This is a genomic window from Serratia sp. 2880STDY5682894 (genome assembly GCF_001537385.1).
Lineage (GTDB): Bacteria > Pseudomonadota > Gammaproteobacteria > Enterobacterales > Enterobacteriaceae > Serratia > Serratia nevei.
Genome location: NZ_FCJA01000011.1, coordinates 1 through 113,054 on the forward strand (window position 1 = coordinate 1; position 113,054 = coordinate 113,054).

The 113,054-nt window shown below is 60.6% G+C and carries 108 protein-coding genes, 1 pseudogene and 1 riboswitch (1 of these 110 running past the window's edge); of the genes and pseudogenes, 69 read left to right on the forward strand and 40 right to left on the reverse strand.

Annotated features, from left to right (window positions below; translation table 11 throughout):
* Positions 1-319, forward strand: a 319-nt coding sequence (locus AWX27_RS20855; protein ID WP_072270094.1) for a transketolase-like TK C-terminal-containing protein, incomplete at its 5' end; no start/stop codon positions are given.
* 50 nt (positions 320-369) lie between these two features.
* Here the strand turns inward: AWX27_RS20855 and nudK are convergent.
* Positions 370-945 carry a GDP-mannose pyrophosphatase NudK gene (gene nudK / locus AWX27_RS20860; protein ID WP_025303814.1) on the reverse strand — a complete coding sequence of 192 codons (576 nt, stop codon included), beginning with the start codon at positions 943-945 and terminating at the stop codon, positions 370-372.
* Positions 946-1,179: 234 nt separating this feature from the next.
* Here nudK and AWX27_RS20865 point away from each other — a divergent pair, with 234 nt between their 5' ends.
* The 3 genes from AWX27_RS20865 (at position 1,180) to AWX27_RS20875 (ending at position 5,556) form a co-directional block, all read left to right on the forward strand.
* Positions 1,180-2,832, forward strand: coding sequence for a M60 family metallopeptidase (locus AWX27_RS20865; protein WP_154618202.1), 1,653 nt, complete (start codon positions 1,180-1,182; stop codon positions 2,830-2,832).
* A gap of 253 nt (positions 2,833-3,085) precedes the next feature.
* Positions 3,086-4,762: a nitrate/nitrite two-component system sensor histidine kinase NarQ gene (narQ, locus tag AWX27_RS20870; RefSeq protein WP_060424800.1), complete on the forward strand. Its 1,677-nt coding sequence runs from the start codon at positions 3,086-3,088 to the stop codon at positions 4,760-4,762.
* Positions 4,763-4,923: 161 nt separating this feature from the next.
* Positions 4,924-5,556 (forward strand): response regulator, encoded by a 633-nt coding sequence (locus AWX27_RS20875; protein WP_049197963.1) that lies wholly within the window; start codon positions 4,924-4,926, stop codon positions 5,554-5,556.
* Positions 5,557-5,588: 32 nt separating this feature from the next.
* On the opposite strand, the gene AWX27_RS20880 is transcribed toward AWX27_RS20875, so the two are convergent.
* Complete coding sequence (locus AWX27_RS20880; protein WP_004941750.1) at positions 5,589-5,867, reverse strand: winged helix-turn-helix domain-containing protein; 279 nt, start codon at positions 5,865-5,867, stop codon at positions 5,589-5,591.
* A 293-nt stretch (positions 5,868-6,160) separates the two neighbouring features.
* On the opposite strand from AWX27_RS20880, the gene acrD reads away from it, so the two are divergent.
* A complete protein-coding gene (acrD, locus tag AWX27_RS20885; RefSeq protein WP_060424802.1) occupies positions 6,161-9,298 on the forward strand; it encodes a multidrug efflux RND transporter permease AcrD in 3,138 nt (1,045 codons plus the stop codon).
* Positions 9,299-9,425: 127 nt separating this feature from the next.
* Here the strand turns inward: acrD and ypfM are convergent, their stop codons facing one another.
* Entirely contained in the window at positions 9,426-9,485 is a 60-nt protein-coding gene (ypfM, locus tag AWX27_RS25435; RefSeq protein WP_100396732.1) for a protein YpfM, read from the reverse strand.
* A gap of 216 nt (positions 9,486-9,701) precedes the next feature.
* Between ypfM and AWX27_RS20890 the strand changes: the two genes are divergently transcribed.
* Together AWX27_RS20890 and AWX27_RS20895 are read left to right on the forward strand one after the other, a co-directional pair.
* On the forward strand, positions 9,702-10,181 hold the full coding sequence (locus tag AWX27_RS20890) for a tetratricopeptide repeat protein (RefSeq protein WP_060424804.1): 480 nt from the start codon (positions 9,702-9,704) through the stop codon (positions 10,179-10,181).
* Positions 10,182-10,190: 9 nt separating this feature from the next.
* The gene (locus tag AWX27_RS20895) at positions 10,191-10,622 is read left to right on the forward strand and encodes a GNAT family N-acetyltransferase (RefSeq protein ID WP_060424807.1); all 432 of its coding nucleotides are present in this window, start codon (positions 10,191-10,193) and stop codon (positions 10,620-10,622) included.
* 7 nt (positions 10,623-10,629) lie between these two features.
* Here AWX27_RS20895 and AWX27_RS20900 read toward each other — a convergent pair whose 3' ends face one another.
* A complete protein-coding gene (locus AWX27_RS20900; RefSeq protein WP_060424809.1) occupies positions 10,630-11,055 on the reverse strand; it encodes a GNAT family N-acetyltransferase in 426 nt (141 codons plus the stop codon).
* 529 nt (positions 11,056-11,584) lie between these two features.
* On the opposite strand from AWX27_RS20900, the gene AWX27_RS20905 reads away from it, so the two are divergent.
* The 5 genes from AWX27_RS20905 to AWX27_RS20925 all read left to right on the forward strand — a co-directional run bounded on the left by AWX27_RS20905 (position 11,585) and on the right by AWX27_RS20925 (position 14,761).
* Positions 11,585-12,136 carry a helix-turn-helix transcriptional regulator gene (locus tag AWX27_RS20905; RefSeq protein WP_060424811.1) on the forward strand — a complete coding sequence of 184 codons (552 nt, stop codon included), beginning with the start codon at positions 11,585-11,587 and terminating at the stop codon, positions 12,134-12,136.
* A 255-nt stretch (positions 12,137-12,391) separates the two neighbouring features.
* The gene (locus tag AWX27_RS20910; RefSeq protein ID WP_060424813.1) at positions 12,392-12,778 is read left to right on the forward strand and encodes an ArsC family reductase; all 387 of its coding nucleotides are present in this window, start codon (positions 12,392-12,394) and stop codon (positions 12,776-12,778) included.
* Positions 12,775-13,902 (forward strand): succinyl-diaminopimelate desuccinylase, encoded by a 1,128-nt coding sequence (gene dapE, locus AWX27_RS20915; protein WP_060424815.1) that lies wholly within the window; start codon positions 12,775-12,777, stop codon positions 13,900-13,902. The genes AWX27_RS20910 and dapE overlap by 4 nt, the downstream gene beginning before the upstream one ends.
* Positions 13,899-14,573, forward strand: coding sequence for a M15 family metallopeptidase (locus AWX27_RS20920; protein ID WP_060424817.1), 675 nt, complete (start codon positions 13,899-13,901; stop codon positions 14,571-14,573). Before dapE ends, AWX27_RS20920 begins: the two co-directional genes overlap by 4 nt.
* Before the next feature lie 2 nt (positions 14,574-14,575).
* Entirely contained in the window at positions 14,576-14,761 is a 186-nt protein-coding gene (locus tag AWX27_RS20925) for a YpfN family protein (RefSeq protein ID WP_004941720.1), read from the forward strand.
* 30 nt (positions 14,762-14,791) lie between these two features.
* Here AWX27_RS20925 and ypfH read toward each other — a convergent pair whose 3' ends face one another.
* The 6 genes from ypfH to dapA form a co-directional block, all read right to left on the reverse strand.
* Complete coding sequence (ypfH, locus tag AWX27_RS20930; protein WP_060424819.1) at positions 14,792-15,481, reverse strand: esterase; 690 nt, start codon at positions 15,479-15,481, stop codon at positions 14,792-14,794.
* A gap of 120 nt (positions 15,482-15,601) precedes the next feature.
* Positions 15,602-17,614, reverse strand: a complete 2,013-nt coding sequence (locus tag AWX27_RS20935; protein WP_060424821.1) for a tRNA(Met) cytidine acetyltransferase TmcA — start codon at positions 17,612-17,614, stop codon at positions 15,602-15,604.
* Between the two features lie 56 nt (positions 17,615-17,670).
* Positions 17,671-18,540, reverse strand: coding sequence for a KPN_02809 family neutral zinc metallopeptidase (locus tag AWX27_RS20940; protein WP_047730119.1), 870 nt, complete (start codon positions 18,538-18,540; stop codon positions 17,671-17,673).
* A 209-nt stretch (positions 18,541-18,749) separates the two neighbouring features.
* Positions 18,750-19,463 carry a phosphoribosylaminoimidazolesuccinocarboxamide synthase gene (gene purC, locus AWX27_RS20945; RefSeq protein WP_004941708.1) on the reverse strand — a complete coding sequence of 238 codons (714 nt, stop codon included), beginning with the start codon at positions 19,461-19,463 and terminating at the stop codon, positions 18,750-18,752.
* Between the two features lie 170 nt (positions 19,464-19,633).
* Entirely contained in the window at positions 19,634-20,686 is a 1,053-nt protein-coding gene (gene bamC, locus AWX27_RS20950) for an outer membrane protein assembly factor BamC (RefSeq protein WP_019453890.1), read from the reverse strand.
* Between the two features lie 16 nt (positions 20,687-20,702).
* Positions 20,703-21,584 carry a 4-hydroxy-tetrahydrodipicolinate synthase gene (gene dapA, locus AWX27_RS20955; RefSeq protein WP_004941701.1) on the reverse strand — a complete coding sequence of 294 codons (882 nt, stop codon included), beginning with the start codon at positions 21,582-21,584 and terminating at the stop codon, positions 20,703-20,705.
* Positions 21,585-21,694: 110 nt separating this feature from the next.
* Here dapA and AWX27_RS20960 point away from each other — a divergent pair, with 110 nt between their 5' ends.
* Together AWX27_RS20960 and bcp are read left to right on the forward strand one after the other, a co-directional pair.
* Positions 21,695-22,300, forward strand: a complete 606-nt coding sequence (locus tag AWX27_RS20960; RefSeq protein ID WP_369783268.1) for a glycine cleavage system transcriptional repressor — start codon at positions 21,695-21,697, stop codon at positions 22,298-22,300.
* 2 nt (positions 22,301-22,302) lie between these two features.
* Positions 22,303-22,767 (forward strand): thioredoxin-dependent thiol peroxidase, encoded by a 465-nt coding sequence (gene bcp / locus AWX27_RS20965; protein WP_038873672.1) that lies wholly within the window; start codon positions 22,303-22,305, stop codon positions 22,765-22,767.
* A gap of 44 nt (positions 22,768-22,811) precedes the next feature.
* Here the strand turns inward: bcp and AWX27_RS20970 are convergent, their stop codons facing one another.
* Entirely contained in the window at positions 22,812-23,888 is a 1,077-nt protein-coding gene (locus AWX27_RS20970) for an AI-2E family transporter (RefSeq protein ID WP_004941690.1), read from the reverse strand.
* Between the two features lie 854 nt (positions 23,889-24,742).
* Between AWX27_RS20970 and AWX27_RS20975 the strand changes: the two genes are divergently transcribed.
* Positions 24,743-24,958: a hypothetical protein gene (locus AWX27_RS20975; RefSeq protein ID WP_049200497.1), complete on the forward strand. Its 216-nt coding sequence runs from the start codon at positions 24,743-24,745 to the stop codon at positions 24,956-24,958.
* A 6-nt stretch (positions 24,959-24,964) separates the two neighbouring features.
* On the opposite strand, the gene AWX27_RS20980 is transcribed toward AWX27_RS20975, so the two are convergent.
* On the reverse strand, positions 24,965-25,657 hold the full coding sequence (locus AWX27_RS20980; protein WP_046687610.1) for a B3/B4 domain-containing protein: 693 nt from the start codon (positions 25,655-25,657) through the stop codon (positions 24,965-24,967).
* Between the two features lie 43 nt (positions 25,658-25,700).
* On the opposite strand from AWX27_RS20980, the gene AWX27_RS20985 reads away from it, so the two are divergent.
* The 3 genes from AWX27_RS20985 to AWX27_RS20995 all read left to right on the forward strand — a co-directional run bounded on the left by AWX27_RS20985 (position 25,701) and on the right by AWX27_RS20995 (position 27,342).
* Positions 25,701-26,303, forward strand: a complete 603-nt coding sequence (locus AWX27_RS20985) for an XRE family transcriptional regulator (RefSeq protein WP_060424823.1) — start codon at positions 25,701-25,703, stop codon at positions 26,301-26,303.
* 43 nt (positions 26,304-26,346) lie between these two features.
* Positions 26,347-26,799, forward strand: a complete 453-nt coding sequence (locus AWX27_RS20990; RefSeq protein ID WP_060424825.1) for a GNAT family N-acetyltransferase — start codon at positions 26,347-26,349, stop codon at positions 26,797-26,799.
* Between the two features lie 114 nt (positions 26,800-26,913).
* Complete coding sequence (locus AWX27_RS20995) at positions 26,914-27,342, forward strand: TOBE domain-containing protein (protein WP_038873689.1); 429 nt, start codon at positions 26,914-26,916, stop codon at positions 27,340-27,342.
* Positions 27,343-27,378: 36 nt separating this feature from the next.
* On the opposite strand, the gene AWX27_RS21000 is transcribed toward AWX27_RS20995, so the two are convergent.
* The gene (locus tag AWX27_RS21000) at positions 27,379-27,996 is read right to left on the reverse strand and encodes a LysE family translocator (protein WP_004941674.1); all 618 of its coding nucleotides are present in this window, start codon (positions 27,994-27,996) and stop codon (positions 27,379-27,381) included.
* 194 nt (positions 27,997-28,190) lie between these two features.
* Here AWX27_RS21000 and AWX27_RS21005 point away from each other — a divergent pair, with 194 nt between their 5' ends.
* Complete coding sequence (locus AWX27_RS21005) at positions 28,191-28,652, forward strand: Lrp/AsnC family transcriptional regulator (protein WP_033635506.1); 462 nt, start codon at positions 28,191-28,193, stop codon at positions 28,650-28,652.
* A 34-nt stretch (positions 28,653-28,686) separates the two neighbouring features.
* Here AWX27_RS21005 and AWX27_RS21010 read toward each other — a convergent pair whose 3' ends face one another.
* Together AWX27_RS21010 and AWX27_RS21015 are read right to left on the reverse strand one after the other, a co-directional pair.
* Entirely contained in the window at positions 28,687-29,895 is a 1,209-nt protein-coding gene (locus tag AWX27_RS21010) for an NAD(P)/FAD-dependent oxidoreductase (protein WP_060424828.1), read from the reverse strand.
* Between the two features lie 160 nt (positions 29,896-30,055).
* A complete protein-coding gene (locus AWX27_RS21015) occupies positions 30,056-30,595 on the reverse strand; it encodes an RrF2 family transcriptional regulator (RefSeq protein ID WP_060424941.1) in 540 nt (179 codons plus the stop codon).
* 340 nt (positions 30,596-30,935) lie between these two features.
* On the opposite strand from AWX27_RS21015, the gene AWX27_RS21020 reads away from it, so the two are divergent.
* Positions 30,936-32,405, forward strand: a complete 1,470-nt coding sequence (locus AWX27_RS21020) for a beta-barrel assembly-enhancing protease (protein ID WP_038873698.1) — start codon at positions 30,936-30,938, stop codon at positions 32,403-32,405.
* Between the two features lie 20 nt (positions 32,406-32,425).
* Entirely contained in the window at positions 32,426-32,779 is a 354-nt protein-coding gene (gene arsC, locus AWX27_RS21025; RefSeq protein ID WP_033648817.1) for an arsenate reductase (glutaredoxin), read from the forward strand.
* 48 nt (positions 32,780-32,827) lie between these two features.
* Here the strand turns inward: arsC and hda are convergent, their stop codons facing one another.
* Positions 32,828-33,529 (reverse strand): DnaA inactivator Hda, encoded by a 702-nt coding sequence (gene hda / locus AWX27_RS21030; protein WP_048325292.1) that lies wholly within the window; start codon positions 33,527-33,529, stop codon positions 32,828-32,830.
* 272 nt (positions 33,530-33,801) lie between these two features.
* Between hda and AWX27_RS21035 the strand changes: the two genes are divergently transcribed.
* Both AWX27_RS21035 and AWX27_RS21040 read left to right on the forward strand, forming a co-directional pair.
* Entirely contained in the window at positions 33,802-34,317 is a 516-nt protein-coding gene (locus tag AWX27_RS21035) for a hypothetical protein (protein ID WP_019452428.1), read from the forward strand.
* A gap of 32 nt (positions 34,318-34,349) precedes the next feature.
* Positions 34,350-34,598, forward strand: coding sequence for a GlsB/YeaQ/YmgE family stress response membrane protein (locus tag AWX27_RS21040; protein WP_016926728.1), 249 nt, complete (start codon positions 34,350-34,352; stop codon positions 34,596-34,598).
* Between the two features lie 31 nt (positions 34,599-34,629).
* On the opposite strand, the gene AWX27_RS21045 is transcribed toward AWX27_RS21040, so the two are convergent.
* The 3 genes from AWX27_RS21045 to upp form a co-directional block, all read right to left on the reverse strand.
* On the reverse strand, positions 34,630-35,283 hold the full coding sequence (locus AWX27_RS21045; RefSeq protein ID WP_060424830.1) for a DUF421 domain-containing protein: 654 nt from the start codon (positions 35,281-35,283) through the stop codon (positions 34,630-34,632).
* 106 nt (positions 35,284-35,389) lie between these two features.
* Entirely contained in the window at positions 35,390-36,679 is a 1,290-nt protein-coding gene (gene uraA, locus AWX27_RS21050; protein WP_021504398.1) for a uracil permease, read from the reverse strand.
* A gap of 76 nt (positions 36,680-36,755) precedes the next feature.
* Positions 36,756-37,382 carry a uracil phosphoribosyltransferase gene (gene upp, locus AWX27_RS21055; protein ID WP_004941642.1) on the reverse strand — a complete coding sequence of 209 codons (627 nt, stop codon included), beginning with the start codon at positions 37,380-37,382 and terminating at the stop codon, positions 36,756-36,758.
* Positions 37,383-37,637: 255 nt separating this feature from the next.
* Between upp and purM the strand changes: the two genes are divergently transcribed.
* The 6 genes from purM to AWX27_RS21085 all read left to right on the forward strand — a co-directional run bounded on the left by purM (position 37,638) and on the right by AWX27_RS21085 (position 42,739).
* Positions 37,638-38,675, forward strand: coding sequence for a phosphoribosylformylglycinamidine cyclo-ligase (gene purM, locus AWX27_RS21060; RefSeq protein WP_025303843.1), 1,038 nt, complete (start codon positions 37,638-37,640; stop codon positions 38,673-38,675).
* Positions 38,675-39,313, forward strand: coding sequence for a phosphoribosylglycinamide formyltransferase (gene purN, locus AWX27_RS21065; RefSeq protein ID WP_060424834.1), 639 nt, complete (start codon positions 38,675-38,677; stop codon positions 39,311-39,313). The genes purM and purN overlap by 1 nt, the downstream gene beginning before the upstream one ends.
* Before the next feature lie 113 nt (positions 39,314-39,426).
* Complete coding sequence (speG, locus tag AWX27_RS21070; RefSeq protein WP_004941631.1) at positions 39,427-39,978, forward strand: spermidine N1-acetyltransferase; 552 nt, start codon at positions 39,427-39,429, stop codon at positions 39,976-39,978.
* 202 nt (positions 39,979-40,180) lie between these two features.
* Positions 40,181-40,396 (forward strand): hypothetical protein, encoded by a 216-nt coding sequence (locus AWX27_RS21075; protein ID WP_060424836.1) that lies wholly within the window; start codon positions 40,181-40,183, stop codon positions 40,394-40,396.
* Between the two features lie 400 nt (positions 40,397-40,796).
* The gene (locus AWX27_RS21080) at positions 40,797-42,251 is read left to right on the forward strand and encodes an SIR2 family protein (RefSeq protein ID WP_060424837.1); all 1,455 of its coding nucleotides are present in this window, start codon (positions 40,797-40,799) and stop codon (positions 42,249-42,251) included.
* Complete coding sequence (locus AWX27_RS21085; RefSeq protein ID WP_060424839.1) at positions 42,248-42,739, forward strand: TIR domain-containing protein; 492 nt, start codon at positions 42,248-42,250, stop codon at positions 42,737-42,739. Before AWX27_RS21080 ends, AWX27_RS21085 begins: the two co-directional genes overlap by 4 nt.
* A gap of 53 nt (positions 42,740-42,792) precedes the next feature.
* Here the strand turns inward: AWX27_RS21085 and AWX27_RS21090 are convergent, their stop codons facing one another.
* The 4 genes from AWX27_RS21090 to AWX27_RS21105 form a co-directional block, all read right to left on the reverse strand.
* Positions 42,793-43,617 (reverse strand): hypothetical protein, encoded by an 825-nt coding sequence (locus AWX27_RS21090; protein WP_060424843.1) that lies wholly within the window; start codon positions 43,615-43,617, stop codon positions 42,793-42,795.
* 242 nt (positions 43,618-43,859) lie between these two features.
* A complete protein-coding gene (pstB, locus tag AWX27_RS21095; protein ID WP_004941613.1) occupies positions 43,860-44,672 on the reverse strand; it encodes a phosphate ABC transporter ATP-binding protein PstB in 813 nt (270 codons plus the stop codon).
* 28 nt (positions 44,673-44,700) lie between these two features.
* Positions 44,701-46,350 carry a phosphate ABC transporter permease PstA gene (gene pstA / locus AWX27_RS21100; RefSeq protein ID WP_060424845.1) on the reverse strand — a complete coding sequence of 550 codons (1,650 nt, stop codon included), beginning with the start codon at positions 46,348-46,350 and terminating at the stop codon, positions 44,701-44,703.
* Positions 46,347-48,518: an ABC transporter permease subunit gene (locus AWX27_RS21105; RefSeq protein ID WP_060424848.1), complete on the reverse strand. Its 2,172-nt coding sequence runs from the start codon at positions 48,516-48,518 to the stop codon at positions 46,347-46,349. The genes pstA and AWX27_RS21105 overlap by 4 nt, the downstream gene beginning before the upstream one ends.
* A 396-nt stretch (positions 48,519-48,914) precedes the next feature.
* On the opposite strand from AWX27_RS21105, the gene ppk1 reads away from it, so the two are divergent.
* The 6 genes from ppk1 to AWX27_RS21135 all read left to right on the forward strand — a co-directional run bounded on the left by ppk1 (position 48,915) and on the right by AWX27_RS21135 (position 58,499).
* On the forward strand, positions 48,915-50,978 hold the full coding sequence (gene ppk1, locus AWX27_RS21110; RefSeq protein WP_048234529.1) for a polyphosphate kinase 1: 2,064 nt from the start codon (positions 48,915-48,917) through the stop codon (positions 50,976-50,978).
* A gap of 10 nt (positions 50,979-50,988) precedes the next feature.
* Positions 50,989-52,539 carry an exopolyphosphatase gene (ppx, locus tag AWX27_RS21115; protein ID WP_060424850.1) on the forward strand — a complete coding sequence of 517 codons (1,551 nt, stop codon included), beginning with the start codon at positions 50,989-50,991 and terminating at the stop codon, positions 52,537-52,539.
* A 182-nt stretch (positions 52,540-52,721) separates the two neighbouring features.
* On the forward strand, positions 52,722-52,904 hold the full coding sequence (locus AWX27_RS21120) for a YfgG family protein (protein ID WP_004941600.1): 183 nt from the start codon (positions 52,722-52,724) through the stop codon (positions 52,902-52,904).
* A gap of 103 nt (positions 52,905-53,007) precedes the next feature.
* Complete coding sequence (gene mgtE / locus AWX27_RS21125) at positions 53,008-54,441, forward strand: magnesium transporter (protein WP_015378729.1); 1,434 nt, start codon at positions 53,008-53,010, stop codon at positions 54,439-54,441.
* A 185-nt stretch (positions 54,442-54,626) separates the two neighbouring features.
* Entirely contained in the window at positions 54,627-57,953 is a 3,327-nt protein-coding gene (locus AWX27_RS21130; RefSeq protein WP_060424852.1) for a diguanylate cyclase, read from the forward strand.
* 192 nt (positions 57,954-58,145) lie between these two features.
* Positions 58,146-58,499 carry a DNA-binding protein gene (locus tag AWX27_RS21135; RefSeq protein WP_049200678.1) on the forward strand — a complete coding sequence of 118 codons (354 nt, stop codon included), beginning with the start codon at positions 58,146-58,148 and terminating at the stop codon, positions 58,497-58,499.
* A 12-nt stretch (positions 58,500-58,511) separates the two neighbouring features.
* On the opposite strand, the gene alkA is transcribed toward AWX27_RS21135, so the two are convergent.
* On the reverse strand, positions 58,512-60,002 hold the full coding sequence (alkA, locus tag AWX27_RS21140; protein ID WP_060424854.1) for a DNA-3-methyladenine glycosylase 2: 1,491 nt from the start codon (positions 60,000-60,002) through the stop codon (positions 58,512-58,514).
* A gap of 164 nt (positions 60,003-60,166) precedes the next feature.
* Here alkA and yegD point away from each other — a divergent pair, with 164 nt between their 5' ends.
* Together yegD and AWX27_RS21150 are read left to right on the forward strand one after the other, a co-directional pair.
* Entirely contained in the window at positions 60,167-61,519 is a 1,353-nt protein-coding gene (yegD, locus tag AWX27_RS21145; protein ID WP_048234531.1) for a molecular chaperone, read from the forward strand.
* Positions 61,520-61,570: 51 nt separating this feature from the next.
* Positions 61,571-62,137, forward strand: coding sequence for a GNAT family N-acetyltransferase (locus AWX27_RS21150; RefSeq protein ID WP_060424856.1), 567 nt, complete (start codon positions 61,571-61,573; stop codon positions 62,135-62,137).
* Here AWX27_RS21150 and AWX27_RS21155 read toward each other — a convergent pair.
* Both AWX27_RS21155 and AWX27_RS21160 read right to left on the reverse strand, forming a co-directional pair.
* Complete coding sequence (locus AWX27_RS21155; protein ID WP_060424858.1) at positions 62,134-62,751, reverse strand: pyridoxamine 5'-phosphate oxidase family protein; 618 nt, start codon at positions 62,749-62,751, stop codon at positions 62,134-62,136. The two genes, AWX27_RS21150 and AWX27_RS21155, sit on opposite strands and share 4 nt — an antisense overlap.
* 68 nt (positions 62,752-62,819) lie before the next feature.
* Positions 62,820-63,773 (reverse strand): aldo/keto reductase, encoded by a 954-nt coding sequence (locus AWX27_RS21160; protein WP_060424861.1) that lies wholly within the window; start codon positions 63,771-63,773, stop codon positions 62,820-62,822.
* A 273-nt stretch (positions 63,774-64,046) separates the two neighbouring features.
* On the opposite strand from AWX27_RS21160, the gene AWX27_RS21165 reads away from it, so the two are divergent.
* Genes AWX27_RS21165 through baeR form a run of 6 tightly spaced genes read left to right on the forward strand, consistent with a single transcriptional unit; the run spans position 64,047 to position 75,020 of the window.
* On the forward strand, positions 64,047-65,288 hold the full coding sequence (locus tag AWX27_RS21165) for an MdtA/MuxA family multidrug efflux RND transporter periplasmic adaptor subunit (protein ID WP_060424862.1): 1,242 nt from the start codon (positions 64,047-64,049) through the stop codon (positions 65,286-65,288).
* Complete coding sequence (locus AWX27_RS21170; RefSeq protein ID WP_060424865.1) at positions 65,288-68,407, forward strand: MdtB/MuxB family multidrug efflux RND transporter permease subunit; 3,120 nt, start codon at positions 65,288-65,290, stop codon at positions 68,405-68,407. Before AWX27_RS21165 ends, AWX27_RS21170 begins: the two co-directional genes overlap by 1 nt.
* Positions 68,404-71,484, forward strand: a complete 3,081-nt coding sequence (gene mdtC, locus AWX27_RS21175; RefSeq protein WP_060424867.1) for a multidrug efflux RND transporter permease subunit MdtC — start codon at positions 68,404-68,406, stop codon at positions 71,482-71,484. Before AWX27_RS21170 ends, mdtC begins: the two co-directional genes overlap by 4 nt.
* Before the next feature lie 10 nt (positions 71,485-71,494).
* Positions 71,495-72,925: an MFS transporter gene (locus AWX27_RS21180; protein WP_060424869.1), complete on the forward strand. Its 1,431-nt coding sequence runs from the start codon at positions 71,495-71,497 to the stop codon at positions 72,923-72,925.
* Positions 72,922-74,304, forward strand: coding sequence for an envelope stress sensor histidine kinase BaeS (baeS, locus tag AWX27_RS21185; RefSeq protein ID WP_060424871.1), 1,383 nt, complete (start codon positions 72,922-72,924; stop codon positions 74,302-74,304). Before AWX27_RS21180 ends, baeS begins: the two co-directional genes overlap by 4 nt.
* Positions 74,304-75,020, forward strand: coding sequence for an envelope stress response regulator BaeR (gene baeR, locus AWX27_RS21190; RefSeq protein WP_060424874.1), 717 nt, complete (start codon positions 74,304-74,306; stop codon positions 75,018-75,020). The genes baeS and baeR overlap by 1 nt, the downstream gene beginning before the upstream one ends.
* Before the next feature lie 4 nt (positions 75,021-75,024).
* Here baeR and AWX27_RS21195 read toward each other — a convergent pair whose 3' ends face one another.
* The gene (locus tag AWX27_RS21195; protein ID WP_060424876.1) at positions 75,025-75,414 is read right to left on the reverse strand and encodes a type II toxin-antitoxin system VapC family toxin; all 390 of its coding nucleotides are present in this window, start codon (positions 75,412-75,414) and stop codon (positions 75,025-75,027) included.
* Positions 75,415-75,417: 3 nt separating this feature from the next.
* Entirely contained in the window at positions 75,418-75,681 is a 264-nt protein-coding gene (locus tag AWX27_RS21200) for an antitoxin (protein ID WP_049204860.1), read from the reverse strand.
* 338 nt (positions 75,682-76,019) lie between these two features.
* Between AWX27_RS21200 and AWX27_RS21205 the strand changes: the two genes are divergently transcribed.
* The 17 genes from AWX27_RS21205 to gutQ all read left to right on the forward strand — a co-directional run bounded on the left by AWX27_RS21205 (position 76,020) and on the right by gutQ (position 93,260).
* Positions 76,020-76,358, forward strand: a complete 339-nt coding sequence (locus AWX27_RS21205; protein WP_038873760.1) for a YegP family protein — start codon at positions 76,020-76,022, stop codon at positions 76,356-76,358.
* A gap of 301 nt (positions 76,359-76,659) precedes the next feature.
* Complete coding sequence (gene yegQ / locus AWX27_RS21210; RefSeq protein ID WP_060424878.1) at positions 76,660-78,012, forward strand: prephenate-dependent tRNA uridine(34) hydroxylase TrhP; 1,353 nt, start codon at positions 76,660-76,662, stop codon at positions 78,010-78,012.
* Positions 78,013-78,478: 466 nt separating this feature from the next.
* On the forward strand, positions 78,479-79,384 hold the full coding sequence (yegS, locus tag AWX27_RS21215; RefSeq protein ID WP_060424880.1) for a lipid kinase YegS: 906 nt from the start codon (positions 78,479-78,481) through the stop codon (positions 79,382-79,384).
* A gap of 169 nt (positions 79,385-79,553) precedes the next feature.
* Positions 79,554-80,768 carry a D-mannonate dehydratase ManD gene (gene manD, locus AWX27_RS21220; protein ID WP_049213350.1) on the forward strand — a complete coding sequence of 405 codons (1,215 nt, stop codon included), beginning with the start codon at positions 79,554-79,556 and terminating at the stop codon, positions 80,766-80,768.
* 5 nt (positions 80,769-80,773) lie between these two features.
* Positions 80,774-81,790, forward strand: a complete 1,017-nt coding sequence (locus AWX27_RS21225) for a Zn-dependent oxidoreductase (protein WP_187181566.1) — start codon at positions 80,774-80,776, stop codon at positions 81,788-81,790.
* 90 nt (positions 81,791-81,880) lie between these two features.
* A complete protein-coding gene (locus AWX27_RS21230) occupies positions 81,881-83,170 on the forward strand; it encodes an MFS transporter (protein WP_060424884.1) in 1,290 nt (429 codons plus the stop codon).
* A 52-nt stretch (positions 83,171-83,222) separates the two neighbouring features.
* Entirely contained in the window at positions 83,223-84,728 is a 1,506-nt protein-coding gene (locus AWX27_RS21235; RefSeq protein WP_060424886.1) for a mannitol dehydrogenase family protein, read from the forward strand.
* Positions 84,709-86,040, forward strand: a complete 1,332-nt coding sequence (locus tag AWX27_RS21240; protein WP_060424888.1) for an MFS transporter — start codon at positions 84,709-84,711, stop codon at positions 86,038-86,040. The genes AWX27_RS21235 and AWX27_RS21240 overlap by 20 nt, the downstream gene beginning before the upstream one ends.
* Before the next feature lie 98 nt (positions 86,041-86,138).
* Entirely contained in the window at positions 86,139-86,825 is a 687-nt protein-coding gene (locus AWX27_RS21245) for a GntR family transcriptional regulator (RefSeq protein ID WP_025303872.1), read from the forward strand.
* Between the two features lie 206 nt (positions 86,826-87,031).
* Positions 87,032-88,081 carry a class I fructose-bisphosphate aldolase gene (gene fbaB, locus AWX27_RS21250; protein ID WP_060424890.1) on the forward strand — a complete coding sequence of 350 codons (1,050 nt, stop codon included), beginning with the start codon at positions 87,032-87,034 and terminating at the stop codon, positions 88,079-88,081.
* A 235-nt stretch (positions 88,082-88,316) separates the two neighbouring features.
* Complete coding sequence (locus AWX27_RS21255) at positions 88,317-88,865, forward strand: PTS glucitol/sorbitol transporter subunit IIC (RefSeq protein ID WP_004941528.1); 549 nt, start codon at positions 88,317-88,319, stop codon at positions 88,863-88,865.
* A 15-nt stretch (positions 88,866-88,880) separates the two neighbouring features.
* A complete protein-coding gene (locus AWX27_RS21260) occupies positions 88,881-89,861 on the forward strand; it encodes a PTS glucitol/sorbitol transporter subunit IIB (protein WP_060424892.1) in 981 nt (326 codons plus the stop codon).
* A gap of 22 nt (positions 89,862-89,883) precedes the next feature.
* Positions 89,884-90,246 (forward strand): PTS glucitol/sorbitol transporter subunit IIA, encoded by a 363-nt coding sequence (srlB, locus tag AWX27_RS21265; protein WP_004941520.1) that lies wholly within the window; start codon positions 89,884-89,886, stop codon positions 90,244-90,246.
* A gap of 10 nt (positions 90,247-90,256) precedes the next feature.
* A complete protein-coding gene (srlD, locus tag AWX27_RS21270; protein ID WP_060424894.1) occupies positions 90,257-91,036 on the forward strand; it encodes a sorbitol-6-phosphate dehydrogenase in 780 nt (259 codons plus the stop codon).
* A gap of 46 nt (positions 91,037-91,082) precedes the next feature.
* The gene (gene gutM / locus AWX27_RS21275) at positions 91,083-91,439 is read left to right on the forward strand and encodes a transcriptional regulator GutM (protein ID WP_060424896.1); all 357 of its coding nucleotides are present in this window, start codon (positions 91,083-91,085) and stop codon (positions 91,437-91,439) included.
* 83 nt (positions 91,440-91,522) lie between these two features.
* On the forward strand, positions 91,523-92,296 hold the full coding sequence (locus AWX27_RS21280) for a glucitol operon DNA-binding transcriptional repressor SrlR (RefSeq protein ID WP_033635559.1): 774 nt from the start codon (positions 91,523-91,525) through the stop codon (positions 92,294-92,296).
* A complete protein-coding gene (gutQ, locus tag AWX27_RS21285) occupies positions 92,289-93,260 on the forward strand; it encodes an arabinose-5-phosphate isomerase GutQ (RefSeq protein ID WP_049270680.1) in 972 nt (323 codons plus the stop codon). Before AWX27_RS21280 ends, gutQ begins: the two co-directional genes overlap by 8 nt.
* A gap of 39 nt (positions 93,261-93,299) precedes the next feature.
* On the opposite strand, the gene AWX27_RS21290 is transcribed toward gutQ, so the two are convergent.
* From AWX27_RS21290 to thiM, 3 genes are all read right to left on the reverse strand, one after another.
* Positions 93,300-93,758: an inhibitor of vertebrate lysozyme family protein gene (locus AWX27_RS21290; protein WP_060424898.1), complete on the reverse strand. Its 459-nt coding sequence runs from the start codon at positions 93,756-93,758 to the stop codon at positions 93,300-93,302.
* Positions 93,759-93,842: 84 nt separating this feature from the next.
* Positions 93,843-94,643 carry a bifunctional hydroxymethylpyrimidine kinase/phosphomethylpyrimidine kinase gene (gene thiD, locus AWX27_RS21295; RefSeq protein ID WP_033648851.1) on the reverse strand — a complete coding sequence of 267 codons (801 nt, stop codon included), beginning with the start codon at positions 94,641-94,643 and terminating at the stop codon, positions 93,843-93,845.
* Positions 94,643-95,434, reverse strand: a complete 792-nt coding sequence (gene thiM / locus AWX27_RS21300; protein WP_060424900.1) for a hydroxyethylthiazole kinase — start codon at positions 95,432-95,434, stop codon at positions 94,643-94,645. The genes thiD and thiM overlap by 1 nt, the downstream gene beginning before the upstream one ends.
* Positions 95,435-95,469: 35 nt before the next feature.
* A riboswitch (TPP riboswitch) is annotated at positions 95,470-95,566 on the reverse strand.
* A gap of 142 nt (positions 95,567-95,708) precedes the next feature.
* On the opposite strand from thiM, the gene AWX27_RS21305 reads away from it, so the two are divergent.
* Together AWX27_RS21305 and AWX27_RS21310 are read left to right on the forward strand one after the other, a co-directional pair.
* The gene (locus AWX27_RS21305) at positions 95,709-96,134 is read left to right on the forward strand and encodes a GNAT family N-acetyltransferase (RefSeq protein ID WP_060424902.1); all 426 of its coding nucleotides are present in this window, start codon (positions 95,709-95,711) and stop codon (positions 96,132-96,134) included.
* A 101-nt stretch (positions 96,135-96,235) separates the two neighbouring features.
* Positions 96,236-96,916, forward strand: a complete 681-nt coding sequence (locus AWX27_RS21310) for a methyltransferase (RefSeq protein WP_060424904.1) — start codon at positions 96,236-96,238, stop codon at positions 96,914-96,916.
* Here AWX27_RS21310 and AWX27_RS21315 read toward each other — a convergent pair.
* Positions 96,893-98,122: an MFS transporter gene (locus AWX27_RS21315; protein ID WP_060424905.1), complete on the reverse strand. Its 1,230-nt coding sequence runs from the start codon at positions 98,120-98,122 to the stop codon at positions 96,893-96,895. The genes AWX27_RS21310 and AWX27_RS21315 overlap by 24 nt on opposite strands.
* 95 nt (positions 98,123-98,217) lie before the next feature.
* Here AWX27_RS21315 and AWX27_RS21320 point away from each other — a divergent pair, with 95 nt between their 5' ends.
* A complete protein-coding gene (locus AWX27_RS21320; RefSeq protein ID WP_033648951.1) occupies positions 98,218-98,667 on the forward strand; it encodes a winged helix-turn-helix transcriptional regulator in 450 nt (149 codons plus the stop codon).
* 9 nt (positions 98,668-98,676) lie between these two features.
* Positions 98,677-98,946, forward strand: a complete 270-nt coding sequence (locus AWX27_RS25185) for a hypothetical protein (RefSeq protein WP_154618201.1) — start codon at positions 98,677-98,679, stop codon at positions 98,944-98,946.
* A gap of 33 nt (positions 98,947-98,979) precedes the next feature.
* Here the strand turns inward: AWX27_RS25185 and AWX27_RS21325 are convergent, their stop codons facing one another.
* The gene (locus tag AWX27_RS21325) at positions 98,980-99,360 is read right to left on the reverse strand and encodes a putative T6SS immunity periplasmic lipoprotein (protein WP_033648952.1); all 381 of its coding nucleotides are present in this window, start codon (positions 99,358-99,360) and stop codon (positions 98,980-98,982) included.
* 7 nt (positions 99,361-99,367) lie between these two features.
* Positions 99,368-99,901, reverse strand: a complete 534-nt coding sequence (locus AWX27_RS24770; RefSeq protein ID WP_060432245.1) for a hypothetical protein — start codon at positions 99,899-99,901, stop codon at positions 99,368-99,370.
* Positions 99,902-100,174: 273 nt separating this feature from the next.
* Here AWX27_RS24770 and rluF point away from each other — a divergent pair, with 273 nt between their 5' ends.
* Positions 100,175-101,044, forward strand: coding sequence for a 23S rRNA pseudouridine(2604) synthase RluF (gene rluF / locus AWX27_RS21330; protein ID WP_021504493.1), 870 nt, complete (start codon positions 100,175-100,177; stop codon positions 101,042-101,044).
* A 144-nt stretch (positions 101,045-101,188) separates the two neighbouring features.
* Here rluF and AWX27_RS21335 read toward each other — a convergent pair whose 3' ends face one another.
* Both AWX27_RS21335 and AWX27_RS21340 read right to left on the reverse strand, forming a co-directional pair.
* The gene (locus tag AWX27_RS21335; RefSeq protein WP_060424907.1) at positions 101,189-104,266 is read right to left on the reverse strand and encodes an autotransporter outer membrane beta-barrel domain-containing protein; all 3,078 of its coding nucleotides are present in this window, start codon (positions 104,264-104,266) and stop codon (positions 101,189-101,191) included.
* A gap of 195 nt (positions 104,267-104,461) precedes the next feature.
* A complete protein-coding gene (locus AWX27_RS21340) occupies positions 104,462-104,776 on the reverse strand; it encodes a putative periplasmic lipoprotein (protein ID WP_025303891.1) in 315 nt (104 codons plus the stop codon).
* Positions 104,777-104,951: 175 nt separating this feature from the next.
* On the opposite strand from AWX27_RS21340, the gene AWX27_RS21345 reads away from it, so the two are divergent.
* Both AWX27_RS21345 and AWX27_RS21350 read left to right on the forward strand, forming a co-directional pair.
* The gene (locus AWX27_RS21345; RefSeq protein WP_060424909.1) at positions 104,952-105,584 is read left to right on the forward strand and encodes a response regulator transcription factor; all 633 of its coding nucleotides are present in this window, start codon (positions 104,952-104,954) and stop codon (positions 105,582-105,584) included.
* Entirely contained in the window at positions 105,581-107,365 is a 1,785-nt protein-coding gene (locus tag AWX27_RS21350) for a hybrid sensor histidine kinase/response regulator (RefSeq protein ID WP_060424910.1), read from the forward strand. The genes AWX27_RS21345 and AWX27_RS21350 overlap by 4 nt, the downstream gene beginning before the upstream one ends.
* On the opposite strand, the gene AWX27_RS21355 is transcribed toward AWX27_RS21350, so the two are convergent.
* Positions 107,362-108,195: an enoyl-CoA hydratase/isomerase family protein gene (locus AWX27_RS21355; RefSeq protein ID WP_060424912.1), complete on the reverse strand. Its 834-nt coding sequence runs from the start codon at positions 108,193-108,195 to the stop codon at positions 107,362-107,364. The two genes, AWX27_RS21350 and AWX27_RS21355, sit on opposite strands and share 4 nt — an antisense overlap.
* A 122-nt stretch (positions 108,196-108,317) precedes the next feature.
* Between AWX27_RS21355 and AWX27_RS21360 the strand changes: the two genes are divergently transcribed.
* Positions 108,318-108,680, forward strand: coding sequence for a winged helix-turn-helix transcriptional regulator (locus tag AWX27_RS21360; protein ID WP_060424915.1), 363 nt, complete (start codon positions 108,318-108,320; stop codon positions 108,678-108,680).
* 204 nt (positions 108,681-108,884) lie between these two features.
* Here the strand turns inward: AWX27_RS21360 and AWX27_RS25190 are convergent.
* The 3 genes and pseudogenes from AWX27_RS25190 to guaB all read right to left on the reverse strand — a co-directional run.
* Positions 108,885-109,016, reverse strand: a pseudogene (locus AWX27_RS25190) (type II toxin-antitoxin system Phd/YefM family antitoxin); the annotation flags it as partial.
* Positions 109,017-109,229: 213 nt separating this feature from the next.
* Positions 109,230-110,807: a glutamine-hydrolyzing GMP synthase gene (gene guaA / locus AWX27_RS21365; RefSeq protein ID WP_019452367.1), complete on the reverse strand. Its 1,578-nt coding sequence runs from the start codon at positions 110,805-110,807 to the stop codon at positions 109,230-109,232.
* A gap of 102 nt (positions 110,808-110,909) precedes the next feature.
* A complete protein-coding gene (gene guaB, locus AWX27_RS21370; protein WP_004941460.1) occupies positions 110,910-112,373 on the reverse strand; it encodes an IMP dehydrogenase in 1,464 nt (487 codons plus the stop codon).
* 170 nt (positions 112,374-112,543) lie between these two features.
* Between guaB and xseA the strand changes: the two genes are divergently transcribed.
* On the forward strand, positions 112,544-113,054 hold the beginning of the coding sequence (gene xseA, locus AWX27_RS21375) for an exodeoxyribonuclease VII large subunit (RefSeq protein WP_055312720.1). 866 nt of this gene lie beyond the right edge of the window; only the first 511 of its 1,377 coding nucleotides appear in the window; the start codon lies at positions 112,544-112,546; its stop codon lies off the right edge, out of view.

The following is a 113,054-nucleotide window of genomic DNA, read 5'->3' on the forward strand; positions in this document are numbered from 1 at the left end:
CGAAGTGGGCATCACGGTGGAAGCGGCGGACAAGCTGACCGCGGCGGGCCGCAAGGTGCGCGTGGTGTCGATGCCGTCAACCGACGCGTTCGACAAGCAGGATGCGGCGTACCGCGAGTCGGTGTTGCCGGCGGCGGTAACGGCGCGCGTGGCGGTGGAAGCGGGTATCGCGGACTACTGGTACAAGTACGTGGGCCTGAACGGCGCCATCGTGGGCATGACCACCTTCGGTGAGTCGGCGCCGGCGGAGCAGCTGTTCGCCGAGTTCGGCTTCACCGTGGACAACGTGGTGGCCAAGGCGCAGGCGCTGCTGAAGTAAGCGGCCTGGCGCAAGCCGATAAAAAAGCCGGTCATCGTGACCGGCTTTTTTTATGCCATCACCCGATGAATCTGCAAATATTGCAGCAGCATGATGGTCTTGCCGTCTTTAATGCGGCCGTCGGCGATCATCGCCACCGCTTCGCTGAACGGCAGTTCGATCACTTCGATATCTTCATCTTCAATGCCGCCGCCGGCCGCGCGCCGCTCATCGTCATGGTATTCGGCGATAAAGAAGTGCACGATCTCGGTCACGCCGCCCGGCGACATGTAGGCTTCGAAGATTTTCTTGACCTCGCTCACCTGGAAGCCGGTTTCCTCCACCGCTTCGCGGCGCGCGCACTGCTCCGGCGAATCGGCGTCCAGCAGGCCGGCGCAGGCCTCGAGCAGCATGCCGCTTTCGTTGCCGTTGACATAAGTCGGCATGCGGAACTGGTTGGTCAGCACCACCGTGCCCTTGGCGCGGTTGTACAGCAAAATGGTGGCGCCGTTGCCGCGATCGTAGACCTCACGCACCTGTTGCACCGAACCGCCGTTTTTGCGTTTCAGATCGAACGTGTACTTGTGCAGCACATACCAGTTGTCCGACAGCAGCTCTTTCTTCACATTCTCAATTTTCGACGACATGCCCTTTTCCCTTGAGTAGCAACCTGAAGATCATACCGCGATTGCGCCGCGCCGCGGCAGACGATTTGCAACAAAACATCATCTCTCCCAACGGTACCCCAACCTGAAATCATCTTAAAGTAAGTACATCTAAGTAGCGGAAAACCTGAAAAAAAACCATAAGGAAGAGCGCCAATATCATCCTAATAACACGAGCCTACTTTATTTTTCAACGCCTCTTTAGGGAAAACCAACGTGAAACTGACTCATCGCTGCTTGTTACCGTTAAGCCTTTTATTGATGGCCAGCGCCGGCGCCGGCGCCCACGCGGCGGACTGCGCCAACGTGCCGGAATGGACGGCTAAAACCTACGCCATCAAAGGCACACTGGTCATCAAGGACAATGCGCTGTTCGCCAATAAATGGTGGGCAGAAAAGCACCATATCCCCGGCGTAGCCGGTTGGGTTGGCGAACCCTGGCAAAACCTCGGCCAGTGTACCGCCCAGGAAGCCCCCTGGTGGCAAGCCTACGCCGAGCAGGAGGGATTCAACGATGCGCTGCGTTACATCGGCACCAGCCTGGACGCGCTGAATCAAAACGCCGAACAGGCGCTGGCGGACTCGCAAGATGCCCGCACGCCGCTGTATTGGCTCAAGCGCACCATGCAGATGTACCCGTCAGACACGCCAAATGTCTACCGGCTGCCGATCGTTCACGCCGCAAGTTGGTACAACTCCTTGTATGGCAGCATGGCGCGCGGAATTTTCTTCTACACCCGTACGCTGGGGAATCAGGGCGACAGCGTCACGATCAAGACCGGGGCCATTCCGGCAGGCAGCTCATGTTTTGCGGCGACCAGCGCCCGTTTCGATAATGTCGACAGCATCTACTCGGAAAAACGAAAGCTTGATGCCAACAAGGAGACCACTTATACCTTCGCGCAAACCGGCGTACTGGCCTTAGGCTGCAGCCATCCGCAAAAACAGCAAAACGGCGAATTGGTCCGGTTTGAGGTGAGCGGCGGGGGCGACAGCAACCTGCACATTCTCGGTCAAAATACGCAAGGCGACTGGGAGCAACAGAAGGCCGGCGCCAGCATCCTGGGCGGCGTCGTGTTGTATGACGGTAAATCCAATCACTTCGTACCGAAGAAAATCACCGACAAAACGCAGGAGATCATCAATAAATCGCTGGGGGAAAGCCTCAGCATTGCCGCGCTGTATGAAGCGGTGAACGGCATGGATGGTACCCACGAGATGTTCACGGCGTCACAGGGCTCCCTGTTCCTCAACTACAGCAAATGCTGCAGCGCGGAATACCGCGAGGGCGCGGTCAACGTCGGTTTCTTCGCCGACAAGACCACCCGCGCCAATGCCGCTCACTGGGGGCTCTGGCACGAACTGGGGCACGAGAACGAGCCGCAGTGGGAATACAACGTGTTCCCCGAAGTGCAGGTCAACCGCTATTCGGTACTGGCCTGCCGCATGCTGTCGGAACGTAACGATTTTGACTATGGCCCGACCTGCAAACTGGGGGCAGACAAAGAGTGGGATCGGGATGCGGTGCGTAAGTTCCTCGCTTCGGAAGTGCGCTACGACGAGTTCCCGAAGCAGCAGCACGATCTCGCACTGGGATTCTTTACCCATCTGCTGCACGCTTATGATGAATCCTTCTTCCCGCGCATCAATCAGGAACGGTTGAAGCAGGCCTTCGCGGCACCGGGTAACACCATGCAGGATAAATATAAATACGTCTTCGGCACGCCGCAGAAGGTCATCGACTTCAGCGTGGTCGTCTACAGCCGGGAGGCGGGGCAGGATCTGCGCGAGTACTTTACCCGCTGGGGGTTGCGCTTCAGCGATGCTGCGGCGAAACAGGTTGCCGCGATGCATCTGCCGACGCCTTGACCGGCAGTGACAAAAACCGCCGACGAGGAGCCTTGCGCAAGATTTGATCCACGCTAAAGACAAATCGCCGGAGGAAACCAGCCCGCCGCTGAACATCGGCGGGCATTTCGCTATTCATTTGATTATACGACGACAATTGTTCCCGTTTTGTTGACAACTTGATACAAATCGCGGTGCATTTTAGTTGCAAAAGTTATAGTTTTGCTTTCGAATGAAACTGGCGAAGCGCCTCACCTGAGAGAAGGATCCATGATTGCTTGTTAAACGTTCCGTGACCGGCAGCCTGGCCAGAGCGCTGTTCGGCATCGTGATACTGTCGGTGCTCGCCACCGGGTTGGCGTTGACCACCGTCGCCGGCAGCCAGAGCGACGCCGAAGCGATCAATATCGCCGGTTCGCTGCGCATGCAAAGCTACCGGCTGGCCTTCGATCTCGACCAGCAGAGCCCGGAGCTGGAGCTGCACCTGCAGCAGTACCGGCAATCTTTACAGACGCCGGCGCTGCAAAAGCTGGCGCGGTTTTACGTACCGGCCGAGGTGCGGAATCACTATCTGGCGCTGCAACGGGCATGGCAAACGATGGAGCGCCAGATCCGCGGCGGGCAGGCGGCCGCCTACCGGGCGGAGGTCGCCGGCTACGTCAACCGCGTCGATCATTTCGTTTCTGCCCTGCAGCGCTATTCCGAGCTGAAACTCACCCTGGTGGCCGCCGTCAGCGTGATCGGTTACGCCGCCATCATTGGCCTGGTGCTGTTCTGCATTCGCTTTATGCGCCGCCAGGTGGTCACGCCGCTGCAGCATCTGGTCGACGCCAGCCAGCGCGTGCAGCAGCGCGACTTCAGCCACCCGCAGCTGGACGTGGCGCTGCCGAACGAGCTCGGCGTGCTGTCGCAAACCTTCAGCGCCATGTCGGACGAGCTGGCCCGGCTCTATCAGTCGCTGGAGCTGAAAGTGCAGGAAAAGACCCGGCGCCTGCAGCAGGCCAACGAAACGCTGGAGGTACTGTATCGCTGTTCGCAGGCGCTGAGCGTGCGCCAGATCGATCAGCAGGCGTTCGAGAATGTGCTGCGCATTGTGCGCCAAAGCGAACGGCTGCGCTGCATCCGGCTGAACGTGGCGGACGACCACGGCCAATGGCAACTGAACGAAGGGGAACCGGCGCCGACGCAAGCCTGGAACACGCTGCCGATCACCCAGAGCGACAAACCGCTTGGCGAGCTGCGTTGGCAGCCCGAGGCGCACCCGCCGCATCCTCATCTGATGCAGAGCCTGGCTAACATGCTGGGCCGCGGCGTCTACTTCAACCGGGCGCAAAAGCAGCACCAATATTTGCTGTTGATGGAAGAGCGCGCGACCATCGCCCGGGAGCTGCACGATTCGCTGGCGCAGACGCTGTCGTTCCTGCGCATTCAGCTTACGCTGCTCAGGCGCGCCACCGATGCGCCGGCGGCGCAGGTGATTATCGACGATTTCGATCGCACGCTGGCCGATGCCTATCGCCAACTGAGAGAATTACTGGCCACCTTCCGTCTCAATATTCAGGAGGCGGACCTGAACGCCGCGCTGGAGCAGCTGTTGCAGCCATTAAAGGCTCTAACCCCCGCGCGGATTCAGTTACACTGTCGGCTACCTTCGCAGGCGCTCAATGCCCAGCAGCAGGTGCACGCGCTGCAGATCGTACGCGAAGCGGTGCTCAATGCCGTCAAGCACGCCGGGGCGAATGAAATCACCCTGTGCTGCGAAGTCAACGCCGCAGGCGGCAACGTATTCAGCATTATCGACGACGGTTGCGGCATCGCCAGTCTGGAGGAACCGGAAGGGCATTACGGCTTGACCATCATGAGCGAACGCGCGGCGCGATTGGGAGGAACGCTGCACATTCGGCGCAGAAACGGCGGCGGCACGGCGGTCTGCCTGACATTCCCGCCCTGACCTCGCCGCTGTTCACTTTGCGTTACGGCTGCCGCCGGGCAGAAGGCCGCCCGGGGAGGTTTGCGGCGAAGATTGCCGCTATTTTTGAAGAGACAGTCCCACTGTGAAGCACGCCCCAGGGCGCGTTTGAGTGGCTTTACTTGCTACAGGGAGCATATTTCATGGTGATGAAGCAATACCGAGTCATGATCGTTGACGATCATCCGTTGATGCGGCGCGGCATCAAACAACTGCTGGGACTGGATGCGCGATTTGGCGTGGTGGCAGAGGCCGGGAACGGCAGTGAGGCGGTTGCGCTGGCACTGCAGCACACGCCGGACGTGATCTTGTTGGATCTGAACATGAAAGGCATGTCCGGGCTGGACACGCTGCGGGCCCTGCGCGACGAAGGCGTGGATGCGCGCATCATCGTGCTGACGGTTTCCGACGCGCGCAGCGATCTGTATGCGCTGATCGACGCCGGCGCCGACGGCTACCTGCTGAAGGACAGCGAGCCGGAACAGCTGCTGGAACACATCAGCGCCGCCGCCGAAGGGCAGAACGTGATCAGCGACGCCATGGCCGACTATTTGCTGGCGCGCGGCGAGCAACGCGATCCCTTCGCCGCCTTGACCGAACGCGAGCTGGACGTCTTGCAAGAGGTGGCGCGCGGCCTGTCCAACAAGCAGGTGGCGGCGCAGTTGCATATCTCTGAAGAAACCGTGAAGGTGCACATCCGCAACATACTGCGCAAGCTGGACGTGCGTTCTCGCGTGGCGGCGACGGTGATGTACCTGGAGCACAAAAGTCAATGATCGCCCCGCCCCGGCCAATGCGCCGGGGCAGCTTACTCGATGGCGCTGAGCAGCGCCTGATGATGCTGGTGCACCCAGCTCTTGTTGAACGGCCCCCAGCTTTCCAACTGATAAAAACCGTCGTTGTTGCGCACGCCCTGCTGCACGAACTGCAGCTCGACGCCCATGCCGGGCAGCGCCTTCAGCACATCCTGCAACGTGCGGCGCGGCCAGCCGGTCAGCGCCATCAACCGCGGCACATTGGGCCGCTCACTGTGGCTGATCAGCCAGCACAAATAAAGCCGACGGGCAAATACCGGGTTAATTCCCATGCCAAGCTCCTGCTGTAAGGTAAGTCCAGTTTTTACTTTCCGGTTCCCTGCGGCGAAGAGATGCGCAAGGCCTTTGATAGTAATAAAAATGTCTTAATAGCGTACAATTACCGACGCCAGTACACCCACGCCGTTTTCCGCTACCGTTATTTACACTATCTCCTTTTTTTCTCCACGCTTTCCTCGGCTATCCCGAGTAAAGTGCAATAGCGCCGGAATCCTTCCCTGCCGCTGAAATGCATAATTCTGATGCGTTTTAAAGATAGAACAAGTCATAACGAGGTTCGCGCTGCATGGCCAATTTTTTTATTGATCGCCCGATTTTTGCCTGGGTGCTGGCAATTATTCTTTGCCTGACCGGGGCGTTGGCGATTTCTTCCCTACCGGTAGAACAATACCCGAATTTGGCGCCGCCGAACGTGCGCATCAGCGCAACTTACCCAGGTGCTTCGGCGCAAACGCTGGAAAACACCGTTACCCAAATCATTGAACAGAATATGACCGGCCTCGACAACATGATGTATATGTCGTCGCAGAGCACCAATACCGGCCAGGCCACCGTCACGCTGACGTTCGAAGCCGGCACCGATCCCAACGAGGCGATGCAGCAGGTGCAAAACCAGCTGCAGGCGGCGATCAAACGTCTGCCGCAGGCGGTGCAGAATCAGGGGGTCACGGTGTCGAAATCCGGCGACACCACGCTGATGATGGTGGCGTTCGTCTCCACCGACAACAGCATGGACAAGCAGGACATTGCCGATTACATCGTCTCCAACCTGCAGGATCCGCTCAGCCGCATCAACGGCGTCGGCAGCATGGACGTGTACGGCTCGCAATACGCCATGCGCATCTGGCTCGATCCCAACAAGCTCAACAGCTACCAGCTCACGACCCAGGACGTGGTCAAGGCCATTCAGTCGCAGAACGCCCAGGTGGCAGTCGGCCAGCTGGGCGGCACGCCGTCGGTCGACAAGCAGGCGCTGAACGCCACCATCAACGCCCAGTCGCAGCTCCAGACGCCGGAACAGTTCCGCCAGATCACGCTGCGGGTCAATCAGGACGGCTCGCTGGTGACGCTGGGCAACGTCGCCACCGTCGAACTGGGCGGCGAGAACTACAACTACCTCAGCCGCTACAACGGCATGCAGGCCGCAGGCATGAACATCAAGTTGGCCTCCGGCGCCAACGAACTGCAGACCGACCAGCTGGTGAAGGACAAGATCGCCGAGCTGTCGCAGTACTTCCCACACGGGCTGGAGGCCAAGGTGGCCTATGAAACCACCCCGTTCGTCAAAGCCTCGATCAAGGACGTGGTGAAAACGCTGCTGGAAGCCATCCTGCTGGTGTTCCTGGTGATGTACCTGTTCCTGCAGAACTTCCGCGCCACGCTGATCCCCACCATCGCCGTGCCGGTCGTGCTGATGGGCACCTTCGCCATCCTTTCCGCCTGCGGCTTCAGTATCAATACCCTCACCATGTTCGCCATGGTGCTGGCGATCGGCCTGCTGGTGGACGACGCCATCGTGGTGGTGGAAAACGTCGAACGCGTGATGAGCGAGGAAGGCCTGCCACCGCGTGAGGCCACGCGCAAATCCATGGGGCAAATCCAGAGCGCGCTGGTCGGCATCGCGCTGGTGCTGTCGGCGGTATTTGTGCCGATGGCGTTCTTCGGTGGCACCACCGGCGCCATCTATCGCCAGTTCTCCATTACCATCGTCTCCGCCATGGTGTTGTCAGTGCTGGTGGCGATGATCCTGACCCCGGCCCTGTGCGCCACGCTTCTCAAACCGATCGCCAAGGGGCACCATCACGGCAAGCGCGGCTTCTTCGGCTGGTTCAACCGCATGTTCAACCGCAACGCCGAACGCTATGAGCGCGGCGTGGGGCAGATCCTGCACGCCAGCGGCCGCTACATGGTGATTTATCTGCTGTTGCTCGGCGGCATGGCGCTGCTGTTCATCAAGCTGCCGACCTCGTTCCTGCCGCAGGAAGACCGCGGTATCTTCACCGTACAGGTGCAACTGCCGGCGGGCTCCACCCTGCAGCAAACCTCTAAGGTGGTGGAAAAGGTCGAGCAGTACTTCCTGACCGAAGAGAAACAGGATGTGGTGTCGGTGTTCGCCATCATCGGCTCCGGCCCGGGCGGCAACGGCCAGAACGTGGCGCGCCTGTTCGTGCGATTGAAAGACTGGGATCTGCGCACCTCGGGCGCCAACAGTTCGTTCGACATCATCGATCGCGCCACGCTGGCATTCAACAAGATTAACGAAGCGCGGGTGATCGCCAGCAGCCCGCCGGCGATCACCGGCCTCGGCAACTCCTCCGGCTTCGATATGGAGTTGGAAGACCACGCCGGGCTCGGCCACGCCAAGCTGATGGCGGCGCGCGATCAGCTGCTGCAGCTGGCCGGGCAAAACCCGCTGCTGTCGCGCGTGCGCCACAACGGCCTGGACGACAGCCCGCAGCTGCAAATCGATATCGATCAGCGCAAGGCCCAGGCGCTGGGTGTGTCTATCGACGACATCAACAACACCCTCTCCACCGCCTGGGGCTCGACCTACGTCAACGACTTCGTCGACCGCGGCCGGGTGAAAAAAGTCTACGTGCAGGCCGCGGCGCCGTTCCGCATGCTGCCGGATGACATCAACAAATGGTATGTACGCAACAGCGCAGGCGGCATGGTGCCGTTCTCGGCCTTCGCCACCTCACACTGGGAGTACGGCTCGCCGCGGCTGGAGCGCTATAACGGCAGCTCGGCGCTGGAGATCGTCGGCGAGGCGGCCAACGGTGTCAGCACCGGCACCGCCATGGAGGAAATGGAGAAACTGGTCAGCCAACTGCCGACCGGCTTTGGCCTGGAATGGACCGCAATGTCCTATCAGGAACGGCTGTCCGGCTCACAGGCGCCGGCGCTGTACGCCATCTCGCTGCTGGTGGTGTTCCTGTGCCTGGCGGCGCTGTATGAGAGCTGGTCGATCCCGTTCTCGGTGATGCTGGTGGTGCCGCTGGGGGTGATCGGCGCGGTCGCCGCCACCTGGCTGCGCGGCCTGGAGAACGACGTTTATTTCCAGGTTGGCCTGCTGACCATCATTGGGCTGTCGGCGAAAAACGCCATTCTGATCGTCGAGTTCGCCAATGAGCTGAACCATAAAGGGCAGGATCTGATGTCCGCCACGCTCGATGCGTCACGCATGCGTCTGCGGCCGATCCTGATGACCTCGCTGGCGTTTATCTTCGGCGTGCTGCCGATGGCCACCAGCAGCGGCGCCGGTTCCGGCAGCCAGCATGCGGTCGGCACCGGGGTCATGGGCGGCATGATCTCCGCCACCCTGCTGGCCATTTTCTTCGTGCCACTGTTCTTCGTACTGGTGCGCCGCCGTTTCCCGGGTAAAGCGCATCCGGCAGGCAATACGACGGCCGCCGGGGAGTGATCCGCGGGATATAAAAAAAGCAGCGTCGGGTGAACCGATGCTGCTTTATTTCGAACGGTAATCTCGTTCCCAAGGTGTTTCAGTGACGCTCCAATGACTCAACCTTGCCATCTGCTTCAACGCTGTGTCAGTTGCCCAACATCTCATCAATGAAGTCTTTCCAGTTTCCTAATTCACGATCAACCATAATACTTTACAACCTCAATTATTTGACGAAGCGGATTCTACGCCTGTTTTTTGACCATGTGAAGGGAAACGGGAACGATGCCGGGCCCGGAAACCGGGGTTAGCGCACATTTTCGTATTTATCTGATCAATACTCAGTGCAGCTATTCCCTTGTGATATCAATTTCTCCACGATAGCGTGTAAAAGGTATAAAAATACGCCAATGGAGCGCCGATCATGTCCACCTCTTTGTCTCTTTCACAGCTGAAAACGCAGGGCCGCTATCAGGAAGCCACTGCACTGGCGCTACGGCAGCTGGCAGCAGAACCGGAAGCGGCGATGCTGCACTTTCAGCTGGCCTGCCTGTATGACGTACAGGGTCTGGAGCAACAGGCCATTCCCTGCTACCTCGCGGCGCTGGCCCGCGATTTGCCGCCCGCCCAGCGCCGCGAGGCCTGGCTGGGCCTCGGCAGCACCTACCGCGCCCTGGGAGAATACCCGGCTTCGCTACGGGCTTTCGACGATGGCCTGACCGAGTTCCCGCAGGCCAACGAGCTGATGCTGTTTCGCGCTATGGCGCTGTACAACCTGGGCGAAAATAAACGGGCCGTGGCCGATCTGTTGTTGCTGTTGGCGGACACCTCGTCAGACCCCGACATCCACGGCTATCAGCGCGCCATTCGGCACTATGCCGCCGATCTCAATGTTATTGGTTAGAGGAAAACGATGGAAATTGTCACCGATCTGAACCGCCGCGCCATCGACTGGCAGCGGCTGTGCGAATTGCTGGAGGCAGCCGGACTGGGCAAGCGCGATCCACACACCCTGCGGCGCGTTTACCAACACAGCCAGTTTTGCTATTGGGGGTTTATCGGCGACGAGCTGATCGCCACCGCGCACGCCATCAGCGATCTGACCTCGGTCGCTTACCTGGCCGACGTGGCGATCGATCCGCGCTTTCAGGGACAGGGATTGGGGCGCCGGTTGATGGATCGGGTGATGCAAGACCTGGCGCCGCTCGGCAAGATTTTCATCTATTCCGTCCCGGAAAAGCTGGCCTTTTATAAAAAGTACGGCTTTCACGATTTGACCACCGGCATGGTGTATGCGGACAGCGCCTCCCTGCAGCGCCTGCAACAGGGAGGCTACGTGCGTTAAACGCGCTTCACAGGGTTTTGCTCATAAAGATACGGCTAGTCCCCGGCGGCAAGCAAGGCACTTCGCCCATGCGTTGCCAGCCATGCCGTTGATAAAAGTCCGGCGCCTGAAAGCTGATGGTGTACAACACGGCGGAAAGGCAACCGCGCCGGCGACCTTCCTGTTCGAAGCGGCGCAACAGTTCGCTGCCCAGCCCCGCGCCGCGCAGCGCTTCCGGCAGATAAAAGAGATCGAGAAACAGCAGCCCTAACGATGAACGCCCGGTAATTCCCCCCAGAACCTCCCCACTGTCGGGATCTTTTACCACCACCGCCAGCGGCAGACGATCGCCGTAGCCGATCTGTTGATCATTAAAACGGTCCAACCCCTCCGCAATACAAGACGTTATTTCCGGCGTTACCCGATCGGAAATTTCGATATGACATTCTTTCACGCCAGCTCTCCGTATCAACCGCCCACATTACGCGCTGTTCGTCGCTCAAAACATCGCATTTTCTTTGTTTAGATTTATCTTTATCTCAATTTTAAACCGAATTTCCGCATAAACTCATAGACTGTCTTTCCACCGTTCAAAATAAAACCGCCATCGCGGCAAGAAAACAAGAAATATCTTAGTTATTAACCCATTAACGAAATCAGCCACGCTATAAGTATCGATAAAAACGATCGAATTTACTTTTGTGATAGGTGACATCTATGTTAATTCCTTTTAATAACCTGAGTATTAATAGAGGATTTCTATTCTATTAAACCGTCTCCGGCTAAAGGGCCGGCTAAAAAGCAGATTTACTCTTTATAAATCATGTTAGTATATGAGACTTTCCTTATTTGCCGCCGCCGAGAGAGAGCCTCCGCCTACGCGACAAGATAAGTTCAATGTGAAATTATTTAGATTGTTTCTTTTTTTATGTTTTAAGATATCGATCCTCACCGGGAAATAGAAAGTAAAGGACTATAATAAAATGGAAATTGATATTTTCAGCGATTGTGCCTATACCAGCGTCGGCATCCGACAACTCATTAAGCAAACCTGGGCGGAAAAACGCGCACCGGCCGGCTTTAGCCGCAAAAGAGTCTGCTTCATCGATGTCACCATCGCCAATTTTGAAGCGCGTTACCGCGATGAATATGCCAACCCCAACACCTACAAAATAGTCATTATCACTGACTGCCCGCATGAAATGGTGATTGTCGACAGAAAGACCATTATATTATCAAACCTTATATCATTGAGCCGTTTTAGCCACCTGATCGGCGACTTATATAAACGTTACAGCCACTATACCGAGCCGCCGCAACTGTCCCAGCGTGAGTCACTTTTCCTCTCGGAATGGTCGACGGGAAAATCGCTGGCCGATATCAGCAGTGCCATGAATATCAGAAATAAAACCGCCAATCATTACAAGTCACGAATAATGAAAAAACTCGGCGCCAGCCGGATAAAACCGCTATTGCACATTACCCGCGTGCGCTGTTTAACCGATCGTTTAAACATAAGAATAAATAAAGAGTAACGCCCTCTTCTTCAGATTCGCATTTGCGGCTGAACGCCTTCGCCGGCATCTCTTCGAGAGCACCGCCGGCGAAGGCCGCCGCTCCGCCACGTTGCCTCTCCCTCTCCCAGGCACCCAATCGCACCTCGCCCGCATCGTTGTCTGGATCTCGCCGCCGCTTTACTGGCATTATCTCTGCTATCGCCGGGCGGCGAGAGGGCCAAAGATCGCGCCCGCCGCTCAGTATCGACTCGACGAGACAGGTAGCTTTACGCCATGGCAAACAAACCGCAACAGACAACGCTGACGATGTACGGCATCAAAAACTGCGACACCATCAAAAAAGCCCGCCGCTGGCTGGAAGATCAGGGCGTGGCCTATCATTTTCACGACTACCGCGCCGACGGCCTGACCGAACAGCAGCTGCGCGGTTTTATCGCGCAACTGGGTTGGGAGCCGCTGCTCAATACTCGCGGCACCACCTGGCGCAAGCTGGATGAAGCGCAACGCAACGCCTGCGATAACGCCGACGCCGCCATCGCGCTGATGCTGGCGCAGCCGGCGATCATCAAACGCCCGCTGCTGAACGACGGCAACGGCCACGCCCTGCTCGGTTTCAACGCCGACGCTTACCAGCAATTTATCGCCGAGGTCGCCGTATGACTTGCCCGGTTATCGAACTGGCCCAACAGCTGATTAAACGCCCTTCCCTCAGCCCAAATGACGAAGGCTGCCAGCAGCTGATGATCGATCGCCTGCAGGCGATCGGTTTCACCGTCGAGGCGATGGACTTCGAAGACACCCAAAACTTCTGGGCCTGGCGCGGCGAAGGGCAAACCCTGGCGTTTGCCGGGCATACCGACGTGGTGCCGACCGGCGATGAAAAGCGTTGGGATAACCCGCCGTTTGAACCGGCGATCCGCGACGGCATGCTGTATGGCCGAGGTGCGGCAGACATGAAAGGCTCGTTGGCCGCGATGGTGGTGGCCGCAGAGCGCTTTGTCGCCGCCAACCCGAATCACCAGGGCCGCCTGGCTTTTCTGATCACCTCCGACGAAGAGGCCAGCGCCACCCACGGCACGGTTAAAGTGGTCGAAACGCTGATGGCGCGCAATGAGCGCCTGGATTACTGCCTGGTCGGCGAGCCGTCCAGCACCGAGCGCGTCGGCGACGTGGTGAAAAACGGCCGACGCGGCTCCATCACCGCCAACCTGCACATTCACGGCGTGCAGGGGCACGTCGCCTATCCGCACCTGGCGGACAACCCGGTGCACCGTGCCATGCCGGCGCTGAATGAACTGGTGGCGATCGAATGGGATCGCGGCAACGAGTTCTTCCCGCCGACCAGCATGCAGATCGCCAACGTGCAGGCCGGTACGGGCAGCAACAACGTGATCCCAGGCGATCTTTACGTGCAGTTCAACTTCCGTTTCAGCACCGAACTCACCGATGGGATGATCAAGCAGCGCGTGGAAGAGCTGCTGGAACGCCACCAGTTGAATTACAGCATCGAGTGGCGGCTGTCCGGCCAACCGTTCCTCACCTCGCGCGGCGCGCTGGTGGATGCGGTGGTCAACGCCGTCGAGCACTATTCTGAACTGACGCCGCAGCTGCTGACCACCGGCGGCACCTCCGACGGCCGCTTCATCGCGCAGATGGGCGCGCAGGTGGTGGAACTGGGGCCGGTCAACGCCACCATCCACAAGGTCAACGAATGTGTCAACGCCGCGGATCTGCAGCTGCTGAGCCGCATGTATCAACGCATCATGGAGCAATTGGTCGCATGATCAACGCAGAGATGCTCACCGGCCGCTCAACCGAACACCTGGCGCCGCTGAGCGGGAACCACCGGCTGCAGCCGCAGGCGGTCAACGCCTTTCTGGCGATGCAGCAGGCGGCGCGTGAGGCGGGATTCGATCTCCAGCCCGCCAGCACCTTCCGCGATTTCGACCGGCAGTTGGCTATCTGGAATGGCAAATTCTGCGGCCAGCGGCCAGTATTAGATAAGGACAGCCGCCCGATAGACGTTGCGCCGCTGTCCGCCGCCGAGCGCTGTGAGGCGATCCTGCGCTGGTCGGCCCTGCCGGGCGCCAGCCGCCATCACTGGGGCAGCGATCTCGACGTGTATGACCCGTCGCTGCTGCCGGAAGGGCAAAAGCTGCAGCTGGAGCCGTGGGAATACGAAGAAGGCGGTTACTTTGCGCCGCTCAACCAGTGGCTGACGGCGCATATGGCCGAGTTCGGTTTCTATCGCCCCTTTACCGAAGACAGCGGCGGCGTGGCGGTAGAGCCGTGGCATCTGAGCTACCGGCCGCTGGCGCAAGAAGCCGAGCATTTACTGACCCCGGCGCTGTTGCTGGCGGCCTGGCAAGATAGGGAGGTCGCCGGTGCCGAATGGCTCGAACGCCATCTGCCATCGATTTTTTCGCGTTTTATACGCAGTGAAGGAAAGGAGTAGCTATGCAATGGTTAGCTGATTACTGGTGGATTATCCTGCTGGTTCTGGTGGGAATGGTCGTCAGCGGCATTAAGGAACTGCGCCGCGTCGACGTGAAAAGCTATCTGGCCAACAAGCCGGAGATACCGCCGCACCGCGACAACAACGCCCAGTGGGATGACGAAGACGACTGGCCGAAAAAGAAATGACATCAGGGCGCTCATCGGCGCCCTGAATTTTTAGCGAAAGGCGATCAGCTCGCCGCGCTTGCCGGACAATGCCTCGTCCCAGTAGCGCTGCGGCACATAATAATGCAGCCTTTCCAGCGCGGCGTTCATCATGCCCTGGTTGATTGCGTGCCCGACGTTTTTCTCCACGTCCAGCGTAAAATCGGCGCCGCCGGCCCGTAGCGCTTCTGCCGCCGCGTGAGCGTGTTGCACCGCGATCACCGCGTCCTCTTCACCGTGGATCAAATGCACCACGCTGTCGCCGAAAGCCTGCTCAGGCAGCTGGGCGAAACGCCCGCTGAACGCGACCACGCGCCCGGCCAGCCGGGTTTCCGCTTTTAACGCCTCAAGCGCCATGATCGCCCCCTGCGAGAACCCCACCAGCGCCGTGCCGGCATAGCCTACGCCGCTCAGCTGCTGCCAATGGCGCACCACCGCCACAAACTGCGGCATTACGTCTGCGATGCGGGCCGCGCGGTTCTCTTCGGTCACGTCCTGCACCGAAAACCACTGGCGCCCGGCGCCGTTGCCGAACGCTTCGGGGCCTCCGATGCTCACCACCTGTGCCTGAGGAAAGTCTTTGGCGAAGTAGCTGCCGATCTCCTCCATCGCCACCGGGTTGTCGCCGACACCGTGAAACAGCAAGATCAGCTGCGCCGCCGGGGTCGCCGGGCTTTGGACAACGAAATGCTCATGTTTCATCGATGACTCCTTAATAGTAACCCAACCTGGTGCGGCGACAGTCGTCGCCTCACCGCTGACAGTGACTATACGCCGTTGAGAAATCGGGAAAATCGGGTTTTATTGAGCGAGTTATTCAATTTATTGCAACGACTGCGTCCAGTCGCGCCAGTAGCGGCAGTGCTGCGCATTCAGCTGTTCCAGCGCCTGCGCCGCTTCGTGCCGCCAGTGGCGCAGCAAGGCTTTCTGGCCGCTGACGCCCGCCAGCTCCGCGCAGGCCGCCGGGGATTGCCGCCGTTGCAGATGGCCGCGCAGCGCGGGCAGCGGCAGATTGCTGGCCAACAGCAAACGCTGCAGTGCCCCCAGGCTGGCCTCCAGCGGCCGATGGGCGAAAGCGAACCCGGCCAGCTCGCGCCAATCCTCTTCGCCCAGCGGCGTGTCGCCGTCGTCGCCCGGGATCGCCAGCGCGAGTTCAATGCGCTGCCGTAGCCAGGGCCAGTCGCGCGCCAGATGCTTGTGCGCAGCGTGCCGCAGCGCCTCTCCTTGCTCGCTCAGGGGCAAGATAGCCATCGCGGTATAGCAGCCGCTGCTGGCCTCCGGCTTGCTGCCGATGCGCACCAGCTCGAAACCGCAGGATTGCCAAAAGCGCCACAGCGGCTCGGTATAGCCAAAGCTGACCGACAGAAAATCCAGCCCCTGCGCCTGGCGGCGTTGCCGCTCGACCAGCTGACGCGCGATACCCTGCCGCCGCAACGCCGGCAGCGTCGCGATGCGGGTAATACGCCGTGACCGCAGCGTCGGCGCCCACCACTGGCCGCCATGCGCCGCCAGCGACTGTGCCACCAGGTTGCCGCGCGGCCGGCGGCGGCCAGCCCACACATCGTGCGCCAACTCGGCGCTCAAGCCGCCTTCGTCCACCAGCCACACGGCGCCGACCACCTCCTGCCCGGCCTGCGCCAGCCCGAAGTGCATGCCGGGTGCATCCATCAGCCTGCGCAAATCCAGCGGCGAAGTGCGGTAATGCGCGCTGCTCAGCAGAGCATAGAAACGCGCCAGCCGCTGCGGATCGGCGCACAGTTCGCGCTGGTCCGCCTGGCTGTAATCGATCGTCTGGCCATCCGCCGGCCAGGCGGGCAGCTCGTTGAACAACAGCGCATTGTCCGTTATCCGTTCCAGCGCATCCCCCTGCGCCCAGCGCATCGGCTGTTGCAGGCTCAACGCCTGATAGGAAGGCAGCCCGGCGCAAAACTTCAGCAGAAAACCACGGCCGGTGCCCTCATAGCCCTGCACCGTGGTGGTCAGCAGCACGCGCGGGAAATAACCGATCAGCTGCTGCAACAACGGCGCGGGGATCGCCGCCGCTTCATCCACCAGCAGCCACCCCACGGCGCTGACGTCCCCCTCCCGGCACTGCGCCAACAGGGCATCGGGCGCCCAAAACTGCGCGCGCCCCTGCGCCCATTCCCCGGCCACCTCAGTGGCGGCGCGGCTCGGCCCGGTTATCCAACAGGTCAGCGGCGACTGCGCCACCAGCATGCCGGCCAGCGTCGATTTGCCGCGGCCGCGGGCGGCGGTCAACACCCACACGCCGGATTCGGCCTGCAGCAGCGTCGTCAAGATCGCCTGTTGTTCCTCGGTCGGCCGGCCGTCCGGCGGCTGCCATCCTTCACGCGCCGGCAGCGCGGCCAACGTCAGGGGCTCATCCTGCCGCCAGATCGTCACTTCGCGGTCGTCGGCCAGATGCTGCTGCAGGTGGTGGATGAAATGCGGGGTGGTAATTGGCTGCGGGCAATCGCTCCAGCGCAGGCTGTCGCCGTCCGGCTGCTGCGGCCATTGCCGCCAGGGCGGCGTCAGCAACAGCAGCCAGCTGCCGGCACGCAGTGCGCCGCACAGCGCCGCCAACGCCTCCACGTCCAGCGACTGACCGGCGTCGAACACCGCGTGCAGCCGTTCCTGCCCCAGCAGTTGGCGCACTGCGCCGCTCGCCAACGCCGACAGGCCGGGCGGCGGGTTTTCCCCCACCCACGGCCAGTCGCCCGGCAGCGTCGCCGCCAGCCGCTGCGCCTGTTCGCGACACCAGTCGGTCTCACCGCTGAGCACCAGCAGGCGCCGGATGCCCTGTCGCCGCATGAGTTGTTGCGCTGCCTGTAACATAAGGCTGTATCTCAATCCGAAAAAAATGCCGGAGTCAGGCTCCGGCACTTGAGGCGTTAACGGGATGCGAAGGTGTTGCAGGTATTGGGATCGCCGCTGTCGAAGCCCTGTTTAAACCAGGTGTAGCGCTGCTGCGAGGTGCCGTGGGTGAAGCTGTCCGGCACGACGCGGCCCTGGCTCTGCTGCTGCAACCGATCGTCGCCAATCGCCTGCGCGGCATTCAGCGCCGCCTGCAGGTCGCCCTCTTCCAGCATCTGCTGCTTCTCGGCGTATTTACCCCACACGCCGGCGAAGCAGTCCGCCTGCAGCTCCATTTTCACCGACAGACGGTTCACTTCCGCCTGGCTGGCGCCCTGCTGCATCTGGCGCACCTTGGGCTCGATGCCCAGCAGGTTCTGCACGTGGTGGCCGACTTCGTGCGCCACCACATAGGCCTGGGCAAAATCACCGCCGGCGCCCAGCTTGGTTTTCATGTCCTGATAGAAAGACAGATCGATATACACCGTTCTGTCGCCCGGGCAGTAGAACGGCCCCATCGCCGCCTGGCCGGTGCCGCAGCTGGTGCGCGTGACGCCGCGATACATCACCAGCTTCGGCGGTTGATAGGTTTTGCCCATGCGCTGGAAAATCTCTTTCCAGTTATCCTCGGTGGAGGCCAGTACCACCGAAGTGAATTTGGCCAGTTCATCGTCTTTCGGACTGATGTTGGCGCTCTGCTGTTGCCCCTGCGGTGCGACGTTACCGCCGTTCAACAGCGGCGACAGATCGATGCCGTAATAGCCGGCCACCAGCACCACCACCAAAATGACGATGCCGCCCTTGCCGCGCACCGGCACGCGGAAACCGCCGCCACCGCCGCCCAAACCTGAAGACTGCCCGCGACGATCCTCAACATTGTCACTTTCCCGACGCCCTTGCCAACGCATAAATATACTCCAGATATTTCCCCTGCTCGTTGAAGTTGCGCCGCGATCGTAAGCGCAAAGGCAGCTTCAAGCCTGAGTGGGATAGGTTTTAGTCATCTCGCATCCATCATTATAAATGGTCTGCCGCGGAGGAAATGTAGAAATTTTCTGGAAAAACGCAGAATAGCGGGACGATCCGGCCGGATCGCCCCGAATGGCGGTGCCAATGCTTAGTCGAGCTTCACGCCGATGCGGCGCGCCACTTCTTCATAGGCTTCGATCAGGCCGCCCAGGCTTTGACGGAAACGGTCTTTGTCCATCTTGTCCAGGGTGTTTTTGTCCCACAGGCGGCTACCGTCCGGCGAGAACTCATCGCCCAGCACCACTTCACCGTTGAACAGGCCGAACTCCAGCTTGAAGTCGACCAGGATCAGGCCCGCGTCGTCGAACAGCTGGGTCAACACGTCGTTGGCGCGGTAGCTCAGCTCGCGCATGCGCGCCAGATGCTCTTTGCTCACCCAGCCAAAGGTTTCGCAGTAGGATTCGTTGACCATCGGATCGTGCATGGCGTCGTTTTTCAGGAACAGATCGAACAGCGGCGGATTCAGCACCAGGCCTTCTTCGATGCCCAGACGCTTCACCAGCGAACCGGCGGCGCGGTTGCGGATCACGCACTCCACCGGCACCATGTCCAGCTTCTTCACCAGCACTTCGTTGTCGGACAGCAGACGCTCCATCTGGGTCGGGATGCCGGCTTCTTCCAGTTTGCTCATGATGAAATGGTTGAACTTGTTGTTCACCATGCCTTTGCGATCGAACTGCTCAATGCGCTGACCATCCAGTGCTGACGTATCGTTGCGGAACTCCAACACCAACAGATCGGGATTCTCGGTGGTGTAAACGGTTTTTGCCTTTCCGCGATACAGCTCAGCTAGCTTTTGCATCTTACTTACTCCAGTGATGTATCCCCGTTGTCTCCCGAGCGCGGCCCGAAATTAGGGGGTATAGAATTGACCTAATGAATTCTTTGGCGTGCCGGACACTATTGTGCCAAACCTGCGACGCAAACGATACCGTATCGACAAAACAAAAAGGGGCCGAAGCCCCTTTTTGATTATTTAACGCTGGTTTTACTGAAGGCAGACTGGAATGCCGCCACCAGTGCGTCGTTTTTCGACTGGGTCAGCGGTTTGCCTTTCGGATCGATGAATTGCAGGCTGGTGCGGTTGTTGAGATCGCCGACCTGCAGTTTGTAATCGCCTTCCGCCAGTTCAGGATCCTTGACGCCCAACGCATCCCAATCGCTGCTGCTCAGGGACTTGTAGGTCACGGCGACGGTGCCCTGCGGACGGCTGCGGTCACCCACTTTCATCCCCAGTTTTTCGAGCGCCGCCGGCAGGCGATCCCACACCACGGTGTACGGGCCGCGCACCACCAGCATCGGCAGGCCGGTGTCATCGGCGCCGCTCTGCACGTCCAGCGCGCCGAAGCGGCTGGCGGTCTGGCTGCTCGCCAGGTTGTCCTGCTTGTCCAGGCCTTCGATCAGGGTGTTGATCATCATGCCGTTGTAGCGCTGAATCTCAGACTGATCGGTCACCTGTTCGGTCTTGCCCTGCTGCTGCAGGCCAACGCTTTTCACCACCAGCGCCTGCTGATAGCCCTGCTGCTGCACGCTGATCTGATAACGGCCTTCGTACTGGTTGTCTTCGTCCAGACGGTTCCACTTCACCCAGTCGGTGGTCAGGGTCTGACCGGCGTCCTGGCGGGAAGCGATCGCGATGTTCTTCGCCTGCAGCAGGCTGACCACGCGCGACCACAGGTTCTGGTTCTGCGGGCTGTTTTCCAGCAGCAGCGTGCCGCTGTCGCCGGCGTATTGCGCGCGTGAACCGCTCAGCAGCGCCAACGGCTGCACCGGCGGACGAATGTCCAGTTGCTTGCCGACGTTGCCTTGCAGCGTCGTGGCGGGAACGTCATAGTTGCCGCTCTGCACCGGCAGGATCATGCCGGACGGCGCGTTCAGCGCCTTGAGCGGAGCCGCGTCGAGGTAAGCCTCGTCGCCGCTGACCTGGCGCTTGTAGCGCTGATCGCTGCTGCAGGCTGCCAGCATCATCACCAAAGAGATGCCCACTACTTTTGCTACCGTCGACTTTTGCAATGAATAAGCCATCAAATTTCCCTTAGAGTTACAGCAAGCCGACGCTTTTCAGCGCGCGCTCCACCACCGGGCGGGCGGCTTCGCTCAACGGCGTCATTGGCAGACGCAGCGTATCGGTTGCCATCAATCCCAACGCCTTACAGGCCCACTTCACCGGAATTGGGTTTGCTTCTACAAATAGATCCTGATGCAACGGCATCAAGCGCTGATTTAAGCGGCGCGCTTCGGCAAATTTGCCCTGCGCCGCCAGCGCGCAAAGTTCCGCCATCTCGCGCGCGGCCACGTTGGCCGTCACGGAAATCACCCCTTTGCCGCCCAGTTGCATGAAGTCCAGCCCGCTGGCGTCGTCGCCGCTCAGCAAAATGAAGTCTTCATCGTCAACCAGCACTTGGATCTGACTAACGCGACTTAAGTTCCCCGTCGCTTCTTTTACAGCAACAATATTCTTGATTTTCGCCAGCCGAGCGATGGTCGGCGGCAGCATGTCGCAGCCGGTGCGCGATGGCACGTTGTACAGGATCTGCGGCAGCTCGGTGCTCTCGGCGATCGCCTTGAAGTGCTGGTACAGCCCTTCCTGCGTCGGCTTATTGTAGTACGGCGTCACCGTCAGGCAGCCCACTACGCCGGTATTGGCGAAGCGGGTGGTGAGCGCGATGGCTTCGGCGGTGGCGTTGGCGCCGGTGCCGGCGATCACCGGGATGCGGCCGTCGGCCAGCTCCAGCGTCTGCAGCACCACGTCAACGTGCTCGTCATGGGCAAGCGTTGCGGACTCGCCGGTGGTCCCTACGGAAACGATCGCCGCGGTGCCACTGGCTACATGATAATCGATCAATTTTTTTAGGCTCGCGCGATCGACAGCACCTTTGTCGTCCATCGGCGTAACCAGTGCAACAATACTTCCCGTAAACATTGGCCGTCCCCTCCACAAACAAGTCACTCATGGTACTTTTGCTGCCTATCCAAAAGCAAGCGCACAACCGCGTTGTAAGCGCTTGGCAGGCGGTTTTTTTTATGTTTACCATGGTAACCCCATTAAGCACGACAGGAAGCGCTATTTTGCCTCAGTCAGACGAACACTATCTCGTGATTACCGCGCTCGGCGCCGACCGCCCCGGAATCGTCAATACCATCACCCGCCACGTCAGCAGTTGCGGATGCAATATCGAAGATAGCCGTCTGGCCATGCTGGGAGAGGAGTTCACGTTCATCATGCTGCTGTCCGGCAGCTGGAACGCCATCACCCTGATCGAATCCACCCTGCCGCAAAAAGGCGCGGAGCTGGATCTGCTGATCGTGATGAAGCGCACAAACTCGCACGAAAGGCCGCCGATGCCGGCCACGGTGTGGGTACAGGTGGAAGTGAAGGACTCGCCGCACATCATCGAACGCTTTACCGATCTGTTCGACTCCAGCCAGATGAATATCGCCGAACTGGTCTCGCGCACGCAGCCGGCGGACGGCGACCTGCCGCCGCAGCTGTATATCCAAATCACCGCCCACAGCTCCGGCGATCGGGACGCCTCAAATATTGAGCAAGCCTTCCATCGCCTATGTACAGAATTGAACGCGCAAGGCAGTATTAGCGTGGTGAACTATCCACAGCATGACGAGAAAGATGGAGAGTAGTGATGAGCCCATTGAAAGCCGGTGACACAGCGCCGAAATTTAGTTTGCCTGACCAGGACGGTGAGGAAATTAATTTGGCCGACTTCCAGGGACAGCGAGTATTGGTCTATTTCTATCCGAAGGCGATGACGCCGGGCTGCACCGTGCAAGCCTGCGGCCTGCGGGACAACATGGACGAATTGAAAAAGGTCGGCGTCGAAGTGCTGGGCATCAGCACCGACAAACCGGAAAAACTGTCGCGCTTCGCTGAAAAGGAGCTGCTCAACTTCACGCTGTTGTCTGATGAAGATCATCAGGTAGCGCAACAGTTTGGCGTATGGGGCGAGAAAACCTTCATGGGCAAGACCTACGACGGTATTCACCGCATCAGTTTCCTGATCGATGGCAAAGGCAAGATTGAGAAAGTGTTTGATGATTTCAAAACCACCAATCACCACGACATCGTTCTGAGCTACCTGCAGCAGTAATTCTCACGAAGCGCAGCGGCCTGCTGCGCTTCGTTTCTTCCCTGTCAGTCGGCCTTGTCTTCCACTTCGACCCGCAGTTCATCCGGCCAGGCATGGATCACCGCCTTCACCAGCGTCGCCAGCGGTATGGCGAAAAACACGCCCCAAAAGCCCCACATCCCGCCGAACACGATCACCGACAGGATAATCACCAGCGGATGCAGGTTGACCGCTTCGGAGAACAAAATGGGCACCAGCAGGTTGCCATCCAGCCCCTGCACCACCAGATAGGCGACGATCAGCGTCCAAAAATCGGCGCCTACGCCCCACTGGAACAGCGCCACCACCACCACCGGAATGGTGACCAGCACCGCGCCGATGTAGGGGATCAACACCGAGAAGCCCACCAGCACCGCCAGCAACAGCGAGTAGCGCATGTCCAGCACGGCGAACACCAGGTAGGTCGCCACGCCGACAATCACCATCTCCAGCACCTTGCCGCGAATGTAGTTGGTGATCTGCTGATTCATCTCGTTCCAGACCTGCCCCGCCAGGCCGCGATTGCGCGGCAGCACGCGGCGCACCGCGTTCAGCAGCTGTTCTTTGTCCTTCAACAGGAAGAACATCATCATCGGCACCAGGATCAGGTAGATAGCCAGCGTCAGCAGGCCGACCAGCGACGCCAGCGAGAATTTCACCACCGACTCGCCCATGCCGGACAGCCGGCTGCGCAGGTTTTCCGCCATCATGTCGATGATGCCGGCATCCACGAGCGCCGGGTAACGCTTCGGCAGCGTCGCGGCAAAGTTATAGAACTGATTGAGCATGCCTGGCAGATCGCTCATCAGATTGATGCCCTGCTGCCAGGCGGTTGGCGCGACGACGAACACCAGCAGCATGGCGACGCCCGCGAACACCAGCAGCATGATGCTCGCCGCCCAGGTGCGCGAACAGCCGATGCGCTGCAGGCGCGCGGTCGGCCACTCCAGCAGATAGGCCAGCACGATGGCGACCAGCAACGGGGTCAGAATGCCGTGCAGAAAATAGAGAATGAGGAAGCCGGCGACCAGGATCACCAGCAGCGCGATAGCCTGCGGATCGGTGAAGCGGCGGCGGTACCACTGTAATAACATCTCCAGCATCAGAGCGGGCTCCTCGAGATTTGGCGGGCGGGCATGGCGATTCCTGTGATGGGCCTGATTAAAGCATAGATAGAACGGGCGCACGCGGGGTGTGCAAAGCACTCAGAGTACTCAAAGTTGGCCATACATCAACAGCGATTTGGCTGAATTTATCGCGCCGGCGAGCGATTGGCGCAAAAATCCGCAGACGCGGCGACAGACTGGGTGAACGGCCCCGGACGGGGCCGCGGCAGATTACAGCGAGGCGCTGATGGAAAGGGGCGAACCGACCGCCAGTGCGAACAACAGCACACAGCCAATCGCGATTGCCGCCGCCAAATCATTTTTCATTGTCCCGTCCCCTGATGCTTAAAGTGATTATCGTCACGAACTCTGTCGGTTCTACGTTGACGGCCTTTGCCGATGCACGTCATTAAAAACCCCCGCCTGGGCGGGGGAGAAGACGTTCTGGTGCATCAAGTATTACAAGGAGGTCATGAGGGATTGCTAACCCTAAATGACTATTTCAAGCTAGGATTATTCCCAGAACATGGCAAGCGATCGCGTCGAGGTTATCCGCACTTTGAGATAAACCTCATAAAAAAATCCCGCACGGCAGCGGGATGAAGGGATGATAACGTCATAAATTTTTTATGCGGACAATGAGGCGGTATTGTCGTCATTTGGCGACAATACCGCGCCGCCACGGCGGTCACAAGGGAAATCTGACTGCCGTAAGGAAATCAGAATTTCCCCAATACACGCGATCGTACGCCCGTAAGCATCAACGAAAAGAAATGGGATTTTCGTCAGACCGTCGCCGGCCAAAAACCGGTAGCATAACCGGCATAATCCCAAACGCCGTAGGGGGAGAGATGAACAACAAGCCGTTTGAATTTGATGAAGCCATCTGCCTGGCCATTGGGCGCGGCGTCTGCGAAGTCGTGAAGATAGGAGACGAAATCAGCGTTTTCTCCCTGCTGGAAGCCATCGAGAGCTTTATCGAACGGCAGGCGCTTAGCGAGAGCGAAGTCGCGGCGGCGGACGACGCGCTGGATCTGATCACCGGTTTGGTCCGCCGCCAGTGCTGAGGCCGGTTACGAGGTGCAGCCGATGAGCCGTTGCTCTATCGCAACGCCGGGCATCATTTGTCGTAAACCGGCAATCAATTCGTCGCCCGCCGCATGCAGCGCCGCCAACGGCATTGCCGGCAGGCTCTCCAGGATGAACCACATCCGTTCGGCCTCGGCGCTCAGCCGGGTTCTGACGCCCTGACGCCAGTTCCAGCGGCGGCAGGTCACGCCGCGATCGTCGCGCCAGACCACCTCCCCCGCCTCCGGCGATTCATGGATCACCGCACCCTCCTTGACGGTATCGAACAGCTCGCTGCCTTCCGCGACGATCAGCCGCGGCTCGCCGACATAAGCCGCGATATTCTCGCCCCCCACCGGCACCGCATAACGAATGCTGACGGCGTTGTAGAGATCGACCACCGGATCGATGCTGGGCATCGTGCCGTCGCGCAGCGCGCGTTTGCGCAAGGCATCGGCGGAACAGGGCGTACGCTTGGGTTTGGCGCCAAACCGCATGAAGACATCGCGCCAGGCCGAGAGATGCGCCTCAGCCCAGGGCGCGTCCTCCTCGCCGAGGGCGCGACAGGCCTGCGCCAACGCCAGCGCCCCCACGTCCGGGTTGGTTATGGGAGCCGCGGCCACGGTAATGCTTAACGCCCGGAATCCAGGCGCCAGCGCAGCGACGGCCGGATCGATTGACGGATCGACTAAAATCATTGAATAATCCTATATTGACCATTTTATTTCATAATATTGACCGATGAGCGAAAAAGTCAACAGACCGACCGAGTTCGGCGCCGACGTGCAAACCGTCAGCGAAGCGGTGTCGCACCGCATCAAACAGCAGCGAAAAAGCCAAAAACTGTCGCTGGACGAACTGTCGCGCCGGGCGGGCGTCAGCAAGGGCATGCTGGTGGAGATCGAGAAAGGCAGCGCCAATCCCAGCATCGCCATCCTGTGCAAACTCGCGGCAGCGCTGGGCCTGTCGGTGGCGGACATCGTCAACGTGACCCGCGCCCCCGCCGCCTACCTGATTGAAAGCCAAGACATTCCCACGCTGTGGCACGGCGATCGCGGCGGCTCGGCCCGCTTGCTGGCAGGCACCCGCGGCCCAAACATGATAGAACTGTGGCGCTGGGAAATGGCGCCGGGGGAAGCCTATGCATCGGGCGGCCATCCGGTGGGCACCTTCGAGCTGCTGCACGTTGAACAAGGCGTCTTGAGCCTTGCCGTCGAACAAACCGAGCTCAGGATTACGCCAGGCTGTTCGGCGGTCGCCAGAACGGACAGCCCGCACCGTTACGCCAACGAGGGCGAAGACACGCTGATTTTCACCATGACGGTCGCCGAACTGCACGCCTGAACGGCGGCCCAGACCTTAACGCTTGCACAGGAGAAGAGCCCTCATGACAATCCCTGCCCCATTGGAGTGGCGGCGTGCTGACTATCTCGTCAGCACCGAGCCCAGCCTGCTGGATATTGACGCCATTCATGCATTTCTGACCCGTTCGTCATGGGCGGAGGGCATTGATAAAGAGACCGTTCGCCAGTCCCTCTCCCACAGCCTGTGCTTCGGCTTGTATCACGGCACCAGACAAATCGGTTTCGCCCGGCTGGTCACCGATTACGCCACCTTCGGCTATCTGTGCGACGTTTACGTGCTGGAGGCGCATCAAAAAGGCGGGTTGGGCCTGTGGCTGGCGGAATGCTGCCAGGCCCATCCGCTGATGGCGACGCTGCGGCGAATCATGCTGGTCACCAGCACCGCCCCTTGGCTCTATGAAAAAGTGGGCTATACCGCCATCAACTGTCCCGATTTTGTGTGGCAGATCGCCCGACCGGACATCTACCGACGTTAATTTTTCAGCAAGGCCGCCCCAGTTCACACTCTTCCCCCGCGACATTGGCAATCGCGGCGGTTAGGGCCCATGCTGGCGACAAATTTTACCGTTTGCCCCTTTCAAGGAGAATCTATGCCCGTTTCAGCCCGTAACCAGTTAGCCGGTACCGTGTCCGCCGTCGCCAAAGGCGCCGTCAATGACGAAGTGGAGATCACCCTGCAGGGCGGTGAAAAACTGGTGGCCATCGTCACGGTACAAAGCCAACAGTCGCTGGGATTAACCATCGGTAAAGAGGCCGTCGCGCTGATTAAAGCGCCGTGGGTGATCCTGGCGACGGAGGATTGCGGTTTGCGTTTTTCCGCCCGCAACCAGTTTGCCGGGGAAGTGATTGCGGTTGAGCACGGCGCGGTCAACAGCACCGTGCACCTCAAAGCGGATGCCGGTTTTGTGCTGACGTCGGTGATCACCAATGAAAGCCTGCAGGAGATGGCGCTGAAGAACGGTTCGCGCGCCATCGCCCTGATCAAAGCCTCATCGGTGCTGCTCGCCGTCAAAGCCTGATACCGCCAGGCCCGCACAAGCGGGCCTTTCAAGGCGCTATTTCAGCGCCTGCTCGGCCAGCAGCCCGAGGGCGATGACGATCATCGCCGCGCCGGAGATGCGCCCCACCACCTTCGCAGCCTGCGGGCGCGTGCGCAGCACCGACTGCGAACCGAATCCCACCAGCAGGTACACCAGGCCGCAGCTGATCAAATGCACCACGCCCAACGCCAGCATCTGCATCGGCACCGACCATTCGGCCCGGGCGTCGGTAAACTGCGGCAGCAGCGCCAGAAACAGCAGAAACACCTTGGGGTTCAGCCCGCTGACGCACACGCCCTTGCCGGCCCAGCGCAGCCAGGAATCGGAACGCTGATCTTCACCGGCGCCGGGCACCGGCGGGTGCAGCAGCATGTTGAAACCGATCCACAACAGATAAGCCGCCCCCAGCAAGGTAAGCGCCGTCAGCGCCAGCGGGTTGCCGACCAGCAGCGCGCCGACGCCTGCCACCACGATCGCAATCATCAGCAGGTGGCCAAACAGCAAGCCGGCGACGGCGGGCACCACTACCCGCCCGCGAATGCCCGCCGAGATCACATAGGCCCAATCCATACCCGGCGTGATCACCAACAAAATCGACACCGCCCAAAAAGCGGCGAACAGAGCGAGCGTCATGCCGGCGCCCTCTCAAACGCGCCGCGCCATTCCGAACAGAGAATCATTGCGCTTTCCTCTTGGAAGAAGAACGGCCTCCGCCTGCCGCGGCGGCCGTCAAAACCGTTCAACAGATGGCAAGAATATCCTCAAGGCGTTAAAATGTGCTTTCAATTACTTGCCTGAAACCGGCATAAGCGGGGAAATTTTTCCAAATGGATAAGATTGATCGCAAGATTCTTGCTGAACTGCAGGCCGACGGGCGTTTGTCGGTGACCGAGCTGGCCGAGCGGATCGGGTTGAGCGTCTCTCCCTGCCACCGCCGGGTGCGGGCGTTAGAGGAGTCCGGGGTGATCAGGGGTTACCGCGCCCAGCTCGATCCCGGCAGCCTGGGCTATAATTTTTCCGCCCTGGTGTTCGTCACCATGCGCGAAGGCGATCGCCGCGCCGTTGAAACCTTCGAAAACGCCATGATGGACATTCCACAGGTGGTGCAGGCGCAGCGGCTGTTTGGCGATCCGGACTATCTGCTGCACGTGATCGCCCGCGATCTGCCCGCTTTCCAACAGCTTTACGACGAGAAACTCTCCGCTCTGCCGGGCGTGCAGCGCCTGAGCTCCACGCTGGTGATGAAAACCGTGGTGCCGGAGCGCTCGTTCCTGCCGCTGGGAAAATGACGACGGGAGCGTTGCCGCTCCCGTTTTGACTTCCTTAAGGCACAATCACGAAATCCGGATTGGCGACGGCAAACAGCGCCTCGCGATCCGCCGCCGGTGGATAAATCCACTGCGTATTGATCTCCTGCTTAATCTTTTTGCCTTCCTGACGGGTAAAGCGCACCTGGCGCTCCCAGCCTTCGGTATACAGCGCGCCCCAGGGCCCCAGATCCAGGCAGGTCACATACTTCGGCTGGCTGTACGGGTGAGTCGGCAACCCCGCCAGCTCCGCCGCCGCATTGTGGCCGGCCACCCGGCCAAGGCTCATCGCATGCTGGCAGGTCATCAGGTTGTGATTGCCGAGATCGTCGGTCGCCGCCTTCACCGTATCGCCGGTCACGAAAATGCCCGCCGCCGCCGGCGCGCGCAGGAAGGCGTCGCCGATCACCCGGCCGCTGCCGTCGCGCTCGCCGGGGATCTGCTCGGTCAGCGGATGCGCCCGCACGCCCGCTGCCAGGATCACCGTGTTGGCGGCGATACGCTCACCGTTCGACAGCATCACCCCCTCAGCGTCGATAGCCGAGACGCGCAGGCCGGCTCGCGCTTCCACGCCGCACTCCGCCAGCGCCTGGCGAATCACCGCCCCCGGCTCCGCGCCCATTCCGGCGCCCACTTCCGGGGCGCTATCGACGATCACCACGCGCACGTTCTCGTCTTTGCCCAGCGCATCCCGCAGCCGCTGCGGCATCTCCGCCGCACTCTCCAGCCCGGTCAGCCCCGCGCCCACCACCACGGCGGTGTTGCGCGCCGGCGTAGACGGCTTGGCCGCCAGCGCTTTGATATGGGCATCCAAACGCTGCGCGCTTTCCAGCGTATCGACGTTGAAACCGAATTCGGCAAAGCCCGGCACCGCAGGCACGGAGAGCCGACTGCCGGTGGCCCACACCAGGCGGTCGTAGGCCAGCTCAAGGGATCCCCCTGTCGCCTGCGCCACCGTGAGCGTCTTGGCGGCGGCATCGATGCGCTCTACCGCCCCGGCCAGGTGGTGCACGCCGACGGCGGCGAGCTGCGCGGAAATGTCCGGATTCATGTTTTCCAACACCGCTTCATACAGGCGCGGCCGGATGGTGACCGTTGGCGTCGGCGAAACCATGAGCACCTCGATATCGTCATGCTTACCGGCGAGGGTAATGGCGCGCATGGCGGACACGGCGGCCCAAAAACCGGCAAAACCGGAACCGGCAATCACTATTTTCTGCGTCATGGGATGACTCCTTCATACAGGGTTAACCGGGCGATAAGGCTGCCCGCAGTTTTTTCGGATGAACGATGCCGTTCCGCTCCCGTGGCAGGGTGCAGAAGGCCCGCCCGCCCCTTCCGAAGAGGCGGGAAAAAGTGTGTTTGGCTTTAAGGAAAGGCGGTGGTTAGGTTTTGGCCCGCGCCGTTTTGCCGCTGCGCGCGGTTCGTTCCGTCATGCGCTCATCGAGCCAGAGGCTGACCTCACCAAAGAAGCCCTGCGGCGCCTTGCGGCCAAAGCGGGCCGCGACGGCGCCGAGGGTCTGCGCCGCCAGCGCATCGCGCATCGCCTTCTCCGCCTGCAGCATCACCGCGTGGATGGCACATTTTCCGGAGACTGCCCAATCCGGCGGGGAATCATCGAACACCGCGCAGCGCCCGCGCACCTCCTGGCAATCGAACAGCGGCTTGTGCCCTTCGATGGCGTCGATGATCGCCAGAAAACTGATCTCATCCGCCGGGCGCGCCAGCCGGTAGCCGCCGCGCACCCCTTCGCTGGCGACGACGATCCCCGCCTTTTCCAGCTTGGGGAAAATCTTGGCCAGAAAGCTGGGGGAGATGCCCTGCAGCTCGGCGAGTTCGCGGCTGCTGAGCGCGCGCTGGTTATCGCCGACCAGCCACAGCAGGCAGTGGATGCCATATTCAACGCTGGTTGTGATGTACGCCATATGTCCGTTTTCGACCGTCAATGAACCTTCAATAACGCAGACTATATGAGTCTGCGTTTATCTTGTCAATAAAACACGGATCAACTTTGTCCGCGTTTTATTGACAATGCACGCCGCCGGCGACGCAGAAAGCGCCCTTCAAAATGAAAAATAAAACTTTTTTGCCCGATTCGCGCCCGGCTAACGTTTCCTTGTCGGCTGCGGCTGACTATGATGTGATGGGTGCCGCCGCCGCGGTTTGTGAGCCGCCGCACTTTCGCGCGGATTGCGCCGTGGGAATAAAGAACTCTTGTCTGCTGCTGACGTCTTAGAAATGATTATTTAAGGGAAACGCCTGACTATGACCAACCGGTTGACCAAAACCGCGTTAGCGGTGCTGCTGCTCGGCACGCTGAACGCCACCGCCCTGGCGCCAGCACAGGCGGAAAGCCAAGACCAGTTGCCGGATATGGGCACCTCCGCCGGCGGCACCCTGAGCATCGGACAAGAGCTGGCGATGGGCGATTTCTACGTGCGCCAACTGCGCGCCAGCGCCCCGCTGATCAACGATCCGCTGCTGAGCCAGTACATCAACCAGCTGGGCAACCGGCTGGTGGCCAGCGCTTATTCGGTGCGCACGCCGTTCCATTTCTATCTGGTGCGCAACGACGAGATCAACGCCTTCGCCTTCTTCGGCGGCAACGTGGTGCTGCATTCCGCGCTGTTTCGCGTCAGCGACAACGAAAGCCAACTGGCTTCGGTGCTGGCGCACGAAATCTCGCACGTCACCCAGCGCCACCTGGCGCGCGCAATGGAAGACCAGCAGCGCAACGCCCCGCTGACCTGGGTGGGCGCACTCGGCTCCATCCTGCTGGCGATGGCCAACCCGACCATGGGCATGGCGGCGCTGAGCGGTACCCTGGCCGGCACCCAGCAGGGCATGATCAGTTTTACCCAGTCGAACGAACAGGAAGCCGACCGCATCGGCATTCAGGTGCTGCAGCGCGCCGGTTTCGATCCCGAAGCGATGCCCGACTTCCTGCAAAAACTCTCGGATCAGTCGCGCTATGCCTCCAAGCCGCCGGAAATGCTGCTGACGCACCCCTTGCCGGACAGCCGCCTTTCCGACGCGCGCAACCGCGCCAACCAGATGCCGAAACACATCGTGCAGTCTTCGCAGGACTACCTGATGGCCAAGGTGCGCGCACTGGGCATGTACAGCTCGGAAGGCTATGGCCTGAACGAAGAGCTGCTCGGCTCACTCAGCAAGGGCAACGTGCGCGAACAGGCGGCCGCCAAATACGGCCGCGCCATCCTGTTCTATGAAGCGAAAAAATACGACGACGCACGCAACATCATTCAACCAATGCTGGCGCAGGATGCGAAAAACGTCTGGCTGATCGACCTGATGACCGACATCGATCTCGGCCAGAAACGCGCGCCGCAGGCCATCGCCCGCCTGCAGGCGGCCAACGCCGCCCAGAACAACAACCCGGTGCTGCAGCTCAACCTAGCCAATGCCTATGTCGAAGGCAACCAGCCGGCGCAGGCCTCAAAGATTCTGAACCGCTATACCTTTGCCCATCCGGACGATCCGAACGGCTGGGATCTGCTGGCGCAGGCCAGCGCCGCCCAGGGGCTGCGCGATGAAGAGCTGTCGGCCCGCGCCGAAAGCCTGGCGCTGACCGGCCGGCTCGATCAGGCCATCGGCCTGCTCAGCAATGCCAGCTCGCTGCAGAAACTCGGCAGCCTGAAACAGGCGCGCTACGATGCGCGCATCGACCAGCTGCGCCAACTGCAACAGCGCTTCCGCCAATACCAGCGCAGCTGATTCAACAAGGAATGAACGCCATGAAAAACGTCACGATTTACCACAACCCGCGCTGCTCCAAGAGCCGTGAAACCCTGGCGCTGCTGGAGCAGCACGGTGTCGATCCCAAGGTGGTGCTGTATCTTGAAACGCCCCCGTCGGCCGATGAGCTGAAAAAGCTGTTGAAAGAATTAGGCTTCACATCCGCGCGCGATCTGATGCGCAAAAAAGAAGATCTGTACAAGGAATTGAAGCTGGCGGACGACAGCCTGAGCGAAGAACAGCTGCTGGCGGCGATGACGGCGAACCCGAAACTGATCGAACGCCCGATCGTGGTGAAAGGCAGCAAGGCGCGTATCGGCCGGCCGCCGGAGCAGGTGCTGGAGATTTTATAAATTCGAATTCGGGCGCGGACTGTCGCGCCCTTTCTTTTGCGGTAGCTGCTACAGCCCCAGGATCTCTTTAACGAAAGGGATGGTCAGCTTGCGCTGGGCGGTGATCGAGGCACGATCGAGCTGATCGAGGGTCATAAACAGCGTGCGCATCTCGCGATCCAGCCGTTTCAACAGGAAGCGGCCCACGTCTTCCGGCAGCTCGAAGCCGCGCAGTTTGCCGCGCAGCTGCAGCGCCAGCAGTTTTTCTTCGTCCGACAGCGGCTGCAGCTTGTAGATCTGCCCCCAGTCCAGGCGCGAAGCCAGATCAGGTAAACGCAGGTTCAGCTGGCGCGGCGGACGATCTCCGGTGATAAACAAGCGAGTGCGGCCGGTTTCCAGGATGCGGTTGTAGAGGTTGAAGATCGCCATCTCCCACTCTTCGTCGCCGGCGATGCATTCGATATTGTCGATGCAGACCAGCGCCAGCTGCTCCATGCCGTCCAACACTTCAGGCACGAAGTAAGCGCGTTTGTCGAGCGGCACATAGCCCACCGCTTCCCCCTGCTGCGAAAGCTCGGCGCAGGCCGCATGCAGCAGATGGCTGCGCCCGCCGCCTTCACGCGACCAAAAATAGATATAGCTGCCATGTTCCTGACGGACGGCGGATTGGATCGCGGCTAATAGGGATGGGTTCTCGCCCGGATAAAAACTGGCGAAAGTTTCATCATCGGGAAGATAAAGTGGCAGTGAAAGCTGTGCCGGCGTATTCAGAGAAGCACCTCAACCAAAACTGGCAGAAAAACGCGGGCAGTTTAACACAGAAAACGGGCGCTGTTGAACCGGCAGGATCTTATGCCGCAATAGTGAGCAATGCCTTAGCGCCGTTTAATCGATTGCGGCTCCCTCACCGGCAAGAATAATCTGATATCAAACCCTAACCCCATGCCTAAGCAGGTTAAATTTGTAATTTAAGTAAAACCTGACCTAGTATAGGTAGGCAAAACGCAATCACCATCAACAAGGTTTCTGCAAGGATATAGACGATGAAAGTATGGAATAAAGTGCTGTTAGCCTCCTTTATCGGGTTGTTGGTTGCCGGCTGTGATGACTCTTCCAAGGTTGACGCCAACCTGGATAAAGCCAAAGACAGCGCCGAGCAGATGAAAGACGCCGCCCAGAAAAAAGCGGACGATCTGACGGACAAAGCGAAAGCGACGGCGGATGAAATCAAAAAAGAGGCCGCCACGCAGGCAGACCAGCTGAAGGACAAAGCCTCGGCAATTAAAGATGAAGCCGCCAAGCAAGCCGACGCCATCACCAACGACGCCAAGGCCAAGGCCGCCGCGATCAAGGATGACGCCGGCAAACAAAGCCAGCAGCTGGTGGATCAGGCCAAGGCCATCAAAAACGACGCCATCAACGGCGCTAACGATCTGACCGAGCAGGCCAAGGCGAAGACCGAAGCCATCAAGAACAGCGCCGAAAACAAAGCGCAAGAGTTGAAACAAGAGACCGATGCGGCGGTGAACGGCAATACGCAGCCGGCCACCCAGCAGTAAGCCATACTCAGCCACCAAGAGAGGAGCAGTAAATGGGGATTATTTCCTGGATTATCTTCGGCCTGATCGCCGGTATTTTGGCTAAGTGGATCATGCCCGGCAAAGACGGCGGCGGCTTTATCCTGACCGTTGTGCTGGGGATCATCGGCGCCGTAGTCGGCGGCTATATCAGCACCTTCTTCGGCTACGGCAAGGTTGACGGCTTCAACTTCGGCAGCTTCGTGGTAGCGGTTATCGGCGCCATCGTGGTGCTGTTCGTGTACCGCAAAATTCGCAGCTAATATGACATTGGGGAGCTGAGGCTCCCCTTTTTCACTCTTTAACTATACGTCCGTCATTAAGAATGAATGCTGTCCTACCGTCCCAAAACTCAGCAATAAAAATATCTTTCGGCTCTATGCCATGTTCACGGATAGTTTGGTTCAACCACTCCTCATCTTTACTAATCTCCTGCAGCTCATAAGGCCTGGCCCTGCCATTTTTCATAATGATAACTGAAGGCAGTTCATTTCCCTCGCATACCGCAGTTATCTGACCGCCCGGCTCAATTTGCGCATAGACAATCTCCTGAAAGGCGTGAATCCCCTGCGCATGCAGCTGTGAGGAAACGTTCAAGATGTCGATTTTATTTTTCTTGGCTAAAATATTTTCCATCAAAAAGCGGCCGTTTTTTATAATTGGTATCGGGTTGCCGATAGTGACCGAACGAAAGAAGTTGCAATGTTTACTGATTGCATTCAACAGAGAAATTAGTCCTACTCCGATAAGTAATACAACGACATACTGGTACAAAGGGATGCTGTCGCTATAGATAACGCCCCCAATAATGCCCCCGAGCACAAAGTTTCCGATAAAATCTACTGGGGTCATCTGCGATAGCTGGGTCTTTCCCGACAGGTTCAGGTGGGTGATAACTATGACAAAGCCAATCACAAATTTGAGCAAAATATAGCCGTAGTACTCCATACCCTCTTTCCTTAACCGATGTTGTTAATGCTATCAGCTACTTTATCCCAACGGATATAATGCAGAAACACGAATAAAAAGGGCAGCCCCTGGGCTGCCCTTTTCGTTACTTCTGCTCCGCCGGTTCATCCGGCGCGTCGAGCACCTCTTCTTCCTTGCGGAACAGGCTGATGACCTTGAACAACAGGCTCAGGCCAATGCCGACGATGGTCGCCAGCGCCATGCCTTTCAGCTCCGCCGCGCCGATATGCACCTTGGCGCCGCTCACGCCGATGATCAGGATCACCGAGGTCAGAATCAGGTTTTGCGCCTTGTTGTAATCCACTTTGGACTCGATCAGCACGCGAATGCCCGAGGCGCCGATCACGCCGTACAGCAGCAGCGAAACGCCGCCCATCACCGGCACCGGCACCGCCTGGATCGCCGCCGCCAGCTTGCCGATGCAGGACAGCAGGATAGCCAGCACCGCCGCGCCACCGATCACCCAGGTGCTGTAGACCTTGGTGATGGCCATCACGCCGATGTTCTCGCCGTAGGTGGTGTTCGGCGTGGAACCGAAGAAGCCGGAGAACACCGTCGAGATACCGTTGGCGAACATCGAACGGTGCAGCCCCGGATCGCGGATCAGGTCTTTTTTCACGATGTTGGCGGTCACCACCAAGTGGCCGACGTGCTCGGCAATCACCACCAGCGCCGCCGGCAGAATGGTGAAGATGGCGAACCACTCAAAGCGCGGGGTGTAGAAGGTCGGCAGCGCGAACCAGTGCGCCTCGCGGATCGGGGTCAAATCCACCACGCCCATGAAGAACGACAGCGCATAGCCCACCAGCACGCCGATCAGGATCGGGATAATTGCCAGGAAGCCGCGGAACAGCACCGAGCCGAGCACCGTGACCGCCAGCGTCACCAGCGAAATGGTGATGGTGGTCGAGTCGGCGCTGGTACCTTCCGCCGGTAGCAGCCCCGCCATGTTGGCCGCCACGCCCGCCAGCTCCAGCCCGATGACGGCGACGATCGCCCCCATCGCCGCCGGCGGGAACATCACGTCCAGCCAGCCGGTGCCGGCCTTTTTCACGATCAGCGCCACCAGGCAGAACAGCACGCCGCACATGATGAAACCGCCCAACGCCACTTCATAACCGAGCGGCAACAGCAGCAGCACCGGCGAGATAAACGCGAAGCTGGAACCGAGGTAGGCCGGGATCTTGCCTTTACAGATGAACAGATACAGCAGCGTGCCGATGCCGTTGAACAGCAGCACGGTCGCCGGGTTGATCTTGAACAGGATAGGCACCAGCACGGTGGCGCCGAACATGGCGAACAGGTGCTGGAAGCTGAGCGGAATGGTCTGGAGCAGCGGCGGGCGCTCGCTGACGCCGATGGCGCGACGGGTCATGTGTGCTTTTCCTCGGTTTATTGGTTTTATAGGTTTTAGTCAAAAAAAAGCCGACTCGTTAAGTCGGCTCAAATGTTTACTTGGTACCAAATATCTTGTCGCCCGCGTCACCCAGGCCAGGCACGATGTAGCCCTTGTCGTTCAGGCACTGATCGATGGAGGCGGTGTACAGCTCAACGTCCGGGTGCGCTTTCTCCAGCGCGGCGATGCCTTCCGGCGCCGCCACCAGGACCAGCACCTTGATGCTGTGGCAGCCGGCTTTCTTCAGCAGATCGATAGTGGCGATCATCGAACCGCCGGTGGCCAGCATCGGGTCAACGACCAGCGCCATGCGCTCTTCGATGTTGGAAACCAGCTTCTGGAAGTACGGCACCGGCTCCAGGGTTTCTTCGTCGCGGTAAACGCCCACCACGCTGATGCGCGCGCTCGGCACATGCTCCAGCACCCCTTCCATCATGCCCAGTCCTGCGCGCAGGATCGGCACTACGGTAATCTTTTTCCCTTTGATCTGATCCACTTCAACTGGCCCGCACCAGCCTTCGATGGTGACTTTTTCCGTCTCCAGATCGGCGGTCGCTTCATAGGTCAGTAAACTACCCACTTCTGAGGCCAGCTCACGGAAGCGTTTGGTGCTGATGTCATTTTCGCGCATCAGGCCAAGCTTGTGTTTTACCAGCGGGTGTTTCACCTCAACGATCTTCATCATTTTTCTCCTATTAAGGTGGTTGCGGCCAAAAAAATCGCGGGATTATACCTCCTTTTTTTCGCCGCGCCACCCACAATAGCCCGATCGGGATCAACAAAAGTTTGAATATCAGTATAGATGACGAAAAAGCGGAGCCGGTTCACAAGCCGCTCGCAAACGTTTGCCTGCGCTGTTAGAATTGCCGCGCCTTATTCCGGAATCAACATCGGAAGCACAGTTTTCAAACCGCAAACCGTCGTGGGGAATCGCGCAGTGACCGACAAAACCTCTCTCAGCTATAAAGACGCAGGTGTCGATATCGATGCAGGCAACGCATTGGTAGACCGCATCAAAGGTGTAGTTAAACAGACCCGTCGCCCGGAAGTGATGGGCGGTCTGGGCGGGTTTGGCGCCCTGTGTGCGTTGCCGCAGAAATACCGCGAGCCGGTGCTGGTTTCCGGTACCGACGGCGTGGGCACCAAGCTGCGTCTGGCGATGGATCTGAAACGCCACGACACCATCGGCATCGATCTGGTGGCGATGTGCGTCAACGATCTGGTGGTTCAGGGCGCCGAGCCGCTGTTCTTCCTCGACTACTACGCGACCGGCAAGCTGGATGTGGACACCGCGGCCAGCGTGATCACCGGCATCGCCGAAGGCTGCAAACAGTCCGGCTGTGCGCTGGTGGGCGGCGAAACCGCTGAAATGCCGGGCATGTACCACGGCGAAGATTACGACGTGGCCGGTTTCTGCGTCGGCGTGGTCGAAAAATCCGAGATCATCGACGGCAGCAAAGTGCAGTCAGGCGACGCGCTGATCGCCCTGGGCGCTTCCGGCCCGCACTCCAACGGCTACTCGCTGGTGCGTAAAATCCTGGAAGTGAGCAACACCGATCCGACCGCTACCCAGCTGGAAGGCAAACCGCTGGCCGACCACCTGCTGGCGCCGACCAAGATTTACGTGAAGTCCGTGCTGGAGCTGATCGAGAAGGCGGACGTCCACGCCATCGCTCACCTCACCGGCGGCGGCTTCTGGGAAAACATTCCACGCGTGCTGCCGGAAGGCATGCAGGCGGTGATCGACGAAGCCAGCTGGCAGTGGCCGGCGGTGTTCACCTGGCTGCAGCAGGCCGGTAACGTCAGCCGTCATGAAATGTACCGCACCTTCAACTGCGGCGTAGGCATGGTCATCGCCCTGCCGGAAGCCGAAGTGGAAGCGGCCATCGCGCTGCTGACCGCAGCAGGTGAAAAAGCGTGGAAAATCGGTAAACTGACCGCCTCTTCCGACGAACAACAAGTGGTCATCAACTGATGAAAAAGATCGTGGTGTTGGTCTCCGGCCAGGGGAGCAATCTCCAGGCGCTGATTGACGCCTGCCAGCAGGGCCGCATCACCGCCGAGATCGTGGCGGTGTTCAGCAACAAGGCGCAGGCTTATGGCCTGCAGCGCGCCGAGGCGGCCGGCATCGCCGCCCAGGCGTTGGATGCCAAGGCTTACGCCGATCGCGCGGCGTTCGACGTCGCGTTGGCGGACGCTATCGACCAGTACCAGCCCGATCTGGTAGTGCTGGCCGGCTACATGCGCATCCTCAGCCCGCAGTTCGTGCAGCGTTATGCCGGCCGCCTGCTGAACATCCACCCTTCCCTGCTGCCGAAATACCCGGGCCTGCATACCCACCGTCAGGCCATCGACAACGGCGACAGCGAACACGGCACCTCGGTGCACTTCGTGACCGAACAGCTCGACGGCGGCCCGGTGATTTTGCAGGCCAAGGTGCCGATTTTCGCTGACGACGAAGAGGATGACGTGGTTGAACGGGTGCAAACCCAGGAACACACGATCTATCCGCTGGTGGTGAGCTGGTTCGTCGACGGCCGCCTGGCGATGCGCGATGGCGCCGCCTGGCTGGACGGCGAACGCCTGCCTGAGCAGGGTCACGCCGCCGACTGAGGCGCGCAGCCTGAACCTTGCCTAAACGGTGCCCACGCGGCGCCGTTTTTTTTCGCCTTCATCCATTCTGTGAAGTTATACTTTGCACAATTTCACGGCACAGAGGAGCCCACATGTCCAGCACTGCCAGCGTCAGGTTACGCCCATTGGAACGGGACGATCTGTCGTTCGTCCACCAGATGGACAACAACGCCAGCGTTATGCGCTATTGGTTTGAAGAACCCTACGAAGCCTTTGTCGAGCTTTCCGATCTCTACGACAAACACATCCACGATCAGAGCGAGCGCCGCTTTATCATCGAGCACGAAGGCGCCAAGGTCGGCCTGGTGGAACTGGTGGAGATCGATCACATCCACCGCCGCGCAGAGTTCCAGATCATCATCGATCCCGCCCACCAGGGCAAAGGCTACGCCAGCACCGCCGCCCGCTTGGCGATGGACTATGGCTTCTCGGTGCTGAACCTGTACAAGCTGTACCTGATCGTCGACAAGGAGAACCCGAAGGCGATCCACATCTACAGCAAGCTGGGATTCAACGTGGAAGGCGAGCTGATCGACGAGTTCTTCGTCAACGGCGAATACCGCACCGTGCTGCGCATGTGCATCTTCCAGCCGCAATATCTGGCGAAGTTCAAAACGCCCAATGATAAGCCGCTGGTGAAGTGACGCTTAGCAAGAAAAAGAGAAAACCCGCGAAAGCGGGTTTTTTATTGGAAAATAAGCGACTAGTATTAATGGATGCTATTTTATCGTCAGGAAATAGCCTGATGAATGCGGAAATAAATAATATTCAGCCGAGATAATTAATCGAACAATAATTAATAGTGATAGTAAGAGTTACCCTCTGCCTCTACAAAGGAAAAATGCCATGACAACCGTCTCAAACCTGCTGCTTTTTATCGGCCTGGCGATGCTCGCCATCGCCGCCGGTCTGAATACCTATAGCGGCTACGCGCCTGCAGATCCCAATAGCACCCCGCTATTTTCCCCGCTCTGGTGGACGCGCTGGTTCCCGCTCTATGCCTCGGGGGCCGCGCTGCTGTTGGTGGGGGTGGTGTTGCGAATTTCGGCCAGAACACACTGAAGGCCACGGGCACAGTTTTCTTTTCATACGGTTTCTTGCGTTGTTATCCAACAAGTATTGTATCTACGCCGTGTCCGCACGGCCTGAAAGGCTCCCTCTTACGCCGCTGAGCCGCAAAGCTTGATGACAACGCTCGAAAGGTACCCCTGCCAGGGGAGTATATAATGGGCTCGGCATACCAACATTATCTCACTTATTATTCTTCAGGAATTTAATTTTAAATTAAGAAATCGAACACCAAAATAAAAATATAGAACCGACATCAAGCAAGAAACAAAATAGAGTTTACAAAGTCAGCTTATCAAATTAATGTAATGATTGATTGCATTAAGTTATATATTCATGAAATGAATAAAAATAAATCAAATATAAATACCAGATAATATCAGGATATCCCCTCATGCCCGAACGTGATATAGAACTATTTATTCGTGACTATGTTAATGATATTAAAAGCGGCAGCGCTGCGCTCTTTGCCGGCGCTGGGCTGTCCATACCCGCCGGCTTCGTCAGCTGGAAAGAGCTCATAAGCGATATCGCTTATGAACTGGGGTTGGACATAGAAAAAGAGAGCGACCTTATTTCTCTGGCACAATATCATCTCAATGAAAAAGGCAACCGGCATAAGATAAATCAAAAAATAATTACAGAATTCGCTGAGCAAGCGGAAGAAACAGAAAACCATCGAATCATTGCCAGATTGCCGATAGCGTCACTTTGGACTACCAACTACGACGATCTGATTGAAAAAACCTATGCCCGTTATAATCGCGTCTGCGACGTCAAAACCACGCCGGAAAGCCTGACTAATAACATTCATAAACGTGATGTGGTTTTATATAAAATGCATGGTGACTATAAAACCCCCAACCAAGCGGTTATCACCCGAGAGCAATACGAAACCTATTCCCGCTCACACCAGCCTTTTGTCAATATGCTGATGGCGGAGCTGACTGCCAAAACCTTCCTGTTTATCGGTTTCAGTTTCGAAGACCCTAACCTGCAATATGTATTGAGTCGGCTCTATGCGCAGTACGGCGAAGGGAAAAGAAACCACTACTGCATCATGCGGCGCGTCCAGCTTGGCGACAGCGGCAGCGAAGAGCAGGCGTCTTGCGATTACAACAGCCGCAAACAAGGCTTGATGATCAACGATCTTCGCCGCTACGGCATTCAAACGCTGTTGGTAAACGACTATCGCGAAATCACCGACCTGCTGTATGCCATCGAAACGCAGTTCAAGAAAAGCACGGTGTTTATCTCCGGCAGTGCCGACAACTACCAGCCCTATGCCCGTGAAGAATCCATCCAGTTCATACATCGTCTGGCGCGCCAGCTTATCCGCAAACAGTACCGCATCGTCAATGGCTTTGGCTGGGGTATAGGCACGGCGGTGATCAACGGCGCATTGGAAGCCATTTACGACAGCCAAGGAAAAATCAGCGAAAGCCAGCTGGTGCTGCGCCCTTTCCCCCAATTCGCCAGCGGGGGCATTACGCTGCCGGCACTTTGGCACGAGTATCGCCAGAACATGATTTCGCTCAGCGGCATCGCGGTCTTTTTGTTCGGCAACAAGCGTAACACCGAAGGCGAATGCGTGCTGGCCGACGGTTTATTGAAAGAGTTCCACATCGCTGCGGAACAAGGCTGCGTCTGCATTCCTATCGGTTGTACCGGCGGCGCATCCGCCGAAATCTACCGAAAAATCAAGGAGGAGATGAAAGAAACCCTCTACCACCGCAACCCCACCGCCATGAATCTGCTGGATCAGCTTAACGAACCGGGCAGCCTGGCGGAGAAGAAAAAATGCCTGTTGGCACTTATCGATATCATTACTAAGGATAACCCCCGATGACCAGAAAATGTTTTTACAGTTTCCATTATGAGCCGGACAACTGGCGCGCTTCTCAGATACGTGAAATGGGCACGCTGGAAGGTAATCGGCCGGCCACGGATAATGATTGGGAGGAAGTTAAAAAGGGCGGTAACGACGCCATCGCTGATTGGATCAAAGGCCAGTTGGACAATCGCAGCTGCGCCGTAATTCTCGCCGGTAAAGATACCGCCAATCGTAAGTGGATCAACTTCGAAATCTGCGAGGCCTGGAAGAAAGGCATGGGCGTGCTGGTGATATATATCCATAACCTGAAAGACAGCGCCGGCGAAAAAACCCAAAAAGGCAACAACCCGTTGGATCACATCAAGCTGGGTGACGCAAAGCTTTCCACAATCGCCAAAGCCTATGATCCGCCTTATTCAACCAGCACCAATGTCTATAACCACATCAAAGAAAACCTGGCTGAGTGGGTAGAAGAAGCGATCCGCATTCGCAAAAACTACTGACACATGGGCAATTACAATGAATACAGGGGCATATATGCCCCTTTTTTAGGATATCATATATTCACAGCCGCCTTACGCCCTCCCAATCGCCGCAACAGCCAACTACGCAGCGGTTTTTCGCACACATCGCTTTCACTCAGCGGAATAAAGGCTGAATCCACATGTTCTTTCACCGCTTGCTCCTGCTGATGCCGGCAACGCGCCTGATATTCCTCTTCCTGTTGGCACAGATTCGGTTGCCATATCAACCAGAAAGCTTTGGCGCCGTTAAGCGAAACCCATTCGTCGATCGACCAGGCCACAACAAAAATCGCCATGGCGAGATAGGTTAAGAGGAAAAAGAAAAACCAGAACGTGTTGCCGGCGCTGGGTGCACTCATGCCTAAAGGCGGCACGGTAACAAAGAAACCATAAGCGATGGCAGCTAAACTCAGTATCAGGAATCCCACCAGTCCCCGGCGCTGACGCTTCCACCGTTCGGCACTGAAAGAGAAAACACCGTTTTTCACTACACAGAGCAAAACATGACGTAAAAAGCTGTTAAGAATGGGGCTGGTTAACGGCAAAGGCGCCTTACCCAGATACTCCGTGAGTTGATGCGCGATCCAGACCGGCAGGCGAATACCGATGCTTTCATACAGCGCCTTGATTTGCAATTGCGTGATGCCTTCCTGCGGCTTGGCTCGCAATCTCTCAATATATGCCAACACGGAGATCCGTTTATCTGCACTGACAGCATCAAATCGGTGATTACGTCGGTTGTCTTGCCCCTTTGACCAGCGCGAGAACCACCATTTTATTACCGATATCAATACCGGCAATAATAAAGTCATCAGAGGAATAATAATTTCTTTAATATAATTCTCGTCAATATTCATGCGTAATATCCTTATATTAACAGTATTATAAAATCGTTATCAGCCTGATATTTATGGTTGAATGCAAATGGCATTGCTCTGCAACGTAATAACGTTACTCAGGCAATCAGTAAACGCTCGGCTATTCTCATTTATATAGCATTAATCGGCATGAAATCGATAAAAGATATTGGTTGTCGATACCATTTTTGATTTTTCACTTCACAATATGACGGAAGCCTGAGACTTCCGTCACTTTCTCCTCACCCATACCGCCCGGTAATATAATCCTCGGTGCGGCGCTGGCGCGGCGAGGTGAAGATGGCGTCGGTGTCGTTATACTCCACCAGCCGCCCCTGATGAATAAAGGCGGTGTAGTCGGAGACTCGCGCCGCCTGCTGCATGTTGTGCGTCACCAGCACCACGCTGTAACGCTGTTTCAGCGCGGAAATCAGCTCTTCGATGGTCAGCGTGGAGATCGGATCCAGCGCCGAGGTCGGCTCGTCGAGCAGCAATACCTCCGGCTCGATGGCGATGGCGCGCGCAATCACCAGGCGCTGCTGCTGGCCGCTGGACAAGCGGAACGCATTTTCGCGCAGCCGATCCTTCACCTCATGCCACAGCGCGGCGGCGCGCAGCGAACGCTCCACCGCCTCATCCAGCAAGCGCCGGTCGCGCACGCCCTGCAGCCGCAGGCCGTACACCACGTTTTCATAGATCGATTTCGGGAACGGGTTCGGCCGCTGGAACACCATGCCCACCCGCCGCCGCAGCGCAGCCACGTCGATCTGTGCCCCGGAGATCGCCGCGCCGTTCAGCTGCAGCTCGCCCTCGATACGGCAGTTGTCCACCAGATCGTTCATGCGGTTGAAACAGCGCAGCAGCGTCGATTTACCGCAGCCCGAGGGGCCGATCAGGGCCGTCACCCGGTGCTTCGGGATACGCAGCGAAATATCGTGCAGCACCTGTTTGTCGCCATAAAACAGGTTCAGGCCGTTGACCGCCAGCGCGGTCTGTTCATCGTCGAGATGCTGGACATCCAGCCGGGGCAAACTGCCTGGCGTCATCAAACCCATTACGCACTCCCCAAAAATAGCGTCATTGTTACTGCGACCATGCTCGGTACCGCTCCCTCAACGAATGGCGGATACCCATCGCCGCCAGATTCAAACTCACCACGATCGTCACCAGCAGGAAGGCGGTGGCGAACACCAGCGGCCGCGCCGCCTCTACGCTCGGGCTCTGGAATGCCATATCGTAGATCTGGAAGCTCAAATGCATAAACTTCCGTTCCAGGTGCAGATACGGGAAAATCTCGTCCACCGGCAGCACCGGCACCGATTTCACTACCCCCACCAGCATCAGCGGCGCGGTCTCCCCGGCGGCGCGCGCCACCGCCAGAATCAGGCCGGTCATCATCGCCGGCGCCGCCATCGGCAGCACGATGCGCCACAGCGTCTCGGCCCGGCTGGCGCCCAGCGCCATCGAGCCCTGCCGCAGCGAAGTGGGAATGCGCGACAGCCCTTCCTCGGTGGCGACGATCACCACCGGCAGCGTCAGCAGCGCCAGCGTCAGCGCCGCCCACAGCACGCCGGGCGTGCCGAAGGTCGGGTTGGGCAAGGATTCAGGATAGAACAGCTGGTCGAGCGTGCCGCCTATCATATAAACGAAAAAGCCGAGGCCGAAGACGCCATAGACGATCGAGGGCACGCCGGCCAGGTTGACCACCGCAATGCGGATCACTCGCGTCAGCAGATTGTTGCCGGCATACTCGTGTAGATATACCGCCGCGATCACGCCAAACGGCATCACCACGATCGACATCAGGATCACCATCAACACCGTGCCAAAAATGGCCGGGAACACCCCGCCTTCGGTGTTCGCCTCACGCGGGCTGTCGGTGAGGAACTTCTTCACCTGCTCGCCCCAGTGCGCCAGCTTCTCGGTGGTGTTCATGGCGTTCGGGTACCAGGCATCGCGCACCTGGCTGAGCGGAATGGTCAACGTCTGGCCGTGCATGTCGCGCAGCAGCAGCGCATCGCGCTGGCGATCGCGGTTCAGCCCCGTCAGGCGTTCGGACAGCAGCTGGTATTGCCGCTGTAACTCCAGCCGCTCGGCCTTGATGGCGTCCTGCGCACGGGCGTCCAGCTTATCGTCGCGCTGCAGGCGCTTTTCCCGCAGCCGCAGCGCGTCAAACTGTTGATTGATGCGCGCCATATCGCGGAATTGAATGTCGTGCGCCTGGCGCGAGAGCGCGGCGATTTGCGGCAGCCGCTGCTGCAACGCCTGCCCCAGATTGCGGCCGGTCAGCGGTTGCCCATCCTCCAGCAGCCCCGCCAGATAGCCGTAGGCGGTACCGTGGCTGTCGCGCTCCAGCACCAGCAGGCCGCGCGGCGTGCTTTGGCTGCGGATGTCGCTGGCCAGCAGCGTGCGAAAATCCTGCCCCTCGCGCTCGCGGTTACCGACCTTGATCAGATAGCGTTCGACGCTTTGCGCCTCGCCCGGCGGCGCCACGCCCGCTTCCGTCAGCTGGCGGCGCGAAATGCTTTGCTGCTGGTACAGCTCGCCGATCACCGTCACCGGCCCGGCGCCGTTCTGATTCAGCTCAAACTGATAAACCGGGCTCGGCCAGAAATAACGCATCCCTTGCCCAGCCAGCAGCAACAGAATGCCGATCAGCGCCAACAGGCTGACGGCCACCGAACCGGCGGTCAGCCAAATCCACGGCGAGCCGCTCTTCACCCAGTTCTTCATGGTGCCTCCTGATTCGGCGTGTAGCGCTTGCGCAGCCGCAGGCGCACCGCCTCCGCCAGCGTGTTGAACACGAAGGTGAAGACAAACAGCACCAGCGCGGTCAGGAACAGCACGCGGTAATGGCTGCTGCCGGAGACCGCCTCCGGCATCTCGATGGCGATGTTGGCCGCCAGCGCCCGCAGCCCCTGGAACAGGCTGCCGTCGATAATCGGCGTATTGCCGGTGGCCATCAGCACGATCATGGTTTCCCCCACCGCGCGGCCAAAGCCGATCATCAGCGCGGAGAAAATACCGGCGCTGGCGGAAGGCAGCACCACTTTGATCACCGTCTGCCATTGGGTGGCGCCCAGTGCCAAAGAGCCCTGGCTCAGGGTGGCCGGCACGCTGAACAGCGCGTCCTCCGCCAGCGAGAAGATGATCGGCACCAGCGCGAAGCCCATCGCCACGCCCACCACCAGCGCATTGCGCTGGTCGTAATTATCCCCCAGCCAGAAATGCAGCGGCTCACCGAACAGCGCCACCTCCAGCCGCGGCCCCAGGCTGAGCGCCAGCCACACCGTCAACGCCAGCAGCGGCAACAGCAACAGCAGATCGACGCCCGGCCGGCAACGCGGCATAAAGCGATGGGTCAACGCGCCGCACAGCAGCACCGCCGCCGCCAGCAGCAGCGGCAACGCCAGCACCGCCAACAGATACTGCTCGATGATCGGCGCCAGCCAAATGCCGGCCACCAGCCCGATCACCACCGTCGGCAGCGCGCCCATCACTTCGATAGCCGGTTTGATCACCCGCCGCAGCCCCGGCGTCATAAAGTAAGCGGTATAGATGGCGCCGGCCAGCGCCAGGGGAATGGCGAACAGCATCGCGTAAGCCGCCGCCTTGAAGGTGCCGAAGATCACCGGCATCAGGCTGAATTTGGGTTGGTAACTGTCTTCGCCGGAGGTGGACTGCCAAACATAGGCCGGCTGCGGGTAGTTCTCATACCACACCTTGCCCCACAGCGAACGCCAGGTAACGTCCGGATACGGGTTGTCGAGCGCATAGCGCTGCCAGCCCTGCGCGCTCTCCAGCAGCAGGCCATCGCCGCGCGGCGCAAACGCCATCTGCTGCACCTCGGCGCCCAAACGGGTATTCAGCAGCGGCTGCGGTTGAATGGTGGAGAACAGCGAGAAGCCGCCATCGGGCCGCAGGGTGGCGAACACCCGGCGATAGGGCTCAGCCACCGTCAGCTCCTGCCCGTCGGCGCCATGGTCGAAATGCTGCACCGGCGTCAGGCGCCAGCGCTGCTCTTTTTCTACTTCGAACCACTCGCGCAGATTGCCGTCGGCGCCCTTGATCAACAGCGCGCTGCCGCCGGGCAGCGCCGTCATCTGATACGGAGCATGTTCGCCAAGGGTACGCGTTTCACGCAGCTGCAGCTGCGCGCCGTCGATCTGATAACGCGCCAGCCGGTTGCCGGTCAGCAGGTAAAGCTGGCGGCCATCCGGCGTCAGCACCAGTTGTTCTGCATCCTGTTCCAGCGGCCGCTCGCTGAACTGCGGCGGCCGGTCAGGGCTGAAACGGCCGAACACCAGCCGCCGATCGTCGGTCACCCCAGCCAGCAGATACTGCCCGCGATGGGCATCCGCCAGCGACAGCCGTTTCAGCGGCTTGCGCTGCGGATCCAGCGCCAACGGCTGCTGCCCGAGCGGGAACAACCACTGCGGCCGGCCGTTTTCCGCCGTCGCGAAATCCGCGCGCGCCACCACCAACCGGCCGTCGGCCTGCGCCAACGCAAACAGATCGCGCTCTCCGGCGGCCTGGGCAAGCAGCGCCGGTTTGGCCAGCAGCGTCTGCTGCGCCAGCGGCGCCTGGGGCTGGCCGTTCGGTGCCGGCGTCAGGCGATAAAATTGCCCCGCGCCCTGCGCGTCGATGCGGTAACCGACGCGCTGCTGCACGTCCATGCCCAGCGCCAGCACCGGGGCCGACGCCGCGATCGGCAGTGGCTGCGCCTGGCCGAGCGAGGCCGGTTTGAACAGCGGCAGCACGGCAAACAGCAAATAGACGAAGATCAGCATCAACGTCATCAGCACCATCAGCCCGCTGGCGGTTACTGCCGCCTGCACGCCGCGGTCGATGCGCCCGCGCATGCGATCTCGGGGATGTTGATTGGCCGTCGTCTGTGTCATGTGTCTCGCTGTCGCTGATGTAATCGGGCTTGCGCCGTAAGATAACCGGGCATCTTATGTCAGTTTTATGACGTTTGCATGACAAAGTTACCCACCATAACCCAGGTTTTTTACACTGCAAACAGACAATATGGCGTTGATATATTGCTGAAAAATGAACGCAAACACGCTTAATATCACCAAGAATAAGCCTGCTAACCTTCATTTCATGCTGCTCATTCCACCCCCCTGCGCCCTGCATCGGCGAAAATTTATTGCCGCCAAAAAACGCCGCGCGCCAACGCAATGGATATGTTGGACTTTCCTGTCAATCTCTCGCAATAATGATGAAGGACACTAGAGCGGCATCCGGGCGCTGCGTCCCGGATCCTATTCTAAATTTGAACTGGAGTGGCAATGGGTCAGGAAAAGCTCTACATCGAAAAAGAACTAAGCTGGTTATCCTTTAATGAACGCGTGTTGCAGGAAGCCGCAGATAAGAGCAATCCCCTGATTGAACGTATGCGTTTTCTGGGCATTTACTCCAACAACCTCGACGAGTTCTATAAAGTCCGCTTCGCCGATCTCAAACGGCGCATCCTGATCAGCGAAGAGCAAGGCTCCGCCGGCGCCTCGCGCCACCTGCTGAAAAAGATCCAGGCCAAGGTGCTGAAAACCGATCAGGAGTTCGACGGCCTGTACAACGATCTGCTGCTGGAAATGGCGCGCAATCAGATCTTCCTGATCAACGAACGCCAGGTGTCCGAGAACCAGCAAATCTGGCTGCGGCAATATTTCAAACAGCATCTGCGCCAGCACATCACGCCGATCCTGATCAACCACGACACCAACCTGGTGCAGTTCCTGAAAGACGATTACACCTATCTGGCGGTGGAGATCATTCGCGGCGCGCGCATCGACTATGCGCTGCTGGAGATCCCGTCCGACAAGGTGCCGCGCTTCGTCAATCTGCCGCCGGAAGCGCCGCGCCGCCGTAAACCGATGATCCTGCTGGACAACATTCTGCGCTACTGTCTGGACGATATCTTCAAGGGCTTCTTCGACTACGACGCGCTCAACGCCTACTCGATGAAAATGACCCGCGACGCGGAGTACGATCTGGTCACCGAAATGGAATCCAGCCTGCTGGAACTGATGTCCTCCAGCCTGAAACAGCGCCTGACCGCCGAGCCGGTGCGCTTCGTGTATCAGCGCGACATGCCGAACGAAATGGTGGAGCTGCTGCGCGGCAAGCTGGGCATCTCCAACTACGATTCGGTGATCGCCGGCGGCCGCTACCACAATTTCAAAGATTTCATCAGTTTCCCGAACGTCGGCAAGGCCAACCTGGTCAACAAGCCGCTGCCGCGCCTGCGCCACATCTGGTTCGACGGTTTCCGCAACGGCTTCGACGCCATTCGCGAAAAAGACGTGCTGCTCTACTACCCGTACCACACCTTCGAGCACGTGCTGGAGCTGCTGCGCCAGGCGTCGTTCGATCCGAGCGTGTTGGCTATCAAGATCAACATCTACCGGGTGGCGAAAGATTCGCGCATCATCGAATCGATGATCCACGCCGCGCACAACGGCAAAAAGGTCACGGTGGTGGTCGAGCTGCAGGCGCGCTTCGACGAAGAGGCCAACATTCACTGGGCGAAGCGCCTGACCGAAGCCGGCGTACACGTGATCTTCTCGGCGCCGGGCCTGAAAATCCACGCCAAACTGTTCCTGATTTCGCGCCGTGAAGGCGATGACATTGTGCGCTATGCTCATATCGGTACCGGCAACTTTAACGAAAAAACCGCGCGCATCTACACCGACTATTCGCTGTTGACCGCCGACTCACGCATCACCAACGAGGTGCGCCGGGTATTCAACTTTATCGAGAACCCCTACCGGCCGGTCACCTTCGACAACCTGATGGTGTCGCCGCAGAACTCGCGCCTGAAGCTGTATGAGCTGATCGACAACGAAATCGCCAACGCCCAGGCCGGGGAACAGGCCGGCATTATGTTGAAAATAAATAATCTGGTGGATAAAGGGCTGGTAGATCGGTTATATACCGCGTCCGGCGCCGGCGTGAAGATCCGCCTGCTGGTGCGGGGCATGTGTTCCCTGATTCCCAACCTGCCGGGGATCAGCGACAATATTCAGGTGATCAGCATCGTCGATCGCTTTTTGGAACACGATCGGGTGTACGTTTTCGACAATAAAGGTGACAAACGGGTGTATCTGTCCTCCGCCGACTGGATGACCCGCAACATAGATTACCGTATCGAAGTGGCGGTATCGCTGCTGGATCCGGCGCTGAAACAGCGCGTTCTGGACATCCTGGAGATCCTGTTCAGCGATACGGTCAAGGCCCGTTATGTGGATAAAGAACTGAGCAACCAGTACGTGCCGCGCGGCAACCGCCGCAAAGTGCGTGCCCAGGTGGCTATTTACGAGTATTTAAAAGCTCTGGAACAACCAGGACAGTAGGCCAGCAACTATGCCGCTAAAAAACACTGCAACGAACAAACCGCAGGAAATCGCCGCCATCGACCTCGGGTCGAACAGTTTCCACATGGTGATCGCCCGCGTCGTCAACGGCGCCTTACAGGTATTGGGCCGTTTAAAACAGCGGGTGCATCTCGCCGACGGATTGGACAGCAACAACGTACTCAGTGAAGAGGCGATAGAACGCGGCCTGGCCTGTCTGGCCCTGTTTGCCGAACGGCTGCAGGGCTTCCCGGCGGATAACGTCACCATCGTCGGGACGCACACCCTGCGTCAGGCGGTGAACGCCGAAGTGTTCCTCAAGCGCGCCGCCAAAGTGATCCCCTACCCGATAGAAATCATCGCCGGTCAGGAAGAAGCACGTTTGATCTTCATGGGCGTGGAGCACACTCAGCCGGAGAAAGGCCGCAAGCTGGTGATCGACATCGGCGGCGGCTCCACCGAGCTGGTGATCGGCGAAGACTTCGAGCCGCTGCTGGCGGAAAGCCGCCGCATGGGCTGCGTCAGCTTCGCCCAGCTGTTCTTCCCGGGCGGCGAGATCAGCAAAAACAACTTCCGCCGCGCGCGGCTGGCGGCGGCGCAGAAGCTGGAAACGCTGGCCTGGCAGTACCGCATTCAGGGCTGGCAGTATGCGCTGGGCGCTTCGGGCACCATCAAGGCCGCCCACGAAGTGCTGGTGGCGATGGGGGAAAAAGACGGTCTCATCACCCTGGATCGCCTGGAAATGCTCGCCGAGCAGGTGCTGCAGTTCAAAAGCTTCAGCTCGCTGAGCCTGCCGGGGCTGTCGGAAGATCGCCAATCGGTGTTCGTGCCGGGGCTGGCTATCCTGTGCGGCGTGTTTGATGCGCTGGCGATCCGCGATCTGCGCCTGTCCGATGGCGCGCTGCGCGAAGGCGTGCTGTATGAAATGGAAGGCCGTTTCCGCCACCAGGACATCCGCAGCCGCACCGCCAAGAGCCTGGCCGATCACTACAACATCGACCGCGAACAGGCCAAGCGGGTGCTGGAAACCACCGAGCTGCTCTACTCGCAGTGGATGGCGCAAAACACCAAGCTGGCGCACCCGCAGCTGGAGGCCCTGCTGAAATGGGCCGCCATGCTGCACGAGGTGGGGCTGAGCATCAACCACAGCGGCATGCATCGCCATTCGGCCTACATTCTGCAAAACTCCAACCTGCCTGGCTTCAACCAGGAACAGCAGCTGCTGCTGGCGGCGCTGGTGCGCTTCCACCGCAAGGCGATCAAGCTGGAAGAGTTGCCGCGCCTCAACCTGTTCAAGAAGAAATACTACCTGCCGCTGATCCAGCTGCTGCGTCTGAGCACCCTGCTCAACAACCAGCGTCAGTCGACCACCACGCCGGAAACGCTGCGCCTGACCACCGACGACAACCACTGGACGCTGCGCTTCCCGGCCGGCTACCTGGCGCAGAACAACCTGGTGCAGCTCGATTTCGAACGCGAGCAGGCCTACTGGAACGACGTCGTCGGCTGGAAGCTGCTGATCGACGAAGAAGGCTCGCAAGACGAACAGCGCTCCGCCTGATCCCCCCGCCCCCTGCCAGACAGGGGGTTTTTCTTTCCGCCCTCGCCCCGACAACCTAAACGAAACCCTAATGCGCCGTGCCGCACGCCGGAAAAAAATGGACAACTTTTGTCATCAGCGCCTAAAATCCGGTTACAAATTCTCGAGCGAATAACACAGGATACCGGCATACCGGGTGATATATGCGCAAGAAAACCACCGGACAGATGACGAAGATAGTGTTGTTTATCAGCTTTATCATTTTAGTCGGCCGACTGCTGTACGCCGCCGTGGTGGCGGTGCCTCATCATCAGGAAAAAAAGCAGGCCGCTGCGCAAAACGCCGCCGAAGTCAGCGCGCCGCAACAGGACGCCTCCTCTGAATAACCGCCGCGCCCCGTCCGTTTCATAAAAATGACTCCGGCACTCGCTATGCTCTATCTTTTAATGAGCCTGCGTCAGGAACGCCGAGCGCCCGTTAAGGAACACCATGTCAGCCGCAACCCATAACGTCAAAAAAGTCGCTGAACACCGCCAGCGCATTCTCACTCTGTTGTTGAACAATAAGGAATTGGTCGACGGCATTCTCGGCCGGCCAGGGGATGAGCACGCCCTCAGCCAAAGCGAACTGCTGAACCAGACGGCGGAAATCACCGGCCTGTTGGACGACATGCACGCCGCCGACCTGGCGGACCTGCTGGAAGCGCTGCCGCAGGATGAACGTATGGCGCTGTGGCGGCTGGTGGGCAACAGCAAGCGCGGCCAGACGCTGGTGGAGGTCGCCGAGCCGGTCTGGGACAGCCTGATCGAGGAAATGAGCGACAAAGACCTGCTCAAAGCGATCAAAACGCTGGACGTCGACGAACAGGCCTACCTGGCGCAATACCTGCCGCGTAACCTGATGGGCCGGTTGCTGACCTCGCTGGAGCCGGAGCAGCGCGCCCAGGTGCGCGAGATGAGCCAGTACGCCAAAGACAGCGTCGGCTGGATGATGGATTTCGAACTGGTGACGGTGCGGCCAGACGTCACGCTCGGCGCGGTGCACCGCTTTTTGCGCATGCGCAAAACCATTCCCGACGCCACCGATAAACTGTTCGTCACCGACCGCAAAAACACCCTGCTGGGCGAGCTGCCGCTGACCGCGGTGCTGCTGAACGATCCGGAGATCCCGGTGCGCGAAGTGATGGACAGCGATCCCGCCACCTTTCAGCCCGAAGACAAGGCCGATGAAGCGGCCGGCGCGTTCGAGCGTTACGACCTGATCAGCGCCCCGGTGGTTGACGCCAAAGGCAAACTGATGGGCCGCCTGACCATCGAAGAGATCGTCGACGCCGTCAACGAAGAGAGCGACACCAACCTGCGCCGCATGGGCGGTTTAAGCCCGGAAGAAGACGTGTTCGCCCCGGTCAGCAAGGCGGTCAAGACCCGCTGGGCCTGGCTGGCGATCAACCTCTGCACCGCGTTCGTCGCCTCGCGCGTGATCGGCCTGTTCGAACACACCATTTCCCAGCTGGTGGCGCTGGCGGCGCTGATGCCGATCGTCGCCGGCATCGGCGGCAACACCGGCAACCAGACCATCACCATGATCGTGCGCGCGCTGGCGCTGCACCAGATCGAAGTCGGCAACATCTCACGCCTGATGCTCAGAGAGCTGGGGGTGGCCATCATCAACGGCGTGGTGTGGGGCGGCATCATGGGCGTGATCACCTGGCTGCTGTACGGCGACGCGGCGATGGGCGGCGTGATGACGCTGGCGATGCTGCTCAACCTGCTGCTGGCGGCGCTGATGGGCGTGGTGATCCCGATGACCATGCTCAAACTGGGCCGCGATCCGGCGGTCGGCTCGAGCGTGCTCATCACCGCGCTGACCGACACCGGCGGCTTTTTCATCTTCCTCGGCCTCGCCACCCTGTTCCTGCTGTAATACGCCAAAAGCCGGCCCCGCGCCGGCTTTTTCGTCATTCTGTCGCCGGGTTTGCGTTAACGCAGCAAAGTCGGCCTTCCCGGTAGGTTTTCCTCTCGCGCTGTACTACCCTTTGCCAATAAATCGTCTTAATTCATCCACGTCATGAATCCAATCACTGACAGAGGCCATCGGTAAGGGTGTCTATGGAGATCAGCGCGCCGAACACGTTCGGCACCCACAAAGGCGTCATGCTGACGCATTCCCTGTTAGTGGCGTTGGCGACGTTTCTGCTCGCCTTGCTGAGCCTGTCGCTGTCCAGCGAAGCCCGCCACTTCACGCCGCTGTGGTTCCCGACCGCCGCCGCGATCGCCGTGCTGTACCGCCACGCCCCGCGCCACTGGGGCCTGCCGCTGCTGGCCAGCGGCCTCGGCATCGTGCTCGCCAGCTTCTTGCTGTTCGGCGTCAGCGCCACTCCCGTCAAGCTGGCCGCCATCAACCTGCTGGAAGCGGCGGTTTGCGCCCTGCTGCTGCGCCGCACGCTGCCGGCGAACGATCCGCTGAGCGATCTGGGCTGCTGGCTGCGCTTTGTGGTGTGCGCCGTGATCTTCACCCCGCTGTTCAGCGCGCTGCTGGCCGCCGGGCTCTCGCCCACGCCGGATCAAACGTTCTGGCAATCGTTCGGCATCTGGTTCATCTCCGAAGCGATAGGGGTGCTGTCGCTGGCGCCGCTCGGCCTCACCTATCACCGCCGCACCTTGGCGGCGCTGAACCCCTACCCACTGCTGCTCACGCTGATGGGCTCCCTGGCCTTCAGCTACCTGGCGCTGACCTATCTGCCGTTCCCGTTCACCTTCGTCATCCTGCCGCTGCTGTGGGCCGCCATCGCGCTGCCGCGCTTCGAAGCCTTCGCCGTCTGTTTCTGCACCCTGCTGCTGATCACGGTGCTGATCTCGCTGGGCGTGCTGCACCTGCAGGCCTCTGCACACGTCTTCGGTGAGCTTGGCCTGTACTTGCCGATGCTGCTGATCCTGATCCCGGCACACGCGATGGCGATGGTGATGCACACCTTCCGGGTGGAGAAACAGCACATCGTCGAGAGCGAAAGCCGCTTTCGCAGCGCGCTGGAGTATTCCGCCATCGGCATGGCGCTGGTGTCGCCGGAGGGCAAATGGCTGCAGGTCAATCAGGCACTGTGCAAACTGCTCGGCTATACGCCGGAAGGGCTGCACCGCCTGACGTTTCAGGCCATCACCCACCCGGACGACCTCAACGCCGATCTCAGCCAGCTGCACGATCTGCTCGACGGCCACATCAGCAGCTACACCATGGAGAAACGCTATATCCGCAGCGACGGCCAGACCGTTTGGGCGCTGTTGGCCGTCTCGCTGGTGCGCGACGCCGAAGAGCAACCGCTGTACTTCATCTCTCAGGTCGAGGACATCAGCGGCCTCAAACGCAGCGAGGCGGAGAACAACCGGCTGGTGGAGCGCATTACGCTGGCCAACCAGGTGGGCGGCGTCGGCATTTGGGAATGGGTGATGAGCCAGGAAAACTTCACCTGGGATCAGCGCATGTTCGAACTCTACGATCTCAATCCCGACCAAACGCCGACGCTGGCGCTGTGGCGCACCCTGCTGGTGCCGGAAGATCGCGAGCGTACCGATCGCGAGCTGGCCGCGCTGCTGGCCGCTCCCAAGCCTTTCGTTATGGAATTTCGCATTACCACGCGCGGCGGCAAATTGCGCCATATTCGCGGCCAGGGCAACGTGATCCTCGACGACCAGGGCCAGCCGCTGCGCATGATCGGCACCAATATCGACATGACCGAGCTCAAGATCCTCGCCGAGGCGCTGCACGAAGAAAAAGAGCGCCTGCACATCACCCTCGACGCCATCGGCGAAGGGGTGATCTCCACCGACAGCCACCTGCGCATCACCTTTATGAACCCGGTGGCCGAGCAGATGTGTGGCTGGCCGCTCGAGCTGGCGATCGGCATGCCGGTCGCCGGCGTGGTGCGCCTGACCAACGGCAAAGACGGCCCGGAAATCGAAAACCTCACGCAATACCCGCGGCAGTGGCCGGCGGATTACGCGCTGGTGCTGCACAGCCGCGACGGACGTTATTTCGACGTGCAGCAGTCGGTCTCACCGCTGAAAACCCTCGATGGCGAAACCATGGGCGCGGTGATGGTGCTGCAGGACGTCACCGCCTCGCGCGAACTGATGAAAAAACTCAGCTACAGCGCCTCGCACGACGCGCTGACCGGCCTGCCGAACCGCACCCGCTTCGAGAAGCAGCTGAAGGCGGCGATCGCCGCCGGCGGGGAACCGTCGTCGCCGCATTCGCTGGTGTTCCTCGATCTGGATCGGTTCAAAGCGGTAAACGACACCGCCGGCCACGCGGCGGGAGATGCTTTGCTGCGGGACATCGCCCAGCTGATGCGGCATCAGCTGCGCAACAGCGACTGCCTGGCTCGGCTAGGCGGCGACGAGTTCGGTTTGATCCTGTTCGACTGCCGGCTGGAGCAGGCGAAATCGCTGATGCAGCAGGTAGTCAACCAAATCAGCCAGCATCCGTTCTACTGGGAAGGGAAAATTTATCGCGTCGGCGCCAGCGCCGGCATCACGCGCATCGGCGGCGACGCCAAAAGCAGCGAACTGCTGGCCCAGGCCGACATCGCCTGCTACACCGCCAAGCACCACGGCCGCGGCCAGGTTTATCTGTACGAAACGCGGCAAAAACAGCTGCTGGAACGGCAGCATGAATTGCTGAACCCACAGGAGGTACAGACGATCATCAGCGAGGGGCAGCTGCGGCTGCTGACCCGCGCGGTCGCGCCACCGGCAACGCCGCTGTCGGCCGCGTTCCACCAGGTGAAACTACAGGTGATGGCACCAGACGATCGGCCGCTGCCGCACGAGGCGTTCATCGCCGCGGCGCAGCTGTACGGCCTGATGCCGGACATCGACCGCTGGGCGGTGACGCAGCTGCTGGTATCGTACGCCGACGACATCAAGCGCAAGGGGCTGTCGCTCGCGTTGCCGCTGGCCACCGACAGCCTGCTGAACACCGACTTCCAACGCTTCCTGACGGAAACGGTGCGCGCTTCCTCGCTGCCGCCGCGGGCACTGCTGTTCAGCGTTGATGAAGCCGTGGTGCTGGAACACGCCGCGCAGTGCCGAGCGTGTCTGCGCGAACTGCAGCAGCTGGGCTGCCGACTGATCGTCAATGGTTTTGGGCATAACATCAATGCCTTCGATGAGCTGGGCGATCAGAAGATAGACATCATTCGCATCGATGAACGCTTTATCACCAACGTGCACTGCAACCAGATGGATGAGCTGATGGTCTCGATGCTCAACGGCGCGGCGCATCGGATCAAGGCGCAAACGCTCGCCGGGCCGGCCCACCAGCCGGTGACGCTGCAGGCGCTGCGCGATGTCGGCGTCGATCTGGCAGACGGCGACCAGGTGGCGCTGGAGCAGCCGTTGGCGGTTCTGCTCAGCGACGGCTACTTCGGCATCCGCTAACGCCTTCCCTCGCCGGCGCCGTCTCACGGGCGGCGCCGCACCTCTCATCTTTCACATTATGTTAACCAATACGAGATTAGTGATATAAATAACACCTGAAGCTTAAACGATTAAGTAAGATGAAGCTCCCATGCGGACATCGACGTATCCGTTGATTTTCCTCGACATGTGATAGCTCAGGGATAAGGGACTATGGAAAAGAAATGGTTTTCCGCCAGGGAACTGATGGGGAAAGCGGGGTTGCCCTCAACCCCGCAAGGGGTCAATCTGATGGCCCGACGCGAAGGCTGGGTCAGCCGCCGCCGCAGCGGCGTGCAGGGTAAAGCGCTGGAATACCATATCGACAGCCTGCCGTTCGGCGCGCGCAGCCTGTCGGCCTTACGCGAGGCCGACCATCCGGACTACGACATCAAACGCCAGGATCCTATTCGGGTCTGGATCGAGTATTACTACCATCTGACGCCGGCCGAGCGGGAAAAGCTGCTGGCGTTCCTGATGCGCGAAGGCATGAGCCGCCTGCTGCAGCTGATCGACGCCCCGCGCTAGCCCGAATGCGCCTCACTCCTCCCCTTCCGGTGCCCAACCGTCGTTGTGCCACAGGTGCAGCGTGGCGTAAGAACGCCACGGGCGCCAACGTTCGGCATAGCGTTCTATCTGGCGCGGCGTCATGCCGGGGAAACGCTGTTTGATCAGGTAATCGCCGGCCAGGAACACGTCCGGCCACGACCAGGCGCGCATGGCGATATAGCTGGCGGTCCAGCTGCCGATGCCCGGCAGCGCGGTCAGCGCCTTGATGCCCTGTTCGATATCCAGCACGTTATCGAGCTGCAGCCGCCCTTCGCCCAGCGCGCGGGCGATCTCGATCAGCGCCGCCGCGCGCTTCAGCTGTACCCCGAGCGGGCGCAGTGCTTCGGGCTGCAGCTGCGCCACCCGTTCGGCGCTAGGAAAAACGTGGGTGATGCCCTCGTGCGGCGCCGCCAGCGGTTCTCCCCAACGTTCGGCCATCCGCCCGGCGAAGGTTGCCGCCATTTTCACGCTGACCAATTGCCCCAGCACCGCACGCGCCGCCTGCTCGAAGCTGTTTACGCAACCCGGCAAGCGCAGCCCCGGCGCATCGGCCGCCAGCGAACCCAGCGCCTCATTGATGCGATCCGGCGCGGCGTTCAAATCGAACAGCAAGCGTACGCGGCGCAGCACCTCCGTCGTCACCAAACTGAGCGCCGGCGCGATCTCTACCCTGACCCGGTTGCGCGCTTCTTCCGGCTGCACGCTGAGCCAGCCGCAATACTCCGTACCGCCCTGGCTGACTGAGATCGAACGCAGATAGCGGCGGCCCTCGACCCGCTCTACGCCCTGCACGGCGCGCGCCTGCAAGAAGTTCAGCATGCGATCCCAGTCATAGGGCGGCCGATAGCCCAGGTGGAACACCAGGCCGCTGGCGGCGGCCCGTTCACCGCGCGCGCCGCCGCTGCGCAGCGCCGACGGAATCAGGCGATAGCGCGCCTTGAACAGCTCGTTGAAACGCCGCAGGCTGCCGAAACCGGCGGCGAACGCCACCTCGCTGAGCGGCAGATCGGTATCCGCCAACAGGCGTTTGGCCTGCAGCAGCCGGTGCGACTGCGCGTAATCGATCGGCGAAGCGCCAAACTGTTCGGCGAAGATACGCCGCAGGTGGCGATCGGAAATGCCGAGCCGCGCCGCCAGCGCTTCGCAGCTGTGTTCGGACAGATAGCCCTGCTCGATGAGCTGCACCGCCACCTGTGCATAGCGGTTGCCCAGATCGATCAGCGCCAGGCCGGGCGCCAGTTCCGGCCGGCATTTAAGACAGGGGCGAAAGCCCGCCAGCTCGGCCGCCGCCGCGCTCGGATAGAAGGTGCAATTTTCCAGCTTCGGCGTGCGGGCGCTGCACACCGGGCGGCAATAAATGCCGGTGGAAGAGACGCCGACGAAAAAGCGGCCGTCGAATTTGCGGTCACGCGCGCGCAGCGCGTCGTACAACGCTTGCTGTTGGGTATTCATGGCAACGCTCGGGTTCGGTTTTTTCTGCATTATGGGGCTCGGCTGGCGCGCTGACGTGCGGAATTCGGACATTAAGTTAAGCATGCCAATGCCGCGCCCGCTAAATTTTTCGACACTCGCGCATCAGCGCATTGCCCACCGGCCCCGTCTCGGGTAAAGTCGCCCCCCTTCATTGGCATGGGGACAAAAAAGAGATGTTTATTGGATTCGACTATGGGACAGCCAACTGTTCCGTCGCGGTGATGCGCGACCACGGCCCCGAGCTGCTGACGCTGGAAAACAACGAGCCGTATCTGCCTTCGATGCTGTGCGCGCCGACCCGCGAAGCGGTGAGCGAGTGCCTGCACCGCCACTGGCAGGTACCGACCGGCAGCGAAGAAAACCAGCAGCTGCTGCGCCGCGCCATCAGTTACAACCGCGAAGAAGACATTCCGGTCGGCGGCGACAGCGTGCTGTTCGGCCTGCAGGCGCTGGCGCACTACATGGAAGATCCGGAAGAGGTGTACTTCGTGCGCTCGCCGAAGTCTTTCCTCGGCGCCAACGGCCTGAAGCCGCAGCAGATCGCCCTGTTCGAAGACCTGGTCTGCGCCATGATGTTCCACATCAAACGCCAGGCGGAAAACGTGCTGCAGGCCGGTATCGATCAAGCGGTGATCGGCCGACCAATCAACTTCCAGGGCATCGGCGGCGAAGAGGCCAACCGGCAGGCGCAGGGCATTTTGCAGCGCGCCGCCGAACGCGCCGGTTTCAAAGAGATTGAATTCCAGTTCGAGCCGGTGGCGGCAGGGCTGGACTTCGAGGCGACGCTGAGCGAAGAGCAAACCGTGCTGGTGGTGGACATCGGCGGCGGCACCACCGACTGCTCGGTGCTGCTGATGGGCCCGCAGTGGCGCGACCGCGCCGATCGTCAGCAGAGCCTGCTGGGCCACAGCGGCTGCCGGGTCGGCGGTAACGATCTGGACATCATGTTGGCCTTCAAACAGCTGATGCCGCTGTTCGGCCTGGGCGGCGAAACCGGGAAAGGCATTGCCCTGCCGGCGCTGCCTTACTGGAACGCGGTGGCGACCAACGACGTACCGGCGCAAAACGACTTCTACAGCGCCGCCAATGGCCGCGTGCTGCGCGATCTGATCCTCGACGCGGCGGAGCCGGAAAAGGTCAAACGCCTGCTGAAAGTGTACCAACAGCGCCTGAGCTACCGGCTGGTGCGCGCGGCCGAAGAGAGTAAGATAGCCCTGTCAGGCCAAACCGCCATCAGCGCGCCGCTCAGCTTCGTCCAGGCCGATCTGGCGGAAAGCATCAGCCAGGATCAGCTCGCCGACGCCATCTCACAGCCGTTGATGCGCATCCAGGAGCAGGTCAGCGCCGCGTTGGCCAGCAGCCAGACCGCGCCGCAGGTGATCTACCTGACCGGCGGCAGCGCGCGTTCGCCGCTGCTGCGCGCCGCGCTGCAACAGCAGCTGCCGGGCATTCCGATCGTCGGCGGCAACGACTTCGGCTCGGTCACCGCCGGGCTGGCGCGCTGGGCGCAAACGCTGTTCCGTTGACTGCCCAAGGGCGCGGCTCGCCGCGCCCTTGCTCATTGGAGGCTATGCATCATGTCCACCATCCTTACCCTCGACAGCGACAGACTGCGGCTGCGCCCCTGGCGCGACGACGATCTGCCGGCCTTCGCCGCGCTTAACGCCGATCCGCAGGTGATGCGCTATTTCCCGGCGACGATGACGGCCGAAGAAAGCCACGCGCAGGCCGAACGCATCCGCGCCTTCATGCAGCAACATGGCTGGGGGCTATGGGCGGTGGAAGTGAAAGGCGGCGCGCCCTTTATCGGTTTTGTCGGGCTGGCGCGGCCGGGCGACGACCTGCCTTGCTCCCCCTGCGTGGAGATCGGATGGCGGCTGGCGGCGGCCCACTGGGGCAACGGCTACGCCGCTGAAGCGGCACGCACTGCGCTGGCGTGTGCCTTCGACACGCTGCACTTGCCGGAAGTGGTGTCCTTCACCGCCGAAGATAACCAGCCGTCACGCCGGGTGATGGCGCGCATCGGCATGCACTTTGACGGCGAAACCTTCCTGCACCCGCGCCTGCCGGCGGGGCACCCGCTGCAAAAACATGTCTTGTACCGGCTGAACCGGCAAACGTGGCGCGAACGCCGCGGCGATTAATACAGCGTATCCTTCAGCCGCTGCGGCAGCGCCTGGTCGTACTCCTCACCGTCGAAGCGCGTTTGGCTCACCGCGGCCAAAATATGGCCGGGGCTGGGCAGCGCCGAACGTTCGAGACGGCTGCCCTCTTCCCAAAGTCCCGAACGCAAGATCGCCCGGCTGCACTGGAAGAACACCGCCTCCACCCGAATGCGCAACACCGAACGCGGCAGCTGATTGCGGTGGGCGAAGCGCTGCAGCACCGCCGGCGCCACCACGATCTCCGCCCGCCCGTTAATCCGCAGCGTTTCGCCGATGCCAGGGATCAGCAGCAGCAGCGCCACCCGGTTGTCGTGCAGAATATTGCGCAGGCTATCGATGCGGTTATTGCCGCGCCGATCCGGCAGCAGCAGGGTTTTCTCGTCTTCGATGTGGAGAAAACCGGCCGGATCGCCGCGCGGCGAGACATCCATGCCGTCCGGCCCGACCGTCGAGAGGGCGGCAAACGGCGCCGCCTCGATAAACGGGCGGTACGCCGGGTGGATATAGCTGACTTCTTTAAAAACCGAGGGGGCGCCGGGTTTGCCGTACAGCTGTTCCAGCGTCGCGAGGTCGTTGATGGTATCACCAGACATTGCGGTTTCCTGAATGGGCCATGTTGACCCCTTCAGCATAGAGCAAAATCGCCGCCGGGTAACGCGCCTTACCCGGCGCTGGCGTGGTTCAGCGCCTGGATGTCGTCCGCATCCAGCGTCAGGTGCGTGGCGCTGACCAACTCATCCAGCTGCGGCAACGAGGTGGCGCTGACGATCGGCGCGGTGATGCTCGGGCGCGCAATCAGCCAGGCCAGCGAGACCTGCGCCGGGGAGGTGCCGTGCTTACCAGCCACCTGATCCAGCGCCGCCAGAATGCGGAAGCCGCGCGGGTTAAGGTAGCGTTCGACGATGCGATCACCGCGCTGGCTTTTGCCTTCATCCGCTTTGCTGCGGTATTTGCCGGTCAGGAAACCGCTGGCCAGCGCGAAGAAGTTGATCACCCCGAGACCATGGCGCTGCGCCACGCCTTCCAGCTCGGCTTCATACCCTTCGCGCGCATACAGATTGTATTCCGGCTGCAGGGTTTCGTAGCGCGCCAGCCCGTTGCTTTCACTCACCCGCAGCGCTTCTTCCAGGCGATCCGCCTGATAGTTGGAGGCGCCAATCGCCCGCACCTTGCCGGCCTTGATCAGCGCATCGAACGCCGCCAGCGTCTCTTCTAACGGCGTATCGCGGTCATCGTCGTGCGATTGGTAAAGATCGATATAATCGGTTTGCAGGCGGCGCAGCGAGTCTTCCACCGCCTGCCGAATATAGCGCGGCGACAGCCCCTGTTTGCCTTCGCCCATCGGTTTGCCCACTTTGGTGGCAATGATCACCTGGTCGCGTTTGCCGCTCTTCTTGAGCCATTCGCCGATGACGGTTTCCGATTCGCCGCCCCGATTGCCCGGCGCCCAGCTGGAATAAACGTCGGCGGTGTCGATAAAGTTGAGCTGATTGTCCACCAGCGCATCCAACAGGCTGAAAGAGGTCGCTTGATCCGCCGTCCAGCCGAACACGTTGCCGCCGAAGGTCAACGCCGGCACCTGAATGCCCGAACGGCCCAGTTGTTTTTTGCTCATTGATAGAGGCTCCATGGGTTAAATAATTCGCTCGTTAATTATTAGCGCCAAGTACAGAAAGTCGTTAAAACGCATTGGCTATAAGTTAAAACCCAACGCTTATAAACAGCGTAGGCAACAATCGTTAACTTATTCGGAAAATGCTGACGGTTCCTCCTTATTTCCTTCATTTTTATGCCGCTTTGGCTAGCTAAACTAGTATTCTGTAAGGAGTGTCACTTTTGTGGCAATGCGTGCCCGCACGGTTGTCCTCTGGAGAGAATTTTCGCCGCCATGAATGCAAAACCCCAACGTCGTTCCCTGATGCTGCGCCTGCTGGTTGCCGCCATCGTGGCCATTGTCGCCGTGCTGATTTGGCGTCATTTCAACGCCGCGCCGCCGGCCGCTGAAACACCGGCGGCAGCCCGCCCTGCCGGCGGTGCCAAAGGAGCGGCCACCGGTGGCAAACGCCGCGGCAATCTGTCGCCGGTTCAGGTGGCCACGGCCACGCAGCAATCCGTGCCGAGCTATCTGATCGGGCTGGGCACCGTCACCGCCGCCAATACCGTTACCGTCACCAGCCGGGTCGACGGCCAACTGATGGCCCTGCACTTCACCGAAGGGCAGCAGGTGAAAGCCGGCGATCTGCTGGCGGAAATCGATCCCCGGCCATTCCAGGTCCAGTTGACCCAGGCACAGGGGCAGCTGGCGAAGGATCAGGCGACGCTGGCCAACGCCCGGCGCGATCTGGCCCGCTACCAGCAACTGGTGAAAACCAATCTGGTCTCTCGCCAGGAGCTGGACACGCAGGCCTCGCTGGTGCAGCAGACCGAAGGGTCCATCAAGGCCGATCAGGGCGCGGTGGACAGCGCTCAGCTGCAGCTGACCTACAGCAAAATCATCGCCCCGATCTCCGGCCGCGTGGGCCTCAAACAGGTCGATATGGGCAACTACATCACCAGCGGCTCCACCGCCATCGTGGTGATCACGCAAACGCATCCGATCGACGTGGTGTTCACGCTGCCGGAAAGCACCATCAGCGACATCATGAAGGCGCAAAAGGCCGGCCCGGTCAGCGTCGAAGCCTGGGGGCGCACCAACAAGACCCTGTTGGCGCAGGGCAATCTGCTCAGCCTGGATAACCAGATAGACACCACCACCGGCACCATCAAGCTGAAGGCGCAGTACGCCAACCAGGACGACGCGCTGTTCCCCAATCAGTTCGTCAATGCGCGGCTGAAAGTCGCCACGTTGCAAAACGCCATCGTGGTGCCGACCGCCGCCGTGCAGATGGGCAACGAAGGCAACTTCGTCTGGACGATGGACGATGAGAATAAAGTCAGCAAACGCCTGGTCACCGTCGGCATTGAAGACAGCCAAAACGTGGTCATCGCCAGCGGCCTGAACGCCGGGCAACGCGTGGTGACCGACGGCATCGACCAACTGACGGAGGGCATGAAGGTTGAGGTGGTGACGCCGCAAACCAAAGCGGCCGGCGGCAACGCTACGCCGCACGCTAAGCGGGAGAAAGCCTGATGCAGGTGATGACGCCGAACCCCGGCGGCGGCCCGTCCCGCCTGTTTATTCTGCGCCCGGTCGCCACCACGCTGCTGATGGTGGCGATCCTGCTGGCGGGGATCATCGGCTACCGCGCGCTGCCGGTTTCCGCCCTGCCGGAAGTGGACTATCCGACCATTCAGGTGGTTACGCTGTACCCCGGCGCCAGCCCGGACGTGGTGACCTCCGCCATCACCGCGCCGCTGGAGCGCCAGTTCGGCCAGATGTCCGGCCTCAAGCAGATGCTGTCGCAGAACTCCGGCGGCGCCTCGGTGATCACCCTGCAGTTCCAGCTGGCGCTGTCGCTGGATATTGCCGAGCAGGAGGTGCAGGCGGCGATCAACTCCGCCACCAACCTGCTGCCGACCGATCTGCCCTATCCGCCAATCTACAGCAAGGTTAACCCCGCCGATCCGCCGATCCTGACGCTGGCCGTGACCTCCACCGCCATGCCGATGACGCAGGTGGAAGACATGGTGGAAACCCGCGTGGCGCAAAAAATTTCCCAGGTGACCGGCGTCGGTCTGGTCACCCTTTCCGGCGGCCAACGCCCGGCGGTACGCGTGAAGCTCAACGCGCCGGCCATGGCGGCCAACGGGCTCGACAGCGAAACCGTGCGCACCGCCATCACGGCCGCCAACGTCAACTCCGCCAAAGGCAGCCTGGACGGCCCGACCCGCTCGGTCACCCTGTCCGCCAACGATCAGATGAAGTCCGCCGATGAGTACCGGCGGCTGATCGTCGCCTACAAAAACGGCGCGCCGATCCGCCTGCAGGACATCGCCACCGTCGAACAGGGTGCGGAAAACACCCGGCTGGCGGCCTGGGCCAACAAGCAGCCGGCGATCGTGCTGAACATTCAGCGCCAGCCCGGCGTCAACGTCATCACCACCGCCGACAGCATTCGCGAAATGCTGCCGACGCTGATTAAAAGCCTGCCCAAGTCGGTCGACGTCAAAGTGCTGACCGATCGCACCACCACCATTCGCGCCTCGGTCAGCGACGTGCAGTTCGAGCTGCTGCTGGCGATCGCGCTGGTGGTGATGGTGATTTACGTGTTCCTGCGCAACGTGCCGGCAACCATTATCCCCAGCGTGGCGGTGCCGCTGTCGCTGGTCGGCACCTTCGCCGCCATGTACTTCCTCGGTTTCTCCATCAACAACCTGACGCTGATGGCGCTGACCATCGCCACCGGCTTCGTGGTGGACGACGCCATCGTGGTGATCGAGAACATCTCGCGCTACATCGAGAAAGGCGAAAAACCGCTCGACGCCGCGCTGAAAGGGGCCGGCGAAATCGGCTTCACCATCATCTCGCTGACCTTCTCGCTGGTGGCGGTGCTGATCCCGCTGCTGTTCATGGGCGACATCGTCGGCCGCCTGTTCCGCGAGTTCGCCGTGACGCTGGCGGTGGCGATTCTGATCTCCGCCGTGGTGTCGCTGACGCTGACGCCGATGATGTGCGCCCGTCTGTTGAGCCATGAGTCGTTGCGCAAGCAGAACCGTTTCTCCGCTGCCTCGGAGCGTTTCTTCGAACGCGTGATCGCCGGCTACGGCCGCTGGCTGAAAGTCGTGCTCGCCCACCAGTGGCTGACGCTGTGCGTGGCGTTGAGCACCCTGGCCGTCACCGTGCTGCTCTACCTGTTCATCCCCAAAGGCTTCTTCCCGATTCAGGACAACGGCCTGATCCAGGGCACGCTGGAAGCGCCGCAGTCGGTGTCGTTCAGCAAAATGGCGGGGCTGCAACAGCAGGTCGCCGCGCAGGTGCTGCAAGATCCGGCGGTAGAGAGCCTGACCTCGTTTATCGGCGTCGACGGCACCAACCCCGCCCTCAACAGCGGCCGGCTGCAGATCAACCTGAAGCCACTGAGCGAACGCAGCGACAGCCTGCAGACCATCATCGACCGGATGCAGGAGAAGGCGGCAGCGCTGCCCGGCCTGAAGCTCTATCTGCAACCGGTGCAAGATCTGACCATCGACACCCAGGTCAGCCGCACGCAGTACCAGTTCACCCTGCAGGCGATGTCCCTCGAGCAGCTCAGCCAATGGGTGCCGCAACTGATCGACGAACTGCGGCAGACGCCCGAGCTGCAGGACGTCAGCAGCGACTGGCAGGATCAGGGGCTGGAGGCCTATATCAACGTCGATCGCGACTCGGCGTCGCGCCTCGGCATCCAGATGAGCGACGTGGACAACGCGCTGTACAACGCCTTCGGCCAGCGCCTGATCTCCACCATCTACACCCAGGCCAACCAGTACCGCGTGGTGCTGGAGCATGACGTGCAGGCGACGCCGGGGCTGGCGGCGCTGAACGATATCCGCCTCACCAGCAGTACCGGCGCCGTGGTGCCGCTGAATACCCTCGCCAAAATCGAACAGCGCAACGGGCCGCTGGCGATCAACCACCTCGATCAGTTCCCGGCGACCACCGTCTCCTTCAACGTGGCGGAGGGCTACTCGCTGGAAGAAGCGGTCAACGCCATTACCCAGGTCGAGAAGACCCTGGCGATGCCGAAAGACATCACCACCAAATTCCAGGGCGCGACCCTGGCCTTCCAGGCGGCGCTCGGCAGCACGCTGTGGCTGATCCTGGCGGCGGTGGTGGCGATGTATATCGTGCTGGGCGTGCTGTATGAAAGCTTCATCCATCCGGTCACCATCCTCTCCACCCTGCCGACCGCCGGGGTTGGCGCGCTGCTGGCGCTGATGCTGGCGGGCAGCGAGCTGGACGTGATCGCCATCATCGGTATTATCCTGCTGATCGGCATCGTGAAGAAAAACGCCATCATGATGATCGACTTCGCCCTGGCCGCCGAACGCGAGCAGGGCATGAAGCCCTATGACGCCATCTATCAGGCCTGCCTGCTGCGTTTTAGGCCGATCCTGATGACCACGCTGGCCGCCCTGCTTGGCGCGCTGCCGCTGATGCTCAGCACCGGCGTCGGCGCAGAGCTGCGCCGGCCGCTCGGCATCTGCATGGTCGGCGGCCTGATCATGAGCCAGATCCTGACGCTGTTCACCACCCCGGTGATTTACCTGCTGTTCGATAAACTGGCGCGCAACACCCACGCCAAAGAAGAAGCGCGGGAGACACCGTGAAATTCTTCTCGCTGTTTATCTTCCGGCCGGTGGCCACCACCCTGCTGACGCTGGCTATCGCGCTGGCGGGCGCGCTGGGCTTCAGCCTGCTGCCCGTCGCGCCGCTGCCGCAGGTGGACTACCCGGTGATCTCCGTCACCGCAACCTTGCCGGGCGCCGATCCGGAAACCATGGCGACCTCGGTCGCCACCCCGCTGGAGCGCGCGCTCAGCCGCATCGCCGGGGTTAACGAAATGACTTCGATGAGCTCGCTCGGCAGCACCCGCGTGATCCTGCAGTTCGATCTCAGCCGCGACATCAACGGCGCGGCGCGCGACGTGCAGGCGGCGATCAACGCCGCGCAAAGCCTGCTGCCCTCCGGCATGCCGAGCCGCCCAACCTATCGGCAGATGAACCCGTCGGACGCACCGATCATGATCCTGACGCTCACCTCCGACACCTACAGCCAGGGGCAACTTTACGACTTCGCCTCCACCCAGCTGGCGCAGAAAATCGCCCAGACCGAGGGCGTCGGCGACGTCACCGTCGGCGGCAGCTCGCTGCCTGCGGTGCGGGTGGAGCTGAATCCTTCCGCGCTGTTTAACCAGGGCGTATCGCTGGACAGCGTGCGCCAGGCCATCAGCAACGCCAACCTGCGCACGCCGCTCGGCTCGGCCGAAAGCCAGGACAAGCGCTGGCAGATCCAGAGCAACGACCAGATCAAGAAGGCCGAGGGCTACAAGCCGCTGATCGTGCATTACAACAACGGCTCCGCCGTCCGGCTGAGCGACGTCGCCAACGTCATCGACTCGGTGCAGGACGTACGCAACGCCGGGATGACCAACGCCCAACCGGCGATCCTGCTGGTGGTCAGCCGCTCGCCGGACGCCAACATCATCGCCACCGTCGATCGCATCCGCGCCGAGCTGCCCGATCTGGAGGCCAGCATTCCGGCCTCGATCAAGCTGAACATCGCGCAGGATCGCTCGCCGACCATTCGCGCCTCGCTGGCGGAAGTGGAGCAATCGCTGGTCATCGCCATCGCGCTGGTGATCCTGGTGGTGTTCGCCTTCCTGCGCTCCGGCCGCGCCACGCTGATCCCCGCCGTCGCGGTGCCGGTGTCGTTGATCGGCACCTTCGCCGCCATGTACCTGTGCGGTTTCAGCCTCAACAACCTGTCGCTGATGGCGCTGACCATCGCCACCGGCTTCGTGGTGGACGACGCCATCGTAGTGCTGGAAAACATTTCCCGCCACGTGGAAGCCGGCATCAAGCCGCTGCAGGCGGCGCTGCAAGGGATACGCGAGGTCGGCTTTACCGTGCTTTCGATGAGCATGTCGCTGGTGGCGGTATTTATTCCGCTGCTGCTGATGGAGGGGCTGCCGGGGCGCCTGTTCCGCGAGTTCGCCGTTACCCTGTCGGTGTCTATCGGGCTGTCGCTGATCATCTCGCTGACGCTCACGCCGATGATGTGCGCCTACCTGCTGCGCCCGCAAACGGAACGCGCGCAGCAGCGCGTGCGCGGCTTCGGCAAGCTGTTGATGAAACTGCAGCAGGGCTACGGCCGCTCGCTGCACTGGGTGCTCGACCATGCCCGATGGGTGCTGGCGATCCTGCTGGCGACGGTGGCGCTGAACGTCTGGCTGTATATCAGCATCCCGAAAACCTTCTTCCCGGAACAGGATACCGGCCGTCTGATGGGGTCGATTCAGGCCGATCAGAGCATTTCGTTCCAGGCCATGCGCCAGAAACTGCAGGATTTCATGACCATCGTGCGCGACGATCCGGCGGTGGATAACGTCACCGGCTTCACCGGCGGTTCGCGCACCAACAGCGGTTCGATGTTCATCGCGCTTAAACCGCTGTCCGAACGCAAAGAGAGCGCGCAGCAGGTGATCGCTCGACTGCGCGCCAAGCTGGCGAAAGAGCCCGGCGCCAGCCTGTTCCTGATGGCGGTGCAGGATATCCGTGTCGGCGGCCGGCAGGCCAACGCCAGCTATCAGTACACGCTGCTGTCGGACGATTTGAGCGCCCTGCGCACCTGGGAGCCGAAAATCCGCACCGCGCTGGCCGCCCTGCCGGAGCTGGCGGACGTCAACTCGGATCAACAGGATAAAGGCTCGGAGATGGATCTGATTTACGATCGCGACACCATGTCGCGCCTCGGCATCTCGGTGTCCGACGCCAACAACCTGTTGAACAACGCCTTCGGCCAACGGCAGATCTCGACCATCTATCAGCCGCTAAACCAATACAAGGTGGTGATGGAAGTGGCGCCGCCCTACACCCAGGACGTGAGTTCGCTGGACAAAATGTTCATCATCAACAGCGAAGGCAAGGCGATACCGCTCTCCTATTTCGCGCATTGGCAGCCGGCCAATACGCCGCTGGCGGTCAACCACCAGGGGCTGTCCGCCGCCTCCACCATCTCGTTCAACCTGCCGCTCGGGGCCAGCCTCGGCGACGCCACCGACGCCGTCACCCGCGCCATGACCCAGCTCGGCGTACCGCCTACGGTGCGCGGCGCCTTCGCCGGCACCGCCCAAGTGTTTCAGGACACCCTGAAATCGCAGGTGATCCTGATCCTGGCGGCGATCGCCACGGTGTACATCGTGCTCGGCGTGCTGTACGAGAGCTATATCCATCCGCTGACCATCCTCTCCACGCTACCTTCCGCCGGCGTGGGCGCGCTGCTGGCGCTCGAGCTGTTCAGCGCGCCGTTCAGCCTGATTGCGCTGATCGGCATCATGCTGCTGATCGGCATCGTGAAGAAAAACGCCATCATGATGGTCGACTTCGCGCTCGAGGCGCAGCGCAACGGCGGCATCAGCGCCCGCGAGGCGATTTTCCAGGCCAGCCTGCTGCGTTTCCGGCCGATCATGATGACCACGCTGGCGGCGTTGTTCGGCGCGCTGCCGCTGGTGCTGGCCAGCGGCGACGGCGCGGAGCTGCGCCAGCCGCTCGGCATCACCATCGCCGGCGGTCTGGTGATGAGCCAGCTGCTGACGCTGTACACCACGCCGGTGGTCTATCTTTACTTCGACCGACTGCAGGCGAAGTTCCGCCGCAGTAAGCAACTGGCCCCGCTGCCCCATTAATGGCCGACCGATGCTGATGAAACACGCCGCCACGGTACGCTGGCAACTCTGGATAGTGGCATTCGGCTTCTTTATGCAGACGCTGGATACCACTATCGTCAACACCGCCCTGCCCTCGATGGCCGCCAGCCTGGGGGAGAACCCGCTGCGCATGCAGTCGGTGATCGTCTCCTATGTGCTGACGGTGGCGGTAACGCTGCCGGCCAGTGGCTGGCTGGCGGACAAGGTCGGCGTACAGCGGGTGTTTTTCAGCGCCATCGTGCTGTTCACCCTCGGCTCCATTCTCTGCGCCCGCTCGGAAACCCTGAACGAACTGATCGCCTCGCGCGTGATTCAGGGCATCGGCGGCGCGATGATGGTGCCGGTCGGCCGCCTGACGGTGATGAAGATCGTGCCGCGCGAGCAGTACATGGCGGCGATGACCTTCGTGACGCTGCCGGGCCAGATCGGCCCGCTGATGGGGCCGGCGCTGGGCGGCTTTCTGGTGCAATACGCCAGCTGGCACTGGATTTTCCTGATCAATATTCCGGTGGGCATCGTAGGCGCCATCGCCACGCTGCTGCTGATGCCCAACTACCAAATGCAGACCCGACGCTTCGACCTCAGCGGCTTTATCCTGCTGGCGATCGGCATGGCGTCGCTGACGCTGGCGCTCGACGGCCACAAGGGCATGGGGCTCTCCGGCAGCGCCATCGCCGGCCTGGTGGCGCTGGGCGTTGCGACGCTGTTGGGGTATGTTTGGCATGCCTACGGCAATAGCCGCGCCCTGTTCTCGCTGCGGCTGCTGCGCACCCCGACTTACAAGATCGGGCTGCTGGCCAGCCTGCTGGGGCGCATCGGCAGCGGCATGCTACCGTTCATGACGCCGCTGTTCCTGCAGGTGGGCATGGGTTTCACGCCGTTCCACGCCGGGCTGATGATGATCCCGATGATCATCGGCAGCATGGGCATGAAACGCATCGTGGTACAGGTGGTCAACCGCTTTGGCTACCGCAACGTGCTGGTGGCCGCCACGCTGCTGCTGGCGCTGGTCAGCCTGAGCTTCCTGTTGGCGGCGATGCTCGGCTGGCTGTGGCTGCTGCCGGTGGTGCTGTTCTTCCAGGGGATGGTCAACTCGCTGCGCTTCTCGGCGATGAACACCCTGACGCTGAAAGACCTGCCGGATCGGCTGGCCAGCAGCGGCAATAGCCTGTTGTCGATGGTCATGCAGCTGTCGATGAGCCTTGGCGTCAGCGTTGCCGGCATCTTGATCGGCAGCTTCGCCCATCACCAGGTGGTAGCCGACAGCCCGGCCATCCACAGCGCATTTATTTACAGCTACTGCTGTATGGCGTTGATTATCGCTCTGCCCGCATTGGCCTTCGCGCGCGTGCCGGCCGATAGCGCGCCCAACCGCACGCTGACCAAAGAGCCGGGTACCGGTTCAACGAGGTTGCAATGAAGATAGGCATTACCGGGAAACTGTTCCTGGCCATTTTCGCCACCTGCATGCTGGTGCTGATCACCATGCATTGGGGGGTGCGCGTCAGCTTTGAACGCGGCTTTATCGACTACATCAAACACAGCAACGAGCAGCGCATCAATATGCTGAGTGAAGCGCTGGAGGAACAGTACAGCCACCACGGCAACTGGGTGTTCCTGCGCAACAACGATCAGGTGGTCTACCAGATCATGCGTTCGTTCGAGCAAAACAGCGACAGCAGCCACAACCTGCCGCCCAAGGGTTGGCGCACCCAGTTTTGGGTGGTGGACAGCCAGTTCAATCGGCTGGTCGGGCATTCGGGTCCCTTGCCGAAAGAGGGGCCGCGCCACCCGATCCGCTACAACAACGAGATCGTTGGCTGGGTGATCACCACCCCGGTCGAGCGCCTGACGCGCAATACCGACATCAACTTCGATCGCCAGCAGCGGCGCACCAGCTGGATTATCGTCGCGCTCTCCACCCTGTTGGCGGCGGCGGTGACCTGGCTGCTGTCACGCGGCATGCTGGCCCCGGTCAAGCGCCTGGTGGCGGGCACCCACCGCCTGGCGGCGGGGGATTTCACCACCCGCGTGGCGGTCAGCAGCCAGGATGAACTGGGCCGGCTGGCGCACGACTTCAACCAGCTGGCCACCTCGCTGGAAAAAAACGAGCAGATGCGCCGCGCCTTTATGGCCGACGTATCGCACGAGCTGCGCACGCCGCTGGCGGTGCTGCGCGGCGAGCTGGAGGCGCTGCAGGACGGCGTGCGGCAGCCGACGCCGGCGTCGCTCAGTTCGCTGCAGGCCGAGGTGTCTACCCTGACCAAATTGGTCGACGATCTGCACCAGCTGTCGCTCTCCGATCTCGGCGCGCTGGCCTATCGCAAATCGTCGGTGGACTGCGTGCACCTGCTGCAGATCGCCGTCGCCGCCTTCCGCGAACGCTTCCGCGCCAAAGGGCTGGAGATCGTCACCCATCTGCCGGCCCAGGCGCCGCTGTTCGGCGATCCAGATCGCCTGAACCAGCTGTTCAATAACCTGCTGGAAAACAGCCTGCGCTACACCGACGCCGGCGGCCGATTGGAAATCAGCGCCGAGCTGCAGCCGGGGCGGCTGTTCCTCTACTGGCAGGACAGCGCGCCGGGCATCAGCGATCAGCAACTAACGCGCATTTTCGAACGTTTCTACCGGGCGGAAGGCTCGCGTAACCGTGCCAGCGGCGGTTCCGGGCTGGGGCTGGCGATCTGCCACAACATCGTGGAAGCCCACGACGGGAAAATCCGCGCCGAGCATTCGCCTTTAGGCGGCGTGCGCATTACAGTAGAACTTGCTACCCCGATAAAAAATAAGGCGCCCTGATGGACATTCAGAATCACCCCGTGCAGATCATGATTGTTGAAGATGAGCCCAAGCTGGGCCAGCTGCTGGTGGACTATCTGCAGGCGGCGGGTTACGCCACCCGCTGGCTGACCAACGGCAACGAAGTGGTGCCGACCGTGCATCAGCATCCGCCGGCGCTGATTTTGCTCGACCTGATGTTGCCGGGTGCCGACGGCCTGACGGTGTGCCGCGAGCTGCGCCGCTTCAGCGAGGTGCCTATCGTGATGGTGACGGCGAAAATCGAAGAGATCGATCGCCTGCTGGGGCTGGAGATCGGCGCCGACGATTACATCTGCAAACCCTACAGCCCGCGCGAAGTGGTGGCGCGGGTGAAAACCATTCTGCGCCGCAGCTATCGGCCGCAGGAGAGCGCGCGGGAAGATGACCTGCTGCACATCGATGAGCCGCGTTTCCAGGCCAGCTATCAGGGGCAGTTGCTGGATCTGACGCCGGCGGAATTCCGCCTGCTGAAAACGCTGGCCAGCCAGCCGGGCAACGTGTTTTCACGCGAGCAGCTGCTGAACAACCTGTATGACGACTATCGGGTGGTCACCGATCGCACCATCGACAGCCACATCAAAAACCTGCGCCGCAAGCTGGAACTGATCGACGGGGAAAAATCTTTTATTCGCTCGGTATACGGTGTGGGATACCGCTGGGAGGCCGAGCCCTGCCGGCTGGTGAATGGGGTTTAGGGGATCATCGCGTCCAGTCTTCAACCGCCAACCCGGGCACCATGGCGAATGCGCGATCGTTGGTCACCAGCGTCGCGCCACGGCTCTGCGCGTGAGCGGCGATCAGTTGATCCAGCGCGCCCATGATTTTGCCCTTTCTCTCCATGTTCGCGCGCATTTCACCGTAGCAGCGGGCGGCCTCGCTATCCCATGCATAGACCGTCACCGCGGCAAGAAAGGCCTCGACCATGCTTTGCAACGCCTTGTTCCGCCGTTTAGCCACACCGTAAAGCAGTTCCGCCTCCGTGACGCTGGAAATGCACACGGCAGAAGGCGGAAGCTTTTCCATGATGCTTAGCACCTGCGGATGCTGCCGAAACAGGTGGCCGACGGTGTTGGTATCAAACATGTACATCGCCTACTCTTCCTCTGAGAAAGGATCGCGCTCTGCAACCCCTTGCTGACGATCTTCCGCGCCAAGAAACTCTTGCGGTACCGGCGTTTGGGCGATAATGCTCAGCAGCGGTGCCCAGCTGTCCGGCTTTGCCGGATATTTGGATAAAATCACGTTTCCCTCCCGATCGCGACGGATATACACACGATCCGTATCAAATTCAAATTCCACCGGTAACCTCACCGCCTGATTTCTGCCGTTTTTAAACAGCTTTGCGATTCTTTCCATCTCGACACCTCCACAGCAGGCATAGGCCAAAGCATATGCCTGTAGCGTGTCGATGCCAAGATGTATCGCTCACTTTTCACTCACCTTTACGTAGCGGGCAAACGGTAACGCGCAATGCTGCTCGATGAAACCACGTAATTGTCATTATGCGGCGCACTGCGCAATCACCGCGCCTTCCCTTAGCTTCCCGTGCGGCGCCGGAATTCTCGGATGAAAACTCCGCGCCGGCGCAAGAAAACTGCGCATTTTTTAGACTAATCTGCTGTGAGGTTTAGCCGCCGATTTTCAAGCGATTGGCTACACTTACATCACGAATCGGAACCTACAGGAGAAGAACCATGGCAATCGGTCATTACGAGCTGAAAAAAGCAAAGAACGGACAGTACCACTTCAACCTGAAAGCCAGTAACGGCGAGATCATTCTGGCCAGCGAGATGTACGCCAGCAAAGCGTCGGCGGAGAACGGCATCGCCTCGGTGCAGACCAATGCGCCGCACGAAGCGCAGTTTGAACTGAAGCACAGCACCAGCAATCAGCCCTATTTTGTGCTGAAGGCCAAGAACCATCAGGTGATCGGCGTCAGCGAAATGTACAGCTCGGAAAGCGCAGCCAAAAACGGTATCCAGTCGGTGATGAAAAACGGCCCGACCACCGATATCCGCGATTTGAGCGCCTGATCCCCCGTGTCGCCCGCGCGGTGGCCGCCATCGCGCGTTTTCCGTTTGACCGGGATCAATCTCCCTTGAATAAATCCGGTTAACTGCTGATTTCTTGCCGCGCTGCGGCTACAATCCCCCGCTTTTACTGCGCCATCTGGGGCGCGATATACCCACTGGCTTTCATACGGCAGCCAGGCGGCAAGTTCGTGAGTCTCCAGGAGCTTGTTCAACCAAGTGACTGGAGTGAGCGAATGCAGCCAACAACGCTGCAGTTCGAAAGACAGAGGTATACTGACCTGAAATCAGACCGAGACACACTATGTTTACACCGGAACTTCTCTCCCCGGCCGGAACGCTGAAAAACATGCGTTACGCCTTCGCCTATGGCGCCGATGCGGTTTACGCCGGCCAGCCGCGCTACAGCCTGCGGGTGCGCAACAACGAATTCAACCACGAGAATCTGGCGCAGGGCATCAATGAAGCCCATGCGCTGGGCAAAAAATTCTACGTGGTGGTGAACATCGCCCCGCACAACGCCAAGTTGAAAACCTTCCTGCGCGATCTGAAGCCGGTTATCGATATGGGCCCGGATGCGCTGATCATGTCCGATCCCGGCCTTATCATGATGGTGCGCGAAGCCTTCCCGCAGATGGACATCCACCTGTCGGTGCAGGCCAACGCCGTTAACTGGGCGACGGTGAAGTTCTGGAAGCAAATGGGCCTGACCCGCGTGATCCTCTCGCGCGAGCTGTCGCTGGAAGAGATCGCCGAGATCCGCGCCGAAGTGCCGGACATGGAGCTGGAGATCTTCGTCCACGGCGCGCTGTGCATGGCCTACTCCGGCCGCTGCCTGCTGTCGGGCTATATCAACAAGCGCGATCCCAACCAGGGCACCTGCACCAACGCCTGCCGCTGGCAGTATAAGGCTGAAGAAGGCAAAGAGGACGACACCGGCAATATCGTGCACCTGCACGAGCCGATCCCGGTGCAAACCGTCGAGCCGACGCTGGGCATCGGCGCGCCGACCGACAAGGTGTTCATGCTGTCTGAAGCGCAAAAACCAGGCGAATATATGAGCGCCTTCGAAGACGAGCACGGCACCTATATCATGAACTCCAAGGATCTGCGCGCCATCCAGCACGTGGAGCGTCTGACGCAGCTCGGCGTGCACTCGCTGAAGATCGAAGGCCGCACCAAGTCCTTCTACTACTGCGCCCGCACCGCCCAGGTCTACCGCCGCGCCATCGACGACGCGGCCGCCGGCAAACCCTTCGATCCGACCCTGCTTACCACGCTGGAAGGCCTGGCGCACCGCGGCTACACCGAAGGCTTCCTGCGCCGCCACGTGCACGAAGCGCAGCAGAATTACGACTACGGCTCCTCGCTCTCCGAGCGCCAGCAGTTCGTCGGCGAATTCACCGGCGTGCGCCGCGATGGCTGGGCGGAGGTCGACGTGAAGAATAAGTTCTCACTCGGCGACAGCGTCGAGATGATGACGCCGGGCGGCAACGTGGTCTTCACCCTCGAAAGCATGCAAAATAAGAAAGGCGAACCGATTGAGGTGGCGCCGGGCAACGGCCATATCGTTTATTTGCCGATCCCGCAGGATATCGATCTCAATTATGCGTTGCTGATCCGCAATTTGGCGGAAGAAAATAGCGCCGGGGCATAAAAATGAATCGCCGTCATTCGGCGGCGATTTTTAGCAAATATTAGAATTGGATCACATCAATGTGCGCGCAGCTTGGTTACTATCACGCTGCTTAAAACGAACAACGAAAATATTTGCATAGCAATACTAGGAACCACCTCCTTAGCCGGCCCAATCTCCCTTGGGCTGGCTTTTTCTTTATGGGCTCGCCTATTTTTTTCGCTGCGCCTATTTCCATAACTTATTCTCGTTATCCGTTTTAATAATAATAATCACGCCGCTTCGATATATAAATAACGCTACAGCGATTAATCCTCTCGTCTTTAAAACCTGGCTTATTTCCGCGTAAAATTCAGATAAATTCGCCTTGCTTCATATTCACTGAACGCCGGGGAATAACCAGAATTAGCTGAATATTCTGATGGCCTGGTGGCGGCAGCTGGTTTATCTTGAGGCATTCTTGGTTTTCCGCCGGAGGAGATCGGCAATGCCTCAACACTCACATGCGCCCGCCCTGCTTATTCTCAACGGCAAAGGCGCCGGTAACGAAGAGCTGCGTCAGGCGGTCAAACGCCTGCGCGCAGAACGCATCACGCTGCACGTGCGCGTCACCTGGGAACACGGCGACGCCGCGCGCTACGTCGCGGAAGCCGCACAGCTCGGCGTCGGCACCGTCGTCGCCGGCGGCGGTGACGGCACCATCAACGAAGTGGCGGCCGCGCTGGTGCAACTGCCGGCGCACAACCGGCCGGTGCTGGGCATCCTGCCGCTCGGCACCGCCAACGATTTCGCCATGGCCTGCAATATTCCCCCGTCGCCGGAACAGGCGCTGCAGCTGGCGATCAAGGGCCGCTCGGTGCCGATCGATCTGGCCAAGGTCAACGGCGAGCGCTACTTCATCAACATGGCCACCGGCGGCTTCGGCACCCGCATCACCACCGAAACGCCGGAGAAGCTGAAGGCGGCATTGGGCGGCGTGTCCTACTTCGTGCACGGCTTGCTGCGCATGGATACGCTGCAGGCCGACCGCTGTGAAATTCGCGGGCCGGACTTCCGCTGGGCCGGCGAGGCGCTGGTGATCGGCATCGGCAACGGCAAACAGGCCGGCGGCGGCCAGGAGCTGTGCCCCAGCGCGCTGATCAACGACGGCCTGCTGCAGCTGCGCCTGCTGATCGCCGATGAACTGCTGCCGGCGCTGGTCGCCGCCCTGTTCAACGACGAAGAGAGCAACAGCATCCTCAGCGCAGCGCTGCCGTGGCTCGAGATCGACGCGCCGCATGAGATGACTTTCAACCTCGACGGCGAGCCGCTCAAAGGCCGTCATTTCCGCATCGAAGTGTTGCCGCAGGCCATCGAATGCCGCCTGCCGCCTAACTGCGCCCTGCTGGGCTGACCTTGTCGGGCGCAGCCGCTGCGCCCCGCTTCTTCCCCCTCCGCTTACCCGCTTCCGCTCGCGATCAAATGTGATCCTCTCCGGCAAATTCATTAATTCATACTTGTATGGTAGTTAGTTCATGGCGTATTTTCGCGCTATCTCTCCGCAGCTACAGGATGTGAAGGTTATGAAAATCGTCAACGCCGAGGTGTTCGTCACCTGCCCGGGGCGCAACTTTGTCACGCTGAAGATCACCACCGATGACGGCATCGTCGGCCTCGGTGACGCCACGCTGAACGGGCGTGAACTGTCGGTGGCCTCTTACCTGAAAGATCACCTCTGCCCGCAGCTGATCGGCCGCGACGCGCAGCGGATCGAAGACCTCTGGCAATTCTTCTACAAAGGCGCTTACTGGCGGCGCGGCCCGGTGACCATGTCGGCCATTTCCGCCGTCGACATGGCGCTGTGGGACATCAAGGCCAAGGCCGCCAACATGCCGCTGTACCAGCTGTTGGGCGGCGCGTCGCGTTCGGGGGTGATGGTGTATTGCCACACCACCGGCCACTCGATCGACGAGGTGCTCGACGACTACGCCAAACATAAAGAGCAAGGCTTCAAGGCCATCCGCGTTCAATGCGGCGTGCCGGGCATGAAAACCACCTACGGCATGGCCAAGGGCAAAGGCCAGGCCTATGAGCCGGCCACCAAGGGCGACTGGCCGGAAGAGCAGCTGTGGTCGACGGAAAAATACCTCGATTTCACCCCCAAACTGTTCGACGCGGTGCGCAACAGGTTCGGCTTCAACGAGCACCTGCTGCACGACATGCACCACCGCCTGACGCCGATCGAAGCGGCGCGCTTCGGCAAAAGCGCCGAGCCGTATCGCCTGTTCTGGATGGAAGATCCGACGCCGGCGGAAAACCAGGCCTGTTTCCGCCTGATTCGCCAGCATACCGTCACGCCGATCGCCGTCGGCGAGGTGTTCAACAGCATCTGGGACTGCAAACAGCTGATTGAAGAGCAGCTTATCGACTATATCCGCACCACCCTGACGCACGCGGGCGGCATTACCGGCATGCGGCGCATCGCCGACTTCGCCTCGCTGTATCAGGTGCGCACCGGCTCCCACGGCCCTTCCGATCTGTCGCCGATCTGCATGGCGGCAGCGCTGCATTTCGATCTGTGGGTGCCGAATTTCGGCGTGCAGGAATACATGGGCTATTCCGAGCAGATGCTCGAGGTGTTCCCGCACAGCTGGACGTTCGACGACGGCTATATGCATCCGGGCGACAAGCCGGGCATCGGCATCGAGTTCGATGAGAAGCTGGCGGCCCGTTACCCGTATGAACCGGCCTATCTGCCGGTCGCGCGTCTGGAGGATGGCACCTTATGGAACTGGTAAACACCATGCGCAGCGTCGTGATCGAACAGCCCGGGCGCCTGGCGCTGCAGACGCGCGCGCTGCCGCAGCCGGCGGCCGGCGAGGTGCGGGTCAAGGTGAAATTCGCCGGCATCTGCGGCTCCGACGTCCATATCTATCACGGCCATAACCCGTTCGCCCGCTATCCGCGGGTGATCGGCCACGAGTTCTTCGGCCTGATCGATGCGCTGGGCGAAGGCGTCGATCCGGCGCGCCTCGGCGAACGCGTCTCGGTAGATCCGGTGGTGAGCTGCGGCCACTGCTATCCCTGTTCGGTCGGCCGGCCCAACGTCTGCACCTCGCTGCAGGTGATCGGCGTGCACCGCGACGGCGGCTTCAGCGACTACGCCTGCGTACCGGCGCGCAACGCCTATCCGGTTCCGCCCGCCATCAGCGATCGCCACGCCGCGATGATCGAACCCTTCAGCATCGCCGCCAACATCACCGCCCACCTGCAACCGCGTCCTGACGACATCGCGCTGATCTACGGCGCCGGGCCGATGGGGCTCACGGTGATCCAGACGCTGAAAGGCGTGTACGGCGTCAAGCAGGTGTGGGTCGTCGATCGCATCGCCGAGCGGCTGGACATGGCGCGCGCCAACGGCGCCGACGAGACGTTCAACAACGCCGAGGCCGCATTGCCGCAGGCGCTGCAGCAGCGCGGCATTCAGCCGACGCTGATCGTCGATGCCGCCTGCCACCCCGCCATTTTGCCGGAGGCGATCGCGCTGGCCTCGCCGGCGGCGCGCATCGGCATCATGGGCTTTTCCGGCGACGCCTGCACCCTGACCCAGCAGAGCATCACCAGCAAGGAGCTGTCGATCTTCTCCTCGCGCCTGAACAGCGCACGCTTCCCGCAGGTGATCGCCTGGATGGCGGACGGCAAGCTAGACCCGCAGCGGCTGCTCACCCACTGCGTGCCCGCCGGCGACGTCGAACGGGCGATGCTGATGTTCGAGCGGGATCAGCGCACCTGCTGCAAGGTGCTGCTGCAGTTCGAGTAACGCCAAGGCCGCATCGGGGCATTGGGCGGCCCCGCCGCCCGTGCAAACAACGAAGCATCACGATTAAAACGACACCCAGTGGAGTGCTTTATGTTTAAAAACCTGCGTTGGACCATCGTGTTCCTGCTGTTCATGGTCTACATGATCAACTACCTCGATCGCGTGGCGCTGTCGATCACCGTGCCGATGATCGAACAGGATCTGATGCTGAACGCCGAACAGTTCGGCCTGATCTTCGGCAGCTTCTTCTTCGGCTACGCCATCTTCAACTTCGTCGGCGGGCTGGCGGTCGACCGTTTCGGCCCGACGCTGGTCCTGGGCGTGGCGGTCGGTCTGTGGTCCCTCTTCTGCGGCATGACGGCAATCGCCACCGGTTTTTACTCGATGCTGATCCTGCGCGTCCTGTTCGGCATGGCCGAAGGGCCGATCTGCGCCTCGGCCAACAAGATGATCAACGGCTGGTTCCCGAAGAAGCAGGCGGCGACCGCCATGGGCCTGCTCAGCGCCGGTTCGCCGTTAGGCGGCGCCGTGGCCGGGCCGATCGTCGGCTATCTGGCGCTGGCGTTCGGCTGGCGGCCGGCGTTTATGATCATCTGCGCCATCGGCATCGTCTGGATGCTGGTGTGGTTCTTCGTGGTGGCGGATAACCCGGCGAAAAGCCAGCGCGTCAGCGCCGAAGAACGGGCGCTGATCGCGCGGTTGAAACAGGAAAACCTCGGCGAGGAAAGCGCGCTGAGCGACGCCGCGCACGGGCTGGGTTACTACCTGAAGCAGCCGATCATTCTGGTCACCGCCTTCGCCTTCTTCTGCTACAACTACATTCTGTTCTTCTTCCTGAGCTGGTTCCCCTCGTATCTGGTGCAGGCGCACAACCTGAACATCAAGGAGATGAGTCTGACCACGATGATCCCGTGGATCGTCGGCTTTGTCGGGCTGGCGCTCGGCGGCTATATTTCCGACAAAATCTTCAACATCACCGGCAAATTGCTGCTGTCGCGCAAAATCGTGCTGGTCACCAGCCTGCTGGCGGCGGCGGTGTGCGTGGCGTTGGCAGGCACCGTCAGCAGCGTGGTGCCGGCGGTGATGCTGATGTCGGTATCGATCTTCTTCCTTTACATCACCGGCGCCCTCTACTGGGCGATCATCCAGGACGTGGTGCATAAATCCCGGGTCGGCGGCGCCAGCGGGTTCATTCATTTGATCGGCAGCGTCTCCGGCATCATCGGGCCGATCGTCACCGGCTACATCGTGCAGAACACCGGCAAATTCGACAGCGCCTTTATGCTGGCGGGCGGCGTCGCCGCGCTGGGCGCACTGCTGGTGCTGCTGGTGATCAAGGCGCCGCGCGCAACGGCAGGCGTGCAAATCTTAAAACCATAACGCCAGGCGGGGCGGCTTCGCCCCTTTGCTTACCTCTCCAGGGACATTGAACATGAGACTTTCCGACCACAGCGCGCTGCCGGCCGCCATTATTCGGCCCGGCTACGCACGTGAGCGCGTGAAACCGCGCATGGTGCATATCGGCTTCGGCGCGTTTCACCGCGCGCACCAGGCGATGTACGCCGACAGGCTGGCCAGCGAGCACGGCAGCGACTGGGGCTACTGCGAAATCAGCATGCAGCACGGCCGGCAAAAGATCGCCGACCTACGGCAACAGGATCTGCTGTTCTCGGTGGCGGAGATGGACGACGACGGCTGGCGGGGCCGGGTCATCGGCGTGGTGCGCCAGGCGCTGCACCTGCAAACCGACGGGCTGACGGCGGTGCTGGCGGCCCTGACGCAGCCTGAGATCGCCATCGTCTCGCTGACCATCAGCGAAAAGGGCTATTGCCACCACCCTGCCAGCGGCCGGCTGATGGCGGAACACCCGGCGATCGCGCATGATATCGCCCACCCGGCACAGCCGCAGTCAGCGCCGGGGCTGCTGCTGGCGGCGCTGCGCCTGCGCCGTGAACGCGGGCTGCCGCCGTTCGCCGTGATGTCCTGCGACAATATGCCGGCCAACGGCCGGGTCACGCGCCAGGTGCTGCTCGACCTGGCGCAGCGGCAGGATCCGGCGCTGGCCGACTGGGTGCGTCAAGAGGTCGCCTTCCCTTCCACCATGGTGGATCGCATCGTGCCGGCGATGACGCAGGAAGCCCGCGGGCAGCTCCATGCTTGGTTGGGCGGCGTCGAGGATAAGGTCGGCGTGGCCTGCGAGCCGTTCAGCCAGTGGGTCATTGAGGACCGCTTTCCCCAGGGGCGACCGGCTTGGGAAAAGGTCGGCGCCGAACTGGTGAGCGACGTGCTGCCGTTTGAGGAGATGAAGCTGCGCATGCTGAACGGTAGCCATTCGTTCCTCGCCTATCTCGGCTATCTGGCCGGTTATCAGCACGTCGGTGACTGCATGCAGGACGCGGATTTTGTCCGCGCCGCCCGTCACCTGATGCTGGCGGAACAGGCACCAACTCTGCAGGTGCCGAACGTCGATTTGGCGCAGTATGCCGACTCGCTGCTGCGGCGTTTCCGCAACCGCGCGCTGAAGCACCGCACCGCGCAGATCGCCATGGACGGCACGCAAAAGCTGCCGCAGCGGCTGTTGGACGCGATCCGCTGGCATCTGGCGCGCGGCAGCCGCTTCGACTGCCTGGCGCTGGGCGTCGCCGGCTGGATGCGCTACGTCGGCGGCCGCGATGAGCAAGGCGCGCCGATCGCCATCAGCGATCCGCTGCGCGACCCTATCGCCGCGTTGGTCGCCGGCAGCGAGGAAGGCCGGCCCCGCGTCCTGGCGCTGCTGCAGCTCGACAGCGTCTTCGGCCAGGATCTGCCCGACTCGCCTGACTTCGTCCGCGCCGTCAGCCACGCTTATCATCAACTGCTGAGCCTGGGGGCCAAAGCCGCCGTCGCCGCTCTGCCGCTTACCGACCGGGAGGTTTCCGATGACCGTCACCACGCATAACGCCGTCAATACCGGCAATCAACCGCTGCTGCGGCGCGTCGCCAGCGCTTCGGCCATCGGCACCGCCGCCGAATACTATGATTTCTTCGCTTACGGCACCGCCGCGGTGCTGTTCTTCGGCCAGCTGTTTTTCCCCAGCGCCGATCCGCTGATCAGCACGCTGGCGGCCTTCGCCACCTACGCGGTCGGTTTCCTGGCGCGCCCGCTGGGCGGCATCGTGTTCGGCCACATCGGCGACAAGGTCGGCCGCAAGAAGGCGCTGGTGATCACCATCCTGATCGTCGGCCTCGGCACCTTCTGCATCGGCCTGCTGCCCACCTATGAGCAGATCGGCATCTGGGCGCCGCTCGCGCTGATCTTTATCCGCGTGCTGCAGGGCTTCGGCGTCGGCGGCGAACAGGCCGGCGCGGTGCTGATGACCGCCGAATACGCGCCGCCGCCGCGGCGCGGCTTCTACGCCAGCTGGGTACAGATCGGCGCGCCCGCCGGTTTCCTGCTGCCATCGGGGCTGTTTGCGCTGCTGACCGCCGTGCTGTCGCCGGCGCAGATGCTGGACTGGGGCTGGCGCATTCCGTTCCTGCTCAGCCTGCTGCTGGTGATCGTCGGGCTGTTTATTCGCCTGAAGATCGACGAGTCGCCGGTGTTTACCCAGATCCGCGCCACCAAGGCGGTGGAGAGCCGGCCGGTGGTGGAAGTGGCCCGCCGCTACCCCGGCCTTATCGGCAAAGGGGTGTGCGCCAAGCTGATTGAAGCCTGCGCCTTCGCCATGTTCACGGTGATCGTGCTGGCCTACGGCAAGGCCAACCACCTCAACGAGACCATTCTGCTGGAGGCGATGATCGTGGCGGTGCTGCTGGAGATTTTCGCCATTCCGCTGATGGGCCGCCTCTCCGATCGGGTTGGGCGAAAACCGGTGTACATCGCCGGCGCGCTGCTGCAGGTGGTGTGCATCGTGCCGTTCTTTATGGCGATCAACCTCGATAGTTTCTGGGTGACGCAGATCGCCATGATCGTGGTGCTGACCTTCGGCCACAGCATGTGCTACGCGCCACAGGCCTCCTACTTCCCGGAGCTGTTCCCCACCCGCGTGCGCTGCAGCGGCATCGCGCTGATCTGGCAGATAGGATCGCTGATCGGCAGCGGCATTCTGGGGCTGCTGGCGGTGAAGATCCTGCAGGTGACCGGCGGCCACTACTACGGGCTGGCGGGGTACATGATGGTGCTGGGCGTGGTGTCGGCCATCGGCCTGAGCCTGATGCCGGAAACCGCGCCGGGGCGGCGCAAGCAGGAATATCAGGATTGGCATCACTGAGTTACCCTACCCGGCGGGTGGATTTATCCCCCCGCCCTCAACCAATAATCTGCTAGTATGGTGGCATTCGAATTCCAGCCAGATGCCTGATTGTCGCCATGTCTGAAACGTACAGTCTCACCAACAACGTCCCGGTCAACCAGCAGATCTATCGCTTCCTGCGCAAGGATATCGTCGACTGCACCATCCCCCCCGGCACCCTGTTGTCCGAGAAAGAGATTTCCACCCGCTTTTGCGTTTCGCGCCAGCCGGTGCGCGAAGCCTTCATCAAGCTGGCGGAGGCCGGCCTGGTGCAGATCCTGCCGCAGCGCGGCACTTTCGTGATGAAAATCTCCGCCAAGCGCGTGGCCGACGGGCGCTTTATTCGTCAGGCGGTGGAATGCGCCATCGTGCGCCGTGCGGCGGAGCGCGCCACCCCGGCGCAGCTGATGACGCTGGAGCATAACCTGCACCGTCAGGCGCTGGCGGCACAGAACGGGCAGACGCGCGAGTTTCTGGCGCTGGACGATGAATTCCACCAGCTGCTGACCCAGTTCGCCGACTGCCCGCTGGCGTGGGAGACCATCGAAACCATCAAGGCCACCATGGATCGGGTGCGTTTCCTCAGCCTGAGCGAAGTCTCGCCGCCGGAGAGCCTGATCAAGCAGCACTACCGCATCTACGAGGCGCTGAAAGCGCGCGATGCCGAGGCGGCGGAGCGCGCCATCCACGATCACCTGCAGGAGATGATCTACTCCATCACCCCGATCGCCCTGCAGAACACCGAGTGGTTCGAGATCGAATAATCAATCGCTTAACGCGCCGGGGGCGATCGTCCCCGCGTATTTGGCCTCGCCAATGGCATTTCCTCTCAATCGCATCTATTGTTTGTCCTTGCCGGATCAAGTTCGGTAGTATCGCTTTACAGCTTCAATCACCGCTTTTTTACTTCGCCGGTGGTCAAAAACCCTTGCATTGCCGGTGTATGAAGAAGCTTAATCGGGAGTGAATCATGACTGATATTGTGCAGTTGCTAGGAAAGGAAGCGGAAGATCTGCTGCAACACCGCTGTACCACTATCCCCGCCGAGAATCTCTACCTGCCGGGCGCCGACTTCGTCGACCGCGTAATGATCGATAACAACCGTCCCAACAGCGTGCTGCGTTCGATGCAAAACCTGTTCAACCACGGCCGCCTGGCCGGCACCGGCTACCTGTCGATCCTGCCGGTCGATCAGGGCATCGAGCACTCCGCCGCCGCCTCGTTCGCCGCCAACCCGCTGTATTTCGATCCGAAGAACATCGTCGAGCTGGCGATTGAAGCCGGCTGTAACTGCGTCGCCTCCACTTACGGCGTGCTGGCGTCGGTATCGCGCCGCTACGCGCATAAAATTCCGTTCCTGGTCAAACTCAACCACAACGAAACGCTGAGCTACCCGACCCAGTACGACCAGACCCTGTACGCCAGCGTCGAGCAGGCGTTCAACATGGGCGCGGTGGCGGTCGGTGCCACCATTTACTTCGGCTCCGAGCAGTCGCGCCGCCAGATCGAAGAGATCTCGATCGCCTTCGAGCGCGCGCATGAGCTGGGCATGGTCACCGTGTTGTGGGCCTATCTGCGCAACCCGGCGTTCAACAAGGATGGCGTGGACTACCACTCCAGCGCCGATCTGACCGGCCAGGCCAACCACATCGCCGCCACCATCGGCGCCGACATCGTCAAACAGAAAATGGCGGAAAACAACGGCGGCTACCGCGCGGTGAAATTCGGCTATACCGACGATCGCGTCTACACCAAGCTGACCACCGATCATCCGATCGATCTGGTGCGCTACCAGCTGGCCAACTGCTACATGGGCCGCGCCGGGCTGATCAACTCCGGCGGCGCCGCCGGTGAGAACGACCTGCAGGAGTCGGTGCGCACCGCGGTGATCAACAAACGCGCCGGCGGCATGGGCCTGATCCTGGGGCGCAAGGCGTTCAAGAAATCGATGAAAGACGGCGTGGCGCTGATCAACGCTGTGCAAGACGCCTACCTGGACAAGAAGGTCACCATCGCCTGATGTGACGGACCACCTGTCCTCAAGCCCGGCTAGCCGGGCTTTTTTGTGCCCGCTTTCTCCCCCTCATGCCACAGACCTTCTCTTTCTTTCACTTTAAACTTTCGAAATAAAATATTTATCTTTCAAACTGTGATCTATTTAAAACAAATAGCCCAACAAAGTGACTACTGTAAGGCCCATGGCCACAGAGCCGCCGTTCGCTCCAGGCCATATCAGTCCATTACAGGAGAACATAATGATTGAGCTAATCACCCACGGCGCCGAGTGGTTTATCGGCCTGTTTCAGAAAGGCGGTGAAGTGTTTGTCGGCATGGTGACCGGCATTTTACCTTTGTTGATCAGCCTGTTGGTTATCATGAACGCGCTGATCAAATTTGTTGGCCAGGAACGTATCGAACGATTGGCGCAGCGCTGCGCGGGCAACCCCGTCTCGCGTTATCTGCTGCTGCCGCTGATCGGCACCTTTGTCTTCTGCAACCCGATGACCCTCAGCCTGGGGCGCTTCATGCCGGAGAAATACAAGCCGAGCTACTACGCGGCGGCCTCCTACAGCTGCCACTCGATGAACGGCCTGTTCCCACACATCAACCCCGGCGAGCTGTTCGTTTACCTCGGCATCGCCAGCGGCCTGACCACCCTCGGCCTGCCGCTCGGCCCGCTGGCGGTGAGCTATTTCCTGGTGGGGCTGTTCACCAACTTCTTCCGCGGCTGGGTCACCGATCTGACCACCAGCCTGTTCGAACGCAAGATGGGCATCCGTCTGGATCGCCAGGTGCAACTTTAATTCGTGGAGTGCAGCATGAGTGCTTATATCCGTATTGAAAAAGGCGCCAGCGGCTGGGGTGGCCCCCTGGAGCTGCCGATAGAGCCCGGCAAGAAAGTGGTGTACATCACCGCCGGCACCCGGCCTTCGATCGTCGATCGCCTCAGCGAATTGACCGGCTGGCCGGCCGTCGACGGTTTCAAAGAGGGCGAGCCGCCGGCGGAAGAGATCGGCGTGGCGGTGATCGACTGCGGTGGCACCCTGCGCTGCGGCCTGTACCCGAAACGCCGCATTCCGACGGTCAACATCCACGCCACCGGCCAGTCCGGCCCGCTGGCGCAGTTTATCCTCGAAGACATCTATGTCTCCGGCGTGCGCGACCACAACATCAGCCGAATCGAAGCGGCAGATAGCCAACCCGCCGCCGCCGTTGCAGCGTCGCCCAAGGCGCGCGACTACGACACCAGCAAGAAGATCACCGAGCAAAGCGACGGGCTGCTGGCGAAGGTCGGCATGGGCATGGGATCGGTGGTGGCGGTGTTCTTCCAGGCCGGGCGCGACACCATCGACACCGTGCTGAAGACCATCCTGCCGTTTATGGCGTTCGTCTCGGCCTTGATCGGCATCATCATGGCCTCCGGCTTCGGGGACTTTATCGCTCACGGCCTGACGCCGCTCGCCAACAGCCCGATCGGCCTGGTGACGCTGGCGCTGATCTGCTCATTCCCGCTGCTGTCGCCGTTCCTCGGCCCCGGCGCGGTCATCGCCCAGGTGATCGGCGTGCTGGTCGGGGTGCAGATCGGCCTCGGCCATATTCCGCCGCAGCTGGCGCTGCCCGCGCTGTTCGCCATCAACGCGCAGGCCGCCTGCGACTTCATTCCGGTCGGCCTGTCGCTGGCGGAAGCCAAGCAGGATACCGTGCGGGTCGGCGTGCCCTCGGTGCTGGTCGGCCGCTTCCTGACCGGCGCGCCGACGGTGTTGATCGCCTGGGCCGCCTCGGCCTTCATTTATCAATAAGCTGATTTCCAGGGAGACGTTTATGCACACCATTTTTCACACCACCATCACGCAGATCGGTGGCTGCGCCCGCGACGCGTTGCTGGACAACATGCTGATCACCTTCCGTGAAGGCGCGCCGGCGGATATCGAAGAGTTCTGCTTCATCCACCGCCACGGTGCGACCGCCGGTGAGCTGCAGGTCGGCGGCGTGATGGAGCTGGCGCAGCAGCGCTACGCCATCACCGCCGTTGGCAGCGTTGCCACGCAGAACCTGCGCGAACTGGGCCACATCACCGTGCGCTTCGACGGTGAAGCCGAAGCCGAATTCCCCGGCTCGATCCACGTATCCGGCCCGACGCCGACCGATATCCCGTTGGGCAGCACGCTGTCATTTATCGCATAAGGAGTAGACCATGTCTGAAGTAGCTGTAGTGATTGGCGGCGGCCAAACGTTAGGCGCCTTTTTGTCCCACGGGCTGGCGCAGGCCGGTTATCGGGTGGCGGTGGCCGATCTGAACGCCGACAACGCCAATCTGGTGGCACAGCAGATCAACGAAGCGTTTGGCGCAGGCAGCGCCTGCGGTTTTCAGGCCGACGCCACCGACGAGCAGAGCGTAATCGCGCTGGCGGCGGCGGTTGACCGGGCGTTCGGCCAGGCCAACCTGCTGGTGTACAGCGCCGGCATCGCCAAGGCGGCGCCGATCACCGATTTCCCGCTGGGCGACTTCGATCGCTCGCTGCAGGTGAACCTGGTGGGTTATTTCCTCTGCGCCCGCGAGTTCTCGCGCCTGATGATCCGCGACGGCATCGCCGGGCGCATCATTCAGATCAACTCCAAGTCCGGCAAGGTCGGCAGCAAGCACAACTCCGGCTACAGCGCCGCCAAGTTCGGCGGCGTGGGGCTGACGCAGTCGCTGGCGCTCGATCTGGCGGAATACGGCATTACCGTGCATTCGCTGATGCTCGGCAACCTGCTGAAGTCGCCGATGTTCCAGTCGCTGCTGCCGCAGTACGCGCAAAAACTGGGCATCGCGCCGGACCAGGTGGAGCAGTACTACATCGACAAAGTGCCGCTGAAGCGCGGCTGCGACTACCAGGACGTGCTGAACACCCTGCTGTTCTACGCCAGCGATAAGGCCTCTTACTGCACCGGCCAATCGATCAACATCACCGGCGGCCAGGTGATGTTCTGACGCCATCGACGCCCCCTTCCGCGCAAGGGGGCCTAAGGAGAACTCCATGACTCAAGCTCTGATCGCCTTCGCGCTGCTGGCCTGGCTGCTGCAAATCGCCTTCGGCTGGTGGCAACTGCAGCGCTTCAACCGCGCCTTCGACGGCCTGTGCCGGCTGGGCGCCGTCGGCGTCGGCCGTTCCGGCGGCCGCTTCCGCCCGCGAGTGGTGCTGGCGCTGGCCTTCGACGCCGATCGGCGGGTGTGCAGCAGTCTGTTGCTGCGCGGCCTGACCGTTTTCGCCCGGCCCCGCCCGCTGCCTCGATTGCACGGTTTGCATCAGCGGGATTTGCGCCCGGATGTGATCTTCCCCGAGGATCGCGCATGCCAGTCTGCACTATCGTTAGCGATTAAACCCAAATCGTGATATTTTCACATTAAAAGACATTACCTTTCATAGTGAATTATTCAGCGAGGGGAAATGCCCAACTCTTGTGAACGGGAATCGCGATGAAACCAAAGCAGCGGCAGGCCGCTATCCTTGAATATCTGCAGCGGCATGGCAAAACGGCAGTGGATGCCCTGGCCGAGCATTTCTCCACCACCGGCACCACCATCCGCAAGGATCTCACCCTGCTGGAAGAAGAAGGCGAGGTGATCCGCACCTACGGCGGCGTGGTGCTCAGCCGCGACGACGGCGATCAGCCGATCGACCGCAAAACCCATATCAATACCGAGAAAAAACGCCACATTGCCAGCGCCGCCGTGGCGCTGATCGCCGACGGCGACTCGCTGATCTTCGATGCCGGCAGCACGGTGCTGCAGATGGTGCCGCACCTGGCGCAGTTCAATAACATCACGGTGATGACCAACAGCCTGACCATCGTCAACGCGCTGGTGGAGCTGGACAACGATCAGACCATCCTGATGCCCGGCGGCACCTACCGCAAAAAATCGGCCTCGTTCCACGGCAGCCTGGCCGAATCGGCGTTTCAGCAGTTCAGCTTCGACAAGCTGTTTATCGGCGCGGACGGCGTCGATCTCAACGCCGGCGTCACCACCTTCAACGAAGTGCACAACGTCAGCAAAGCGATGTGCGAAGCCGCCGGCCGCATTATTCTGTTGGTAGACTCCTCGAAATTCGGCCGCAAGAGCCCGAACGTGGTGTGCGAACTCAGCGCCGTCGACACGCTGATCACCGACCGAGACATCAACCCCGATTACCTCGCCGCCCTGCAGGCGAAAGGCATCAATATCCTTCTGGTAGGAGACCCCGATGAGTAACGCCAACGCCCTGCTCGCCTTCGCCCGCGAAACGCTGGAGATCGAGCTGACCGAAGCGCAACGCCTGCTGGCGCGCCTGGACGACAACTTCGTCTGCGCCTGCGAACTGCTGCTGAACTGCCGTGGCAAAGCGGTGATTTCCGGCATCGGCAAATCCGGCCACATCGGCAAGAAAATCGCCGCCTCGCTGGCCAGCACCGGCACGCCGTCGTTCTTCGTGCATCCGGCGGAAGCGCTGCACGGCGATCTCGGCATGATCGGCGCCGACGACGTGGTGGTGTTTATCTCCTACTCCGGCCGCGCCAAAGAGCTGGATCTGATCCTGCCGCTGCTGGCGGAGAACGGCATTCCGGTGATCGCCATCACCGGCGGCAAAGAGTCGCCGCTGGCGCAGGCCGCGGCCTGCGTGCTGGATATCGGCGTCGAGCGCGAAGCCTGCCCGATGGGGCTGGCGCCGACCTCCAGCGCGGTCAACACGCTGATGATGGGCGATGCTCTGGCGATGGCGCTGATGCGCCAGCGCGGTTTCAACGCAGAAGATTTCGCCCGCTCGCACCCGGGCGGCAGCCTGGGGGCTCGCCTGTTGAACCGCGTGCATCACCTGATGCGCACCGGCGATCGCCTGCCGCGCGTGAGCGAAAGCGCCAACGTGATGGAAGCGATGCTGGAGCTGAGCCGCACCGGGCTCGGGTTAGTGGCGGTCTGCGACGCGCAGCAGCGGGTGGTGGGCGTGTTTACCGACGGCGACCTGCGCCGCTGGCTGGTGAAGGGCAACAGCCTGCAGGATCCGCTCAGCCCGGCGATCACCCGCCCCGGCTATCGGCTGCCGGAGCAGTGGCGCGCCGGCGAGGCGCTGGAAGCGCTGCACGAACAGCACATCAGCGCGGCCCCGGTGGTCGATATGGACGGCGTGCTGGTGGGGGCGCTCAACCTGCACGATCTGCATCAGGCCGGCATCGGCTGATCAACGCCGGGGGCGCCATCACCGGCGCCCCCAGTCTGATTATTTCCAATCAGGATTGTTCTCGAACTGCTGCTTCAGCAGCGCCTTCATGTCGTCATTCGGCTTGCCGAGCCACTGGTACTTGGCATACTTCTTCGGATGATCGACGGCTTCCGGCCGATCTTCCACTGCCACCCGCACGCCCCAGGCCTGGGATTTGTCCGCGCTGAACGCCACGATCAAAAAGTTGTTGCCGCAGTCGTGCGGCTTGCACAGGTTGCCGACCAGATACTCTTTGCCCTTCCAGCTCAGATTCTGCGCCGGCGTAGAGGTGCCGACGCCCTTGCGCGCCCAGCCCGGCATCCGCGCCTGGCCTTTCACCATGTTTTGCCAGCTGGCCTGATACCCCGGCTGCTGAATCAAATCCGACGTGGTGACGATCTGCTGGGCAAAGCTGCCCGCGCTGAAGCTGAGCAGTGCGCCGAAGAGGGCGCAACGCAGCGCCTGGTATCCCGTCATAGTCCTTCTCCCTAGGTTAAATCAGGTTTCGCCCATAAAACCGGGCCTGAACTAGTCAGACCACGGTTGCGGCAAAAAGTTGACTCACCACCAGGCGTGGAAATGATGCACCGGCCCGATGCCGTGCCCCACCTCCAGCGTGTCCGCCTGTTGCAGCGCTTGTTGCAGGTAGTCCTTGGCGGCGGCCACCGTCGCCGCCCAGTCGGCATGGCGCGGGCGCAGCGCCGCCAGCGCGGCCGAGAGCGTGCAACCGGTGCCGTGGGTGTGGCGGGTGGCGACGCGCGGCGCGGTAAAGCGCTGCTCGCCTTCTGCGGTAAACAGCCAGTCCGGGCTCTCACTTTCGCTCAGATGGCCGCCCTTCATCAGCACTGCCCGGCAGCCCATCGCCAACAGCGCCCGCCCCTGCTCGCGCATCTGCGCTTCATCTTCCGCCGGCGCGCACGCCAGCAGCGCCGCCGCTTCCGGCAGGTTCGGCGTAATGATCGACACCAGCGGCAACAGCTCGCGCCGAATAGACGCCACCGCCTCCGGCGCCAGCAACGGATCGCCGCTTTTCGCCAGCATCACGGTGTCCAGCACCACGAACTCCGGCCGGTAATGGCGCAGCCGTTCGGCCACCGCCTGCACGATGTCGGCGTTGGCCAGCATGCCGATCTTGACGCTGTCGATGCGCACGTCGCTGAACACCGAGTCCAGCTGCGCGGCGACGAACGCCGGATCGATGTAATACACCGACTGCACGCCGCGGGTATTCTGCGCCACCAGCGCGGTGATCACCGAGGTGCCGTAGGCGCCAAGCGCCGAGAAAGCCTTCAAATCGGCCTGAATGCCGGCGCCGCCGCTGGGATCGGTGCCGGCGATGGTCAGGGCGTTAATACGTTTCATCACAGATCCTCCCCGCGCAGCTGATACAGGGCATCGAGGAACGCCGGCGTAAAGCTGCCCGGCCCGCCGGCCTGTCTGGCCGCGAGACCGCCGCAGTGGGACATCACCCGGCAGGCGGTCGCCGCGTTGTCCAGGCGATCGCCCGGCAGGGCGCAAAACGCCGCCACGACCGCCGACAGCGCGCAGCCGGTGCCCACCACCCGCGTCATCAGCGGGGAACCGCCTTCGATCGCCCAATCGCGTTGGCCGTCGGTGACGTAATCCACCGCACCGGTGACCGCCACCACCGCGCCGCTGCGCTGCGCCAGCTCACGCGCGGCGGGCAAGGCCGCCAGCGAATCGTCGCCGCTGTCAACCCCGCGGCCGCTGGCCAGCAACCCGCTGAGCGCCATGATTTCCGAGGCGTTGCCGCGTATCGCCGCCGGTTTCTCGTCCAGCAGCTGTTTAGCAAAGGCGGTGCGGTAGGAGAGCGCGCCGACCGCCACCGGATCCAGCGTCCAGGGCTTGCCGGCCCGATTGGCGGCGGCCACCGCCGCCCGCATCGATTCGGCGCGCAGCGCATTGAGGGTACCGACGTTGATCAGCAGGCCATCGGCCAGCGCGCTGAACTGCGCCGCCTCTTGCGGCTCCACCACCATCGCCGGGGAGGCGCCGAGCGCCAATAGCACGTTGGCGGTCAGCGATTGCACCACTTCGTTGGTCAGGCAGTGGATCAGCGGAGGCCGCTGTTGGAATTGGGTCAGACAGGCCGCGGCGCGCGCGCCGGGTAGTGCATCAGGTCGAGCGATCATATTCCTCCCAACCGGCGTTCAAGAAGGCGGCGCCGGCTGGGCGGCCGTGACTTCCCTACGCTGGCATTATCCAGATCAGGTAATACGGGTATTTCTCAGCCTTCACGTAGAAGGGCACCCCGAGTCATGAAAATCAATAGGTTGTGATCAACGTTGCGTTAATCCCTGCAGGGGATCATGCCAGCGGCGGCGCGGACAAACAAGCGAATAAATTGGCTCGGCAGGCATACGCCGCGCAATGCGCTATAGTGAGCACAAACCACCGGGAGATGCCATGCAGATAAGACCCTACCAAGAGACCGATCGCCCCTTCCTGCGCACGCTGTACCTGGCGTCGCGCAAGGCGGCGTTCGGCTGGCGCGATACCTCAAACTATCAGTTGGAAGATTTCGACGGCGCGACGCTGGGCGAAGCGATTTGGGTGGCGGAAGACGGCGGCGTGCTGCTGGGATTCGTCTCCGTCTACCGCGAAGACAACTTCATTCATAACCTGTATGTCGATCCCCATCAGCCGCCGCGCGGCGTCGGCAGTGCGCTGCTGCAGGCGGCGGAAGCTACCTTCACCGCCACCGGCTCGCTGAAATGCCTGGTGAAGAATGAAAAGGCGCTGGCGTTCTACCGCAAACACGGCTGGCGCATCATCTCTACCGGCAACGACGGCGAAGAAGATTATTACCTGATGCATTCGCCGGCCCGCTAACGCCGCCTTTCCCGTCACAGAACTCATTAATGATAATGGATTTCATTATCATTTAAGCATACCCTTCCTTGTCTCTCTCAATGAACTTGGCAAGGAAGGTTATGCAACACCAAACGGATACACGCTTCCCCGATGCCGCAGCGGCGGACTACGATCGCCGTATTCTGACCCTGGTGCCCGGCTATCAGTTTGCCCAGGCGCTGCTGACGGCGACGCTCGCACAGACGCTGCCGAATGACGCCACGCTGTTGCTGGCCGGCTGCGGCACCGGCAGTGAACTGGAGGCGCTGGCCGCCGCCAACGCCAGCTGGCGTTTCAGCGCCGTGGAACCCTCCGCCGGCATGCTGGCGGCCGCGCGCGCCAAGGCCGAAGCCGCGGGTTACGCACAACGGGTGAGCTTCCAGCCCACCTTGCTGCAACAAGCGCCGCAAACCCGCCACGACGCGGCGGTGTGCTCATTGGTGCTGCACTTTATCGCCGACGATGGCGCCAAACTGGATTTCCTGCAGCAGTTGGCGCAGCGCCTCTCCCCCGCAGCACCGCTGCTGCTGTTCGACTATCAGCCGGAGGGTCTGCCCGTCAGCCACTACCAACATTGGCTGCAAAGCGCCGGGCACTCGGCGGCGCAGGCGCAGGAGGTGATCGAACGCACCCGCCGCAACTGGCACCCGATGGCGGCGGCGCGCAGCCGTCTCCTCCTGGCGGAAAGCGACTTCACCGCGCCTCAGCAATTGTGCGGTGCGCTGGGCTTCCAGCTTTCACTGCTCCACCGCCGTCGATGAGGGCGGCATCCCGCGCAGCGTCAGCCGCCAAAACAGCAGCGCGCTCAGGCTCACGCCTGCCCCCAGCCAGCAGACGCCGCTCCAGCCCGCCCAGGCGTACATATGGGTGCCGGCAAAGGCACCCAGCCCGCTGCCGACGGCGTAAAACAGCATGTAGCAGCCCACCAGCCGGCTGTGCGACTGCGGGTGCGCGCTGAAGATCATGCTCTGGTTCAGCACGTGGATCGCCTGGCCCGCCAGATCCAGCAATACGATGCCCGCCACCAGCCAAACCAGGCCGCTGCCGAGCAAACCGAGTGGCAGCCAGGCCAGCGTCAACAGCAGCAGACACACGCCGCTGGCCGCCTGCCCCAGCCCGCGATCCGCCAGATGCCCGGCGCGCACCGCCGCCAGTGCGCCCACCGCGCCGACCAGGCCGAACGCCCCCACCGCGGCATGGGTGAAGTTGAACGGCGCCTGGCTCAGCGGCAACACCAGCGAACTCCAAAAGAGGCTGAAAGCGCCGAACATCAGCAGCGCCAACATGCCGCGAATTTGCAGCGTGCGGTCATGCAGCAACAGGCTCAGCATCGAACGCAGCAGCTCGGGATAGCTCAGCGTACTGGGAGCGGTGCGCGGCGCAGGCAGCAGGCGCGACAAGATCGGCAGCAATACCAGCGTCACTCCGGCAGAGAAGAAATACACCGTGCGCCAGCCGCCGACGTCCGCCAGCGCGCCGGACAGGGTGCGCGCCAGCAGCAATCCCAGCACCACTCCGCCCTGCGCCGCACCAACCACCCGCCCGCGCTCCTGCGGCGCCGCCAGGGCTGCGGCGTAAGCGATCAGCCCCTGCGTCATGGCGGTGCCCAATAAGCCTACCAGCAACATCCCTACCAGCAGCCAGGGCGAGCTGTGCGCCCAGCCCACCAATAGCAGCGCGCCGATCAGCCCCAGCTGTTGCCCCGCCAGCAACCGATGCCGATTCAACCGATCCCCCAGCGGCACCACCAACAGCAGCGCCAGCGCGCAGCCCAACTGAGTCACGCTGATCACCATGCCGACCGCCGCCAGGCTGATGGAAAAATCATGGGCGATAGCGTCCAACAGCGGCTGCGCATAGTAAACGTTGGCCACGCTGAAGGCGCTGGCGGCGGCCAACAGCAGCACTAGGGGGGCCGACAGGCGCCCCAGCATCGCACAGGGGGGATCCAGCAGTTTGTCGCTCATTGCACACCTCAGTCTGGTTTCATTATTAAACCCAATGAACTTTAAGCGTGGAGGTTTTATAATGCAACCAGAATATGCAGCTGGAGATAACCGTCGTGAAACGTAAAAGTCTGGAAGACGCGCCGTGCCCGGTGGCGCGCACGCTGGATGTGATTGGCGACTGGTGGTCGCTGCTGATCGTGCGCGACGCCTTCGACGGCGTCACCCGCTTCAGCGAATTTCAAAAAGGGCTGGGGATGGCGAAGAATATCCTTGCCACCCGCCTGCGCGCTCTGGTGACGCACGGCGTGCTGGAGATCGTGCCCGCCGCAGATGGCAGCGCCTATCAGGAATATGTACTGACCGAGAAAGGCCGCGCGCTGTTTCCGGTGATCGTCGGCCTGCGCCAGTGGGGGGAAGATCATCTGTTCGCCGAGGGAGAAGCGCACTCAACGCTGGTGGAAAGCGACAGCGGCCGCCCCGTCCCGCGCCTGACGCCGATCGGCAGCGCCGGGCAGACGCTCACCCCGCTGAATACCCGGGTGGTGAAGGTGGAGGAACGGTGATGAGAGTTAGTGGCGGTGCCCGCAGCTCACCCGCTGAAAAACCTGGCGGATAAAGAGCCATTCCAGACACCCGGCCAGCAGATAAACCGCGCCAAAAATGAGTGCACCAAACCATTCCGTATCGTTAAAATGGAAAAACTCGCTGGCGTCAATCAGCCAAGCGGTTTGAGCCTGGGTACAGGAAAAAGCTTTATTGTCAGCACAGCCAGCCCAACAACAGCCAATGTGTTAGCGAGCAACAGGGCAAGTTTTTTCATAGCCTTTCATTCTACAACCTAACGCAGTCCAACAAACTAAACCTAAGAACATGTGTTAATGGTTAACCCTCAGGTTGCCCCGTTCGTCGGAGACAACCATGAATGCGGCGGTAATCAAATGCGAACCTTCGGGTGTCTGTATATCGTAGGCGACGGAATAACGCTTCCCTGGCCGAAAAGCATAGTCGAATACCGGCATGCACCTCCCCGGCTCAACGAAGAAAACGTCATTATCGATAGCTTTAATGAGCTTATCGCCTGATTCGCTATAAATCTGAACGAAGCGAATATTATCCCCCGCCTTCATAGAAGAAAGAATGCAGACATGGTTATCTTTGGCAGTGACGACGGCGGGGAAGCGTGGAGTCAGCTTATCGCCAGGCCCCGGACAGCCGACCAGGAGGCAGGCCGTGAATAGAACCAAATATTTTTTCATGCTCCCCTCATCCCTTAATAATTTTTCGATAAAGTGCATAAATGTCACGCAAACTATCGGTTCCCCTGTACTTGCCCACTCGTCCAGGACGTTGATAATAACGCCACGTTTCAATACCATAAACCAACAGCAGCCAGTAATCAGCAAAAATCGAAGCTTGTTGCTCCAGTGAGTAATCAGTAATTTTATTCTTATCAAGGCGATAGTTGTACTCAGCCGCCCAACTAAACAACCCACGCATTCTTACCCATTGTCCATGCTGATGCTGCCATACATGCCCCAACTCATGGATGAAAAGATGTTTTTCTTCTATCAGAACCGTGTTATCAGAAAAATCGTCTTTATAGAGTTCCCTCCGTAACCATAACTCGCCATTAGGTGCCATGGCATAACTTCTGTTTTGTAAGCCAAACGGGAAATAGCTATCACAGTGTATCCATACACGACCATATATAATTGAGCTTCCATATATATGGCGAGCCAATTTAATTTCCCCCATGGTCATACGTCGTAACGTCCCTTCCTCGGCTAATGCGTTCATTTATCCCTCCTTGAATTTATCAATATCCTAATGCTTTTCTAAAATGAATCTATACATGACCGCTTAAATAGTTTAATTTGGCACAATCCATTTATAACTTGAATAATTTGCAGAAAAATCCTCATCGAATTTCTATAATTAATTAAACGAAAAAAACATATTGCAAATACCTTTGTAGTAGCCGCGGTCAGGATACCCTTATCCAGCCCCCCTGCATGATTCGCTTCGCAGTGTCATCCGGGTAATGTATAGTCCGCGTTTTACGGAGATCCCATGCTGACCAACTCATCCATTCGTCTGAACAAATACATTAGCGAGAGCGGTATCTGCTCACGCCGCGATGCCGATCGATACATCGAACAGGGCAACGTTTTCATCAACGGTAAGCGCGCCACCGTTGGCGCTCAGGTATTTGCCGGGGATGTCGTGAAGGTTAACGGTCAGCTGATCGAACCGCGCAATGAAGAAGATCTGGTGCTGATCGCGCTGAACAAGCCGGTCGGCATCGTCACCACCACCGAAGACGGCGAGCGCGACAACATCGCTGACTTCGTCAACCACAGCAAACGCATCTTCCCGATCGGCCGTTTGGACAAGGATTCACAGGGGCTGATCTTTCTGACCAACCACGGTGACCTGGTCAACAAGATCCTGCGCGCCGGCAACAATCACGAGAAAGAGTATCTGGTGACGGTCAACAAGCCGGTGACCGACGAGTTTATTCGCGGCATGGGCGCCGGCGTGCCGATGCTGGGCACGGTGACCAAAAAGTGCAAGGTTAAGAAAGAGGCGCCGTTCGTGTTCCGCATCACGCTGGTGCAGGGGCTGAATCGCCAGATCCGCCGCATGTGCGAACACTTCGGCTACGAGGTCACCAAGCTGGAACGCACGCGCATCATGAACGTCAGCCTGAAAGGCTTGCCGCTGGGCGAATGGCGCGATCTGACCGATGACGAGCTGATCGAGCTGTTCAAACTGATTGAAGGCTCCTCGTCCGAGGCCAAGCCGGCGAAGAAGGCCCCGGCCAAATCCGCCGCGGCGAAAAAACCGAGTGCCGGGGGCCCCAAAAGCGCCGACAAAGCCGCTGCGCCGGCCGGCCGTAAGCGCTTTACCCAGCCAGGGCGCAAGAAAAAAGGGCGTTAAGCCCCGCTCGCTCTTCTCGCCAAGCCCGCCGTTGCGCGGGCTTTTTCATCATAAAAGTCAGCCACAGGCCGCCACTGAGCCCTCACCATAAAAAAGGCCCGCATCAAGCGGGCCTGCAAGTACCAGAGAAGTCTAGAGGAAAAATCAGAACGACCAGCGCAGGTTGGCGTTGACCGAATTAACGCGGGTATCGGCGCCGAATTGCCCCTGATAGCCGACATCCAGCGTCGCGGCGTGCGACAGTTTCACGCTCACGCCGATATCGCCCACCATCACGTTGTCATCCACGGCCTGGCCCTGAGTGACGAACGCGTCACTGCCGGCAAACGCCATGCGCGATGAGGTGTTCTTATCGCCGTAGGCATGCTGCCAACCGAGCGAGCCATAGAGGCTGACGTTCTTCGGCAGCTCGGTCACGCCGCGCACCCCGAGCGTGGAGTAGAAGGTGTTCATCGTTTCATTGCGCACGCTCAGCGCCGCCGCGCCACCCGACTCCTGGAAGCTGTCGGTATGCAGGCGGATATAGCTCAAGTTAATGAACGGTTCGACGTTCATCTCCGGCTGGCCGAAACGGTAACCCGCTTCGGTGAACGCCAGCAATGAGTTGGCATCGTAGTCCGACTTCAGCCGATCCGAGAAGCCGCTGAAATCGACGTTGCGCTTGCCTTCGATCTTGTGCCAGGTGTAACCCAGCGCGCCGCGCAGCGAGAACGCATCCTGCTGCCCCGCCGCATACAGGCCGAGGTGGTAGTTGTCGGTATCGGCCTTGGAACGGCGGCTGTCGACGTCGTAGTCGCCGCGGCTGTAACCGAAGTAGCCGCCGATGCGCACGTTATGGTCCGCCAGCTTGCGATCCGCCCCCAACAGGAAGCCGGTGGTGTTGCCATCCAGCTTGCCCACGTTGCCATTGCCGCTGTTTCTGCCCCAGGAACTGAAGGTCTGCCCCCAGACGCCGCTGTTTTGCACCTGCGCCGGTTGCACCAGCGACATCGCCAACGGCGGTATCGGCAGGCTGTCGTTGTCGAATAGGCGCAGCATGCGCTGGTTCAGCACGTTGAACAGCTGGGTGCTGCCGGCGATCAGGTTAGACTGCATCGACGGATAGACTTCGCCGGACAGCTGATTGAACGCCTCGCGCGCTTCCGGCGCACTCAGCAGCAGCAGCGAGTTGTACAGCGCCAGCGAAGGGCCGCTCTGCACCAACGTCGAGAGCGCACCGGCGGTATTCCACTGGTTGCCGCTCTCGGCCACCGTTTGGAAAATGCCCGGCTTGCCGCTGCCTGGGTTCTCGCCCCCCGGATTTTCACCGCCTGGGTTTTCCCCACCCGGATTCTCGCCCCCCGGATTTTCACCACCTGGGTTTTCACCGCCCGGATTCTCGCCCCCTGGATTCTCACCGCCTGGATTCTCACCGCCTGGGTTTTCCCCACCCGGATTCTCGCCCCCTGGATTTTCACCGCCCGTGTCTTTCTGCGCGATGGTCAGATCCACGGCGTTGGCGCTTTGGTTCAACGCCACATCGAGGAAGGCAGACTTGGAGACCGCCGCCGCGAATTGGCCGTCAATGCCGCCGTCCGAGGTCAAAATGCGGTAGCTTTGGCCGGTTTTATAGCTGGTTTGCGGATCCAGCGCCGTGACCTGCACCTTGGCCCGATCGCTGATGGTGGTTTTGCCCGCCACCAGCAGTTGGTCACTGCGGCCGTCACCGGCGATATCGACGTCATAGAAGGATTCGCCGATAAAGTTCAGGTAGCGTTTCAGCGTCAGCGTGCCGATATTGCCGTCGCCGGGCGAGATGTGACCACCGGACTGGATCTCGGTCTGGCCCAGCGTGCCGTTGCCGCCCAGCGTGCCGCCGGCCTTGATCGACGCGGCGCTGCTGTAGCCCTGCCCGTTATTGACGTCGGAACCCGCCGTCGCGTTGAGGATCAGCGTGCCGCCGTTTTCGGCGCTGAGGGTTTGGATCTCGAAAATGTCGTCTTCTTTCTGGGTATTGATATCGCTGGCGATGATGAGTTTGCCGCCGCGCGCGGTGACGTTGGCCTGCAGCCCAGTGAGATCGCCGTTCAGCGTCGTGTGCCCAGCGGTGTTGATCACCTCGCCTTCGCCGCTCATCTTGTTGCTGAAGACGTAATTGCCGTCGGTATGGTTAAAGTACACATAGCTGCGGAACAATCCACCCCGCAGGGCGATCGCCGTCTGGGCATCGATAGCGCCAGCGGCGCCCGCCGCGCCGAGCGTCGGTTCGGTCAACCCGGTGCCGGTATCCATATTGCCGCGGCTACCGATAATCAGCGCGCCGCGGTTCGAGCCGGAACCGGTCTTGCCCAGCACCACTTCGTTGCCGCCGGCGGAGAATGTCCCGCCGTCCATGACCGCCAACACGCCATTGCCATAATCGCCGACGTTGACGCTGCTGCCGCTGGTAAACCGTGAGCCGTTCCCGGCGATCACCAGCTCGGCGGTTTTACGCGCGCCCGAGACGCCCGCCACCTGAATATTACCGACGTTGACCGCAGCGCCGTTCAGCACGTCCAGATCGCCGTTGAGCGTGAGCGCACGGCCGACGTTCCACTGGGAATTGGCCCCCGTGACCGTGGCCTTCGGGCTCAGCGTATCGGTCTCGCCCGGCCCGCTGCCATTACCGATGCGCGCGTCAAAGGCGGTATTCAACACCGCGCCGTCTTCAATCGCCAGCGTGGATCGCGCCCCTAAGTCGGTGCCGACGCTGAGAAAATTGCTGGTGACGCGGGAACCGGCGCCGGTGGCGATCAGGTGGCTGTCGTAGCCACGCGTGGTGCCGACCACGATCTCTTTCGCGCTGGCCAGCGCGCCGTCTTCAACCCGCAGGGTGCCCCGCCCCAGATTCAGGCCGCCGCGCAGCACGAACTGATCGTTCACCGCGTTCAGCTCAGCGTTCGGCCCGCGAACCGTGACCAGGCTGTCATGAATTTGGCCGTTGAACATCCGGCCGATATTGATGTTATAGGCGCTGATCTTGCCATTCTCGATCAGCAGGTTGCCGCTTTGATTGCGGCCGACGTAAACGTCTCCGGTGTAGGCCAATGATTCGGTAATTTTTGAGTCGCCGTCAAAAATAGCATCGTCTGCGCGAGCGATATCGGCGGGCGCCAGCATCAACAGCGGCGCGGAAAATAGAGCGAGGTAAAGTTTGGAAAGCGGTGTTTTAACCGCTAAAGGGTACGATGTCTTGTCATTCACGGGCTATCTCCGTACTCGTTGGCGTGATGGCGCGAAATTTATTGTTATGGGTAAACTCACTGCGCTAGAGGAAGTGTGAGGTGTTATTTCGCGCACGCCGGTTTAGTGATCGTCGAAGCAAAAGCTTATTGCCCCCCGGCGCTGACGCTCCGACGATGGAAAACCAGGAAGCGGAAATACCGCCCCCAAAGCGAATTATTTATGCGTGACCACCGGCGTACAGGTCGGCGCGCTCAGCGACGGCGACGAACCTAAAATTCCCGGCATCATCAGCGACGAGCAATCGAAAATACGGCCCTTTTCCGTGGTGGCGCGATATGAAAGTTTTTGGCCGCCCAGCGCATCCGGCTGCGCGCCATTGACGTTGGTCACGGTAATTTCGTCCGATGAGCCCAGGCCCAGCATTTTGGCGGTTTCCGCCTGCAGCAGTGGAATGGCCTGATCGGTTTTCAGGGTGGAACAACCGGCTATCATCATCGTCACGGTTAAAGCGATAAGTGGTTTCTTCATAAATTATCCTTTATAACCAATCAGTTAAAATTATCAATTGGCTTTATGTTTTCTCTTATCCAAATCCTCGAATAATATATTTCCCTTTCCTAAACGAAAAAACCCTCCTAAAGTAGGGAGGGTTGATAATAATTCATCAGACTTATCTGAACTGTGAAGGCGAAAGGAGAATCCTTTGGGGCAGGATTATGCGTTGGTCGTTGATGACCATCCATTGGTAGCAAGCGGCATCGCTAATTTTCTCAGCACGCATTGCCGATTCAAACAGGCGCATGTGGTGACCAATGAAGAGAATTGCTACCGTCATATTAGGGAAAATGGCCCGCCGCGTTTACTGGTGATTGATTTTTGGCTCTCTTCCGGTACAGCGTTGAAATTACTCAAAGAAGTAAAACAACGTTATCCGCAGGTACGGATTTTAGTGGTCAGCGGCGACGAGAATAACGATATCTGGCAGAAAGTGCACAATGCCGGCGGGCACGGATTCGTATTAAAAAACGAGCCGCCTGAATTATTCGCCAGGGCGGTTTTTGCGCTAAACAATAATCAGGATTGGTTCCCGGAGGGAAATGAATCCACTATTAAAATCAGCCATGACCATTTAAATAAATTCAATTTAACGCCGAGGCAAATCGACGTATTGACCATGATGTTGCGCGGCCTGCCAAATAAAAGAATCGCGACGCAACTCTCTATTTCCGAACCTACCGTCAAAGAACATATCAGCAATATATTGAAAAAGATCGGCGTCAACAGCCGGGTAGAAGCCATCACGCTGTTGCACGGCAAACGGGATCCGTCGTCATGAGGTTTTTCCAGAATTTACAAAATGATGGTATCTCCCCACGCGCGCAGATCCGCCTGCTGGACAACACCTTCATGCGGCTGGTATTCAGTTTCACCGCCGTGCCTTTCGTCGGCATCCCGTTCGCCATCTGGATTTATTTGCTGGGTGATGAACTCGGCCCCACCATTACCTGGATCATCGTTTACCTGCTATGCGCCGTGGCGATCCGAATATGGCACCGTCGCTACCTGCATGAGGCCAAGGAAAATGATGAAGACACCGTGCTGCGCCGCTGGCTGCCGCGCATTAATAAGGTGGCCTTTATTCACGGGCTGGGGATCTCATCACTCTATTTAATTACGCCGCAGACCCATAACTTTGACTTTTTTCTGCTGCTCAATATCAGCATCGCCGCGATCGTCGCCGCCAACGCAACGCATCTGACGCCGGTTATCAGCACCTTTACCCGCTTTTTCTTCGCCTCCTGGGGGCTGCTGAACCTCGGCATCATCTGCCGGCTGGAAGACGTGATGTTCATCGTGCTGATGCTGAACTTGCTGTACGGCTTCGCCATTTACCGCCACGCGTTAACCTCGCATGCGTTCTTTATCCAGCAGGCGTTGCTCGAAGAACAAAGCTCGCGCCTGGCGGAGCAGTTCCGCCAGGCTAAAGAGGAGGCGGAACAGGCGCTGCTGGACAAGAACCAGTTCCTGACCACCGCCAGCCACGATCTGCGCCAGCCGGTGCACGCCATGGGCTTTCTGATCGAAGCCATCATCCACAAAAACCGCGACGACAGCCTGACGCCGCAGCTGCTGGATCTGCAGCAGAGCGTGCGTTCGGTGCATTTGATGTTCAATTCACTGCTCGATCTCAGCAAGATCGAATCCGGCAACGTACGCACCGCCGCCACCCATGTGGATATCGGCGCCCTGCTCGACTCGGTGATCACCCTGTTCCGCGAAGAGGCCAACAGCCGCGCCCTGGCGCTGCGCACCTGGCGGCCCAAACGGCGCATCAGCGTGATGGGCGATCCGCTGCTGGTGCGGCAATCGCTGATTAACCTGATCCAAAACGCCCTGCGCTACACGCAACAGGGCGGCGTGTTGATCGCTATCCGCCCGCGCGGCGCCGAGTGCCTGGTGGAAGTGTGGGACACCGGCGTGGGCATCGCCGACGAAGAGAAAAGCAAAATCTTCTCCCCTTACTACCGCCCCGAACTGGCGTGGAAAATCGACAGCGCCGGCCACGGGCTGGGGCTGGCGGTGGTGGCGCGCTGCGCCAAGCTGATGAAGGTGAAGTACGGCATGCACTCCGTCGAAGGCAAAGGTTCGCGCTTCTGGATGCGCTTCACGCAATACATCGGCGAAGATAAAGCGCCGGAAACCGCGGCTGCCTACGACAACACCGCCACGCCTATCCGCTATGCGCCGCTGCGCGGCGCCTGCCTGGTGGTGGACGACGATCCCTTGGTGACCTCCGCCTGGGAGAGCCTGATGAGCACCTGGGGCATCACCGTGCGCTGCGCGGCCTCCGCCGAGGAAGCCTTCACCATTGTCGACGACGGTTTTACGCCGTTCGCCGTGCTGTGCGACCAGCGCCTGCGCTCCGGCGAGAGCGGTTTCGACATCCTGAAAGCGCTGTTCGAACGCCTGCCGGACGTGAGCGGCGCGATGGTCAGCGGCGAGTTCAACTCGCAGATATTGCAAGAGGCCGAGCAGGAAGGCTATCTGGTGCTGCGCAAGCCGCTGGAGCCGGCCAGGCTGCATGCGCTGCTGACGCAGTGGGGGGCGGCATCTTAGCGGGCCAGATGACGCAGCAGGCCTTCAAGGTTGCGCTCCCCCTCCGGGGTTTGCGCACCGGCCTTCAGCCCGCCGCGAATCAACCGCTCCGCGGCCGGGCGTGCGAACAATCCCGCCCAGGCGTCGTGCTCGCGATAAAAACCGGCCTGCAGATCCGGCGCAGGCATCGCCTGTTTGGCCGCCGCAATCACGCCCTCTGGCAATGCCGCGATGTTGCGCGCTAACCGATCGACGAAATCATCCAGCTCGGCGGCAGGCAAGGCGCGGTTAATCCAGCCGTAGCGTTCTGCGGTAGCGGCATCGATGAGATCGGCGCCCAGGATCACTTCCAGAGCGCGGCCGCGCGTCATTCGGCTCGTCAGATACTGCGTCGCACCGCCGCCGGGCGTAATGCCCATCAAGGCCTCGCACTGGGCCAGTCCCGCCGTTTCCCGTGCCGCGAAAGCCATATCGGCCGCCGCCACAAACTCGGCGCCGCCGCCGCGCGCCAGCCCAGCCAGCTTAACGAGAGTGACCTGCGGCTGGCTGCGCAGCAGTTCGCCAAACGCCTGGAACGGATTAAGCCCCTCCGGCGCGTTGCTAGCCAGTTCATCGAAAGCGTGCGGCTCATCGATCAAGGTCATATCGACATGAGCAATAAAGAACGCTGGGTTCGCGCTCTGGAACACCAACACCCGCGTATCCGGATCGTCACGCACCGCGAGCAATAAACGGCTGATTTCCGACATCAGCGCCACATCAAGCACGTTTACCGGTGGGTTATCGATAGCGATCGTCATCACGCCGTGCGCATGAGACAGCCTGAGTTTGCTGAAATCTGTATCTGTCATCTCAATGTCCTTTTACCTGGGGTACAAGTGCGGGTTATTCGTGCCCTGTTTCAAATGGTATACTTTGCATACCTGGCGTCAATTACGCACCTTAAGCATCCCAGGGATGCAGGAGGATACCGATGGATAAGACCGATGTTGTTTACCGCGCCGACTGCCCAAGCCGCATCGTGCTCGATCAGATTGCCGATAAATGGTCCATGATGGTGCTGGAAGTGCTGCGCGAGCCGCAGCGTTTCAACGCCATCAAGCGCCGTTTGGATGGCGTCACGCAACGCGTGCTGACCCAGACACTACGCAAGCTGGAACGCAACGGCATGGTGCATCGCAAAGTGTTGGACGGGCGGGTGCTTGGCGTCGAGTATTCGCTGACGCCGCTCGGCAAATCCCTGCAGGGGCCGTTCTCGGTACTGTTCGACTGGACGTTAGGGAATATTGAGGCGATTCAGGAGTGCCAGCGCAAGTATGATGAGCAGGACGGGTGATGCGATCCCCAAAGTCTTTCACTTGCAGGTAAACGAGGGTTAGGCAGCCCTCGGGCTATCGGGGCATGATGAGACGCTTAAACAACAACTGCTGGATATCCTGATGGTGTGACAATGGAGTCAATACAGTGCCTTACGGTACGCGTGTGCTCAAAGGCCACCTGCTGTTCCAATGCAATCCCTTAATGTTGAGCACTGTAATGCTTAAAGCCCATCCAACAGCTGTTCCTTCGAGAACACACGCCCTTCCGCTTTATCCTTCGCTGACAGCATCAGTAATTTCAGCAGAGCAATGGCGTTCTCTCGCTTCTGCTGCTCATAGGATTCTATAACGTAGTTGATGGTCTCTACTTTCATCGTATCCCAGTCGCTATCAATCATACCAAGGTCTGAACATAGGCCATATTTCGACCACAAACAATGTTCGGCTTTACCCAAGGCTGGAAGCATGGCGGAAAAGATATGGCCAAATAAAGAAAAACCCCCTGTAAAAACAGAGGGTCTTAGTCACTACGGCCTAGTTACGAACAGGCTGCAGGAAGTGTTAAATCACTCCCACTCGATCGTCGCCGGCGGCTTGCCGCTGATGTCGTACACCACGCGGGAGATGCCGTTCACTTCGTTGATGATGCGGTTGGAGACGCGGCCGAGGAAGTCATACGGCAGGTGTGCCCAGTGCGCGGTCATGAAGTCGATGGTTTCTACCGCACGCAGGGAGACCACCCAGTCGTATTTGCGGCCGTCGCCCATCACGCCGACCGAACGCACCGGCAGGAACACGGTGAACGCCTGGCTGACTTTGTTGTACAGGTCGGCCTTGTGCAGCTCTTCGATGAAGATGGCGTCGGCGCGGCGCAGCAGATCGCAGTACTCTTTCTTCACTTCGCCCAGCACGCGCACGCCCAGACCCGGGCCCGGGAACGGGTGACGGAACAGCATGTCGTACGGCAGGCCCAGCTCCAGGCCGATCTTGCGCACTTCGTCTTTGAACAGCTCTTTCAGCGGCTCGACCAGGCCCAGCTTCATCTCTTTCGGCAGGCCGCCCACGTTGTGGTGCGACTTGATCACGTGCGCTTTGCCGGTGGCGGAAGCGGCGGATTCGATCACGTCCGGGTAGATGGTGCCCTGTGCCAGCCATTTCACCTGCTCTTGCTTGCAGGCTTCTTCGTCGAACACTTCAACGAACACGCGGCCGATGATTTTACGCTTAGCTTCCGGCTCGTCCACGCCCGCCAGCGCGGTCAGGAAGCGGTTTTCCGCCTCGACGTGCACGATGTTCAGGCCGAAGTGGTCGCCGAACATTTCCATCACCTGCTTGGCTTCGTTCAGGCGCAGCAGGCCGTTGTCGACGAATACGCAGGTCAGGCGTTTGCCGATGGCGCGGTGCAGCAGCATCGCGGTCACGGAGGAGTCTACGCCGCCGGACAGGCCGAGGATCACGTGGTCTTCACCCACCTGCTCGCGGATGCGCTCAACCGCATCTTCGATGATGGTGGCCGGGGTCCACAGGGCTTCACACTGGCAGATGTCCAGTACGAAACGCTCCAGCATGCGTTGGCCCTGGCGGGTGTGGGTCACTTCCGGGTGGAACTGCACGCCGTAGAAGCGTTTTTCTTCGTTGGCCATAATGGCGAACGGGCAGGTGTCGGTGCTGGCGATGGTCACGAAGTCGGACGGGATCGCGGTCACTTTGTCGCCGTGGCTCATCCACACGTCCAGCAGCGGTTTGCCGGCCGGGCTGATGGCATCTTCGATGTCGCGCAGCAGCGCGCTCTCTTTGACGATTTCCACCTGCGCGTAGCCGAACTCGCGTTCGTTGGAACCCTGCACATGGCCACCCAGCTGCATCGCCATGGTCTGCATGCCGTAGCACACGCCCAGCACCGGCACGCCGGCGTTGAACACGTAGTCCGGGGCGCGCGGGCTGCCGGCTTCGGTGGTGCTTTCCGGGCCGCCGGACAGGATGATGCCGCTTGGGTTGAATTCGCGGATCTGCTCTTCGCTAACGTCCCAGGCCCACAGTTCGCAGTAAACGCCGATTTCGCGCACGCGGCGGGCGACCAGTTGAGTGTATTGCGAACCGAAGTCCAGTATCAGGATGCGATGCTTATGGATATTTTGTGTCATGTGAGGCGAATTCCAGCAACAAGAGAAAAAGAGCGAAAATGTGTGTTTCGGGATGGGGCTTAACGCCCCACCCCGGCCTCTCACTCAGGAGAGGTTAAGGCATTAGCCCATGCGGTAGTTCGGCGACTCTTTGGTGATGGTCACGTCGTGCACGTGGCTTTCCTGAATGCCAGCGCCGCTGATGCGCACGAACTCAGCCTTGGTGCGCAGATCGTCGATGGTGGCGCAGCCGGTCAGGCCCATGCAGGAGCGCAGGCCGCCCATCTGCTGGTGCACGATGGCTTTCAGCATGCCTTTATAGGCGACGCGGCCTTCGATACCTTCCGGCACCAGTTTGTCGGCGGCGTTATCGGTCTGGAAGTAACGGTCGGAAGAACCTTTGGACATCGCGCCCAGCGAGCCCATGCCGCGGTAAGATTTGAACGAACGGCCCTGATACAGCTCGATTTCGCCCGGGGATTCTTCGGTGCCCGCCAGCATGGAGCCGACCATCACGCAGGATGCGCCCGCGGCGATCGCTTTGGCGATGTCGCCGGAGAAACGGATGCCGCCGTCGGCGATAACCGGGATGCCGGTGCCTTCCAGCGCTTCCACCGCGTCGGCGATGGCGGTGATCTGCGGTACGCCCACGCCGGTCACGATGCGGGTGGTGCAGATGGAGCCTGGGCCGATACCCACTTTCACCGCGCTCACGCCGGCTTCAGCCAGCGCTTTGGCGCCCGCAGCGGTCGCGACGTTGCCGCCGACGATCTGCAGATCCGGGTATTTGGCGCGGGTTTCGCGGATGCGCTGCAGCACGCCTTCGGAGTGGCCGTGCGAGGAATCGATCAGCAGGACGTCAACGCCTGCCGCCACCAGCGCGTCAACGCGCTCTTCGTTGCCGGCGCCGGCGCCGACCGCCGCGCCCACGCGCAGACGGCCATGCTCGTCTTTACAGGCGTTCGGTTTGCGTTCCGCTTTCTGGAAGTCTTTAACGGTGATCATGCCCAGCAGGTGGAAGCTGTCATCCACCACCAGCGCTTTTTCTACGCGCTTTTCGTGCATCTTCTGCAGCACCACGTCGCGCGCTTCACCTTCTTTCACGGTGACCAGGCGATCTTTCGGCGTCATGACCGCGGTGACCGGCTGGGTCAGATCGGTCACGAAGCGCACGTCGCGGCCGGTGATGATGCCGACCAGCTCGTTGTCTTCGGTCACGACCGGGTAACCGGCGAAGCCGTTGCGCGCGGTCAGCTCTTTCACTTCCTGCAGCGTGGTGGCCGGGGTAACGGTCTGCGGGTCGGTGACTACGCCGCTTTCATGCTTCTTCACGCGGCTGACTTCTTCAGCCTGGCGCTCGATAGACATGTTTTTGTGGATGAAGCCCAGGCCGCCTTCCTGCGCCAGCGCGATGGCCAGGCCGGATTCGGTAACGGTATCCATGGCTGCGGACAGCATAGGGATGTTCAGGCGGATGGTTTTGGTCAGTTGAGTGCCGAGCTCTGCGGTGTTAGGCAGAACCGTGGAGTGGGCTGGAACCAGGAGGACGTCGTCAAACGTCAGAGCTTCTTTAGCGATACGTAGCATGGGCAATATCTCACCAGGGTGGGCTGTGAAAAAGATAAAATATTGCCGCGGCATTATACAGAGCGGAATCGGTTGCCTCCAGCACTTTCTTGCAAAAAGTCTTGATTACCTTTTTCAGCCATGTAGTATCGACCAATTAAGTGATTGTTTTGAAATTTGATCTGGGTCACATGTCGCTACCTGTTTCGCCTTCCATTTTTACCGTAAGCCGCCTCAATCAGACGGTTCGCCAACTGCTGGAAATGGAAATGGGGCAGATTTGGCTCTCCGCCGAGATCTCCAACCTCTCCCAGCCCGCCTCCGGCCACTGGTATTTCACGCTGAAAGACGACCGCGCCCAAGTGCGCTGCGCAATGTTCCGCAACAGCAACCGCCGCGTCACCTTCCGGCCGCAAAACGGCCAGCAGGTCCTGGTGCGCGCCAGCATCACGCTGTATGAACCGCGCGGCGACTACCAGCTGATCGCCGAGAGCATGCAGCCCGCCGGCGACGGCCTGCTGCAGCAACAGTTCGAGCAGCTGAAACAGCGCCTGAGCGCCGAAGGGCTGTTCGATCAGCAGTTCAAGCAGCCGCTGCCCGCCCCGGCCAAACGCGTCGGGGTGATCACCTCCGCCAGCGGCGCGGCGCTGCACGATATTCTGCAGGTCTTGCAGCGGCGCGATCCGTCGCTGCCGATCGTCA

Excerpts from the sequence above, each read along its gene's own strand:
- nudK (WP_025303814.1), bottom strand. The coding sequence starts at position 945 with ATGTCGTCGAAAATTGAGAATGTGAAGAAAGAGCTGCTGTCGGACAAC.
- AWX27_RS20875 (WP_049197963.1), top strand. The coding sequence starts at position 4,924 with ATGGTGATGAAGCAATACCGAGTCATGATCGTTGACGATCATCCGTTG.
- AWX27_RS20880 (WP_004941750.1), bottom strand. The coding sequence starts at position 5,867 with ATGGGAATTAACCCGGTATTTGCCCGTCGGCTTTATTTGTGCTGGCTG.
- acrD (WP_060424802.1), top strand. The coding sequence starts at position 6,161 with ATGGCCAATTTTTTTATTGATCGCCCGATTTTTGCCTGGGTGCTGGCA.
- AWX27_RS20890 (WP_060424804.1), top strand. The coding sequence starts at position 9,702 with ATGTCCACCTCTTTGTCTCTTTCACAGCTGAAAACGCAGGGCCGCTAT.
- AWX27_RS20895 (WP_060424807.1), top strand. The coding sequence starts at position 10,191 with ATGGAAATTGTCACCGATCTGAACCGCCGCGCCATCGACTGGCAGCGG.
- AWX27_RS20905 (WP_060424811.1), top strand. The coding sequence starts at position 11,585 with ATGGAAATTGATATTTTCAGCGATTGTGCCTATACCAGCGTCGGCATC.
- AWX27_RS20910 (WP_060424813.1), top strand. The coding sequence starts at position 12,392 with ATGGCAAACAAACCGCAACAGACAACGCTGACGATGTACGGCATCAAA.
- dapE (WP_060424815.1), top strand. The coding sequence starts at position 12,775 with ATGACTTGCCCGGTTATCGAACTGGCCCAACAGCTGATTAAACGCCCT.
- AWX27_RS20920 (WP_060424817.1), top strand. The coding sequence starts at position 13,899 with ATGATCAACGCAGAGATGCTCACCGGCCGCTCAACCGAACACCTGGCG.
- AWX27_RS20925 (WP_004941720.1), top strand. The coding sequence starts at position 14,576 with ATGCAATGGTTAGCTGATTACTGGTGGATTATCCTGCTGGTTCTGGTG.
- ypfH (WP_060424819.1), bottom strand. The coding sequence starts at position 15,481 with ATGAAACATGAGCATTTCGTTGTCCAAAGCCCGGCGACCCCGGCGGCG.
- AWX27_RS20935 (WP_060424821.1), bottom strand. The coding sequence starts at position 17,614 with ATGTTACAGGCAGCGCAACAACTCATGCGGCGACAGGGCATCCGGCGC.
- AWX27_RS20940 (WP_047730119.1), bottom strand. The coding sequence starts at position 18,540 with ATGCGTTGGCAAGGGCGTCGGGAAAGTGACAATGTTGAGGATCGTCGC.
- purC (WP_004941708.1), bottom strand. The coding sequence starts at position 19,463 with ATGCAAAAGCTAGCTGAGCTGTATCGCGGAAAGGCAAAAACCGTTTAC.
- bamC (WP_019453890.1), bottom strand. The coding sequence starts at position 20,686 with ATGGCTTATTCATTGCAAAAGTCGACGGTAGCAAAAGTAGTGGGCATC.
- dapA (WP_004941701.1), bottom strand. The coding sequence starts at position 21,584 with ATGTTTACGGGAAGTATTGTTGCACTGGTTACGCCGATGGACGACAAA.
- AWX27_RS20960 (WP_369783268.1), top strand. The coding sequence starts at position 21,695 with ATGGTAACCCCATTAAGCACGACAGGAAGCGCTATTTTGCCTCAGTCA.
- bcp (WP_038873672.1), top strand. The coding sequence starts at position 22,303 with ATGAGCCCATTGAAAGCCGGTGACACAGCGCCGAAATTTAGTTTGCCT.
- AWX27_RS20970 (WP_004941690.1), bottom strand. The coding sequence starts at position 23,888 with ATGCTGGAGATGTTATTACAGTGGTACCGCCGCCGCTTCACCGATCCG.
- AWX27_RS20975 (WP_049200497.1), top strand. The coding sequence starts at position 24,743 with ATGAACAACAAGCCGTTTGAATTTGATGAAGCCATCTGCCTGGCCATT.
- AWX27_RS20980 (WP_046687610.1), bottom strand. The coding sequence starts at position 25,657 with ATGATTTTAGTCGATCCGTCAATCGATCCGGCCGTCGCTGCGCTGGCG.
- AWX27_RS20985 (WP_060424823.1), top strand. The coding sequence starts at position 25,701 with ATGAGCGAAAAAGTCAACAGACCGACCGAGTTCGGCGCCGACGTGCAA.
- AWX27_RS20990 (WP_060424825.1), top strand. The coding sequence starts at position 26,347 with ATGACAATCCCTGCCCCATTGGAGTGGCGGCGTGCTGACTATCTCGTC.
- AWX27_RS20995 (WP_038873689.1), top strand. The coding sequence starts at position 26,914 with ATGCCCGTTTCAGCCCGTAACCAGTTAGCCGGTACCGTGTCCGCCGTC.
- AWX27_RS21000 (WP_004941674.1), bottom strand. The coding sequence starts at position 27,996 with ATGACGCTCGCTCTGTTCGCCGCTTTTTGGGCGGTGTCGATTTTGTTG.
- AWX27_RS21005 (WP_033635506.1), top strand. The coding sequence starts at position 28,191 with ATGGATAAGATTGATCGCAAGATTCTTGCTGAACTGCAGGCCGACGGG.
- AWX27_RS21010 (WP_060424828.1), bottom strand. The coding sequence starts at position 29,895 with ATGACGCAGAAAATAGTGATTGCCGGTTCCGGTTTTGCCGGTTTTTGG.
- AWX27_RS21015 (WP_060424941.1), bottom strand. The coding sequence starts at position 30,595 with ATGGCGTACATCACAACCAGCGTTGAATATGGCATCCACTGCCTGCTG.
- AWX27_RS21020 (WP_038873698.1), top strand. The coding sequence starts at position 30,936 with ATGACCAACCGGTTGACCAAAACCGCGTTAGCGGTGCTGCTGCTCGGC.
- arsC (WP_033648817.1), top strand. The coding sequence starts at position 32,426 with ATGAAAAACGTCACGATTTACCACAACCCGCGCTGCTCCAAGAGCCGT.
- AWX27_RS21035 (WP_019452428.1), top strand. The coding sequence starts at position 33,802 with ATGAAAGTATGGAATAAAGTGCTGTTAGCCTCCTTTATCGGGTTGTTG.
- AWX27_RS21040 (WP_016926728.1), top strand. The coding sequence starts at position 34,350 with ATGGGGATTATTTCCTGGATTATCTTCGGCCTGATCGCCGGTATTTTG.
- AWX27_RS21045 (WP_060424830.1), bottom strand. The coding sequence starts at position 35,283 with ATGGAGTACTACGGCTATATTTTGCTCAAATTTGTGATTGGCTTTGTC.
- uraA (WP_021504398.1), bottom strand. The coding sequence starts at position 36,679 with ATGACCCGTCGCGCCATCGGCGTCAGCGAGCGCCCGCCGCTGCTCCAG.
- upp (WP_004941642.1), bottom strand. The coding sequence starts at position 37,382 with ATGAAGATCGTTGAGGTGAAACACCCGCTGGTAAAACACAAGCTTGGC.
- purN (WP_060424834.1), top strand. The coding sequence starts at position 38,675 with ATGAAAAAGATCGTGGTGTTGGTCTCCGGCCAGGGGAGCAATCTCCAG.
- speG (WP_004941631.1), top strand. The coding sequence starts at position 39,427 with ATGTCCAGCACTGCCAGCGTCAGGTTACGCCCATTGGAACGGGACGAT.
- AWX27_RS21075 (WP_060424836.1), top strand. The coding sequence starts at position 40,181 with ATGACAACCGTCTCAAACCTGCTGCTTTTTATCGGCCTGGCGATGCTC.
- AWX27_RS21080 (WP_060424837.1), top strand. The coding sequence starts at position 40,797 with ATGCCCGAACGTGATATAGAACTATTTATTCGTGACTATGTTAATGAT.
- AWX27_RS21085 (WP_060424839.1), top strand. The coding sequence starts at position 42,248 with ATGACCAGAAAATGTTTTTACAGTTTCCATTATGAGCCGGACAACTGG.
- AWX27_RS21090 (WP_060424843.1), bottom strand. The coding sequence starts at position 43,617 with ATGAATATTGACGAGAATTATATTAAAGAAATTATTATTCCTCTGATG.
- pstB (WP_004941613.1), bottom strand. The coding sequence starts at position 44,672 with ATGGGTTTGATGACGCCAGGCAGTTTGCCCCGGCTGGATGTCCAGCAT.
- pstA (WP_060424845.1), bottom strand. The coding sequence starts at position 46,350 with ATGAAGAACTGGGTGAAGAGCGGCTCGCCGTGGATTTGGCTGACCGCC.
- AWX27_RS21105 (WP_060424848.1), bottom strand. The coding sequence starts at position 48,518 with ATGACACAGACGACGGCCAATCAACATCCCCGAGATCGCATGCGCGGG.
- ppk1 (WP_048234529.1), top strand. The coding sequence starts at position 48,915 with ATGGGTCAGGAAAAGCTCTACATCGAAAAAGAACTAAGCTGGTTATCC.
- ppx (WP_060424850.1), top strand. The coding sequence starts at position 50,989 with ATGCCGCTAAAAAACACTGCAACGAACAAACCGCAGGAAATCGCCGCC.
- AWX27_RS21120 (WP_004941600.1), top strand. The coding sequence starts at position 52,722 with ATGCGCAAGAAAACCACCGGACAGATGACGAAGATAGTGTTGTTTATC.
- mgtE (WP_015378729.1), top strand. The coding sequence starts at position 53,008 with ATGTCAGCCGCAACCCATAACGTCAAAAAAGTCGCTGAACACCGCCAG.
- AWX27_RS21130 (WP_060424852.1), top strand. The coding sequence starts at position 54,627 with ATGGAGATCAGCGCGCCGAACACGTTCGGCACCCACAAAGGCGTCATG.
- AWX27_RS21135 (WP_049200678.1), top strand. The coding sequence starts at position 58,146 with ATGGAAAAGAAATGGTTTTCCGCCAGGGAACTGATGGGGAAAGCGGGG.
- alkA (WP_060424854.1), bottom strand. The coding sequence starts at position 60,002 with ATGCAGAAAAAACCGAACCCGAGCGTTGCCATGAATACCCAACAGCAA.
- yegD (WP_048234531.1), top strand. The coding sequence starts at position 60,167 with ATGTTTATTGGATTCGACTATGGGACAGCCAACTGTTCCGTCGCGGTG.
- AWX27_RS21150 (WP_060424856.1), top strand. The coding sequence starts at position 61,571 with ATGTCCACCATCCTTACCCTCGACAGCGACAGACTGCGGCTGCGCCCC.
- AWX27_RS21155 (WP_060424858.1), bottom strand. The coding sequence starts at position 62,751 with ATGTCTGGTGATACCATCAACGACCTCGCGACGCTGGAACAGCTGTAC.
- AWX27_RS21160 (WP_060424861.1), bottom strand. The coding sequence starts at position 63,773 with ATGAGCAAAAAACAACTGGGCCGTTCGGGCATTCAGGTGCCGGCGTTG.
- AWX27_RS21165 (WP_060424862.1), top strand. The coding sequence starts at position 64,047 with ATGAATGCAAAACCCCAACGTCGTTCCCTGATGCTGCGCCTGCTGGTT.
- AWX27_RS21170 (WP_060424865.1), top strand. The coding sequence starts at position 65,288 with ATGCAGGTGATGACGCCGAACCCCGGCGGCGGCCCGTCCCGCCTGTTT.
- AWX27_RS21180 (WP_060424869.1), top strand. The coding sequence starts at position 71,495 with ATGCTGATGAAACACGCCGCCACGGTACGCTGGCAACTCTGGATAGTG.
- baeS (WP_060424871.1), top strand. The coding sequence starts at position 72,922 with ATGAAGATAGGCATTACCGGGAAACTGTTCCTGGCCATTTTCGCCACC.
- baeR (WP_060424874.1), top strand. The coding sequence starts at position 74,304 with ATGGACATTCAGAATCACCCCGTGCAGATCATGATTGTTGAAGATGAG.
- AWX27_RS21195 (WP_060424876.1), bottom strand. The coding sequence starts at position 75,414 with ATGTACATGTTTGATACCAACACCGTCGGCCACCTGTTTCGGCAGCAT.
- AWX27_RS21200 (WP_049204860.1), bottom strand. The coding sequence starts at position 75,681 with ATGGAAAGAATCGCAAAGCTGTTTAAAAACGGCAGAAATCAGGCGGTG.
- AWX27_RS21205 (WP_038873760.1), top strand. The coding sequence starts at position 76,020 with ATGGCAATCGGTCATTACGAGCTGAAAAAAGCAAAGAACGGACAGTAC.
- yegQ (WP_060424878.1), top strand. The coding sequence starts at position 76,660 with ATGTTTACACCGGAACTTCTCTCCCCGGCCGGAACGCTGAAAAACATG.
- yegS (WP_060424880.1), top strand. The coding sequence starts at position 78,479 with ATGCCTCAACACTCACATGCGCCCGCCCTGCTTATTCTCAACGGCAAA.
- manD (WP_049213350.1), top strand. The coding sequence starts at position 79,554 with ATGAAAATCGTCAACGCCGAGGTGTTCGTCACCTGCCCGGGGCGCAAC.
- AWX27_RS21225 (WP_187181566.1), top strand. The coding sequence starts at position 80,774 with ATGCGCAGCGTCGTGATCGAACAGCCCGGGCGCCTGGCGCTGCAGACG.
- AWX27_RS21230 (WP_060424884.1), top strand. The coding sequence starts at position 81,881 with ATGTTTAAAAACCTGCGTTGGACCATCGTGTTCCTGCTGTTCATGGTC.
- AWX27_RS21235 (WP_060424886.1), top strand. The coding sequence starts at position 83,223 with ATGAGACTTTCCGACCACAGCGCGCTGCCGGCCGCCATTATTCGGCCC.
- AWX27_RS21240 (WP_060424888.1), top strand. The coding sequence starts at position 84,709 with ATGACCGTCACCACGCATAACGCCGTCAATACCGGCAATCAACCGCTG.
- AWX27_RS21245 (WP_025303872.1), top strand. The coding sequence starts at position 86,139 with ATGTCTGAAACGTACAGTCTCACCAACAACGTCCCGGTCAACCAGCAG.
- fbaB (WP_060424890.1), top strand. The coding sequence starts at position 87,032 with ATGACTGATATTGTGCAGTTGCTAGGAAAGGAAGCGGAAGATCTGCTG.
- AWX27_RS21255 (WP_004941528.1), top strand. The coding sequence starts at position 88,317 with ATGATTGAGCTAATCACCCACGGCGCCGAGTGGTTTATCGGCCTGTTT.
- AWX27_RS21260 (WP_060424892.1), top strand. The coding sequence starts at position 88,881 with ATGAGTGCTTATATCCGTATTGAAAAAGGCGCCAGCGGCTGGGGTGGC.
- srlB (WP_004941520.1), top strand. The coding sequence starts at position 89,884 with ATGCACACCATTTTTCACACCACCATCACGCAGATCGGTGGCTGCGCC.
- srlD (WP_060424894.1), top strand. The coding sequence starts at position 90,257 with ATGTCTGAAGTAGCTGTAGTGATTGGCGGCGGCCAAACGTTAGGCGCC.
- gutM (WP_060424896.1), top strand. The coding sequence starts at position 91,083 with ATGACTCAAGCTCTGATCGCCTTCGCGCTGCTGGCCTGGCTGCTGCAA.
- AWX27_RS21280 (WP_033635559.1), top strand. The coding sequence starts at position 91,523 with ATGAAACCAAAGCAGCGGCAGGCCGCTATCCTTGAATATCTGCAGCGG.
- gutQ (WP_049270680.1), top strand. The coding sequence starts at position 92,289 with ATGAGTAACGCCAACGCCCTGCTCGCCTTCGCCCGCGAAACGCTGGAG.
- AWX27_RS21290 (WP_060424898.1), bottom strand. The coding sequence starts at position 93,758 with ATGACGGGATACCAGGCGCTGCGTTGCGCCCTCTTCGGCGCACTGCTC.
- thiD (WP_033648851.1), bottom strand. The coding sequence starts at position 94,643 with ATGAAACGTATTAACGCCCTGACCATCGCCGGCACCGATCCCAGCGGC.
- thiM (WP_060424900.1), bottom strand. The coding sequence starts at position 95,434 with ATGATCGCTCGACCTGATGCACTACCCGGCGCGCGCGCCGCGGCCTGT.
- AWX27_RS21305 (WP_060424902.1), top strand. The coding sequence starts at position 95,709 with ATGCAGATAAGACCCTACCAAGAGACCGATCGCCCCTTCCTGCGCACG.
- AWX27_RS21310 (WP_060424904.1), top strand. The coding sequence starts at position 96,236 with ATGCAACACCAAACGGATACACGCTTCCCCGATGCCGCAGCGGCGGAC.
- AWX27_RS21315 (WP_060424905.1), bottom strand. The coding sequence starts at position 98,122 with ATGAGCGACAAACTGCTGGATCCCCCCTGTGCGATGCTGGGGCGCCTG.
- AWX27_RS21325 (WP_033648952.1), bottom strand. The coding sequence starts at position 99,360 with ATGAAAAAATATTTGGTTCTATTCACGGCCTGCCTCCTGGTCGGCTGT.
- AWX27_RS24770 (WP_060432245.1), bottom strand. The coding sequence starts at position 99,901 with ATGAACGCATTAGCCGAGGAAGGGACGTTACGACGTATGACCATGGGG.
- rluF (WP_021504493.1), top strand. The coding sequence starts at position 100,175 with ATGCTGACCAACTCATCCATTCGTCTGAACAAATACATTAGCGAGAGC.
- AWX27_RS21340 (WP_025303891.1), bottom strand. The coding sequence starts at position 104,776 with ATGAAGAAACCACTTATCGCTTTAACCGTGACGATGATGATAGCCGGT.
- AWX27_RS21350 (WP_060424910.1), top strand. The coding sequence starts at position 105,581 with ATGAGGTTTTTCCAGAATTTACAAAATGATGGTATCTCCCCACGCGCG.
- AWX27_RS21355 (WP_060424912.1), bottom strand. The coding sequence starts at position 108,195 with ATGACAGATACAGATTTCAGCAAACTCAGGCTGTCTCATGCGCACGGC.
- AWX27_RS21360 (WP_060424915.1), top strand. The coding sequence starts at position 108,318 with ATGGATAAGACCGATGTTGTTTACCGCGCCGACTGCCCAAGCCGCATC.
- guaA (WP_019452367.1), bottom strand. The coding sequence starts at position 110,807 with ATGACACAAAATATCCATAAGCATCGCATCCTGATACTGGACTTCGGT.
- guaB (WP_004941460.1), bottom strand. The coding sequence starts at position 112,373 with ATGCTACGTATCGCTAAAGAAGCTCTGACGTTTGACGACGTCCTCCTG.